Origin of the sequence: Corynebacterium sp. HMSC30G07 (assembly GCF_001806945.1) — a bacterium.
Classification (GTDB): domain Bacteria; phylum Actinomycetota; class Actinomycetes; order Mycobacteriales; family Mycobacteriaceae; genus Corynebacterium; species Corynebacterium riegelii.
In genome coordinates this window covers 1,420-94,739 of the sequence record NZ_KV786462.1, presented here as the reverse complement: position 1 = coordinate 94,739, position 93,320 = coordinate 1,420, and the positions used below count along the sequence as shown (strand labels likewise).

Annotated in this window: 89 protein-coding genes and 5 tRNA genes; 39 read left to right on the top strand and 55 right to left on the bottom strand. The window is 59.8% G+C overall.

All coding sequences use genetic code 11. From position 1 onward, the window contains the following. Nucleotides 1-96: 96 nt before the first annotated feature. Together hisS and HMPREF3104_RS06030 are read right to left on the bottom strand one after the other, a co-directional pair. Nucleotides 97-1,374 carry a histidine--tRNA ligase gene (hisS, locus tag HMPREF3104_RS06035; protein WP_070494804.1) on the bottom strand — a complete coding sequence of 426 codons (1,278 nt, stop codon included), beginning with the start codon at nt 1,372-1,374 and terminating at the stop codon, nt 97-99. A gap of 11 nt (nt 1,375-1,385) precedes the next feature. Continuing rightward, nucleotides 1,386-2,030 carry an MBL fold metallo-hydrolase gene (locus tag HMPREF3104_RS06030; protein WP_070494803.1) on the bottom strand — a complete coding sequence of 215 codons (645 nt, stop codon included), beginning with the start codon at nt 2,028-2,030 and terminating at the stop codon, nt 1,386-1,388. 79 nt (nt 2,031-2,109) lie between these two features. Here HMPREF3104_RS06030 and HMPREF3104_RS06025 point away from each other — a divergent pair, with 79 nt between their 5' ends. The 3 genes from HMPREF3104_RS06025 (at nt 2,110) to HMPREF3104_RS06015 (ending at nt 4,708) form a co-directional block, all read left to right on the top strand. After that, nucleotides 2,110-3,054 carry a peptidylprolyl isomerase gene (locus HMPREF3104_RS06025; protein WP_070494813.1) on the top strand — a complete coding sequence of 315 codons (945 nt, stop codon included), beginning with the start codon at nt 2,110-2,112 and terminating at the stop codon, nt 3,052-3,054. Nucleotides 3,055-3,130: 76 nt separating this feature from the next. After that, entirely contained in the window at nt 3,131-3,457 is a 327-nt protein-coding gene (locus tag HMPREF3104_RS06020; RefSeq protein ID WP_070494802.1) for a hypothetical protein, read from the top strand. Nucleotides 3,458-3,640: 183 nt separating this feature from the next. Continuing rightward, nucleotides 3,641-4,708 (top strand): LLM class flavin-dependent oxidoreductase, encoded by a 1,068-nt coding sequence (locus tag HMPREF3104_RS06015; protein ID WP_070494801.1) that lies wholly within the window; start codon nt 3,641-3,643, stop codon nt 4,706-4,708. A 108-nt stretch (nt 4,709-4,816) separates the two neighbouring features. Here HMPREF3104_RS06015 and HMPREF3104_RS06010 read toward each other — a convergent pair whose 3' ends face one another. The 22 genes from HMPREF3104_RS06010 to HMPREF3104_RS05905 form a co-directional block, all read right to left on the bottom strand. Continuing rightward, complete coding sequence (locus HMPREF3104_RS06010; RefSeq protein ID WP_070494800.1) at nt 4,817-6,844, bottom strand: bifunctional metallophosphatase/5'-nucleotidase; 2,028 nt, start codon at nt 6,842-6,844, stop codon at nt 4,817-4,819. 170 nt (nt 6,845-7,014) lie between these two features. Then, nucleotides 7,015-9,246 carry a RelA/SpoT family protein gene (locus tag HMPREF3104_RS06005; RefSeq protein ID WP_141738148.1) on the bottom strand — a complete coding sequence of 744 codons (2,232 nt, stop codon included), beginning with the start codon at nt 9,244-9,246 and terminating at the stop codon, nt 7,015-7,017. Nucleotides 9,247-9,330: 84 nt separating this feature from the next. Continuing rightward, on the bottom strand, nt 9,331-9,885 hold the full coding sequence (locus HMPREF3104_RS06000; RefSeq protein ID WP_070494798.1) for an adenine phosphoribosyltransferase: 555 nt from the start codon (nt 9,883-9,885) through the stop codon (nt 9,331-9,333). An 18-nt stretch (nt 9,886-9,903) separates the two neighbouring features. Then, on the bottom strand, nt 9,904-11,502 hold the full coding sequence (locus tag HMPREF3104_RS05995; RefSeq protein WP_070494797.1) for an ABC transporter substrate-binding protein: 1,599 nt from the start codon (nt 11,500-11,502) through the stop codon (nt 9,904-9,906). Nucleotides 11,503-11,532: 30 nt separating this feature from the next. Then, entirely contained in the window at nt 11,533-12,696 is a 1,164-nt protein-coding gene (gene secF, locus HMPREF3104_RS05990; RefSeq protein ID WP_070494796.1) for a protein translocase subunit SecF, read from the bottom strand. Between the two features lie 2 nt (nt 12,697-12,698). After that, on the bottom strand, nt 12,699-14,498 hold the full coding sequence (gene secD / locus HMPREF3104_RS05985; protein ID WP_083278962.1) for a protein translocase subunit SecD: 1,800 nt from the start codon (nt 14,496-14,498) through the stop codon (nt 12,699-12,701). 112 nt (nt 14,499-14,610) lie between these two features. Next, on the bottom strand, nt 14,611-14,892 hold the full coding sequence (gene yajC, locus HMPREF3104_RS05980) for a preprotein translocase subunit YajC (RefSeq protein WP_052204050.1): 282 nt from the start codon (nt 14,890-14,892) through the stop codon (nt 14,611-14,613). Nucleotides 14,893-14,945: 53 nt separating this feature from the next. After that, nucleotides 14,946-15,956 (bottom strand): Holliday junction branch migration DNA helicase RuvB, encoded by a 1,011-nt coding sequence (gene ruvB / locus HMPREF3104_RS05975; protein ID WP_371441043.1) that lies wholly within the window; start codon nt 15,954-15,956, stop codon nt 14,946-14,948. An 88-nt stretch (nt 15,957-16,044) separates the two neighbouring features. Further along, nucleotides 16,045-16,659 carry a Holliday junction branch migration protein RuvA gene (gene ruvA / locus HMPREF3104_RS05970; protein ID WP_070494794.1) on the bottom strand — a complete coding sequence of 205 codons (615 nt, stop codon included), beginning with the start codon at nt 16,657-16,659 and terminating at the stop codon, nt 16,045-16,047. Beyond that, on the bottom strand, nt 16,656-17,168 hold the full coding sequence (gene ruvC, locus HMPREF3104_RS05965) for a crossover junction endodeoxyribonuclease RuvC (protein WP_083278965.1): 513 nt from the start codon (nt 17,166-17,168) through the stop codon (nt 16,656-16,658). Before ruvC ends, ruvA begins: the two co-directional genes overlap by 4 nt. A 26-nt stretch (nt 17,169-17,194) precedes the next feature. Beyond that, nucleotides 17,195-18,115, bottom strand: a complete 921-nt coding sequence (locus HMPREF3104_RS05960) for a DUF8175 domain-containg protein (protein ID WP_141738147.1) — start codon at nt 18,113-18,115, stop codon at nt 17,195-17,197. Nucleotide 18,116: 1 nt separating this feature from the next. After that, nucleotides 18,117-18,869 carry a YebC/PmpR family DNA-binding transcriptional regulator gene (locus HMPREF3104_RS05955; RefSeq protein WP_052204039.1) on the bottom strand — a complete coding sequence of 251 codons (753 nt, stop codon included), beginning with the start codon at nt 18,867-18,869 and terminating at the stop codon, nt 18,117-18,119. A gap of 103 nt (nt 18,870-18,972) precedes the next feature. Then, nucleotides 18,973-19,833 carry an acyl-CoA thioesterase gene (locus HMPREF3104_RS05950; protein ID WP_070494791.1) on the bottom strand — a complete coding sequence of 287 codons (861 nt, stop codon included), beginning with the start codon at nt 19,831-19,833 and terminating at the stop codon, nt 18,973-18,975. A 33-nt stretch (nt 19,834-19,866) separates the two neighbouring features. Then, nucleotides 19,867-20,313: a hypothetical protein gene (locus tag HMPREF3104_RS05945; RefSeq protein WP_070494790.1), complete on the bottom strand. Its 447-nt coding sequence runs from the start codon at nt 20,311-20,313 to the stop codon at nt 19,867-19,869. Continuing rightward, complete coding sequence (locus HMPREF3104_RS05940; protein WP_070494789.1) at nt 20,310-21,413, bottom strand: glycosyltransferase family 4 protein; 1,104 nt, start codon at nt 21,411-21,413, stop codon at nt 20,310-20,312. Before HMPREF3104_RS05940 ends, HMPREF3104_RS05945 begins: the two co-directional genes overlap by 4 nt. Nucleotides 21,414-21,415: 2 nt before the next feature. Further along, complete coding sequence (locus tag HMPREF3104_RS05935) at nt 21,416-22,321, bottom strand: phosphatidylinositol mannoside acyltransferase (protein WP_070494788.1); 906 nt, start codon at nt 22,319-22,321, stop codon at nt 21,416-21,418. Between the two features lie 7 nt (nt 22,322-22,328). After that, the gene (gene pgsA, locus HMPREF3104_RS05930) at nt 22,329-22,964 is read right to left on the bottom strand and encodes a phosphatidylinositol phosphate synthase (RefSeq protein ID WP_070494787.1); all 636 of its coding nucleotides are present in this window, start codon (nt 22,962-22,964) and stop codon (nt 22,329-22,331) included. Next, a complete protein-coding gene (locus tag HMPREF3104_RS05925; RefSeq protein ID WP_052204025.1) occupies nt 22,957-23,574 on the bottom strand; it encodes an ATP adenylyltransferase in 618 nt (205 codons plus the stop codon). The genes pgsA and HMPREF3104_RS05925 overlap by 8 nt, the downstream gene beginning before the upstream one ends. Further along, a complete protein-coding gene (thrS, locus tag HMPREF3104_RS05920) occupies nt 23,555-25,621 on the bottom strand; it encodes a threonine--tRNA ligase (RefSeq protein WP_070494786.1) in 2,067 nt (688 codons plus the stop codon). The genes HMPREF3104_RS05925 and thrS overlap by 20 nt, the downstream gene beginning before the upstream one ends. Nucleotides 25,622-25,709: 88 nt before the next feature. Continuing rightward, nucleotides 25,710-26,834: a Dyp-type peroxidase gene (locus HMPREF3104_RS05915; RefSeq protein ID WP_070494785.1), complete on the bottom strand. Its 1,125-nt coding sequence runs from the start codon at nt 26,832-26,834 to the stop codon at nt 25,710-25,712. Between the two features lie 59 nt (nt 26,835-26,893). Then, complete coding sequence (locus tag HMPREF3104_RS05910) at nt 26,894-27,490, bottom strand: copper resistance CopC family protein (RefSeq protein WP_371441042.1); 597 nt, start codon at nt 27,488-27,490, stop codon at nt 26,894-26,896. Nucleotides 27,491-27,667: 177 nt separating this feature from the next. Beyond that, nucleotides 27,668-27,742: transfer RNA gene (locus HMPREF3104_RS05905), tRNA-Val, on the bottom strand. A 294-nt stretch (nt 27,743-28,036) separates the two neighbouring features. Between HMPREF3104_RS05905 and HMPREF3104_RS05900 the strand changes: the two genes are divergently transcribed. The 7 genes from HMPREF3104_RS05900 to msrB all read left to right on the top strand — a co-directional run bounded on the left by HMPREF3104_RS05900 (nt 28,037) and on the right by msrB (nt 30,617). After that, nucleotides 28,037-28,112 (top strand) — tRNA-Gly (locus HMPREF3104_RS05900). 23 nt (nt 28,113-28,135) lie between these two features. Beyond that, nucleotides 28,136-28,207 (top strand) — tRNA-Val (locus tag HMPREF3104_RS05895). Between the two features lies 1 nt (nt 28,208). Continuing rightward, nucleotides 28,209-28,284: transfer RNA gene (locus HMPREF3104_RS05890), tRNA-Gly, on the top strand. Between the two features lies 1 nt (nt 28,285). Next, nucleotides 28,286-28,359 (top strand) — tRNA-Cys (locus HMPREF3104_RS05885). A gap of 50 nt (nt 28,360-28,409) precedes the next feature. Then, entirely contained in the window at nt 28,410-29,084 is a 675-nt protein-coding gene (locus HMPREF3104_RS05880) for a dihydrofolate reductase family protein (RefSeq protein ID WP_083278961.1), read from the top strand. 5 nt (nt 29,085-29,089) lie between these two features. Beyond that, on the top strand, nt 29,090-30,268 hold the full coding sequence (locus HMPREF3104_RS05875; protein WP_232305773.1) for a glycosyltransferase family 87 protein: 1,179 nt from the start codon (nt 29,090-29,092) through the stop codon (nt 30,266-30,268). After that, nucleotides 30,213-30,617: a peptide-methionine (R)-S-oxide reductase MsrB gene (gene msrB, locus HMPREF3104_RS05870; protein WP_070494783.1), complete on the top strand. Its 405-nt coding sequence runs from the start codon at nt 30,213-30,215 to the stop codon at nt 30,615-30,617. Before HMPREF3104_RS05875 ends, msrB begins: the two co-directional genes overlap by 56 nt. 19 nt (nt 30,618-30,636) lie before the next feature. Here the strand turns inward: msrB and hemQ are convergent, their stop codons facing one another. After that, nucleotides 30,637-31,338 carry a hydrogen peroxide-dependent heme synthase gene (gene hemQ / locus HMPREF3104_RS05865; protein WP_070494782.1) on the bottom strand — a complete coding sequence of 234 codons (702 nt, stop codon included), beginning with the start codon at nt 31,336-31,338 and terminating at the stop codon, nt 30,637-30,639. Nucleotides 31,339-31,489: 151 nt separating this feature from the next. On the opposite strand from hemQ, the gene HMPREF3104_RS05860 reads away from it, so the two are divergent. Together HMPREF3104_RS05860 and HMPREF3104_RS05855 are read left to right on the top strand one after the other, a co-directional pair. Beyond that, on the top strand, nt 31,490-32,098 hold the full coding sequence (locus HMPREF3104_RS05860; RefSeq protein WP_052206343.1) for a DUF3000 domain-containing protein: 609 nt from the start codon (nt 31,490-31,492) through the stop codon (nt 32,096-32,098). Nucleotides 32,099-32,122: 24 nt separating this feature from the next. Beyond that, nucleotides 32,123-33,346 (top strand): HRDC domain-containing protein, encoded by a 1,224-nt coding sequence (locus tag HMPREF3104_RS05855; protein WP_070494781.1) that lies wholly within the window; start codon nt 32,123-32,125, stop codon nt 33,344-33,346. A 10-nt stretch (nt 33,347-33,356) separates the two neighbouring features. Here HMPREF3104_RS05855 and dxs read toward each other — a convergent pair whose 3' ends face one another. From dxs to dut, 4 genes are all read right to left on the bottom strand, one after another. Then, nucleotides 33,357-35,285, bottom strand: a complete 1,929-nt coding sequence (gene dxs / locus HMPREF3104_RS05850; RefSeq protein WP_070494780.1) for a 1-deoxy-D-xylulose-5-phosphate synthase — start codon at nt 35,283-35,285, stop codon at nt 33,357-33,359. Between the two features lie 78 nt (nt 35,286-35,363). After that, a complete protein-coding gene (locus HMPREF3104_RS05845; protein WP_256388262.1) occupies nt 35,364-36,572 on the bottom strand; it encodes a class I SAM-dependent RNA methyltransferase in 1,209 nt (402 codons plus the stop codon). A gap of 2 nt (nt 36,573-36,574) precedes the next feature. Continuing rightward, the gene (locus HMPREF3104_RS05840) at nt 36,575-37,483 is read right to left on the bottom strand and encodes a DUF3710 domain-containing protein (protein ID WP_070494779.1); all 909 of its coding nucleotides are present in this window, start codon (nt 37,481-37,483) and stop codon (nt 36,575-36,577) included. A gap of 40 nt (nt 37,484-37,523) precedes the next feature. Next, nucleotides 37,524-37,970 (bottom strand): dUTP diphosphatase, encoded by a 447-nt coding sequence (gene dut, locus HMPREF3104_RS05835; protein ID WP_083278963.1) that lies wholly within the window; start codon nt 37,968-37,970, stop codon nt 37,524-37,526. 42 nt (nt 37,971-38,012) lie between these two features. Between dut and HMPREF3104_RS05830 the strand changes: the two genes are divergently transcribed. Continuing rightward, complete coding sequence (locus HMPREF3104_RS05830) at nt 38,013-38,525, top strand: DUF3093 domain-containing protein (protein ID WP_052204012.1); 513 nt, start codon at nt 38,013-38,015, stop codon at nt 38,523-38,525. 32 nt (nt 38,526-38,557) lie between these two features. On the opposite strand, the gene HMPREF3104_RS05825 is transcribed toward HMPREF3104_RS05830, so the two are convergent. Both HMPREF3104_RS05825 and HMPREF3104_RS05820 read right to left on the bottom strand, forming a co-directional pair. Beyond that, on the bottom strand, nt 38,558-38,851 hold the full coding sequence (locus HMPREF3104_RS05825; RefSeq protein WP_052204010.1) for a DUF4193 domain-containing protein: 294 nt from the start codon (nt 38,849-38,851) through the stop codon (nt 38,558-38,560). 127 nt (nt 38,852-38,978) lie between these two features. Then, on the bottom strand, nt 38,979-39,839 hold the full coding sequence (locus tag HMPREF3104_RS05820) for an inositol monophosphatase family protein (protein ID WP_070494777.1): 861 nt from the start codon (nt 39,837-39,839) through the stop codon (nt 38,979-38,981). Between the two features lie 55 nt (nt 39,840-39,894). On the opposite strand from HMPREF3104_RS05820, the gene ppgK reads away from it, so the two are divergent. Next, entirely contained in the window at nt 39,895-40,653 is a 759-nt protein-coding gene (gene ppgK / locus HMPREF3104_RS05815) for a polyphosphate--glucose phosphotransferase (protein WP_070494776.1), read from the top strand. Nucleotides 40,654-40,765: 112 nt separating this feature from the next. Next, entirely contained in the window at nt 40,766-42,283 is a 1,518-nt protein-coding gene (locus HMPREF3104_RS05810; protein ID WP_083278958.1) for an RNA polymerase sigma factor, read from the top strand. 124 nt (nt 42,284-42,407) lie between these two features. Here the strand turns inward: HMPREF3104_RS05810 and HMPREF3104_RS05805 are convergent, their stop codons facing one another. From HMPREF3104_RS05805 to HMPREF3104_RS05795, 3 genes are all read right to left on the bottom strand, one after another. Next, nucleotides 42,408-43,016 (bottom strand): DUF4190 domain-containing protein, encoded by a 609-nt coding sequence (locus tag HMPREF3104_RS05805; RefSeq protein WP_070494775.1) that lies wholly within the window; start codon nt 43,014-43,016, stop codon nt 42,408-42,410. A gap of 384 nt (nt 43,017-43,400) precedes the next feature. Next, nucleotides 43,401-45,107: a DEAD/DEAH box helicase gene (locus HMPREF3104_RS05800; protein ID WP_070494809.1), complete on the bottom strand. Its 1,707-nt coding sequence runs from the start codon at nt 45,105-45,107 to the stop codon at nt 43,401-43,403. Nucleotides 45,108-45,154: 47 nt separating this feature from the next. Continuing rightward, nucleotides 45,155-45,412, bottom strand: a complete 258-nt coding sequence (locus HMPREF3104_RS05795) for a DUF3039 domain-containing protein (protein ID WP_371327056.1) — start codon at nt 45,410-45,412, stop codon at nt 45,155-45,157. 63 nt (nt 45,413-45,475) lie between these two features. Between HMPREF3104_RS05795 and HMPREF3104_RS05790 the strand changes: the two genes are divergently transcribed. From HMPREF3104_RS05790 to galE, 6 genes are all read left to right on the top strand, one after another. Beyond that, complete coding sequence (locus HMPREF3104_RS05790; RefSeq protein ID WP_083278957.1) at nt 45,476-45,958, top strand: DUF3099 domain-containing protein; 483 nt, start codon at nt 45,476-45,478, stop codon at nt 45,956-45,958. 39 nt (nt 45,959-45,997) lie between these two features. Beyond that, a complete protein-coding gene (locus HMPREF3104_RS05785) occupies nt 45,998-47,545 on the top strand; it encodes a DUF7782 domain-containing protein (RefSeq protein WP_246816367.1) in 1,548 nt (515 codons plus the stop codon). A 16-nt stretch (nt 47,546-47,561) separates the two neighbouring features. Then, a complete protein-coding gene (dtd, locus tag HMPREF3104_RS05780; RefSeq protein WP_070494773.1) occupies nt 47,562-47,996 on the top strand; it encodes a D-aminoacyl-tRNA deacylase in 435 nt (144 codons plus the stop codon). Nucleotides 47,997-48,211: 215 nt separating this feature from the next. Then, on the top strand, nt 48,212-49,216 hold the full coding sequence (locus tag HMPREF3104_RS05775) for a sigma-70 family RNA polymerase sigma factor (RefSeq protein WP_052204000.1): 1,005 nt from the start codon (nt 48,212-48,214) through the stop codon (nt 49,214-49,216). Nucleotides 49,217-49,328: 112 nt separating this feature from the next. Beyond that, a complete protein-coding gene (locus HMPREF3104_RS05770) occupies nt 49,329-50,018 on the top strand; it encodes a metal-dependent transcriptional regulator (RefSeq protein WP_052203998.1) in 690 nt (229 codons plus the stop codon). Between the two features lie 11 nt (nt 50,019-50,029). Further along, nucleotides 50,030-51,010, top strand: coding sequence for a UDP-glucose 4-epimerase GalE (gene galE, locus HMPREF3104_RS05765; protein ID WP_070494772.1), 981 nt, complete (start codon nt 50,030-50,032; stop codon nt 51,008-51,010). 16 nt (nt 51,011-51,026) lie between these two features. Here galE and HMPREF3104_RS05760 read toward each other — a convergent pair whose 3' ends face one another. Then, nucleotides 51,027-52,148, bottom strand: a complete 1,122-nt coding sequence (locus tag HMPREF3104_RS05760; RefSeq protein ID WP_168156360.1) for a DUF4192 domain-containing protein — start codon at nt 52,146-52,148, stop codon at nt 51,027-51,029. A 201-nt stretch (nt 52,149-52,349) separates the two neighbouring features. On the opposite strand from HMPREF3104_RS05760, the gene HMPREF3104_RS05755 reads away from it, so the two are divergent. From HMPREF3104_RS05755 to HMPREF3104_RS05745, 3 genes are read left to right on the top strand one after another with little or no spacing between them, the layout of a single operon-like run. Continuing rightward, nucleotides 52,350-53,366, top strand: coding sequence for a PAC2 family protein (locus tag HMPREF3104_RS05755; RefSeq protein ID WP_070494770.1), 1,017 nt, complete (start codon nt 52,350-52,352; stop codon nt 53,364-53,366). Continuing rightward, on the top strand, nt 53,363-55,906 hold the full coding sequence (locus HMPREF3104_RS05750) for a DEAD/DEAH box helicase (RefSeq protein ID WP_070494769.1): 2,544 nt from the start codon (nt 53,363-53,365) through the stop codon (nt 55,904-55,906). Before HMPREF3104_RS05755 ends, HMPREF3104_RS05750 begins: the two co-directional genes overlap by 4 nt. A 17-nt stretch (nt 55,907-55,923) precedes the next feature. Further along, nucleotides 55,924-57,171, top strand: coding sequence for an NAD(P)/FAD-dependent oxidoreductase (locus HMPREF3104_RS05745; RefSeq protein WP_070494768.1), 1,248 nt, complete (start codon nt 55,924-55,926; stop codon nt 57,169-57,171). A 35-nt stretch (nt 57,172-57,206) separates the two neighbouring features. Here HMPREF3104_RS05745 and HMPREF3104_RS05740 read toward each other — a convergent pair whose 3' ends face one another. Continuing rightward, entirely contained in the window at nt 57,207-57,731 is a 525-nt protein-coding gene (locus tag HMPREF3104_RS05740; protein WP_070494767.1) for an alkylhydroperoxidase, AhpD family, read from the bottom strand. Between the two features lie 124 nt (nt 57,732-57,855). After that, nucleotides 57,856-58,452 carry a peroxiredoxin gene (locus HMPREF3104_RS05735; RefSeq protein WP_052203982.1) on the bottom strand — a complete coding sequence of 199 codons (597 nt, stop codon included), beginning with the start codon at nt 58,450-58,452 and terminating at the stop codon, nt 57,856-57,858. Between the two features lie 104 nt (nt 58,453-58,556). On the opposite strand from HMPREF3104_RS05735, the gene HMPREF3104_RS05730 reads away from it, so the two are divergent. Further along, on the top strand, nt 58,557-59,507 hold the full coding sequence (locus tag HMPREF3104_RS05730) for a hydrogen peroxide-inducible genes activator (protein ID WP_070494766.1): 951 nt from the start codon (nt 58,557-58,559) through the stop codon (nt 59,505-59,507). Then, complete coding sequence (gene hrpA, locus HMPREF3104_RS05725) at nt 59,500-63,363, top strand: ATP-dependent RNA helicase HrpA (RefSeq protein WP_070494765.1); 3,864 nt, start codon at nt 59,500-59,502, stop codon at nt 63,361-63,363. Before HMPREF3104_RS05730 ends, hrpA begins: the two co-directional genes overlap by 8 nt. Before the next feature lie 24 nt (nt 63,364-63,387). Here the strand turns inward: hrpA and nrdR are convergent, their stop codons facing one another. Then, nucleotides 63,388-63,846 carry a transcriptional regulator NrdR gene (gene nrdR / locus HMPREF3104_RS05720; protein WP_052203978.1) on the bottom strand — a complete coding sequence of 153 codons (459 nt, stop codon included), beginning with the start codon at nt 63,844-63,846 and terminating at the stop codon, nt 63,388-63,390. Nucleotides 63,847-63,894: 48 nt separating this feature from the next. Further along, on the bottom strand, nt 63,895-64,212 hold the full coding sequence (locus tag HMPREF3104_RS05715) for a hypothetical protein (RefSeq protein ID WP_070494764.1): 318 nt from the start codon (nt 64,210-64,212) through the stop codon (nt 63,895-63,897). Between the two features lie 294 nt (nt 64,213-64,506). On the opposite strand from HMPREF3104_RS05715, the gene lexA reads away from it, so the two are divergent. Both lexA and HMPREF3104_RS05705 read left to right on the top strand, forming a co-directional pair. Next, the gene (gene lexA, locus HMPREF3104_RS05710) at nt 64,507-65,163 is read left to right on the top strand and encodes a transcriptional repressor LexA (RefSeq protein ID WP_083278956.1); all 657 of its coding nucleotides are present in this window, start codon (nt 64,507-64,509) and stop codon (nt 65,161-65,163) included. A 55-nt stretch (nt 65,164-65,218) separates the two neighbouring features. After that, nucleotides 65,219-65,488: an HPr family phosphocarrier protein gene (locus tag HMPREF3104_RS05705; protein WP_052203971.1), complete on the top strand. Its 270-nt coding sequence runs from the start codon at nt 65,219-65,221 to the stop codon at nt 65,486-65,488. Nucleotides 65,489-65,510: 22 nt separating this feature from the next. On the opposite strand, the gene HMPREF3104_RS05700 is transcribed toward HMPREF3104_RS05705, so the two are convergent. From HMPREF3104_RS05700 to HMPREF3104_RS05675, 6 genes are all read right to left on the bottom strand, one after another. Next, nucleotides 65,511-66,872: a uracil-xanthine permease family protein gene (locus HMPREF3104_RS05700; RefSeq protein WP_246816366.1), complete on the bottom strand. Its 1,362-nt coding sequence runs from the start codon at nt 66,870-66,872 to the stop codon at nt 65,511-65,513. Between the two features lie 15 nt (nt 66,873-66,887). Continuing rightward, nucleotides 66,888-67,805: a dihydrodipicolinate synthase family protein gene (locus HMPREF3104_RS05695; protein WP_070494762.1), complete on the bottom strand. Its 918-nt coding sequence runs from the start codon at nt 67,803-67,805 to the stop codon at nt 66,888-66,890. A gap of 15 nt (nt 67,806-67,820) precedes the next feature. Next, nucleotides 67,821-68,648 (bottom strand): ABC transporter ATP-binding protein, encoded by an 828-nt coding sequence (locus tag HMPREF3104_RS05690; protein WP_070494761.1) that lies wholly within the window; start codon nt 68,646-68,648, stop codon nt 67,821-67,823. Then, nucleotides 68,645-70,762, bottom strand: coding sequence for a dipeptide/oligopeptide/nickel ABC transporter permease/ATP-binding protein (locus tag HMPREF3104_RS05685; protein WP_070494760.1), 2,118 nt, complete (start codon nt 70,760-70,762; stop codon nt 68,645-68,647). The genes HMPREF3104_RS05690 and HMPREF3104_RS05685 overlap by 4 nt, the downstream gene beginning before the upstream one ends. A gap of 6 nt (nt 70,763-70,768) precedes the next feature. Continuing rightward, nucleotides 70,769-71,716, bottom strand: a complete 948-nt coding sequence (locus tag HMPREF3104_RS05680) for an ABC transporter permease (RefSeq protein ID WP_070494759.1) — start codon at nt 71,714-71,716, stop codon at nt 70,769-70,771. Between the two features lie 120 nt (nt 71,717-71,836). Then, on the bottom strand, nt 71,837-73,411 hold the full coding sequence (locus HMPREF3104_RS05675) for an ABC transporter substrate-binding protein (protein ID WP_070494758.1): 1,575 nt from the start codon (nt 73,409-73,411) through the stop codon (nt 71,837-71,839). A gap of 188 nt (nt 73,412-73,599) precedes the next feature. Here HMPREF3104_RS05675 and HMPREF3104_RS05670 point away from each other — a divergent pair, with 188 nt between their 5' ends. Continuing rightward, complete coding sequence (locus HMPREF3104_RS05670; protein WP_070494757.1) at nt 73,600-74,289, top strand: FadR/GntR family transcriptional regulator; 690 nt, start codon at nt 73,600-73,602, stop codon at nt 74,287-74,289. Nucleotides 74,290-74,293: 4 nt separating this feature from the next. On the opposite strand, the gene HMPREF3104_RS05665 is transcribed toward HMPREF3104_RS05670, so the two are convergent. Then, nucleotides 74,294-75,016 carry a putative N-acetylmannosamine-6-phosphate 2-epimerase gene (locus HMPREF3104_RS05665; protein ID WP_070494756.1) on the bottom strand — a complete coding sequence of 241 codons (723 nt, stop codon included), beginning with the start codon at nt 75,014-75,016 and terminating at the stop codon, nt 74,294-74,296. Nucleotides 75,017-75,039: 23 nt separating this feature from the next. After that, nucleotides 75,040-76,017 carry an ROK family protein gene (locus tag HMPREF3104_RS05660; RefSeq protein WP_070494755.1) on the bottom strand — a complete coding sequence of 326 codons (978 nt, stop codon included), beginning with the start codon at nt 76,015-76,017 and terminating at the stop codon, nt 75,040-75,042. A gap of 115 nt (nt 76,018-76,132) precedes the next feature. On the opposite strand from HMPREF3104_RS05660, the gene HMPREF3104_RS05655 reads away from it, so the two are divergent. Together HMPREF3104_RS05655 and nagB are read left to right on the top strand one after the other, a co-directional pair. Then, nucleotides 76,133-77,308 carry an N-acetylglucosamine-6-phosphate deacetylase gene (locus HMPREF3104_RS05655; RefSeq protein WP_070494754.1) on the top strand — a complete coding sequence of 392 codons (1,176 nt, stop codon included), beginning with the start codon at nt 76,133-76,135 and terminating at the stop codon, nt 77,306-77,308. Nucleotides 77,309-77,330: 22 nt separating this feature from the next. Continuing rightward, a complete protein-coding gene (nagB, locus tag HMPREF3104_RS05650; protein WP_070494753.1) occupies nt 77,331-78,059 on the top strand; it encodes a glucosamine-6-phosphate deaminase in 729 nt (242 codons plus the stop codon). An 8-nt stretch (nt 78,060-78,067) separates the two neighbouring features. Here nagB and hflX read toward each other — a convergent pair whose 3' ends face one another. Beyond that, a complete protein-coding gene (gene hflX, locus HMPREF3104_RS05645; protein WP_070494752.1) occupies nt 78,068-79,567 on the bottom strand; it encodes a GTPase HflX in 1,500 nt (499 codons plus the stop codon). 73 nt (nt 79,568-79,640) lie between these two features. Between hflX and HMPREF3104_RS05640 the strand changes: the two genes are divergently transcribed. Beyond that, nucleotides 79,641-80,387, top strand: coding sequence for a hypothetical protein (locus HMPREF3104_RS05640; RefSeq protein ID WP_070494751.1), 747 nt, complete (start codon nt 79,641-79,643; stop codon nt 80,385-80,387). 15 nt (nt 80,388-80,402) lie between these two features. Then, nucleotides 80,403-80,918, top strand: a complete 516-nt coding sequence (locus HMPREF3104_RS05635) for a hypothetical protein (RefSeq protein WP_052203963.1) — start codon at nt 80,403-80,405, stop codon at nt 80,916-80,918. 47 nt (nt 80,919-80,965) lie between these two features. Here HMPREF3104_RS05635 and HMPREF3104_RS05630 read toward each other — a convergent pair whose 3' ends face one another. The 4 genes from HMPREF3104_RS05630 to HMPREF3104_RS05615 form a co-directional block, all read right to left on the bottom strand. Continuing rightward, the gene (locus HMPREF3104_RS05630) at nt 80,966-81,682 is read right to left on the bottom strand and encodes a hypothetical protein (RefSeq protein ID WP_070494750.1); all 717 of its coding nucleotides are present in this window, start codon (nt 81,680-81,682) and stop codon (nt 80,966-80,968) included. A gap of 276 nt (nt 81,683-81,958) precedes the next feature. Continuing rightward, nucleotides 81,959-82,759 (bottom strand): diaminopimelate epimerase, encoded by an 801-nt coding sequence (dapF, locus tag HMPREF3104_RS05625; protein ID WP_070494749.1) that lies wholly within the window; start codon nt 82,757-82,759, stop codon nt 81,959-81,961. Beyond that, nucleotides 82,756-83,664 (bottom strand): tRNA (adenosine(37)-N6)-dimethylallyltransferase MiaA, encoded by a 909-nt coding sequence (gene miaA, locus HMPREF3104_RS05620; protein WP_070494807.1) that lies wholly within the window; start codon nt 83,662-83,664, stop codon nt 82,756-82,758. The genes dapF and miaA overlap by 4 nt, the downstream gene beginning before the upstream one ends. A 5-nt stretch (nt 83,665-83,669) precedes the next feature. Further along, complete coding sequence (locus tag HMPREF3104_RS05615; protein WP_070494748.1) at nt 83,670-84,248, bottom strand: hypothetical protein; 579 nt, start codon at nt 84,246-84,248, stop codon at nt 83,670-83,672. Nucleotides 84,249-84,397: 149 nt separating this feature from the next. On the opposite strand from HMPREF3104_RS05615, the gene HMPREF3104_RS05610 reads away from it, so the two are divergent. Further along, a complete protein-coding gene (locus HMPREF3104_RS05610) occupies nt 84,398-85,696 on the top strand; it encodes a DUF349 domain-containing protein (protein WP_070494747.1) in 1,299 nt (432 codons plus the stop codon). Continuing rightward, on the top strand, nt 85,696-86,808 hold the full coding sequence (locus HMPREF3104_RS05605) for a GNAT family N-acetyltransferase (RefSeq protein ID WP_246816365.1): 1,113 nt from the start codon (nt 85,696-85,698) through the stop codon (nt 86,806-86,808). The genes HMPREF3104_RS05610 and HMPREF3104_RS05605 overlap by 1 nt, the downstream gene beginning before the upstream one ends. Here HMPREF3104_RS05605 and HMPREF3104_RS05600 read toward each other — a convergent pair. The 3 genes from HMPREF3104_RS05600 to miaB all read right to left on the bottom strand — a co-directional run bounded on the left by HMPREF3104_RS05600 (nt 86,794) and on the right by miaB (nt 89,667). Then, entirely contained in the window at nt 86,794-87,171 is a 378-nt protein-coding gene (locus tag HMPREF3104_RS05600) for a hypothetical protein (protein ID WP_070494805.1), read from the bottom strand. The two genes, HMPREF3104_RS05605 and HMPREF3104_RS05600, sit on opposite strands and share 15 nt — an antisense overlap. A gap of 333 nt (nt 87,172-87,504) precedes the next feature. Next, on the bottom strand, nt 87,505-88,146 hold the full coding sequence (locus HMPREF3104_RS05595) for an Rv2732c family membrane protein (protein WP_141738144.1): 642 nt from the start codon (nt 88,144-88,146) through the stop codon (nt 87,505-87,507). 12 nt (nt 88,147-88,158) lie between these two features. Beyond that, entirely contained in the window at nt 88,159-89,667 is a 1,509-nt protein-coding gene (miaB, locus tag HMPREF3104_RS05590) for a tRNA (N6-isopentenyl adenosine(37)-C2)-methylthiotransferase MiaB (RefSeq protein ID WP_083278951.1), read from the bottom strand. A 144-nt stretch (nt 89,668-89,811) separates the two neighbouring features. Here miaB and HMPREF3104_RS05585 point away from each other — a divergent pair, with 144 nt between their 5' ends. Genes HMPREF3104_RS05585 through HMPREF3104_RS05570 form a run of 4 tightly spaced genes read left to right on the top strand, consistent with a single transcriptional unit; the run spans nt 89,812 to nt 93,157 of the window. Next, nucleotides 89,812-90,537 (top strand): amino acid ABC transporter ATP-binding protein, encoded by a 726-nt coding sequence (locus HMPREF3104_RS05585; RefSeq protein ID WP_070494744.1) that lies wholly within the window; start codon nt 89,812-89,814, stop codon nt 90,535-90,537. Between the two features lie 42 nt (nt 90,538-90,579). Beyond that, nucleotides 90,580-91,467 (top strand): glutamate ABC transporter substrate-binding protein, encoded by an 888-nt coding sequence (locus HMPREF3104_RS05580; protein ID WP_052203945.1) that lies wholly within the window; start codon nt 90,580-90,582, stop codon nt 91,465-91,467. 46 nt (nt 91,468-91,513) lie between these two features. Beyond that, nucleotides 91,514-92,200, top strand: a complete 687-nt coding sequence (locus HMPREF3104_RS05575; RefSeq protein ID WP_070494743.1) for an amino acid ABC transporter permease — start codon at nt 91,514-91,516, stop codon at nt 92,198-92,200. Then, nucleotides 92,201-93,157 (top strand): amino acid ABC transporter permease, encoded by a 957-nt coding sequence (locus HMPREF3104_RS05570; RefSeq protein ID WP_070494742.1) that lies wholly within the window; start codon nt 92,201-92,203, stop codon nt 93,155-93,157. It abuts the gene before it with no gap. The last annotated feature ends 163 nt before the right edge of the window (nt 93,158-93,320 follow it).

Genomic DNA, 93,320 nt, shown 5'->3' with positions numbered 1-93,320 from the left:
GAACTTCCGCACTAAATTGGCCTAAGTCAGGTTTTAGCAACAGAAACCTAGCAGGAAAACCAGGTATGTTACAGATTTCTGTTACTTAATCGCGTGCTAGGCCTGGACAGCCGCAGCAACCGCCTCCGCGCTCAGAGCAACCGTCACCTGGGAGTGGTCCGCGAGGTTCTTCACGGTAACCTCGCCGGCCTCCAGCTCGCGATCCCCCAGCACGAGTGCAAACTTGGCGCCAGCGCGGTCAGCGCCCTTCATAGCGCCCTTGAGCCCGCGGCCGCCGTAAGCCATGTCAGTGGAGATACCAGCAGCGCGCAGCTCATTGATCAGCAGCGCCATCCGCTCTTGGGCCTTTTCGCCAATGCCAACGCCAAAGACGTCCACGCGACGCTCAACGCCCTCAAGCGTTACGCCCTCAGCTTCAAGCGCAAGCACCGTACGATCCACGCCAAGACCAAAGCCGATACCGGAGAGGTCCTGGCCGCCGATCTGAGCCATGAGACCGTCGTAACGGCCACCGCCACCGATGCCGGACTGCGCGCCCAGCCCGTCGTGGACGAACTCGAAAGTGGTCTTGGTGTAGTAATCCAGACCGCGAACCATGCGTGGGTTGATCACGTATTCCGCGCCCATGTTGTCGAGCATTCCGGTGACGGCCTCGAAGTGGGTGCGACAGCCCTCACACAGGTGGTCCAGCATCAGGGGCGCATCCGCCATCATCGCGCGGACGTCTTCACGCTTGTCATCCAGCACGCGCAGCGGGTTGATCTCCGCACGGTGGCGGGTCTCCTCATCCAACGGCAGTGCGAACAGGAAGCTCTGCAGCTTCTCGCGGTAGGCCGGGCGACACTCACGGCATCCCAAGCTGGTCAGCTCCAAACGGAAGCCGGTGAGCCCAACGGCACGGTAGCACCGATCTGCAAGCGCGATAACCTCAGCATCCAAGTACGGGTCATCCACGCCGATGGCCTCTACACCCACCTGCTGCAGCTGACGGTAGCGGCCAGCTTGCGGGCGCTCATAGCGGAAAAACGGACCGTAGTAATTCAGCTTTACTGGCAGGTAGCCACGGTCCAAGTTGTGCTCGATCACCGCACGCATGACACCTGCGGTGCCTTCCGGGCGCAGCGTCACGGAGCGGTCCCCGCGGTCAGCAAAGGTGTACATCTCCTTGCTCACCACGTCCGTGGATTCGCCCACGCCGCGTGCAAACAGGGTCGTGTCCTCAAACACCGGCAGCTCAATGTGCTGGTAGCCGGCCTGGCGCGCCTGATGCGCAAACTCATCGCGCACACGAATGAACGTGGCGGATGCCGGGGGTACGTAGTCGGGTACGCCCTTGGGGGCAGACAGGGCCTTAAAAGAGTTCTGCTCAGTCACGGTTTTTGAGCTTAGCGCCCCGCATTCGCCCGCAGGATAAATGGGTTGGTTGCCCGCTCGTGCGCCATGGTGGTCACCGGCCCGTGCCCCGGCAGCAATGTGAGTGCATCATCAAGCTCCCAGACACACCCGCGTAACGACGCCACCATGTCCCCCTCATCCGAATAATCCAAATCAGTACGCCCCACTGAGCCCCGAAACACCACGTCACCACTAAAAGCGAACTCCTCGCCCACCACCAAAACGCTTCCCGGCGAGTGGCCAGGAGCGTGACGTACGTGAAACGTCTCCCCTGCAACGGTGATTGCTTCCCCGTCTTCCAGGTGGTGGATGGTGTCTGGGAGGGGGAGCGTGTGGGCGTCGAAAAGCAGCCGCGACTGCTGCGGGATACCTTCACTGAGCATGAACTCATCCGCCGGGTGAATGTAGACGGGTGCACCTAGCTCGGCGGCATCACGGATGTGATCAATGTGGCCGTGGGTCAACACGACTGCCTCAAGCTCAGAGTTGTTCTCCTCCAGCATCTTGCGCACAACTGGCGCAGCTCCCATACCTGGGTCTACAACAAACCCGCGGCGGGTTTCCTCATCAATGCAGACGTAGCAGTTGGTGCCGTACGGACCGGCGGCGAAACCCTGGATACGCAAAGTGCTCATGCGTACGAATCCTAGGGGTTGTCGCGCGAGCTGTTAGGATTTGAGCGAACTTTTACCCTTTTTAAGAAACGAGGCGATGGTGGCAAGCAACGAAGAGCGCGGCAAGCAGGCGCTGCAGAACCTGGAGAAGGAACTGGCAGCGCGCGACCGCAAACAGGCACGCAGCCCGTGGATCACCGCAGCTGCATCGCTGGCTGTAATCGCAGCGTTGGGCGGCGGCATCTACTTCATGGCCAACCAGGACAGCAGCGATGACGTGGATAATACTGCGTCCGAATCAGAGACGACCACGCAGGAAGCTGAGGAGTTTGACGCAACTTCCTACGAGGCGGTTGCTACCGCTCGCGCAACTGCCCTGCCGGCGACGGTGGACTGCGTCTACACCGAGGACGGCCGCGATGAATACTTCAAGGGACTGCCGCAGACCGAAGGCGTGTCCACTGAGGGCACCGTCATGATCAACCTGGATACTTCCGCTGGTCCGATTGGCATGACGCTGGATCGCTCCGTGTCGCCGTGCACGGTCAACGCTATTGAGTACTTGGCGGAGGACGGCTACTTCAATGACACCGTCTGCCACCGCCTGACTACTTCTGATGGCTTGAAGGTGCTGCAGTGTGGTGACCCGTCTGGCACGGGCGCTGGTGGCCCGGGTTTCCAGTTCCCCAACGAGTTCCCCACCGATGAGGCGCTTGAAGGCGTTGACCTGACGCAGATGGGCATTCCGGAGGACGCAAGCGATGAGGAAAAGCGCCAGTACGCCTCGATGATGCTGCAGGATCCGCAGCGCTATGACCGTGGCACGATCGCCATGGCACACGCTGGCATTGACACGAATGGTTCCCAGTTCTTCTTGAACTACGGCCCGTCCGTGCTGCCGCCGCTGTACACCTACTTCGGCCAGATTGATGACGCTGGCTTGGAAACACTTGACGCTATCGCCGAAGCGGGCGTTGAAGGCGGTGCCCCGGACGGTGCGCCTGCTAAGGAAGTGAAGATTAACAGCGCAACCGTTGAAAAGTAGATCTATTGCTAACGGTTGAATCCCTGTTACTATACTTCCCGTCACAATAGATATCCGTCACAGATTGGATTTTCGCATGCAGTTCCGTAAGGGCATCATCGCTGCCGCCACCGCCGCCGCTGTTCTGACCTCTGGTGTTTCCGTCGCCGCCGCTGAGGATGGCAAGACCGGCACCACTTCGCCGACCATCAACGATGGCAAGACGAAGAAGCCGACGGAGCCGAACCAGGCTTCTCCGGCAAAGAAGGACAGCTCCTCCAACGACAGCTCCTCCAAGGAGGGCGGCTCTTCTGTAAAAGACATGGGCCCGACTGAGATCAAGGACTGGATCGCCGTGATCACCGCAGTCATCAGCCTGCTGGGCACCCTGTTCGCTTTCGGCCAGAAGTTCATGAAGCCGTAAGACAGCCCTGCTGCATTCATCACCGCCTCGCCCGTTCGGGTGAGGCGGTTGTGGTTTTTCTGACCTGTCGAGAAGCGCCTGCAGCGGGCCTTTGACCAGCAAGTTAACCCGACACCTCCCGTGACATTTCAAAGCGGAATGCTACCCTCTTTGTTGACACATCACTAAAAGAAGGGGTATCCAATGAAAGCTTTCGGTTTCTTGAGCTTCGGGCATTATGCCGTCGGCGGCCAGCGCGGGCCGTCTGCGGAGAAGATCGCCAAGATCCACCTGGAGATCGCCCAGGCTGCGGACGAGATCGGCGTGAACAATGCCTCCTTCCGCGTCCACCACTTCGTGCCACAGGCGTCCGCGCCGATGCCACTGCTTGGTGCGGTTGCCGCCACCACCAAGCAAATCGAGGTGGGCACCGGCGTGATTGACATGCGCTACGAAAATCCGCTCTACCTCGCCGAGGAGGCCGCATCTCTGTATCAGCTCTCCGGCGGACGTGTGGCCTTGGGAGTCTCCCGCGGCGCGCCCGAGGTTGCTGAGCGCGGCTGGGAGGCCTTCGGCTACAAGGGCGAGGCCCCCAACGGTGCTGACGTGGCGCGCGCCCATCTTGAGACCTTCATGGCTGCTGTCGACGGCACCGGGTTCGCCACCGCCGCACCGCTGGAGCGTCAGTACCCCAACATGTTCCAGCCCGGCTCGGCCCTGCCCGTCTTCCCCATGGTGCCCGAGTTGCGTAAGCACATTTTCTACGGCTCCGGCACCCATGCTTCTGCCGAGCAAACCGCCAAGGACGGGCTCAACCTGATGTCCTCCACCCTGGTCTCCGAGACCACCGCCGAGACTCTGGGCGAAATCCAGGCGGATCAGATCAGCCGCTACCGTGCCGCGTGGAAGAAGGCGGGCCACGATTGGACGCCGCGCGTGTCGGTGTCCCGCTCCATATTCCCCATCGTCGACGGTGCGGATATGCAGATGTTCGGCATGCACGCCTCCGGTTCCGATCAGGTGGGCGCTCTGCCCGACGTTGGCCCCACTACCTTCGGCCGCACCTACGCCGCCGAGCCGGACAAGCTCATTGAGCAGCTCAAGGCCGACCCTGCGGTCATGGCCGCCGACACGCTGCTCATTACCATCCCCACCGGAATGGGCGTGGACGTCAACGTGAAGATCTTGGAAAACTTCGCCACCCACGTCGCTCCCGCGCTGGGCTGGCAGTCGAATACCGAAGGCCCAGTCACCGGCTATCCCATCGACTAAGTCCTTCCGGTCGCCCATTGTCGCGTTGGCGCGCAATGCGTAAACCGCCGCCTCATGGCGAGGCGGCGGTCAGGCTCTCTGGCGTAGCACTAACGCAGTACTAGCGGGTTAGCCCAGGTAAGCCAGCGGGCCGAGGATCTGGTGGATTGGGAATGCGAACGCCAACGCCAGCAGGCCAAGGACGCCTACCAGGATGCCTACGATCGGGCCAGCGCCCAGGCTGGAGCCTTCAGGCTGCTCAGGTGCAGCCGGACGCTCCACACCATCAACAATGTTCTGCGGGACCGTGATTTCGGTACCTGCATCGGTGGTAATCACCAGCGGCTCGTCCTTGTAGGTGTCTGCCGGCAGGTCAATGGTCACGGTCGCGCGGCCCTGTTCACCCAGGCCCTTGTCTGCCTCAGTAACAGTGTTATCAACCTCGGCGGTTACCTCGGTCTTGCCAACCTTCACGGTGACGGTCTTCGCCTGGGGCTCACCCTCGGACGAGTAGCTGAGCGAGGACAGCACGATGGTGTTCTTCTGGCCGGCTTTCAGGCCGCCCTCCGGAAGCACCACGCCGACATCCTTCTGACCCGCGCGGACCTTTGCCTCGCCAGACTTCAGGTAGTCCACGAAGGCTGCGAGATCGTTGTAGCCAACGGTCAGCTGGTTCTCAACCCGCTTCGGGTCAATGAAGTCGTCGCCGCCGTCGAAAAGGAAGGATGAACCTGCGACACGGTACTTCTTGTCCAGCTCCATCGGCTTGCCGTCGATAGTGACGTGGGTGATCTTCTCACCGCGCGGAGCCTGGGGGTTGTAGGTGTAGGAGACGTTATCGGAAAGACCCATATCCAGGCGGGGACGGCCGGACTTCTGTGCCTGCTCATCGGTCTGCCACTGGTTCTCCAGGGCTTCCTTGATCGCAGCGCCGGAAAGGGTTGCAACGTCGATGCTGTTGCCAAACGGCTGGACACTAAAGGCCTGCTTGTATGTCACATCACCCTGCGCCAGATCATCACGGACGCCACCGGCGTTCATGATGCCAAAGTCAATGTCTTCACCCAGGAACTTCTCAAGGGCTACCAGTGCGGACTCAGCGATCATGTTGTTTGCCGTGGACTCGGTGCCGCGGTTGGTACCAGGTGCGGCGCCCGGGTTGGAGCCGCGCTTGAAGTCTGCACCAACGGTCGCAACGACCTGCTCACCGAGCTTGTCAGATTCCTTCTTGGCTTCAGCGACGATGGAAGCAACGTCCTCATCCGGAGTGATGTTCAGCGCCGCCAGATCTGCGTACTCGTACTGCTTCACGTCCAGCTCAACGATCTTCTTCGTGGCTTTGTCAAAGGTGAAGTCAAGATCCGTCACTACCTTGCCGTACTCGTATGATTGCGCGTACTTTACCTCCGCACCGAGCCCAAGATCCTTAATGTGGGAGTCACCACCAAAGACGAAGTCAACGTACTTCGCGTCCAGCTTTTCGGATGCCTCCTTGGCGGGGTCGTGGATCAGGGCGATGACAACATCCGCTTCGCCAGCGTCCTTAATCTTCTTTGCTTCCTCATTGACCTGCAGTGCCGAGTCCTTGATCTCAAGACCCTTGACATTTGCCGGGTTCGACTTGGAAACAGTCAGGTTGGAGGTGGTGCCCACGAGTGCAACCTTGACGCCGTCGCGCTCCACGATGGTGTACGGCTTCACCTCACGGGTGCCGTCCTCCTTGAAAATGTTGGCACCCAGCTGCTTGTCGTTGGTCCCCGGAATGATGCGCTCGATCAGGTCCTTGTAGCCCTTATCAAACTCGTGGTTACCAACTGCAATGCCGTCGGTGCCGATCGCGTTGACAAAGTCCATCGTGTACTTGTCATCCGAAATTGCAGAGATGAACGCCGAGCCGCCCTGGTTGTCGCCCGAGTTGGTCACGATTGTGTTCGGGTTTTGGGAGCGAATGTAGTTGATGATGCCGGCCACGTTGGCGGCACCCATCTCCCCGTTGCGAGCATTCGCTTCCAAGCGGCCGTGGAAGTCGGTGATGTTGGCAACGCGGATCTTGACCTGATCAGCCTCAGCGGCGCCTGCGAACGGCGCGACGGTGATGACAAGTGCGGTGGTTGTGGTGGCAGCGATCAGCTGGCCGGCACGACGAAGGGAAAACATGCATGAGCTCCTTGAGAAAACATGAGGAAAGTTCAGCCATGTTTGTAACCCGTTGCCATGGTTTACGCAGGGTTAGCAGAGAGCTCAAATGTGTGCGAGCTGGGCTTTACACCCGAGCTTCGCCAAAAGTTCATGTTGTGGTAACCCACGTGCCGCCTGCACGCAACCGGCTACGCGGTGACACGGTAGATGTCGAAGACACCCTCAACGTTGCGGATCTGGTTCATGATCGCGCCGAGCTGCTTCGTGTCCGAAACCTCGACGGTGAGCCTGACGTTGGCAATCCGATCGTCGCTGACATGCGATGACAACGCGCTAATAGGCAGCTTTTGCTCCGCCAATACACCGGTGAGCTCAGTGAGTAGGCCGTTGCGGTCCAAGGCTTCCACCTGGAACGTAGCAATGGATGCACTTCCGCTGCCGGTGGTGTTGGACCACGCTACGTCGATAAGCCTCTCAGGCTCATCTTTCAACTTGGTGGCATTGGTGCAATCAGCACGGTGGACCGAGACTCCCCCACCGCGGGTGACAAAGCCAAAGATCTCATCGCCCGGTACCGGCTGGCAGCACTTCGCCAACTTGGCCATCACATCCGGCTGGCCCTGGACCAGGATGCCGGGGCCGTCCGCACGCGATGCGCGCGAGATGATCTCCGCGATCGGCGCGCGCGACGCCAACGCATCCACCGCGTCGTCCTCGCTGCCATACATGGCAACCAACGCCTTCGACACATGCTGCGCCGAAACGTTGCCCGCACCAATGGCGGTATACAGCGCGTCCACATCCGCGTAGTGGAGCTGTGTTGCTACACGACGCATCCCCTCTGCCGTAAACAGCTTGTGCATCGGCAGGCCACCACGCTGCACCTCAGCAGCCAACGCATCGCGGCCGGCCTCAAGGTGTTCTTCGCGGCGCTCCTTGGCAAACCACTGGCGGATCTTCGCCTTCGCGCGTGGCGAGACCACAAAGTTTTGCCAATCGCGGGAAGGCCCAGCGTTTTGGTCCTTCGAGGTGAAGATCTCAACCCTGTCGCCAGACTTGAGCTCACTTTCCAGCGCCACCAACTTGCCATTGACCTTGGCGCCAATGCAGCGGTGGCCCACTTCCGTGTGCACGGTGTAGGCGAAATCCACCGGCGTGGATCCTGCAGGGAGGTTCACCACATCGCCCTTCGGCGTGAACGCGAAGATCTGCTGGCTGGTCAGGTCATAGCGCAGTGAGTCTAAGAACTCGTTTGGATCAGCGGCTTCCTTCTGCCAATCCAGAAGCTGGCGCATCCACGCCATCTGGTCAACTTCTTCTTGGTTGCCCTTGTGGGAGCCCTTCGTCTCCTTGTAGCGCCAGTGTGCTGCCACGCCGAATTCCGCGTTGTAATGCATCTCGTGCGTACGCACCTGCACCTCAAGCGGGCGGCCGGTGTCCGTCATCACCGTGGTGTGCAGGGACTGATAGACACCGAAGCGCGGGTTGGAAATGTAGTCCTTGAAACGCCCCGGCATCGGGGAATAGAGAGCATGCACAACACCAATCGCCGCGTAACAGTCATGCACCGAATCAACCAAAACGCGGATGCCAACAAGGTCAAAGATCTCGTTGAACTCGTGACCGCGGACCACCATCTTTTGGTAGATCGACCAATAGTGTTTCGGCCTGCCCATCACTTCGGCTTCAATGCCGTTTGCACGCAACTCGGCCTGCAATACCCGAGTAATCTCGCCGAGCGCTCTGTCTCGCGACGGCGCGCGGTCCGCCACTAGGCGCACAATCTCCTCGTACTTCTTCGGGTACAAGATGGCAAAAGCCAGGTCTTCCAGCTCCCACTTCACGCTGGCCATGCCCAAACGGTGCGCCAAAGGTGCAATAACGTCCAGAGTTTCGCGGGCCTTCTTCGCCTGCTTCTCCGGAGGCAGGAATCGCATGGTCCGCATGTTGTGCAGGCGGTCGCCGACCTTGATCACAAGCACACGCGGGTCTTCCGCCATGGCCACGATCATCTTGCGGATGGTCTCTGCCTCCGCAGCGGCACCTAAGGCCACCTTGTCCAGTTTGGTTACGCCATTGACTAGGCGGGCTACCTCTGGACCGAAATCGTTGGAAAGCTCCTCCAGGCTGTAGTCCGTATCCTCCACCGTGTCGTGCAACAGTGCGGCGACAATGGTTGTGGTGTCCATGCCCAACTCACCACAGATCGTGGCCACAGCCAGGGGGTGGGTAATGTACGGGTCTCCTGATTTGCGGTAGACGCCTTCGTGGAGACGCTCCGCGGTCTCATACGCACGGTTCAGCAGCTCAACGTCAGCCCTCGGGTGGTAGCGGCGATGGATGGACAAAAGCGGATCCAACACCGGGTTAATCTTCGGTCTACCACCACCGGTCAGCGACCGAGCAAGGCGAGCTGACATGCTACGCACACTCGGCGTCTGCCGCTTCACTGGTTTCTCATGCGTCACCGGCGCAACCTCCGATCAGGACCTCTATCGAGACCACTAGCCTAGGACGACTAGCTCAGCGTCACCGAGCTTTTCACGTCCGCCAAGGCCTGCAACCTCAAGCAGTACCACGTAGCCGACAACCTCGGCCCCAACTTGTTCAAGCAGATCGCGCGCGGCTACCAGCGTCCCGCCGGTAGCAAGCACATCATCTACAAGCACAACCTTCTTGCCTGCAAGGTCAACGCCATCGGCCGGGATTTCCAGCGCTGCCGTGGAGTATTCAGTGGTGTATTCCTGCGTCACCACCGGAGGTGGCAGCTTGCCCTTCTTGCGGATAGCCAAAATACCCAGGCCCATCTCATAGGCAACGGCAGAGCCGAGCAGGAATCCACGGGCATCAAGACCACCAATCAGGTCCGCGCCAAGGTCTTTGCTTGCTTGGACAAGGTCGTTGACCACAGCGCGCAGCGCGTCGGCGTCAGCCAGCACCGGCGTGAGATCTTCAAACAAGACCCCTTCTTCAGGAAAATCGGGCACACGTCGGATCTTGTCCGCAAGCGCCTCTTTAGCTGACTGGTAGCAAGTGTCAGAAGATTTCACAGTAGACATCTCAGTATTCGTGTCCTTTTAAGAATGAGAGGGACCATGCTGCCATCGGTTCATGTTCCAACCAATGCCAGACAGTCCCGTGTACGGCACTACGTTACCCACGTTGCGGTCAATAGCGAACGTCACGGGCTGTGCAGTGAGTGGAAGAGACGGCAAAGCGTTCCACAAGAACCCTTCCTGTGCGCGAAGCACACTTAGGTTCTCAGGCCTGTTCAGCGCTGCCGGGTATGCCGACATGGGGTCTACGGCAAACAGCAAAGCATCGGCTTGGCCTTCAAGTTCAACACGCTCCGCTGCCTCGTTGATATAAATACGTGGAAGATCTGCAAGCGTCTTGCCTTCGCCTGTCACATCAACAATTCGCACTCCAGCCGGCTCACACGTTTTAGCCATTGAGGCAATCATTGCCGCGTAGCGTTCGCTCGGATATGGAGCGGCCACGCGCAACTCCATCCCGGAAGCCTCACGTGCAGCGTCAATGTCCACGTTCAAATACGGCTGGGCAACGTCTTCCACACGGGAGGCCAACGGGTCGTCGTTATTCAGCACATGCAACGGCGCTAGCGACACCGGGCTGCCTACAGCGTCAGACGCTGCCTTGGCCACTGAACGCGGATCGATACAGCGCGAAACAGCACGACGCTTCGCTTCATCACTCCACGGACCGATCTCAGGAAACGCAAGCATATCCGTCAATTCGCCGGAAACCGTTGACACTACAAGCCGGTTACCCTCGGCATTCGGGTCGTGCCAGGTCGGTGTCGCATCCCTCAGCTCGCCAACAAGCAACGTGCCGTCAAGCGCCAACTGCTCTGAGTCGTAGGAACCCGGGTAGACCGTCAGCTCGGTTTCTACAGGCGCATCGCCGTAGAAGAACTCATTAGCAACCAGATCCACTTCGCCGTGCTCACCTACGCCAGCGATCTTGTAGGGTCCAAACGACACCTGCAGCTGCGGATCAAACGCATCGAGGTTGAAGCCGCGCCGCCACACGTCTGCAATCGGGCGAAGCACCGCCGGATCTTCGGCGCGCAAACTCTGGTTCAGCTGCTCTAGGTTCATCCCCAGCTTGGCGGCAACCGCGTGCGCAGGCAACACGGTGCCAGCTTCGAAAAGCCCACGCCAGCGCGCACCTCTGCCCTCTTTGAACACCACCGCGAACTCCTTGGAGCCGGGCGTGCACTGAAGGTCCGCGGTGTCGTCGAAAAGCGGCATGCTCGAGCCGAACACCTTTGGGTTGATCCCGGCGGTGAACGCCAACAAGTAATCAGAACACGTCACCGGAGTGCCGTCAGAAAACACGGCCTCCTGGGACAGTGTGTACTTCACTCGACGCTCCGGACCGGGAATCTCCTGGGTTTTCACCAGATCCGTGTTCGGAATCATCTGGCCGTTAGGGCCTGGGACGTAGACCCCCGGATACAGCCTGCCGGAGAGCACCTGCGCCTGTAGCGAACGTCCCTCCAACGAGCCGGCGTTGGTGGTACGTAGGTCAGAGGCAACCTGGTAGCCAAAGCGCTCGCCTGCATCACCGTCCTCACCGGAAGCGCAGGCAACTGCGCCGAGCATGCTGACACACGCTGCCAACACCCCCACCATGCGCTTGATGCGCCGCATGCGTAAAGCCTCCTTCAACCAACTGCGCGTCTAGCGCACGTTGGGTCTCCACGTGGTGGAACCACTGCCGGTTTCACCTGGATGAACAGCCTCTGTTTCTGCCTTGTGCGCAACCGGTGCGGTGACCGTACGCTTAGGCGCGAAACTAACCTCATCTACCTCGTCGGTCTCGCCACTGCGATAGCGGGCAACCTCCTCATTGTGGTCGCGGTAGCGCTTCTGGCGCTCTACAAGCGAAACCAACAGCGGAGTTGCCAAGAACAGCGAGGAGAAGATGCCTTCGATCACACCAATAAGCTGGATTAACGCGAGATCCTTCAACGTACCCACGCCCAGCATCCACACGGCAACCACCATCAAAGCCACAATCGGCAGGGCCGAAATCACCGAGGTAGAGATAGAGCGCATCACCGTCTGGTTCAGCGCCAGGTTTGCTTCCTCGGCGTAGGTAGAACGACGCGAGCCCAGAACACCGGCAGTATTCTCCTTCACCTTGTCAAACACGATGACCGTGTCATAGATGGAGAAGGTCAGCACAGTCAAAAGACCGATGATCATCGCAGGGGTGACCTCAAGGCCGAACAGGGCGTAGATACCCATGATCACGATGCCGTCCACAATCAACGCCAACATCGCTGCAAGAGCCATCTCGCGCTGCAGGCGCAACGCCACGTAGACCGCCGCAGCAATCAAGAACACGCCCATTGCCAGCAGCATGCGCTTGGTAATCGTGTCGCCCCAAGACTCAGACACCGTCGAATCACCAATAGCATCGGCGGATGCCACACCCTCAGCGTCCTTCGGCTGGTGCACTTCGTAGATAGCCTGACGTGCAGCGTCGATCTGATCCTGCGTCAAGTGCTGAGAGTTGATCTCCAGGGTACGGGCATCGCCTGCACCCACGATCTGGGTCAGCTCCGGGGTCACACCGGTTGCCTCAATAAAGGTCTCTTCCACCTGCTCAGCAACCAAGTCACCCGCAGGCATGGCGATCTTCGTGCCGCCTTCAAAGTCAATACCCAAGTTGAAGCCGCGGCCAAGCATGGCAACCACAGAGATTGCAAGGAACGCAAGCGTAAACGCGTACCAAATCTTGCGACGGCCTACGAAGTCAATCGCACCCTCACGGGTGTAAATGCGCTCAAAACGCCCGCCGACATTTTCCGTTGTTTCCACGGTAGCGGTATTGGACATCTCTATGCCTCCTCGGATTCTACGTGGGCAACAGGGCGGGGATCATGGGCAGCAGCCTCAGCCGCTGCAGCGTCTGCCCCCGTCTTGGAAACAGCTCGGTTGTGCTCTCCCACTGCAAACGCCTTGCTCATACCGTTTACTGCAGGCTTGGACCAGAAGGAACTACGCGACGCCAAAATCAACAGCGGTGCCGTAATCAGGAAGGTGACCAACAGGTCGAACACGGTAGTCAGGCCCATGGTGAAGGCGAAGCCCTTCACATCGCCAACAGCCAGCATGTAAATAATCACCGCACCGATCAGGGTCACCATGTTGCCGGTAACAATGGTTTCCTTCGCACGCTCCCAACCAGATGCGGTAGCAGAGCGGAAGGTCTTGCCCTTGCGCACCTCATCCTTAATCCTCTCGTAGATCACCACGAAGGAGTCTGCGGTGGTACCGATACCAATGACCAGACCAGCAATGCCAGACAGATCTAGGGAGTAGCCGATCCAGCGGCCAAGCAGTACCAGCGCGCCGTAGACCAGCACACCTGCCGCTGCAAGGGTGAACAGGGAGATCAAACCAAACAGGCGGTAGTAAGCGAACACAAACAGCGCCACCAGCAAAATACCAACCAGGCCTGCGTAAATACCTGCCTGCAAGGAGGCCAAGCCCAGTGACGGCGGCACCGTCATGGCGGTACCACCTGGCTCGCCATTCTCACCTGCAAATGACAGCGGGAGTGCGCCGTAACGCAGGTTGTTTGCCAGGCTGTCCGCCTCTTCCTGGGTGAACTGGCCGGTAATAGACGTTGCCGAGCCCACCGGGGTGGAGCCCTGGATCACGGGAGCGGAGATGATCTGGGAGTCCAGGGTGATGGCGATCTGCTGGCCGATCATGGCGCTAGTCAGCTGCGCCCAGGTCTGGGAGCCGTTGAACTGGCCCTCCTGGCTAAACGCGAAGTTGATCTCCATCTGACCGGTCTGAATGTTCGGACCACCCGTGATCTGGCGGCCAGTATCAATCTGCTCACCAGTCAAACGCGGTCCATCCGGGCCGGTGACGCCGGCGAGCAGCGGCACCTCGTCCAAAAGCAATACCTGCCCACGCGAAGGGTCACACGCAACAAGCGGCAAGGTCTCATCATCAGAGCCTGCCAGCGGGTCAACGGTCTGCAGCAGGCAGCTGCCCTGCATCAGTGCCATCGCGGCGAACTGCTGCGTGGGATCAGTGGACTGGCGGGTAGCACGCAACGCCTCAGCAACTTCCTGCCTGCGCTCGGATGCCTCAACCGGACCGTTCGGCTCCGGCAGCGGGGTTGCTTCAAGCTGTGGTGCTTCAGCGGCTTCCTCTTCACCCTCAGTCTGTGGGGCAAACACCTGGTTGATCGCCAGCTGTGCCTGCTCCTTAGGCATCACGCCGAGCTCAACCCACGTTGTAGCCGTATCAAGCAACGTCTGTTCAACACTGGCCGGATCCGCGGTTGGATTCTCCAGTACCGGGCGGAACAGCAGCTGAGAAGTCTGGCCGATGTTACGCACCTGAGACGTGTCATCACCCGCTGCGGTAATGACCAGAGTATTGCCGTCCACCACAACACTGGCGCCAGAAACACCCATACCGTTGACGCGGTTTTCAAGAATATTGCGGGCATCTTCAAGCTGCTCACGCGTCGGCTCAGCCCCTTGCGGGACCAAGGTGACGCGCGTGCCGCCCTGTAGGTCAATGCCCAATTTTGGCGATGCAGTCTTATCACCGGTGAAAAACACCAGCGAATAGACGCCAATAACTACGAGCGCGAACAGCGCAATGGCACGCATTGGCCATCGCCGCGTCGAGTCATGAGATCGCCGAGCGCTGCTAGACACGTGGAATTCTCCTCTTGTTACAAAGTCTAAGGTTCGCTAACCGCTAACGAGACACCGGAACATGCTACGGCATGACCTCTGCGTCTTTCTTCATCACTCCGGCCAGCTCCATGGTGACCACTACACCCGGTGCGATCTCCACATCAATTGCGCCCTGCTCCTGGCCCTGCTCGCCCACGGCCACCACAGTGCCGTGAACACCTGCCACGCTTACAATGCGATCCCCCGGAACCAGCGAAGCACGCATGGCTTCTACTTCACGTGCCCTCCTGCGCTGGGAGCGCATCATGAGCAGCGAAGGCAGAAGAAAAAGGCCGAGAATAAGAAGAAGTGGCAAGAGTTCCATGCCGCTTATCTTCGTTGCTCGGCCTAGACAAAATCAAACTACGCCAAATCAAACTAATACAGCTCAAGCTGGCCCGGAGCCTCCGGCGGCGGAGTCATGCCAAGGTGGTGCCACGCACTTGCCGTTGCCACACGTCCGCGTCCGGTACGCGCCATGAGGCCAGCGCGCACAAGGTAAGGCTCACAGACTTCTTCAACCGTGCCTGGCTCCTCACCCACGGCAATCGCCAGTGTGTTCACGCCGACAGGCCCACCGCCATGGCCACGGATCAATGAATCCAACACCGCCCGGTCAAGGCGATCAAGCCCGCGTTCATCAACATCAAAGACATTGAGCGCCGCACGGGCAGCATCCAGATCTACATGCCCGTTGCCGTTAACATCTGCCCAGTCGCGCACACGGCGCAGCAGGCGGTTTGCAATACGCGGCGTGCCACGGGAGCGCGAGGCAATCTCCACCGCGGCATCCTTATCAATGCTGACGCCCAGAATTGTTGCCGCACGCGTAACCACCCTGGTCAAATCTTCAACGTCGTAGAACTCCATCTGCGCTGTAAACCCGAAGCGGTCGCGCAAAGGTCCAGTCAGCATGCCGGCGCGTGTGGTTGCACCAACCAATGTAAACGGCGGAATCTCCAACGGAATAGAAGTTGCACCCGGGCCTTTGCCCACAATCACGTCAATACGGAAATCCTCCATGGCCATGTAGAGCATTTCTTCGGCAGGGCGCGCGATGCGGTGGATCTCATCAATAAACAGCACGTCGCCCTCCATGAGGTTCGACAGCATCGCCGCAAGATCTCCCGCACGCTCAAGTGCTGGACCAGAGGTCATACGAAGCGAGGTTCCCAGCTCCTGAGCAATAATCATCGCCATCGTCGTCTTACCCAGACCCGGCGGGCCAGAAAGCAGAATATGATCCGGTGTCACACCACGACGCTTCGCACCAGCAAGCACCAGATTCAGCTGCTCACGGACCTTCGGCTGGCCAATGAATTCATCCAGTGACTTTGGGCGTAGCGTCTTTTCAACGTCATGCTCTTCCGGCTGCGCCTTCGATGTCACCGGAGAATCCTGCGATCGCCCCGCACCTGTTCGGCGGGCAAGGTTATCCGGCAGCTGGAACTCAGTCTTTTCTATATCTGACACTGCCCTACTTCTTTCCAAGCTGCGTCAACGCCGCGCGAAGAAGCGCACTTTGGGCAATCTCCGGCTGCTCCGCCTGCAACGCCTCGACCACTGGGCGCGCGGACTTCTCTGCAAAGCCCAAACCGACAAGTGCCTCAACAACCTGCTCAGAGGCAAACGATGCCCCGCCCGCACCACTAGCCGCGCTAGGCGCCTGATCTTGTGCTGGGGCTACGGCAAAGCCCTCTAGCTTGTCCTTGAGTTCCAAGACCATGCGATCAGCCATCTTCTTGCCCACGCCTGGGATGGTTTGCAACGCCTTGGCATCACCAGCCGCGATGTGGCTCGCCAACTCTCCTGGCTGGAACACAGCAAGCGCGGCAAGCGCCAGCTTCGGGCCCAACCCGGTCACGGTTTGCAGCTTGTGAAAAATCGTACGCGCATCGGCATCGGCAAAACCGTAGAGCGTCATGCCATCATCTTTAACCACCATTGACGTCAGCACACGGCGCTTCTCCCCGCGCTGGAGCCCCCCAAGCGTTGGAGGCGTCGCAAGAAACCGGTAGCCAACCCCAGAGCACTCAATTACCGCGTGGTCAAGCCCAATCGCAATAACCTCACCATTGAGGGAATCAATCATGCCGTAGACATCCTTTCAATAAGCGGCGCACGCCAGCAGTGGCATACGGCAATCGCAAGCGCATCCGCTGCATCCGCAGGCTTCGGGGCTTCACTCAATCCCAAGATACGGGTAATCATGTTGGTCATCTGCTTCTTGTCCGCACGGCCGTTGCCAGAAACAGCCTTCTTCACCTCTGAAGGCGTGTACTGATGCACTGGGATCCCCCGCTCCGCAGCTGCCAACACCAGCACACCCACCGCGTGAGCAGTGTGCATCACAGTAGAGACATTGCCGCGTTCAAAAACCCGTTCCATGGCAACAACATCCGGACTGTAATCATCCATCCATTCCCCCACCGCACGGGACAAGCGAAGCAAGCGCTCCGCCAACTCCGCGTCCGAAGGCGTACGTGCAACTCCCACAGCGACAGGAAGTATCTGACGCCCGCGCCCGGCCTGGACCACGGACAGACCACATCGGGTCAGCCCGGGGTCAATGCCCATTACACGAAGCCCTTCAAGATTCACCACACGTACGTTCTACCACATGTGGTTTAGACGTAGTCGATGTACGTAAACCCGTCCAGATCGTGTCGACCGTGCTGGAAGACCTCTTCATCGGCTTTGCCCGAGAAGTCTCCTACCCAGTCACCGTCAACCCAGCGCATGCCAATCCGGCCAATCAACAGTTCGTCTTCACGTTCAAGTTGGTCAGGCTCAAAGAAGATAGCCAACTCAACCTGCACGAAGTCTTTCTCACACTGCAGAATCTTGTACGCCACCGGCGCAGGCATGGTGAGGAAACGCGAAGTTGCGTACTGCTCAGGGTTTTCATGCCCGCCCTCTTCACGCAGCTGCTTTGCCAACGCTGAAGACTTAGCCAGCTGCTCATACGATTCTGCAGCTACCTCATCACCACTATTTGGGTGGAACGTTGCCGTGTTCATCGCTGCAACGAGGGCACCTGCGGGCGAATGTGCATAACCGCGAGGCACCGCGCGTACCGCCTTAGTGGGGCCAGCTTGGTCGTTGACCACCATGTAGCGGGCGTTGACGTACTGCTGCTGGGTTTGCCCCTCAAGACCCTTGAACGCGTCGCAGGATCCGTCCTTCAGACCAGCATCTCCTGGAAAATCGCCGTCGTGGCCAATTGGGGTATGCGCAGGGCGTCCCAAAAAGACGTCTGGATTCACCGTCCCTGGTTCCGCATGCACGGAGTCATCCACTCCACCCGGCCAGCTGCGTTGCTGGTTACCAACCAAGGCGCCAGCGTCAACCGGGGGTGAAACAGGACCAGGTTCTTGGCGCGGCTCTAAGGCGTCAGAGTCGGGTTCAGGTCCCGCAATGCTTGTAAACACCGGACTTTCGGGTACGGGCAGCGCCTGTTGGCTGCCCACTGCACTACAGCCCGCGGGCAGCAGCGCACCCGCGGCCAAAGCACATGCCGAGAGTGCGACAGTCAGCCGCTTGTTCACACTAATCCTCCAGTTGCTCAGCAACCTCGTCCGAGATGTTCATGTTGGTGTAGACGTTTTGCACATCATCCGACTCTTCAAGCGCGTCGATGAGTTTCATCATCTTCTTTGCGCCTTCAAGATCCAGATCAACCTCAACGTCCGCGCGGAACTCCTGCTCGGAATCTTCCACCTCAATGTTTTCGGCTGCTAGTGCCTCACGTACGGCCGGAAGGTCGGTCGGCTGGCAGGTGATCTCAAAGAGCTCACCCAGGTCATTGACTTCCTCAGCACCAGCGTCCAGGACGGCCATCAGCACATCGTCCTCAGTCAGCTCGCCCTTTTGGATGGTGACAATGCCGGTGCGTTCAAACATGTAGCCAACAGAACCGGACTCACCCAGGTTGCCGCCATTCTTCGTCATGGCGGTGCGGACCTCAGTTGCCGCGCGGTTGCGGTTATCCGTCAGACACTCAATCAGCACTGCGACACCGTTGGTGCCGTAGCCCTCATACATCACGGTCTCATAGTTAGAGCCGCCAGCAATCTCACCAGAGCCACGCTTACGTGCGCGCTCAATGTTGTCGTTGGGTACGGAGGCCTTCTTGGCCTTGCGGATCATGTCATCCAGCGTCGGGTTCGCAGCTGGGTCGCCACCGCCCGTACGGGCCGCAACCTCAATGTCTTTAATCAGCTTCGCCCACAGCTTGGAACGCTTCGCGTCATTTGCTGCCTTCTTGTGCTTGGTAGTAGCCCACTTTGAATGGCCTGCCATCTCGCACCCCTTTTCGCTCGGAAGTTTTGTTTTCGGCATGCCAGTATACGCTGCAGCCAATTCTGGCTAACCACGCATCACCGGCACTGATCACTAGCACCGATCATTTACCGCGCATCGGCACCTGGGTCGCGCCTTCGCGAAGGTTGCGTGCAAGCCCCTCCTGGACAATCACCGCAACGAGGTTGCCGGCAGCATCAAAAATTTTGCCCTGGGTCAGCGCCCGCCCACTGCCTGCCGATGGCGACGACTGCCTGTACAGCAACCAATCATCGACCCGCACCGGGCGCAAGAACCACATGTTGTGGTCCAACGACGCCAACTGAACCTTCGCCTCCGGGTGCGCCTGCAACGAGGTGTAGAGCAGCGTCATGTCCGTCAGATACGTCAGCGCCTGGGCATGAAAGACATCCGTGTCAGGCAGCTGGTGGCGGTAGCGAAACCACAGGCTCCGTCCGCTGACCGTGGTCGCGTCTTGTGCATTGCTTTCGATAGGTACGTCGCGGATGTCCCACTCGTGGAACTCCTTTTCCGCATCCGGCACACCGCTCGGAATCTTCCCTCCAGGGGCAATTGCCTCCGGTCGTGGGACATCCGGCATTTGCTCGGCGTGCTCCGGTCCCTCGTCCAGGTTGTGGTGGAAACTCGCGCTCAACACAAAGCACAACTTCTCGCCTTGGTAAGCCTGCACGGTGCGTAGGGCGTAGCTGCGGCCGTCGCGAAGCGGGAGCACCTCGTAGCGCACGGGCAAGTCAGCCTCAGCAGGCCGCAGGAAGTAACTGTGCAAAGAATGCACGTATTTGCCGTCTTCAATGGTTGCGCTTGCCGCTGCCAGCGCCTGGGCTGCAAGGTGACCGCCAAACATGCGGACAAACACCAGGGCCTTCATCGCAGGGCCCTCAAACGTGGTTGGGCCAACCTGCTTGAGTGTTAAGACTCGCTCTAACTCACGGATGCTTTCCATGACAGGCAAGCCTACAACGCATCACAGCTGGATCTACAGCGGCAGCGCAGCGTATTCCGGAAGCGCAGCTGTGCCGCCAAGCCGCAGCGTACGCACCACAGGTCGAAGGCGAAGCGCGCGCGTATCAGCTACGGCATCGTTGTAAAAGCGCAGCGCAAGCAGTACGCGTGTGTCAGCATCCTGCAGCTCTGCCCCCTCACAACCTGCCGCGCGCGGACGTAGCGCTGACTCAGCGTCCAGCCTGTCGGTGAGATTGCCAGCGCTCATCCGAATCTCTTCAACAGCATGGGCATCGGCTGCTAGCTCTGGGCACGTCACGGCAAGTACGGCACAGCGTCTATCCAGGGCTGCTTGCAATGCCGCAAGCGAGCGATCCAAGCGAATGTGCAGCCGGTCCAGGCGGCGCGCAGTGAAATACGCCCATGCAGCAAACAGCGTGAGCAAGATCGCCACCACAACCCAGATCACCGTGGTGCTCACTTGGCCACCGTCACAATCTGTCCTGTGGCAACCGTTTCGTACACGGCCAGCACTTGGCTCGCCACTCGCTCCCAGTCGTAGAGCGCTGCGCGGCGCTTACCTGCGGTGATGAGGGTGTTGCGGGTGCGTGGATCGTCGATAAGCAACTGCACCTGCCTAGCTAAACCATCAGCATCACCGACAGGAAACAGCAGGCCAGCAGGCGTGTCACTCTGTGCATCAACCACTGCGGCAAACGCTTCCAAGTCACTTGCCACCACCGCACACCCTGCCGCCATGGCCTCAACCAGCACAATGCCGAAGGACTCCCCACCCGTGTTCGGCGCCACGTAAATGTCGGCTCGCCCCAGCACGCGGGCTTTCTCTTCCTCGGTGACACGCCCCATAAACTCCACCCCCGGGTGCGAGCGCTCAGCCCCACCCCCCATCACCGTCACCCGCAGTGATCCCTCGGGGCTTTTCAGCTTATCGACGCCCGCGAGCAACACCTCCAGCCCCTTCCTCGGCTCATCCAACCTGCCGAGAAAGACGATCTCAACCTCACGCGAATCGTTCGGTTCACCGCAGTGCGCGGCAAAGCGCGAGGTATCCACGCCGTTGGGAATCACAACCGGGTCTGTGCCTACCTGTTCCACCTGCCAACGCCGAGCTATTTCGGAGACCGCAATACCGCCGCTGATCTTCTCCAAGTTGGCGCGAAGGATCGGCAGTGCGGCTTTCAGCGCCACCGAAGAAGCTGCAGACGCGTGGTAGGTAGCCACGATTGGGCCATCAGCGTAACGCAGTGCCGCCAACGAGAAGCTTGTCGCATTCGGCTCGTGGACATGCAAGACGTCAAACTCGCCCTGTGCAATGAACTGTCGGGTTACACGCCGCATATGTGGGCCGAGCGAAAGCCTGGCAACGGAACCGTTATACGGCACGGCAACAGCGGGCCCGCCGCGGGTGACAAAGTCGGGCAGATCCGTGTCCTCGGAGGCTGGACCGAGTACCCGCACCTCGTGGCCGCGGGCAATCAGGGTCTGCGCCAGATCCAACACGTGCGCCTGCACGCCACCGGGCTCATCAAAGGAGTAGGGACACACCATGCCAATGCGCATGTCTAGCTCCCCTCCTGTTTCCGCCTGCGGTCTTTATCCGCAGGCCACAGCGGCTGCAGCATGTGCCAATCTGCCGGGTGGGCGGCGATGTTGGCAGCGAAGTGGTCAGCGACGCGCTGGGTTGTCTTTTCAAGCGTGTCCACGGCAATCGGCGGGTCCACCTTCAACCCCCATCCGCCCTGACCACGCACACCGTCAGTGAACCAGGAGTGGGCAACCAGAAGTTCAGCGCCCGTATCCATCGCCAGCTTTGCAGGCCCTACCGGAAACGTCGTCTCCTCACCGAAGAACGTCACCGGAACGCCACGACCAGAAAAGTCGCGCTCCCCCATCAGACACACGATGCCGCCGGCTTCCAGAACCTCTTTCAGGCGCATAAATGGAGCGACCGGCCCGCCTGTCAGTGGCACCACCTCGAAACCTAAAGACTCCCGGTAGTCCACGAAGGCATCAAACAAGACCTCAGGCTTGACACGCTCAGCGACGGTGGTGAAACTGCCGTAGTTGCGAGTAAGGAACAGGCCGGCAAAGTCCCAGTTGCCGGAGTGCGGCAGGGTGAGCACAACGCCCTTGCCCTTAGCCAGTGCCGCTTCGAGATGCTCCAACCCCTCGACGCCCGCACTGTAGCGGTTGAGCAGCGCATCATCGGTGGCAATACGTGGCAGGCGAAAGGCCTCCATCCAGTAGCGAGCGTAGGAACGCATGGCATCGCGCACAAGTCGGCGTGTGACATGCCCAGGGCCCACCACGCGGGCCAGATTTCTGCGGAGCTGCTCCATGCCGCGGCCGTAATCGCTGACTTGGTCAGCGCCGAAGCGAAAGAGCGGCCAGGTCACGCGCCTTGGCAGTGCACCGACAAGGCGCCACCCTGCCAAGTAGCCGTAAGCAACGAGATTTTCAGCCCTCATCTACGCCTCACGCTCCAGGCGGCGGTGCTAGTGGAGCCGTCGCTCGCGGATCACGCGCAGCAATCATCAAGCGTTGCACCACTGTGAACACGGATCCCACCAGCAGCAACCACACGGCAACTTCTACCGAGTGCGGCACCCCAAAGCCTTCAAGGCCCAAGCCCACCAGCGCCACAATCAGGCGCTCTGGTCGCTCCACCAGCCCACCGACAATTTTGATGCCGCCGGCCTCAGCACGCGCCTTGATGTAGCTGATGGTTTGGCTGAGCACCAGCACAGCCAAACACGCTGCAACGTGTGCCGGGTGTGCGTGGTCTACGTAGATCAGCCACATGGCGATAGCGCCAAATAGCGCTCCGTCTGTAATACGGTCACAACTTGCATCCAGCGTGGCGCCATAGGCCGTTCCCCCGCCGCTAAGGCGCGCCATCGTGCCGTCAACCATGTCAAACGCCGAAAACAGCCCAATGGCAATGGCCGCTGCCACCAAGTAGTCGGCCGGAATGAGCACCGCAGACAACGTCACTGCGACAACGGTGCCAACCACCGTGGTTATGTTCGCACTCACACCGGCATTCAGCAGGGCTTTGGCTACCGGTTCCACGAAACGGCGTGCCGGTTTGCGCCCATGCACACTAAGCATTGTCTGTCTCCGATTCGGGTGTGTTCGATCGCGTCGGTGAAGTCTGCGGGGTCGATGCCACTTCTGCCCAGCCATCTGCAAGCAGCTGCCTCGTATCACGCAGCAGCTGCGGCAATACCTTCGTGCCGCCAACGACAGTCATAAAGTTACTGTCTCCGGACCACCGCGGCACAACGTGTAGATGCAGGTGGTCTCCCACTGACCCACCTGAGGCTTTGCCAAGGTTGAGCCCCACGTTGATCGCTTCGGGCCGTGACACATGTTTCAAGGTCCGCACTGCAAGCTTGGCAAACTCGCCGAGCTCTGCGGTCTCCTCATCGGTAAGGTTTTCCAGCTCAGCAACCTTGCGGTACGGCACCACCATCATGTGTCCAGAGTTGTACGGGTACAGGTTGAGCACCGCGTACACGTGCTTGCCGCGCGCAACAATCAGCCCATCCTCATCGTCCATCTTCGGGATGTCTAGGAAAGGATCGGAGCTTTTCTTGCTTGCCGACGCATGACGTGCAATATACGCCGACCTATACGGTGCCCAGAGGCGCACAAGGCGATCCTCGTCGCCTGCGCCCTGGTCAACGTAAGGCGGGTTATTAGCCGCGTCGCGCTGCAATTGCGGCCTCGTTCGGCTGATCGTTGATCTTCTCGCCAACCCAAGCGGCGATCAATTCCACAGCCTCATCAACGGGCACGCCGTTGATCTGGCTGCCGTCGAGGAAGCGGAAGCTCACCGCGTTCGCATCCACGTCACGCTCACCCGCGAGCAGCATGAACGGCACCTTGCCGGTGGTGTGGGTGCGGATCTTCTTCTGCATGCGGTCATCCGAGTGGTCCACCTCAGCGCGCAGGCCACGAGCACGTAGCTGGCCAACAACGCCCTCAAGGTGATCCGCAAACGCGTCCGCCACCGGAATGCCAACCACCTGGTGCGGGGCCAGCCATGCCGGGAAGGCGCCAGCGTAGTGCTCCAACAGCACGCCGAAGAAACGCTCAATGGAGCCAAACAGTGCACGGTGGATCATTACCGGGCGCTTCTTGGAGCCATCCGAGGAGGTGTACTGCAGGTCAAAACGCTCCGGAAGGTTGAAGTCCAGCTGCACCGTAGACATCTGCCACGTACGACCAATGGCGTCGCGGGCCTGCACCGAAATCTTCGGACCGTAGAACGCCGCACCGGCAGGATCCGGTACCAGCTCCAGGCCGGACTTCTCAGCCACAGACTGCAAGATGTTGGTGGAGCGCTCCCAGATTGCATCATCACCGATGTACTTCTCCGGGTCCTTCGTAGAAAGCTCCAGGTAGAAGTCATCCAGGCCGTAGTCCTGCAACAGCGAGATAATGAACTCCAGCACGCTGGTCAGCTCTTCTTCCAGCTGCTCCTCGGTGCAGTAAATGTGCGCGTCATCCTGGGTAAAGCCACGCGCGCGGGTGAGGCCATGCACCACACCGGACTTCTCGTAGCGGTACACGGTACCGAACTCAAACAGGCGCAGCGGCAGCTCACGGTAGGAACGCCCGCGGGAGTCAAAGATCAGGTTGTGCATCGGGCAGTTCATCGGCTTGACGTAGTAGTCAACCGGCTGCTTGGTCACATTGCCTTCATCATCTACCTCGCCGTCCAGCTTCATCGGCGGGAACATGCCCTCGGCGTACCAATCCAGGTGACCCGACTTCTTAAACAGGTCACCCTTGGTCACGTGCGGGGTGTTTACAAAGGAGTAGCCAGCAGCCACGTGACGCTCACGGGAGTGCTGCTCCATCACCATGCGCACAATGCCGCCATCCGGGTGGAACACCGGCAGGCCAGAACCAACCTCATCCGGGAAGGAGAACAAGTCCATCTCATTGCCCAGGCGGCGGTGGTCACGCTTCTCCGCCTCGGCCAGCATGGTCAGGTACTCATCCAGCTTCTCGGTGGACTCCCACGCCGTGCCGTAGATGCGCTGCAAACCAGCGTTGTCCTGGTCACCACGCCAGTAGGCCGCCGAGGAACGGGTCAGCGAAAACGCCGGGATGTACTTGGTGGTGGGAATATGCGGGCCACGGCACAGGTCAGACCACTCAACCTCACCCGTGCGTGGGTTCAGGTTGTCGTAGTAGGTCAGCTCGCCAGCACCTACCTCGGTCGCCTCATCCGAGTCCGGGTCCACGTTGCCCTTGTCCTGGATCAGCTCAAGCTTGTAGGGCTCGTCTGCCAAACGCTCTGCGGCTTCTTCCTGGGAGGCGAACACGCCGCGAGCGAACTTCTGCCCCTGTTTGATGATCTTCTTCATCCGACGCTCAAGCGTCTTCAAGTCCTCAGGAGTAAACGGCTCGGCAACGTCAAAGTCGTAATAGAAGCCGTCATTAATCGCCGGGCCAATGCCCAGCTTGGTGCCGGGGAACTCGGCCTGGACGGCCTGGGCAAGCACGTGTGCGCAGGAGTGGCGGATCACGGAGCGGCCCAACTCAGTATTGGCCGGAACCGGCGTAAACGTCGCGGTTTCCTCCGGCACGTGCGACAGGTCCTTCAGGTTGCCCTCTACATCCTGGACAACCACGATGGCCTGCTCACCCTTGTTCGGCAGGTTGAGCTCCCGCATTGCGGCACCAACAGGTGTGCCGGCGGGAACCTCAAACGGCTCAAACTCCAAAATCTGCCTTGCTGTTGCTTCTGCCATAGCCAGGTGCGCTCCTTTGCGCCTCAAGGGGAACGTCATACCTGGACGCGCCCCGTTTACAATGCGGTTTGCAATCCTACCCCGGATGCTATGACAAAACCGACTGACCCCAGTAGGCCCGGTCTGCAGATTCCGGGTCCGTCCCCGGCGCAATCCAGTACACGGCGGAACCAATCGCCGTGGTCCACTCGTTGAGCCGGTCGATCTCGTCCAGCCGCTGCTGCACCGGTGTGAACTGTACGTCCGGGTCTTTCTGGAAGGCCACAAAGATCAGGCCGGCCTCGGGCGGTAGGTAGTAGTTGTACGGGCGGCGCTTGAACTTCTGCTCCGGATGGTCCGCAGGTGCCGCTGCGCGCGCCATGTGGGAGTTCGGGTCAATCACACGCAGGCCAAAGTCATCGATCTTGTCAAAGTCGGCTGGGGTGAATTCGTCGCCACCGGAAAGCGGCGCACCGTCATCAAGCGTGCGGCCCACTGACTCCTCCCTGGAGACGCGGTCGAGCTTCTCCCAGTCATCCAGGTCCATCTCAATGCGGCGGATCACCATGGAGGTGGAGCCATCATCGGCAAACACCTGCTCGGCGTATTCCTCTTCCGAGTAAGGGTTGACCGTGCCGTCGATCTGGCCGAAGAGGTTGCGCGGGGTCTGGCCCTTCGGAATGGCCCCGTACGCATTGGCAAAGCCTTGCTGCACCCAGCCAATGTCCACGTAATCCACGCTGGCACGCACCATATGGCGCATCGCCCAGGCACACATCACCGGGTCATCAGCGCAGATCTGCAGAACAAGATCGGTTTGTCCCCATTCCTCACGCAGCTGATCGTGCTGCATGTCCGGAATCGGGTGCAACCAGCTCGGCTTCTTCTCAGGCGCGGCGATATCGAAAACCCGCTCACCAAAGCCCACAGTGAACGTCAGGTTTGCCGGCCACTCCAGCATCTCGGGCTCCAGGCTGCCCAAGGGGTTACGGCCGGCGGCCATCTCACGAGCATCCTCAGTCCACAGCCGCATAAGGTTGCGGATCCCTTTCGCCTCCACCCCCTCGCGCAGGTTGAAGCCAATCATGTTCAGCGAAGCCTGCGTCGGCGTCGAAATACCCGCCTGGTGTGGCCCATCGAATGCAACCGTGGATTTCTTCAGCGGCTGATCGTTCGGCTCAGAGTTACTGGGAACACCTACGGGTGCATCAGTATCACCGCAGGCAGTAGCCATGCTTGCCGACGCCACGACAACCCCACCCGCGAGAAACCCCCTCCTAGAAACCGCCACTTTTACTGCCCCTGTCCTTTACGAAGTTTTCCAAGAGCCGCTACCGCAGCACCTGCAACAACGAGCAAGCCGACAATCGCCAAAACGAGGCGCATGCTGGAGTTACCTTCATCGGCGGCTATCTCGGTCGCTGTGTCCGGTGTGGATTCAGCCGCTTCGGCCAGCGGCTCACCGGTCGGGTTGAACGTAAACGTGGTCATACCCTTCGTTGCGTGCCCGTCGGAAGAAATGATCTGGAAGCCAATGCGGTAATTGCCCGGCTCAACGTCCAAGCCATCGGGCAAATCGAGGCGAACGAAGTTCTGTTCAATCGTAGGCTCGCCGCTAAAAAGCACTTCCGGCTTACCGTCTACGTCTCGCGACAATGCGATGGTGCTAAAGCCCTCTTTAGGAAAACCGGAGAACTCCAGCTCAAGGGTGGTAGGAAATGCGGTAACCACCTCTTTATCAGCGGGTGAACCGCCGATAACTGCGTCATGCGCCAATGCCGCAGGGGCGCTGGCGGCTAGCGCACCAGCTACAACAGCTGCAGCTGCGAACTTGGAAACACGGCTTACACCCCGGCCTGAGCTCATGTGGTGGCTCATGTTGCGACTCATGTTGCGGTGAAATCCTTCCGGTCACTGAATCGTTTTCGCTTGCTACTCACCATAGTGCCCGGGGGTAGACACTTAGTACACCCCTATTGCGGGGTAGATCACCAGCAACGGCACCAAGATACGCATCGGGAAACGGAAAAGCTCCGGCAGAACACTGTCTGCCGGAGCTTTTCCATCTGGTGGTCCTAGCTGGGATCGAACCAGCGACCTTTCCGGTGTGAACGGAACGCTCTTCCACTGAGCCATAGGACCGAACAGATGGGTATGTTACACCGCAACGCCACTGCAGCCGAATCGCCAGCTCAGTAACCCAAACCCCGCCCAAACCCCGCCTCATACCCTGCCTCAACAACCTGCGACTAGCGCCGAGAAATGACACCGGTGTGATGCATTGGCTGCAAACAGCCCATCTTCACACCGAATCCCGCAACACAAACCCCGCCTAACCTGGCGATTTGTCTATTGGCAGCCAAAGGGGTTAATGTTCTATCTCGCACAACGCAGTCACCCAAACGGTGAAGCCGAAACGGTACAGCACAGTGCAATGCGGATGTAGCGCAGTTGGTAGCGCATCACCTTGCCAAGGTGAGGGTCGCGAGTTCGAGTCTCGTCATCCGCTCCAAGTCCCCTAGTGGGACTTTTCCCGCGCGATTAGCTCAGCGGGAGAGCGCTTCCCTGACACGGAAGAGGTCACTGGTTCAATCCCAGTATCGCGCACGCGGATGTAGCGCAGTTGGTAGCGCATCACCTTGCCAAGGTGAGGGTCGCGAGTTCGAGTCTCGTCATCCGCTCCACGGTGGATTGGTCGAGTGGTTAGGCAACGGTCTGCAAAACCGTGTACACGGGTTCGATTCCCGTATCCACCTCCAATCACACAGCCTCGGTAAAGCGAAAGTTTTACCGAGGTTATTCTTTTTCCATGCCCGCTTCCCCACACATGGCCCAGCTAATCGGCCCCACGCAAGCACCAGGCGAGCCAGAGCTACGCGCGGTGGCAATCAACACGCTGTTCGGCGCCTTTGCCCGCAAGGGCATATCCGGCGAGTTGGGCAACGTGACAGACTCCAAACTGCTTGCAGCGCTTCGACAGTGGTCAGACTGTGTCCTGGTTGGCGCCGGCACAGTTGCCGCCGAGCAGTACGGTCCCTCTGCTACCCCCATTGCGGTGGTTACGCGCTCACTGGAGCTCGACCCCTCGCTTCCCATCTTTGGCACCGAGCGCCTCATCATTCTCACCCCAGCGCGTTCGCTTGCCGACGCCACCCGTACCTCCACCATCCGCACCCTCGAGAATCTCGGCGCAACGATTGTGAGTTCTGGCGACGGATCGGCGTCCAGCATCGTGCGGGCGCTACGGGATCTCGGATTTGCCCGCATTCTTTGTGAGGGCGGACCACACCTCTACGCACAGATGCTGGACGCGAATTTGATCGATGTGTTGCATGTGACGGTTGACGTAAGCGTCGGCAGTCAGGATGGCCCCTGGGGCCTTGAGCTTGACCGGAACCGTAACTACGTGCGGCGCTTTGAGGTGGAAGATGCCACCGTGGACCAGCGCGCCATGATCTTTACCCGGCTGCGGCGGGTACGGTAATGCGAGTGAAAGCAGCAAACGCCTTTGCCTGGCCCATCGCACTTTGCCTCATCCTGCACAGGCTCATTGTGCTTGCACGAACCGGGTCGGTGACAGACGATTTCACCACCGTATGGTCGGCCGCCCGCCGCTTCGTGGAGCGTGTGCCGGTGTACAACGAGATCTACCACCACGTTAACCCCCATTACCTGTACAACCCGGGCGCTACCTTGCTGCTCTCGCCGCTGGGGCTGATCACCAGTGTGGATGCGGCGAGACCCTGGTTTATCCTGGCCAACGCAATTGCCATCATTGCTGCCCTTGCTTGGCTTACTCGTCTCAGCGGCTATGAGCTGAAACACCCGATGTTTCCCATCGCATTGGCGTTGGCCTTTGCCACGGAGGCCGTGACCAACACCCTTGTGTTTTCAAATATCAACGGCATCCTGCTGCTCGCACTGACGGCATTTCTTGCGCTGACGATGGCGCGCCGTGACATCGCTGCTGGTGTGGTCTTAGGTCTGGCGATCTTGGTCAAGCCAATGTTTCTGCCCCTTGTGGCGCTGCCGTTTTTCCTGTTCCGCTGGCGCAGCGTGATTGCCGCGGTGATTGTCCCTGTAGTGATGAACGCAATTGCCTGGCCGCTTACCCCCGGAGCAAACGATTACGTAACCAAACTCGTGCCGTACTTGGGCATTACGCGCGATTATGCCAACTCTTCCCTTGCCGGCTTTGCCGTCTACTTTGGCATGCCAGACTGGATGCACCGCGTGCTGTTCCTCTTCTTTGCGGCCGCTGTGGCTATTGCCGTGCTGGCCTTGTTGCGCTGGCGAAACGTTGATCAGTGGCTCTGGCTCACAGTGAGCTCTGCCGTGCTCCTTGCAGGTGTGTGCCTGTTGTCCTCGTTGGGGCAGGCCTACTACTCCATGATGCTCTTCCCCGCGTTGTTTACCGTGGTGCGTACGCATTCCCCCATGCACCTGTGGACTGCGTGGCTGGGAGCGTTCCTGTGCCTTTCCCCCTTAAACTGGTGGAGTCCCCACCACCCAGCGCTTGGGGGCTGGCTCAACACCTTCCTCCCTACTGCAGGGTGGGCGATCTTCATCCTTGCTGTCACAACCTGGGCTGTGGTGACTACGCTTCAACACCATGACGGATTACAAAAACTGGACCGAAGCGCAGTGGCGCGAGAAGCTCACGCCTGAGGAGTTCTACGTACTTCGCGAGGCTGGCACTGAGCCCCCAGGGGTTGGCGAATACACGAACACCACCACAGAAGGCGTGTACCACTGCCGGGCGTGTGGCGAGGAGTTGTTCCGCTCTACCGAAAAGTTTGAATCTCACTGCGGCTGGCCGTCATTCTTCTCCCCCGCCGACAGCGATAAGGTCATCGAGCGCGAAGACCGCTCCCACGGCATGGTCCGCACAGAAGTGCTCTGCGCCACGTGTGGCTCCCACCTCGGCCACGTGTTTGCCGGTGAGGGCTATAACACCCCCACCGACATGCGCTACTGCATCAACTCCATCTCAATGACGCTAGAGCCAAAGCAGTAGTTCGCAGCCCAGTCTGTAACTACGGCAGAATCTCAATGATCTCTGCAATGTCGCCAACACGACGGCCCGTCTGGAACGGGATCTCTTCACGCACGTGGCGGCGTGCCTCGGTGTGGCGCATCTTGTGCATCAGCCCCTCGATGCGCAGCAGGGTCGGCGCTTCGAATGCGAGCATCCATTCGTAGTCACCCAAGGTAAACGCCTCAACGGTGTTGGCGCGCACGTCTGCAAAGTCACGCGCTGCCATGCCGTGCTCCGCTAGGATGCGGCGGCGCTCCTGCGGGTCCAGCAGGTACCACTCGTAGGAACGCACGAACGGGTAGACCGTAATCCAGTCGCCCGGCTCCTCACCCATGATGAAGCTTGGCAGATGGGACTTGTTGAACTCTGCCGGGCGGTGGACACCGTTGCCAATCCAGCTGACCTCAACAAGCTGACCCAACGTCGTCGTACGACGGAAATCTGCCAGCGCCTTCTGCAACTGGGAGAACTCTTCTGCGTGCCACCAGATCATGAAGTCAGCGTCTGCGCGGATTCCGGTGTTGTCATAGATACCGCGAACGGTCACAACACCCTCGTTCTCAAGGTTGGTGAAGAAAGCCTGAGCCTCTTCAATAACCTTGCTGCGGTCCTGCCCCAGTGCGCCGGGGATTGCGCGGAATACCGCAAACTGGAGGTAACGCTGCACAGCGTTCAGGGCATCAAAATCGAGCTTGGCCATGGGCACCCTTTCTCTAGGGATCAATCGAAAGTTCTACTTCACCCTACTACCGTACTACCCCTCAAGCGGCGCGCCTCCACGGATAGCCGCCCGCGCACCGATAGCTTTGATTGCTGTGAAGCACTCGGACACCTCCTCTGCCCCGGTTTCAATCAGCGCCGCGCTCAGCGGGGCGACATCTGACTCCACCCCGGCGGCGACACCCGCGGAGTTCTCTGCGGCTGTTGAGTCAATGCATGCGGCTCGCCTGCGCCCAGAGATCACTCTTGGCACCATCCGCCCGCCACAACGCCCAGCGCCGTATTCGCACGCCATTGGCCTTGAGGTTGATCGCGGTGAGGATGTCACTGATTCCATGGATTCGGATGGCGATGCATTCGGCCGCCTTATCCTGCTGCACTCCCCTGACGCCGAGGAAGCGTGGGAGGGCTCGATGCGCCTTGTCGCCTACATTCAGGCGGACATGGATGATGCCGTGGCGTCGGATCCTTTGCTTCCCGACGTTGCGTGGCAGTGGCTCAACGAGTCATTAGCACAGCGCGGCGCTGGTTTTACCAACCTTGGCGGCACAGTAACTTCCACAGCATCGGTTCGCTTCGGTGAGATTGGAGGCCCGCCACGGGCATACCAGTTGGAGATGCGCGCCTCTTGGACTGCCGACAGCTTGGACCTCGCACCCCACGTGGAGGCATTTTCGCAGGTACTGGCACATGTGGCCGGGTTGCCTCCAGAAGGTGTGACAGAGCTGGGACAAAGGTAAACGTACGCTGTAAAATAGTCCTTCGTGACACTAAGACCAGAGTATGAATATGTGGATAGCCCAGAGGGCTTCCACCGCGTTGCCAGGGCACTTGCCCAAGGCCGAGGCCCGTTTGCAATAGATACGGAGCGCGCATCTGCCTATCGTTTTGATGACCGGGCATTCTTGGTCCAAATCTACCGTCGAGGCGCCGGCGCCTTCCTGCTTGCACCGGAGGGCCACCGCAAACACTTCACCGCCGCCCTTGCGCCCGTAATCAACGGCGAAGAATGGATCATCCACGCCGCCGGTGAAGATTTGCAGGCCCTAGCCATGATGCAGCTACACCCCGGCACGCTGTTTGATACTGAGCTCGCCGCACGTTTTGCGGGCTTTACGCGACCCAACCTCGGCGCGATGGTGAAGCACTTCACCGGCGTGCACCTAGACAAGAGTCATGGCCGCGAAAACTGGTCAAAAACTCCGCTGCCAAAGGCCTGGTTGGATTACGCGGCACTTGACGTGCTGTATCTCCATGACCTCGCGGAAGCACTTGCAGAGGTTCTAGACACCGCAGGGGTGCTCCCATTTGCGGAAGCAGAGTTCGAGCACCTGATTGATACCCGCAGCCTCGAATCCCCCGTGGAGCGAAACTGGCTTGATTTGAAGGGGATATCCACGGTGCGTACCGCCCGTGGACTGCAGTTAGTCCGCGAGTTGTTCTCAATCCGTGAACGCCGCGCGTTTGGGTCTGACGTATCGCCGTCCATGATCATGCCGAACCAAGTGCTGATTGCTATTGGACGGGCTGAGCCCACCACCGAAGTTCAGCTTTCCCGCGTGCGGGGTTTTCCATCCCACGACGATGCGATCACTCGTACGTGGATGAGTTACGTTGAACGCGCGTTGAGTGATGAGGAGGTCACGTGGCCGTCCCCAAGGGAACGGAGAGCGAAAGTGGCTCCCTCCCCTGTGAAGTGGAAGCGCGAATGCCCTGAGAGCTGGGCCAGGGTGCAGCTGGCCAAAGAGTACATTGAGGAAGCCGCAACGGAGCTTGGAATCCCCGGAGTTAACCTGTTGTCCTCCTCCACGCTGCGCGGGGCACTGTGGAATCAATGGGAAGCATCAGGTGGGCAGATACAAGGATTAGACACACACGCCCTGATCCCAATACTCGTTGACGCGGGTGCGCGCCAGTGGCAGGCAGAAGCCGCGGCGCCGCTAGTAGCAGCCGCACTGCACGAGCCGATCGAGATCCCGCAGGCCTAGCACCGCAGGCCTAACAGTCCTCCAGGCCGGCCACCCACTCGCGCAGCTGCTGTGCGGCGGAGACTGGATCAAGTCCGTACTGGGCCAGCAGCTCACCACGTGAGGCATGTTCTGGGAAAATATCCGGAAATGCCAGGTGGCGCACTGGTGTGGTTACCGATGCCGCGGCCAGGGCTTCCCCAATTGCAGAGCCCACACCGCCGCGCACGATGCCGTCCTCGTAGACCACCACCATGTCGTGGTCCACGGCCAGAGATACGATGTCGGGCGAAACCGGAACCACCCAGCGCGGGTCTACAACGGTGACACGGATCCCGTCGGCGGCAAGGTCGTGGGCCACCTGCATGGCGTACTCCGCAAACGTACCAACAGCGACCAGCAGCACGTCCACGTTGTCATCGCGGTCTTCATCTACCTCACCTGCGGGTACATGCAGCACATCGACGCCGCTATCCAAACGCTGAACGGCATCAATGTTGTCCGCCACCGTGCCCTTCGGGAAGCGCACAAGCGTCGGCCCGTCCTCCACCGCAATCGCCTCGCGGAACGTTTCGCGCAAACGCTCCGGATCACGTGGCGCAGCGATTCGAATGCCAGGCACGATCGAGGTCAGCGCCATATCCCAAACGCCGTTGTGGCTCGCGCCGTCAGTACCCGTTACACCTGCGCGGTCTAAGACAAGGGTAACGGGTTGGTTGAGCAACGCAACGTCCATAAGCAACTGATCAAATGCCCTGTTCAGGAACGTGGAGTACACCGCAACCACAGGGTGCATGCCGCCAAGCGCAAGACCGGCTGCAGATGCCACGGCATGTTGCTCCGCAATGCCAACGTCAAAGAAGCGGTCTGGGAACTCTTCTGCAAACGGCGCAAGGCCGGTCGGCCCCGCCATCGCCGCAGTAATTGCGACGATGTCATCGCGCTCACGGCCAGCCTTCAACAGCTCCTGGGTAAACACCGACGTCCAACCGGGGGCCGATTTGGACAGCGACTTCCCTGTCACCGGGTCAATCACACCCGTAGAGTGCATTTGGTCTGCCTCATTGTTCACCGCAGGGGCAAAGCCGTGTCCCTTTTCCGTCAGCACATGGATAATCAGCGGGCCGCGGTAGGTGCTGGCGTAATTAAACACGTTCAGCAAAGACTTCAAATCGTGCCCATCCACAGGGCCGACGTATTTCATGCCCAGTTCAGAGAACATCTCCGTGGGCACCACCTGGTGCTTCACGCCAGCTTTGAGTGCCTGGAGTGCGCCAAAGGTCCGCTCGCCTACCCAGCCCATAGACTTCAGGGTCTTCTTGCCGGACTCCATCACCTCGTCATAGCCAGGCTGGATCCGAATCTGCGCAAACTGATCACGCAGCCGCGCCAGGTTCGCCGCAAAACCACCGATGGTCGGCGAATAGGAGCGCCCATTGTCATTGACCACAATGACCACGTTGCGGTCCCCATCCGCAATATTGTTCAACGCCTCCCAGCACATACCGCCAGTCAACGCGCCATCTCCCACCACAGCAATCACGTGGTCATCTTCTTCACCGCGCAGCTGCTTCGCCTTTGCCAACCCATCCGCGTAAGACAAGGATGCAGACGCGTGAGAAGACTCCGTCCAGTCATGCTCTGATTCCGCGCGTGAGGTGTAGCCAGACAGGCCGCCGCGCTGGCGCAACGTATCAAACTGTCCCGCACGCCCAGTCAGGATCTTGTGCACATACGACTGATGCGACGTGTCAAAAATGAACGGATCCTGCGGTGAGTTAAACACTCGGTGCAGAGCAATCGTCAACTCAACCACGCCCAGGTTTGGGCCCAGGTGACCACCAGTAGCGGACACCTTTTCAATCAAAAGTTGGCGAATCTCATCCGCAAGCTGGCTCAACTCTTCCTGCGACAGCCCCTTAAGGTCTGCCGGCGAAGCGATTGTCTCGAGCAGTCTCACGGTTGATGTGCACTCCTATCGGTTACTAACTTCCCCGCAATCTTACACGCGGCGGCTAAGGCAAAGAATCGTTTGGGCTTAGCGCGGTTCAAGTACTGCGATCGTTTCAAAGTGGTGCGTATTCGGAAACGCATCGATCAAGCCGAGCCGCTTGACTTCGTAGCCGCCTTCGCGCCACGCTGCAACGTCACGAGCAAAGGTCGCCGGGTCACACCCAATGTGAATGACCCGCTCCGGAGCCTTCGCCGCGATCGCAGCCACCACCTGTGCGCCCGCACCGGTTCGCGGCGGGTCAAGCACTACAAGCCCTGGGGCTTCAAGCTTATCGACGCCCCGCTCAACCCTCTCAGCCACAACCCGCACATCAATGCCGTCTAGTGCCGGCTGCGTACGCGATGTTGCTGCTGGTGAGTAATCCACCGAAATTACGCTCGCACCGCCAGTCGCCGCATGGATAGCAGGTACAAACGCGCCGACACCGCCGTAGAGATCCCACGCCACGTCCGACTTGTAGGTGCCTTTGCCCCACTGCTCGATGACTCTGGCGTAAGCGTTCGGCGCAGCTGTGTGCGCTTGCCAGAAGGCAGTTGCAGGAAACTGAAAGGTCGAAGAGCCGTAGCCTGCCTCAATGCGCTGCGTGACCTCACCGGATCCCTCGACCACGGTGTTAATGTGTTCCACCCTTTTGCCCCGCATAGCGCGAGTGGTCTGCACAATATGCCGCGTACCGGTGCTGTCCATAACAGCAACAACCTCGCTACCCGGGCTAAAACTCGGCAACGAATCCATAAGCCCCACAACCGGCTGCGTACACGTAGCGGAGGTAACAACCTCAGTCGAGCGGGCCTTGCGCACCCCGGCGCGGCCGTGGTCGTCCACGCCCAAGCGCACTCGGGTGCGCCAATGCGTCGACGGCGGAAGGCTCACTGCCTCAATCGGCAGTTCCTCTGCGTTTGCCGTTTGCGCGAGTGCGCGCATCTGACCACGCAAAATCTCTGTTTTTAGCCCGAGCTGCGCTTCTGGGGCAATGTGGCTGAAGTCGCAACAGCCAGCACCAGCAGCGGCTGCCGGGCACGTGTGCGCCACGCGCATCTCAGACGGCGTGCGTACCTCCACCCGTTCTGCGCGCGCCCAGCGCTTCTTGGACTTCGTAATACGAGCCTCAACGGTGTCGCCGGGGATGGTGCCGGCGATGAAGACCACGCGACCGTCGTCAAGCTGGGCGATGCCCTCGCCACCATGGGCCATACGTGTCACCGTGACGGTGACGTGTTGCGCTTCAGCCACCACTAGTCGTTCTTGCGGCTAGCTTCGCTCTGCTCCAGAATCTGGCGCAGCGCATCCGACAAAGCGTTCGGGCTCGGGGTTGCCGGAGCATCACCCGTAGTACCCGCAGCCTGGCCCTGCGCCTGAGCGGCACGAGCCTGAACTGCCTGCTGTACCTGGGCTGCCAACTGCTGCGGCAAAGTCACCGGAAGCGAGTTGCCGGAAAGGATTGCGTCCTGGCCACGGTAGATAAAGGAACGCGCGACAACCTCGCGGCCAAGTTGTGCGAGCTGCTCCTCGCGGCCAGTTGGCGCAGCAAGCGTCACACGGTAGAGCCAACGTGGGCCTTCCACACCAATAATGCGGATCAGGCCGTTGGTGCCCTCCCCAACAACCTCACGCCCCCACGGGCCCTCTTCAAAGTGCATAGGCATGCCCTCAGAACGCATACCCTCACCGATCTCTTCGGAGGATTCCTCCCACAGACCACCGGTGCGCGGGGCTGCAAACGCCACTGGAGTCAGACGGCCAAACTCAGTAACAATGTGGACCATCTTCGGGCCCTGCTCCCCCATCTCAACCTGGACCTGAGAGCCCTTCGGCATCGGGATACGGACAGAACCAAGGTTCAGCGTTACATCCGAGAAATCAGTGAAGTCAAAGTCTTCGATCTCAACCGAATCACCGTCAAACGGGCCGGTGGAGCCACCAACTGGGTCGTAGTTTTCAATCTTGGTGGTGCCAGGAGCCTGAGCAACCGCCGCACCGGTGGCTGCCGGCGTCTCAGCCTCCGGCTGGGCTGCAGCCGACGAGACGTCTGTGTCCTCAGAGGTTGCTACAGCAGCATCTTCAGTCGTGGTCTCCTTGATCGACTGCTGCGCCTCTTGCTCCTGCTTTGCCTTCTTTTTCTTACCAAACGGCCAAAATGCCATGGCTTTTCATTCTCCTTAACGTGTTGCTTCTCAGCTGACTTTAGTGGGTGCCGGTAGAACCGTAACCGCCCGCACCGCGCTCTGTGTCATCCAGTTCATCCACTTCAACAAAATCAACCAGCTCCACTTTCTGCACCACCAACTGGGCAATGCGCATCCCGCGGGTGATCTCAATCGGGGTGGTTGTATCCGTATTCAGCAAGCACACCTTCAGCTCACCACGGTACTGCGCATCCACAGTGCCGGGGGCGTTCACAATGGTCAGTCCCTGTTTTGCCGCAAGTCCAGAACGGGGATGGATCAACCCAACGGTGCCCATTGGCAACGCAACAGCAATGCCTGTGGAAACCAGCGCACGCTGCCCTGGCTGCAACGTAATGTCTTCAGTGGAGTGAAGGTCTGCGCCGGCATCGCCAGCATGCGCACGAAACGGCATTGGGATGTCCGGGTCGAGGCGCTTCACGCGCAAGGGGGGAAGGTCAGTCAGTACTAATTCGCTCACCCAGCCAACCCTACTAAGGTTTGATGGGTGACCGACAACAACGTTTCCCCGAACGCTTCCCCGCAAGTGCTCTACACGGAGCGCCAGTGGGTCCCTTGGTACTGGTGGGCCACCGGCTTAGGGTTGACGCTGCTGCTGGCGGGCCAATTTGGACTCAACCGCAATATCTGGTGGTTCATCATCCCGCTCATCCTCATCGGGGCGATGGTGCTGTGGTTCCTCATTTGGCTGTCAAAGACAGTGGTCCAAGTAGAAATGGACGCAGATGGCACACGCTGGCTCATCGTCGAAGACGCGAACCTGCCAGCAAACGTAGTAACGCGTTCAACCGTGGTGCCGGCATCTGCGCGCCAGAACGCACTTGGCCGTCAGCTTGACCCGGCCGCGTTCCTGGTGTCCCACACCTGGGTTCCGGAACACGTCCTACTCGTGCTCGATGATCCAGAAGATCCCACCCCGTACTGGATGATTGCCACCCGCAACCCGGAACGAGTACTGGAAACGTTCCTGCCCGAACAGGCAGCGGCCGCCCACCCCTAGCGGCCAGACCGCGTAATTAGCCGCAGTCAGTTCTACTCACAGTCCAGGCAGATCATGGCGCCGTTCGGCTCCTCGTATGCAAGGCGCTTGCGCTTTTGCACTAAGAAGCAGGACGAGCACGTGAACTCGTCATCCTGACGCGGCTTGACCTCAACGTTGAGCTCCTCACCGGAAATCTCCTGTGCGGGCAGTTCAAACGCTTCGACGATTTCACCGTCATCATCCATGCTGCTGCCAGCAACTTCCGCGGCTTTCAGGCCTTCGAGAGAGTCGGTCTCGATGTCGTCGTCCATCCGGCGGCGCGGCGCATCGTAGTCGGTAGCCATGGTGTGATTCCTCCAGCTGTGTTACGTGTTTACGGGCCTCCGAGAGGGCCCGGTATCAGCGGAATACTAAAACACACAAGCATTTCTGTCATCAAAGCTGGTAAATAGGGGTAACGGGGGTAATTTATTATCCCTCCATTGGTTGTGTAGCACCGCTGGATTCCAGGAGGTCTACAAAGCTATCCCACACACGCGGCGCAGCGGCAATCACCGGTGCCCCAATCGCCCCTTGATCCTCCAGGCCAGGGTGCTGGATTGTTGCTCCTGCTTCAGCCGCGATCACAGCTCCTGCAGCGTAGTCCCATGGATGTGTGCCGTGCTCGTAGTAGGCATCCACCCTCCCCTCTGCAAGATGGCATAGGTCCAATGCGGCGGAGCCGAAACGGCGAATGTCGCGCACGCGCGGCAAGATCCGCTGCAACAACACTGCCTGCTTTGCACGCCAAGCAGAGTCGTAGGCAAAGCCGGTAGCTACAAGCGAGGTCGCCGTGTCATCCGCACGGGAAGCTCGAAGCTGCACCGTCTCGCCCTCACGCTCAACCCACGCCCCTGCCCCGGCTGCTGCGAAGTAGCAATCGCCGTTGGCAACGTTTACTACGCATCCGGCGACAAACTGGCCGTTAATCGCCGCCCCCACTGACACGGCATAGGCAGGAAGGCCGTAGAGGAAGTTCACGGTGCCGTCGATAGGGTCGACGACCCAACTCACGCCCGTGCTTCCCGCAACGTTTGCACCTTCCTCACCAACAATCCCATCGTCTGGCCGAAGCTGCCGAAGCTGGCGCACAATCTGGGCTTCGGATGCCTTATCCACTGCCGTAACTGGGTCTACTGCGGAAGATTTGGTTGAGGTGACCTGCGCGATCGAGCCGTGGTGCGAGAGAAAGTCACGCTGGTGGGCAACGAGCGCGGCCGCCTCACGAGCAAGCTGCACACAGAGGTCTTTGAGTTCTTCGGGGCTTGGGGTCCTGCTAGGGGTCTTAGGCATGACCCCATCGTGCCAGAGGTGCAAGCAGCGCCGCGGTGGCGATAGACTCGCCGGTATGACAACTTCCAACTTAGGCGTGGGTATTGACGTCGGCGGTTCCGGTATCAAAGGTGCAATTGTTGATTTGGATACGGGTGAGTTCGTATCTGAGCGCGTGAAAATTGCCACCCCGAAACCGGCCACGCCCCAGGCAGTTGGTGAAGTGGTTGCAGAGGTCGTGCGCCAGCTCGAGTGGGACGGCCCAGTTGGCGTTGCGTTGCCAAGCGTGATCAAAAATCAGGTTGCGGTGACTGCTGCCAATATCGATAAAGCGTGGATTGGTACCAATTGCCATGACCTTTTGGCCACACACTTGCCTGGCCGGGAGCTCTCCATTCTTAATGACGCAGATGCGGCCGGCCTTGCCGAAGTCGCTTTTGGCGAGGAGCAGGCCAAGCAAAACGGTGCCATCTTCCTCACGTTTGGCACTGGCATCGGCTCCGCATTTTTCGCGGACGGCAAGCTGTTTCCAAATACCGAATTGGGCCATCTGCTTATCGACGGAGTGGAGGCCGAACACCTCGCGTCCTCCGCAGTCAAAGACAACGAGGACCTGAGTTTCAAGGACTGGGCTAAACGCGTAGATACGGTACTGCACGAGTTTGACCGCCTGTTCAACCCGAGCGCGTTCATTGTTGGCGGGGGTATTTCCCGCAAGGCTGACAAGTGGGTGCCGCGTCTGACGGTGGATGTGCCGGTCATTCCGGCGAAGCTTCGCAACCGTGCAGGTATTGTGGGCGCCGCGATGGCGGCGTATGAACACGTCAAGCCATAACATGATTTGACGCTCTGCGCGGCGGGTCGGTGGAATATTATTTCTCGTCCGCTGTTACTATGGGCGTTCTGAATAGCGGGACCGTATTTGTTCAATAGGCGAAAGGGCGTACGTGGTAGCCAGGAAAGCTTCGGGCACTAATTCCGTCAATGACGCGGATGTGACTGCCTCCGGCGGCGACTCTGACAGCGCGGCTGGTAAGGCAGCAGCTAAGCCCGCCCGGAAAACTGCCAAGAAGACGGCGAAAAAGACGGCCAAGAAGACCGCGAAGAAAACCGCCAAAAAGGCTGTGAAGAAGACCGCCAAGAAGACGGCGAAGAAAACGGTCAAGAAGACTGCGAAGAAGGCGGTAAAGAAGACCACGCGTAAGGCGGCGGTAAAAGCTGCAGTTGATGAGGCACTTGAGTCAACTGATACCGAGCTGAACCTTGACAATGACGAGGTTGATGCGGAGGACGACGGCCGCGATATTGACTACGATCCTGATCTTCTTGATGAAGACGATGAGGATGACTTTGGCGAAGGTCTCGATGAAGACGACGTAGACGAAGACGACGTCGATGAAGATGATGTCGAACGCGATGAGGACGAAGAGGACGAAGAGGACGAGGAAGAAGACTCGGGCGCCTCTGTCTGGGACATCGAGGAGTCCGCTGCGCTGCGCCAGGCGCGCAAGGACGCACAGCTGACCGCTTCCGCTGACTCTGTTCGCGCATACCTCAAGCAAATTGGCAAGGTTGCTCTGCTGGACGCTGAGCAGGAGGTGTCTCTGGCTAAGCGCATTGAGGCAGGTCTTTATGCCCAGTACCGCTTGGATGAGATGACCCGTGCGGCGGAAGAGGGAGATGCAGAGGCAAAGCTCACCCCCACCGTGAAGCGCGATCTGCGTGCTGTTGCTCGTGATGGACGCAAGGCAAAGAATCACCTCCTTGAGGCGAACCTTCGCTTGGTTGTGTCCCTTGCTAAGCGCTACACCGGCCGCGGTATGGCTTTCCTTGACTTGATCCAGGAAGGCAACCTGGGCTTGATTCGCGCTGTGGAGAAGTTCGACTACTCCAAGGGCTACAAGTTCTCCACCTACGCAACGTGGTGGATCCGCCAGGCCATTACCCGTGCCATGGCCGATCAGGCACGCACCATCCGTATTCCGGTGCACATGGTCGAGGTAATTAACAAGCTTGGCCGCATCCAGCGTGAACTGCTGCAGGATCTTGGCCGTGAACCGACGCCGCTTGAACTGGCGAAGGAAATGGACATCACCGAAGAAAAGGTCCTTGAGATCCAGCAGTATGCTCGTGAGCCGATCTCGCTTGACCAGACGATTGGTGATGAGGGCGATAGCCAGCTCGGTGACTTCATCGAGGACTCCGAGGCGGTTGTCGCGGTGGACGCGGTGTCCTTTACTCTGCTCCAGGATCAGCTGCAGGATGTGCTGCACACCCTGTCCGAGCGTGAGGCCGGCGTGGTTCGTTTGCGCTTCGGTCTTACCGACGGCATGCCGCGCACCCTCGACGAAATCGGCCAAGTCTACGGTGTTACTCGTGAGCGTATCCGCCAGATCGAGTCCAAGACGATGTCGAAGCTGCGCCACCCGTCGCGCTCCCAGGTGCTGCGCGACTACCTGGACTAAGGACAAAGGACAAAGGACTAGGTAGGACCGCACTGGCGCAAAGCTAAAGCCCGAGCAATTGCTCGGGCTTTAGCTTTGTCGCTTTAGTGCCTGCGAAACTGTGGCAGCTAGTTACTGCGTCAGGTTAGTTGCTCTCAAACTTTTCAAGCAGGCGCTCTTCAACACACTTCTCAAGTGCCGCAGGGTCATCCATGTACTGCTCACAGCCTTGCACCTGGTTCCAGATCCAAAAACCGAAAATAAGCAGCGCTGCGCCAACCAGGAGCGAAATGATACCGGTGACAAGGCCACCAATGGCCATTCCCTTGCGGGTCTGCACCGGGTACCCGCCAGCAGCCGCCTGAATCTCCTTGGCCTTGCGCTGGCCCATCACGCCCAACACGATTGCGGCAATACCGCCAGGGACAGCAATCCACGGAAAGAGCAGGAGCAGTAGCAGGGAGACGATGCCAACGATCAACGCCGCAAGCGCGAGGTTGTTCGCAGGTGCAGGGGCACCAGTGCTGTAGGCCGGCTGAGCGTACTGCTGGTTGTAGCCGTTGGCGTTATATTGCTGGCCGTAAGCAGAGTCATAGTTCTGCTGCCCATAGCCACCCTCGCCGTAACCGTTTTCGCCGTAGCCATTAGCGCCGTAGTTATTGGCGCCGTAGTTATTATCGCCGTAACTATTTTCACCGTAGCTGGTGTAGCCCTCTGGATGGTTGAAGCCGTCATTGTTCGGATTGTTGGTCATGATTTTCCTCACTTACGTTAGAGATTTGTATGAAGAAACTGTACCAGCCAGAAATTACTAGCCGCAGAGGTAGCTGATTCGCACACCGAGATTGTGAACAGTGGATGAGGTCTTGTGGTGGCCGGTCGTGCTCGTTGGCGCTGGGCGGTCTGGTTTCAACAAATATGCAGGGGAAGATATGCAGGTCCCCAGGTCACGAGAATTTTTCATTAACGGCGTCTTATTGAAAAAACGCTCTGACCATTACTCCTGCATATCTTGTCCTGCATATCTGTGTTTCGACGCTGTCCGCCGGCCGCTTATTCTGGCGCCGCCCCCCATTCTGGCGGAAGGAGGGGCGCCGGTGCCGTTCGGCGAAAATGCAGGGCTCCGATTCTGCGGAAACTACCAGCCGCGGAGGTAATTAATTCGCTCGCGCAGCTGCTCGGCGTTGCACAGCGCCGTCGGCGGTCCCCCGCAGGCCTTACGGGCCTCGGTATGAATCGCACCGTGCGGCCGGCCGGTCTTGCCGGCAACAATGGCCACTCGGGCGTTGAGTTCCTTACGCAGCTGCGGGATTTCGTCCGCAGCAACGCCAGCGGCGCTCTCCTCGCTCGCACCAGAATGCTCGGGCTCTGGCTGTTTGACGGGCTCGCCGTAGATTTTCGCGCGCTCAATCTCAGCACGCTCGGCAGCCTTGCGTGCCTTCTCCTCCGCCTCACGCGCGTCCAACTGATCGCTTTGGCGCTTGCGCAGCAGGGCTTTGACCTGCTCCGGGTCAAGCAGTCCCGGCAGCCCCAAGAAGTCTTGCTCCTCCGCGGAGCCGGCAAGGGTTGGGGTGCCGTACGTGGAGCCGTCGAAAATCAGCGAATCTAGCTCCGCCGAAGCACCGATGGCCTCGTAGTTGGACTCTTCGTCCGGTTCAGTTTGCGTCCGGTTCGCTTGTTCCAGAAGCTCATCGGACCACCCGGATTCGCGGTGTGGTTTGCCCAGAACATGGTCACGGGACACTTCCATCTCCTCGGCCAACTGCAACAGCACCGGCACAGAGGGCAAGAACACGGACGCGGACTCCCCCGGCAGGCGGGAGCGCACGAAACGCCCGATCGCCTGCGCGAAAAACAATGGCGTCGAGGCGGAGGTTGCGTAGACGCCTACCGCCAGGCGCGGCACGTCCACGCCTTCAGACACCATGCGGACAGCCACCATCCATTCGTCGGTGGAGGCCGAGAATTCGTCGATACGCGCGGAAGCCCCCGGCTCATCTGACAAGACGACAGTGACTGGGGTGGAGCTGATCTTCTCCAAAATGCGAGCGTAGGCGCGCGCGGTGGTCTTGTTGGTAGCAATGACCAGGCCGCCGGCATCGGGCATGTTCACGCGCAGCTTCAACAAACGTGTGTGAGCCGCACTCAGCACAGCCGCAATCCAGTCGCCTTTCGGATCAAGTGCCGTACGCCACGCCTTTGCGGTCTGCTCCGCATTCAATGGCTCACCGAGGCGTGCCGAATACTCCTCCCCCGCGGAATCTTTCCACTGCGCCTCACCCGAATAGGCAAGGAAGACAACGGGGCGCACAACGCCGTCACGCAGCGCCTCGGCGTAGCCGTAGGTGTAATCCGACTCCGAGATCAGGTGGCCCTCGCCGTCCTCGACGTAGCGGACAAACGGGATCTGCGAGTCGTCGGAACGAAACGGCGTACCCGTCAGCGCCAAGCGGTGCTCAACATCGTTATAGGCCTCATACACACCATCTCCCCAGCTGCGGGCGTCACCAGCATGGTGGATCTCGTCCAAAATCACCATGGTTTTGCGCGCGGACGCCACCGCATGGTGCTTAAACGGGTGCATACCCACCTGGGCATAGGTCACCACAATGCCGTGATAGGAAGCATTGACGGCAGACGAGTTGGTGAAATTCGGATCCAGCGAAAGCCCAAAACGTTTCGCCGATTCCGCCCACTGGTGCTTCAGGTGCTCCGTTGGCACCACCACGATGATGCGCTGCACGGACTTCGCCTCATGGAGGCGAGACGCCAGCGTCAACGCAAAGGTGGTTTTACCCGCACCTGGGGTAGCCACAGCCAGAAAATCGCGTGGCATGGTGCGCATGAACTGGTCAAGCGCCTCCTGCTGCCACGCGCGCAGGTTGGAAGCGGTCACTTCCTGCGCAACCCCTTAAAAATCCGCTCGCAGTCCGGGCACACCGGGGACCCCGGCTTGGCCTGCTTTTTCACAGGGAAGGTCTCCCCGCAAAGTGCAACCACCATCTTGCCGGAGACAGCGGAATCAATGATCTGGTCCTTCTTTACGTAGTGGAAGAACTTTGGGGTTCCGTCGTCGGTGGTCGACGATGTGTCTTCTCGTATGTCTGTGCGCTCGAGCGTCTTCGTCGTCGTATTCACGCCAACCATCATGCCCCACGGACCCCACATTCGGACAACGGGCTGGGTGTAGCAATGCGTTAGAGTGAAAAGCCTATGGGCGCTACGGATAACCACTTCCACGATCAACAGCCGACGGTTGATGTGGATGTTGAGGATGTTGAGGCATCGTCGACAAAGCGGCGTGTGCGCAGGCGGCGTCGTGTGTTGATTACAGATGCGCAGCGTTCCCCTGAGCTCAATCGCCGTTCGCGCGAGAAGCAGTACATGATTTTGCAGGGCATCCGTATGCCGTTACTGGCGCTGTCGATGGTTTCTGCGTTTGCGTGGAACAATTGGTGGCTCGCCTCGATCCTGTTTGTGGTTTCTATTCCCCTGCCGTGGTTGTCAGTGATGGTGGCTAATGGCCAGGGTGAGAAGCGTGATGCACGTCAGCGCAATGTGTATAAGCCTGCGGTGATTCGTGAGGAGCAGCGCTTGGAGGCGGCGCGGCGCGCCGAGTTGGAAGCTGGTTCCTCGGGCAGTGATGACAGCACGGGGGCGCTCAGTATCATCGAGCACGAAGAAAAGCCTGAGTAGCTACCCTCAGGCAGATAACCGCGTAAAGGAACTTGTGTGGTGAATTCCCCTATCCCCGATGCTTCGTTGTTGCGTGAGCTTGCAGATGTTTTGTCAGCCGCCTCGTTTACTGCCGACGGCATCGCGGCGCATTTGGGTCCGGATGCTACGGATGCCCTGTACCGCGGTGAGCCGGGTGTGGTGTTGCACGCCACGCGCGGTGGTTCGCAGTTGGATCAGTTGATTAGGTTTTTCCTGTTGCGCCGCCCGTTTCCGCCAGAGCAGATAACACAGATGCTTGGTCGTGACCTTGGACTTTTGCTTATCGACGCCTCGTTGACCACCCCAACCCCCTCCGGCGAGATCACCATCGCTTTTGACATTCGCCCACATGTGATTGCGGGACATGAGCGGCTGGTGGTGTCTGATTGTGATGCTTCGGTGACTGACGTTGTGCCCGGCCGTGATCACGTGTTGGGTGTGGGCGCCGCGTCGCTGTCACTGCTGTCTGCAACCCCCGTAACGCCGGTGGATCGGGTGCTGGACTTAGGTACTGGCTCTGGCGTTCAGGCGCTTGCGCAGGCTGGCGTTGCGCGCAAGGTGGTTGCTACTGACATTCACCAGCGCGCGCTGGACCTCGCCGAGGTTACCTTGGCCGCGAACAGGGTGGATAACGTCGAGCTGCGCCAAGGTGCGTGGTTTGCTCCTGTTGAAGGTGAACGGTTCGATCGCATCGTGGCAAACCCGCCGTTTGTAGTCGGGTTGCCTGAGGTTGGCCACGTATATCGGGATTCGGGTTTGTCCCTGGACGGCGCAACGGAACTTGTGGTCCGTGAGACTCCTGACCACCTGGCTGAAGATGGCACCGCATGCATCTTGGGCGCTTGGGTCCACACTGTTGATGAGTCGTGGCAGTCGCGCGTTGCGTCGTGGCTTCCATCGGAGGGCGTCAGTGCCTGGGTACTGCAGCGTGATGTGGTGGATCCGGGCATGTACGTGTCTACCTGGCTGAAAGATGAGTCGCTTGACCCACGCTCGCCCGAAGCCATCGAACGCACCCAAGCCTGGCTTGCCCATTTCGATGACAACAACGTTCACGCGATTGGGTTCGGTTGGGTATTTTTGCGAGACATTGGCGATCACCCCAGCGAAATCACCGCTGAGGAACTCAGCCATCCGTTTACCGATCCCCTAGGTCCTGAGGTAGAGGAGTATTTCCTCCGCGCCGCCTGGCTGCGCGACAAAGATGCAGACGATGTACTGGATTCGAGGTTTCTGGTGCGCCCAGGTGTGGCGATTGAAGAGGTCTCGGTTGCAGATACGGAAACCGGCATGGGCTTCACAGAAGAGGTAGTACGCGTCACCCGCACAGACGGCCCACGTTTCTCCCACGAAATCAACGCCGATCTGCGCACGGTGCTTGCCGGCCTACACCCGAATGGGTTAGTACTGCGAAATGTGGTGGGGATCTTCGCATCATCACGCGGGATAGAGGGCGATCAGGACGTTGCCGCGCTTGAACAAAGCGCCGTGGCCGCGATTACAGATTTGGTGCGCCACGGTGTTGTTGTCCCCGCTGATATCACTGAAATCGACGACGGGATCTAAGAAGGAGCGAAGTCAAATGAAGGCAGTGCTAACGCGTGTGTCCAGCGCCTCTGTAACTGTGGACGGCGAGGTAGTTGGAGTAATCGACTGCCCTGAAACCGGAGGGATCCTCGCGCTTGTAGGCGTAGGCGTAAACGATGCAGCGGATGCGTGGGAAACAGTTGCACGCAAGATCGCTGAGCTGCGGATCCTCGACGGTGAGCTCAGTGTCACCGACGCTGCTGCCCCAGTGTTGTTGGTCAGCCAGTTCACGCTGATGGGTCGCACCGCAAAGGGGCGTCGCCCATCATGGTCAGGCGCAGCCCCAGGTGATGTTGCCAAACCCGTGATGGACAAGATTGCAACAGCATTGCGCGAAAGAAATATTCATGTTGAAGAGGGCATTTTCGGCGCTGACATGCAGGTTGCAAGCGTGAACCAGGGTCCGTTTACCGTCATTGTTGAGGCCTGATCCCGAAACGATAGACAACCCCTAGACCGCGTGGTAAAAATCACATAACGCGTGATCGGATCCCATGTTCATTCCATTGGACACCGGTCAACCCATAAGCCAGACTGTACATATTCTGCACGGATGCTGTGTGTCTGGAACTGCGGGAACATTTTCGCCTTTGGCGGCGTTAGCAAGATGGACTCAAAAAATTAAAGGGATCGAGGAGGCAGCACTTGACTCAGCCGGATCATGCCCCGGATCACGCCAATGCCGCAGAAACCCAAGAGGTTGACCGTGGCAGCCGCAGGAACCAGACCAACGATAACCCGTCGGCAGATCTTGTCCGCGTTTACTTGAACGGCATCGGCAAGACCGCACTCCTCAACGCGGAAGAAGAAGTTGAGCTAGCCCAGCAGATTGAGGTTGGTCTTTACGCCCAGCATCTGTTGGATGACCCTGAGGTCAAACTCACCCGCGCTAAGAAGCGTGATCTGAAGATCCTGGCCAAGCAGGGCCGCAAAGCACGCGCACACCTGCTTGAGGCAAACCTCCGCCTCGTTGTTTCCTTGGCCAAGCGGTACACTGGCCGCGGCATGCCGCTGCTTGATCTGATTCAGGAAGGCAACCTGGGCCTTATTCGCGCTATGGAGAAGTTTGACTACTCCAAGGGCTTTAAGTTCTCCACGTACGCAACCTGGTGGATCCGTCAGGCCATTACCCGGGGCATGGCTGATCAGTCCCGCACGATACGCCTTCCAGTCCACTTGGTAGAGCAAGTAAACAAGCTTTCACGCATTCGTCGTGAGATGTACCAGTCCTTGGGACGTGAGCCGACGAATGAGGAGCTCTCGGAAGAATCCGGCATTCCGGAGTCCAAGATTGAAATGCTGCTGCGCCAGTCCCGTGACCCGGTAAGCCTTGACATGCCGGTTGGTGCGGATGAAGAGGCACCGCTGGGAGACTTCATCGAGGATGCCGAGGCAACCGACGCTGAGGACGCTGTGGTTTCCGCCCTGCGCCATGATGACATCCAGGACATCATCAACGGTCTTGAACAGCGCGAGCAGGACGTTATCCGGCTGCGATACGGCTTAACGGACGGTGTGCCGCGCACACTTGATCAGATTGGCCGCCAGTACGGGTTGTCGCGGGAACGTGTCCGCCAGATTGAGCGTGAGGTTATGGCGAAGCTACGCGTGGGTGAGCGCGCAGATCGCCTGCGTGATTACGCTCTGTAGCTGAGCATGGGCCCGTCGATAGTCCGATGGGTCCTTTCATATGTGCCGAGCGTTTGGCTGATTGGCTAAAGTATTTTCGTATCTACTGCGTTTGTTTTGAGAGGCAAAGATTATGCGTGATCTCGTAGACACCACGGAAATGTATCTGCGTACCGTGTACGAGCTTGAAGAGGAGGGCATCACTCCCCTGCGTGCGCGCATCGCTGAGCGCCTGGAGCAATCCGGGCCGACGGTGTCTCAGACCGTTGCCCGCATGGAGCGAGACGGACTCATTGTGGTTGAGCGGGACCGCTCCCTATCGCTCACGCCTGAAGGGCGGAAGCTTGCCACCGCTGTGATGCGCAAGCACCGTCTCGCAGAGCGCCTGCTGACCGACGTGCTTGGCTTGGACATTGCCAAGGTGCACGACGAGGCGTGTCGCTGGGAGCACGTCATGAGTGATGAGGTTGAACGTCGCGTCGTTGCGGTGCTGGAGGACCCTACTCGCTCACCGTTTGGCAACCCGATTCCGTCCCTGGAAGATGTTGGCGCAGCCTCCACAACTGATGCCCAGAACGGGACCCGCGCAGTTGACCTACGTCTGGATGAACCGGCAACCGTCAAGGTTGTCCAGATCAGCGAGATCCTGCAGCAAGGCACTGAGGTGCAAAATCCAGTGATCTCCCTTGGGGCTCTCGTTGGGCAGACGGTGACGCTTACCCCATTGGAAAACGGTGGCGTAACGCTGACTACCCAAGATGATGAGACTGTAGAGCTCGCGCCTGAATTCGCCCACGCACTTCGCGTAGAGCTGACTAAGTAGGAGTACCCCCTTTGAAACTGGTAGTAACCGGCGGCGCTGGCTATGTCGGCAGCGTTTGTACCGCAACTTTGCTTGAAGCGGGCCATGACGTTGTAGTTGTAGATGACTTGAGTACAGGCAACCGTGACGCGGTGCCCGCCGGCGCAACGTTTGTAGAGGGCCGTATCGAAGACGTCATTGATCACGTGCTTAGTGCTGGTGATGTTGACGGCGTGCTGCATTTTGCGGCCCGCTCCCTTGTAGGTGAGTCCATGACGGAACCTGCAACCTACTGGCACGACAACCTTGGCGTTTCTCTCCAGCTGCTAGACTCCATGCGCACCCATGGGGTGAACTCGCTGGTCTTCTCCTCCACCGCCGCAACCTACGGCGAGCCGGAGGAAGTGCCGATTGTAGAGACTGCGCCAACGCGCCCGACAAACCCCTACGGTGCGACCAAGCTATCCATTGATTACGCCATTACCTCCTACTGCCAGGCGTACGGGATGGCGGCAACCAGCCTGCGCTACTTCAACGTGGCAGGCGCCTACGGCTCAATCGGTGAAAACCACAAGACTGAAACGCACCTGATTCCGCTTGTGCTCCAAGTGGCAATGGGTTACCGCGACAAGATCATGGTTTTTGGCGATGACTGGCCGACCAAGGACGGCACCTGTGTGCGTGACTACATCCACATTCGAGATCTAGCGGATGCGCACCTGCTTGCCCTGGAGGCTAACACGGCTGGCGAGCACAAGATTTACAACCTCGGCTCCGGTGACGGCTACTCGGTGCTTGAGGTTATCCAGGCCTGCCGGGAAGTCACCGGGCATGAGATCCCAGCGGAGGTTGCGCCCCGCCGCGCTGGTGATCCTGCGGTGCTGGTTGCGTCCTCGGAGAAGATCCAGGCGGAGCTTGGGTGGAACCCCACCCGTACGGAGCTTGGCCGGATCGTGCGTGACGCATGGGCGTTTACCCAGGAGTTGGGTGACGCCTCCCATAGCGCACGCTGATCCTCGTGCACTTGCCTTAGTATTCACGGGTTTCAGGCTCTAGGTCTGCCAGCTCTTCCCACATCTCATCGCAGCCAAAAGCTGCGGTTTCCAGCATGTTTTCGTGTTGCCCAGCGCGCAAGAGCTGTTTGAGGATGTAGGACAGCGAGTGATTGGGCAGTGCGTCTTCGGCGCTTTCTAAGGCTGCGGTTGCCCAGTTTGAGAGCTTGAGTTTCACGGCAATGACGGCCCAGATACTCAACGCATTGGCTCGGATGGCGCCGCTGTAGGCGCGGGCGATGGTGAGCATTGCTACTCCGGTTTCCAGCGGGTGTTCGAGTGCGACATTGAAAAGGCAATCGCGCAGTTTGGATTTGGTCAGCGTTGTAGCGATGAGTTCGGCGTTTTCTGTGGTGCCGAAGACCTCCTCGATTGTTTGGCGGCAGGTTTGACCGATGAGTGGCTGCGGGGTTACGTCTTTGAGGATTTCGCAGGCTCGCTCCATTTCGGTGCGGACTTTCTCTGGGTAGAGCGCGATGTGGGCGACAAGGCGTGCACCGCGGCGTCGCAATTGTGTGCATTGTGCACTTGTGGCTTCCCACTGCCCTGCTTCGGGTTCGAAGTATGCGCGGGTGTCTTCCCTGTCTAGTTCGGGAAGTGCGCCTTGTGCGATGAGTGCTTGCATGGTGGGTTGCGCCATGACGGAGCCAACAGTGCCTGATACCCAGCTGTCGGGTACTCCTGCACGGATGAGCTGGTCCATGGGTGGTCCGAAGATGAGGCTGTATGGGGTGTAGTTGGCTATTTCGGAGGCGTGCCAGCAGGCGTCGACAAGCGGGAGCCCACTTGGGTCGGTGAGTTCGAGCAGGGTGTTGATGGCTGCGCGGGCTGTTTTTGAGTTGGGGATGCGGGTAACCAGGATGGCGAAGTGGCCGACGGCTTCCATGATGTCTTCGGCTGGCACGTTGTCGAGTACGTCTTGGAGACGGTCGGCCAGGCTCAGGTCGACGCGGAAGACGGGTCCGTACAATGCCTCGCTGCTTCCTGGCTCGGCGTAGGCAGTGACGATAATGACGGACTCTTGGGGGTAGTAGCCCAAGACTCCGGGGATTGAGGCGATGAAGTTGCCTGGGTGGGTAATTGCGGTATCTGAATTCATAAAGTGTGTCATGCATATTCAGACCGCGTGTTGATAGCTTTGGTTCCCCACGGCTGCAAGATTTTTCCTTACCTCCTTTGCACCTTGGTGCCAGTGCTGGCGTTATGCGTTCACTGGGCAGCCGAGTGTGTTGGAATGGAGGCAATGCCCATGGCGTTGTAGGGAGCAGTTGTTAGGCAGCGATTGTGAAGGAGGCTGACCATGTCGGATGAACGCCGCATGTATGAACTTGAGTATCCCGCGCCCGCTGTCGGCGGGGATAGCCCGGCGGGGCCTACCCTGATCGTTGCGCTGCAGGGCTATGCGGATGCTGGCCACGCGGTGGAGAGCTCGGCTGATCACATTAAGGCTGCGCTGGAGTCGCGTACCGTAGCCACATTTAATAACGATGAGCTGATTGATTACCGTTCGCGCCGCCCGCTGGTGACGTTGCGCCACCATGAGATCGCTAACGTGGAGCCGCTGGAGTTGGATATGCGTGTGGTCAAGGACAACGCTGGCACACCGTTTTTGCTGCTGTCTGGGCCGGAGCCGGATCTTCGCTGGCAGGCGTTTTCGGAGGCTGTGGCGGATTTGGCGGAGCGGTTCGATGTTTCGGAGACCATCTGCCTGTATTCCGCACCTATGGCTACGCCGCATACGCGTCCGCTTGTAGTTTCGGCGCATGGTAATGACCGGGATTTGGTTGGTTCCATGTTTACGTTTGATGGCATGGTGACTGTGCCTGGGGCTGCGGCGATCATGATTGAGCGTGAGCTGCATAAGCGTGGGCGCAAGGTTGCTGGTTTTACGGCGCACGTGCCGCATTATGTAGCCGCCTCCCCGTATCCGCATGCCATGTACCAGCTGCTGCAGTCTTTGGAGGATTCGGTGAATCTGAAGCTGCCGCTGCGCTCCATTGAGCGGGATATGGCAAAAGTGTCGCGTCAGCTGGCGGAGCAGACGGCGCAGTCGGATGAGATTGCGCATGTGGTGCAGGCGTTGGAGAAGAACTATGACTCTGAGATGGCTGATTACCGTGAGCGTAATCCGCAGGCGATGATGCCTGGTGAGGCGGAGCTGCCCACGGGTGAGGAGATTTCTGAGGCGTTTGAGAATTTCCTTGCTGCGATTGAGGATAGGGACAGGGCCAGGGAGCTTCCGCTTGACGACGTTGCGTGGAACCCCACCAACGAAACCAGCACCGACGAGACGCCGACGGAGGATAGTGACGAGTGACGCTGGCTGATTACCTGACGGACCTGGAGGATGTGCCCGAGTCTGTATTTGAGGACGCGGTCTGGGATTCGTTTACCCGTTGGACCCAATCACGTGGCATCTCGCTCTACCCGGCGCAGGAGGAAGCGTCTGTTGCGCTTCTAGCGGGCGATAACGTTATTTTGGCTACCCCTACGGGGTCGGGTAAATCCATGGTGGCCAACGCGGCGCATTTCATTGCGATGGCGCGTGGCCAGCGCTCGTTTTACACCGCGCCGATCAAGGCGTTGGTGAGTGAAAAGTTCTTCGCTCTGTGCGAGATCTTCGGCCCGGAGAATGTGGGCATGATGACGGGCGATGCCACGGTAAACGGTAACGCCCCAATCATCGCTGCCACCGCGGAGATCGTTGCCAACATCGCGTTGCGCGAGGGCGCTAACGCGCGCATTGACCAGGTGGTGATGGATGAGTTCCACTACTACTCTGAGCCCGACCGTGGCTGGGCGTGGCAGGTGCCGCTGCTAGAGCTGCCGAAGGCGCAGTTCCTGCTCATGTCTGCAACCTTGGGCGATACGCAATGGCTGCAGGATGATCTCACGGAGCGCACTGGGCGCACGACCAGCTATGTGGGTGGGTCCGAGCGCCCTGTGCCGCTGGATTTCCACTACGTGTTTACCCCAGTGCACGAGACTATCGAAGAACTGATGGCCGACGGCAAGGCGCCGATTTACATCGTGCATTTCTCTCAGCGTGAGGCCACCGAGCGTGCCCAAGCACTGACCAGTATGACGTTTGTGACTGCTGAGGAAAAGGCGCGTATTGCGGAAGAGATTGGGGATTTCCGCTTCAGTACCACGTTTGGCAAGACGCTATCCAAGCTTGTGCGCCGCGGCATTGGTATCCACCATGCAGGCATGCTGCCGAAGTACCGTCGTTTGGTGGAGCGCCTGTCGCAGACTGGACTACTGAAGGTTATTTGCGGCACTGACACACTTGGCGTGGGTATCAACGTGCCTATCCGTACCGTGTTGATGACGGGCCTGGCCAAGTATGACGGCACCCGCAGCCGGATCCTGAAGTCTCGCGAGTTCCACCAGATCGCTGGCCGCGCAGGACGTGCGGGCTATGACACGGAGGGCACCGTGGTTGTGGAGGCCCCGGAGCACGAGATTGAAAACGTCAAGCTTCGCCGAAAAGCTGGCGATGACCCTAAGAAACTGAAGAAGCTTCGCAAGAAGGCTCCGCGTGATGGTGAGGTGTCTTGGTCTGAGAAGACGTTCCAGCGTCTGACCACCGCTGAGCCGGAGGAGCTGACCAGCCAGTTCCAGGTGTCTAACTCGATGCTGCTGAACGTGGTTGCGCGTCCCGGCAATGGCTATGAGCACATGCGGCATTTGATCCGCACCAACCATGACACGCGGGCCAAGCAAAACCGTGACGTGTTGGCGGCAGTTGACCTCTTCCGCGGCCTGATCGCCGCAGGTGTTGTTGAACGCACGCCGGATTCGCCTGCGTTCCGTCCCTACACACTTACGCAAGAGCTGGATCGAGACTTTGCGCTTAACCAGCCACTCTCCCCGTTCGCGTTGGCGTTTCTTTCCCTGCTGGACCCGGAGTCTGAGACCTACACGCTCGATGTCATCTCCACGTTTGAGGCGATTTTGGACGACCCCCGCCAGCTTCTGCAGGCCCAGCAGAACAACGAGCGCTCTGAGGAAATCGCAGCGCTGAAAGCGGAGGGGATAGATTACACCGAGCGGATGGCGATTATTGAGGACGTCACCTACCCCAAGCCCTTGGAAGAGGAACTGGAAGAAGCGTTTTCCACCTTCTGTGAGGGCAACCCGTGGGCGAAAGAGTTTGAGCCCTCACCGAAGTCGGTGGTGCGCGACATGATTGAGCACGCCATGACATTTTCAGACCTCATTGCTACCTACGGGCTGGCCCGTTCTGAAGGTGTCGTGCTGCGCTACCTTACGGATGCTTGGCGTACCCTGTCCCACTCCATCCCGGATGCCTACATGAACGATGAGCTCGAAGACATCACGGTGTGGCTGGGTGAAATGATCCGCCAGGTGGATTCCTCATTGATTGATGAGTGGGCGCACATGGCTGATGAGGACTCCCCTATCTCGCGCGAGGCGCTTGACCGTGAGCTGGCGTTCGGCGTGGAAGATCCCAATGCGCTGACTGCCAACCGTCGCGCGTTTACCATCATGGTGCGCAACTTCTTCTTCCGCCTCACGGAGCTATTTGCCTACGAGAAGGAAGACCAGCTTGCCACCATGCTGGATTATCTCGACCCAGCGGATAGCGTTGACTGGCCCGCGGCGATGGATGATTACTTCGACGAGTACGACGATTTGGATCTTGGCGCTGACGCCCGCGGCCCGGACTATTTCCGCCTGGGAGATACCACAACGCGTACGTGGCGCGTCACCCAGATCATCAAAGATCCTGAGGGCGACAACGCGTTTCAGCTGCACGGCGTGGTGGATTTGGACGCTTCCGATGAGGCCGGAGAAGTTCGCCTCCAATCTCTAGAAATGAAGCAGGTCTAACCTGTAGATTCTGCCTTATGACTACGGCATTGGTTATCGGCGCCGGCATGACCGGCCTTGCCACGGCGTGGCACCTGCAAGAGTATGGCTATGAGGTTGAGGTTGTTGATCGTGTCGGCGTAGCCGGCGGTGCTTCTTGGGGCAACGCGGGCTGGCTGGCGCCAGGCAAGACCATTCCCCTCTCACACCCAAGTTTGTGGCGCTACGGCCCCACTGCACTGTTTGATAAGCACGCGGCACTCGATGTGCCGGTGCGTGTAGACGCCAAGTTGTGGGCGTTCGTCGCCCAGTTCATGGCGCATGCCACCCCACGCGCATGGGATACCACCATGGCGGGACTGACCCAGGCAGACCTGGCGGCGTTGGCTGCCTTTGATGAGCTTGAAGCCGGTGGTGTGAAAGCTACCAGCCACCCCGCCCCGTTCATTGTCGGGTTTGGTAATGAGAAGGACGCAAAGGGCTTCCTCGGCGAGGTCGAGGGCGCTATCCGCCACGGCCAGGACATCCCGTTTGAAAAGATTTCGCTTGAGCGCGCACGCGAGTTCGCGCCTATGCTCACCGAGAAGGTCGGGGCCATCTACAAGTTGGATGGTCAGCGCTACATTGAGCCCGGCCCCTACTGTGAGGCGATCGCTGCTTCTATTGAGGAGCGCGGCGGCACGATCACCACTGGTGTAGAGGTTGTGGAGGTCCGTTCCACCCGCAAGCCTGCGGTCAAACTTTCTACGGGCGAATGGCTCAACCCGGATGTTGTAGTTGTTGCTACCGGCGCGTGGCTGCCAAAACTGTCCCGCCAGCTAGGCGTAACCACGATGGTGCAGGCTGGCCGCGGGTATTCCTTCAGCGTGGAAACCGACAAGTCGGCAACGTGCCCGGTGTACCTGCCGGAACAGAAGGTTGCGTGTACCCCCTACGAGGGCCGTTTCCGCGTGGCGGGCACCATGGAGTTCCGCGGACCGGACGAGCCGTTCCAGCCGGGGCGTATTGATTCGATCATCCACACCACCAAGCCCATGTTCCAGGGCGTGGATTGGGACAGCCGCCAGGATGAGTGGGTGGGCTCACGCCCAGTTACCCCTGATGGTTTGCCGCTGGTTGGTCAAACGAAGGTGCCCAACGTGTATGTCAACGGCGGCCACGGTATGTGGGGCATTGTTTTGGGGCCGGTCTCCGGCAAGCTGCTTGCTCAGCAGATTGCTACTGGAAAGACCGACCCCATCTTGGACCCGTTTGACCCGCTGCGCGGGCACTGGGTTGGAATCTAGCGCGTGGACCTAGATCCACCCGCTAGGGTGCAGCTCTAGCGTGCGTCCTCAATAGTGATGGTCTGGGCGACAGCCTGGACCACGCTGGCAACCTTGACTGCTTCCCAAACCTGTTCCTTGGTCAGGCCGCCTTCACGGACCTCATTGGCGTGGGCGACAGCGCAGTGCTCACAGCCGTTAATAGAAGATACGGCCAGGGACCACAGCTCGAAGTCCACCTTGTCCGCACCCGGCTTGGAGATGATGTTCATGCGCAGGCCGAACTTCACCTGTGCGTAGTCATCGCCCAGCCAGTTCTTGGCGCGGTAGGCAACGTTGTTCATAGCCATGACGGTGGCTGCGCCAAACGCTGCGTCGATAGCCTCCTCGGAGAGGTGCTCCTTCGCCTCGTCGGTGATCTCAGAGATCACGGTTGCGTTGCGGGTTGCTGCAGCGGAGGCCACCAGCGTGCCCCACAGCTGCTGCTCGTTGAGCTCAGTGGAGCGGGTGAGGGAACCCAGGTTGAGCTTCTGGTCCTTTGCGTACTCCGGAAGTGCGTTGCGCAGGTTCTCAATAGACATAGTTAATCCTCGTGTTTCGTGTCAGTGGGTATGAAAGGTTGTTATGGAAGCGCCCCGCCGCTCCAACGATGTGGTGCGGAGCGCGGGGCGTTACGGAAGCTAAAGCGCCTGAGCTATTTCAGGACTACTTCAGGGACTCCTGGACCACTGCCATCTTGTCGATGTTCTTGGTCGGATCGTTCTTCTGCCAGTCACATGCGCAGACTTCCTCGGACTGCAGTGCGTCGAGCACACGCAGAACCTCATCAACGTTGCGGCCGACAGCGTCCGGGGTCACGGACACGAACTGGATGATGCCGTCCGGATCAATGATGAAGGTTGCACGGTCTGCAACGCCGTCTGCGTTCTCAACACCGAGTGCGCGGATCAGGTCGTGGCGGATATCGGAGAACATCGGGAACGGGATGTCCAGCAGCTCTTCGTGGGTTGCGCGCCAGTTGAAGTGGGAGAACTCGTTGTCGGTGGAGCCGCCGAGCACCTGGGTGTCGCGGTCCTCGAATTCCTCGTTCAGCTTGCCAAATGCAGCGATCTCGGTCGGGCAGACGAAGGTGAAGTCCTTCGGGTAGAAGAAGACGATCTTCCACTTGCCTTCGTACTTGTCCAGGGAGACACGCTCAAAGTAGTCATCCGGAGAAGATGCGTTAGCGGACTTCAGGTTGCCGCCCTTCAGTGCGATGAGATCAAACTCAGGGAAACGCTCTCCAACGGTCATGATCGGCATAACAAACCTCCTGGTGTTGTGATTTGGGTGGTACGCCAACAAGTGTGCCACAACTCTCCGAGCTCTGCAAGAGAAACTTATAAAGTTGCGCTACGCTAATAGGCATGCCCAATAGAGAGTTCAGGCCAACCCTGTCGCAACTTCGATCTTTTGTCACCGTTGCAGAACAAAAGCACTTCGGTTCCGCAGCGGCCAAGCTCGGCATTTCCCAACCCTCGCTGTCCCAAGGCCTCGCTGCGTTGGAAGAAGGCCTGGGTGTGCAGCTCATTGAGCGCTCCACCCGCAAGGTGATCGTTACCGCCACCGGTGAGGCACTACTTCCCGATGCCAAGGCCGCAATTCATGCCGCTGAAGCCTTAGTGGTGCGCGCTCGTGGCGCAGCTGACCCGTTTGCAGGTCCGTTGACGCTTGGCATTATCCCTACAATCGCGCCGTATCTTCTGCCCCACCTGCTTCCGCTGATTGCAGAAGAGTTTCCACAGACGCAGCTGCAGGTAGTTGAGGAAAAGACCGAGCGCCTGCTGGCGAAGCTGCGCGATGGACTTATTGATGTCGCGCTGCTTGCCCTTCCCGCCGACACTCCGGGTCTTGAGGAGATTCCGCTCTACACCGAGCCGTTTGCTGCTGTGATGCCCAAGGACCACCCGCTCGCCGGCAAGCGTGACTTAGCGTTGGATGAGCTTGGACAGTTGGAGCTTTTGCTGCTTGACGACGGTCACTGTCTCCGCGACCAAGTCATCGACCTGTGCAAGGCCGCCGGTGTTGCCAACACGGCCAACGCGCATGCTGTGGCGCGCGCGTCCTCGCTGACGACCGTGGTGCAACTGGTCGTTGCCGGCATGGGAGCAACATTGCTGCCGGTCTCGGCGCTTGCCGCGGAGTGCTACCGGCCAAACCTTGCCGTAGCGCACTTTGCCCAAGACTCGGGCGCGGGCAGGGAGGTCGGTGTGGTCTTCCGCACGGCGTCTATACGCAAAGAGCACTTCGCTGAGCTTGGGAGCATAATCAAGCGTGCCTACGAGGCTGCCGTAGACTCGTGGCCTGAATATGAATAAGACCAGGTTTGACCAGCTCACTATTGCGGATGAACGCCGGTTTCGTCGGCGTTTGAGAAACGCGAAGTCTGATGCGGCACGCGCTCAGATTGCCAAGGATATGGAACAGGCTGCGGCAATAGTCGCAGGCCGTGACGCTTTGGTGCCCGAAGTCACCTACCCGGAAAAACTTCCCGTCTCCGCGCGCCGCGATGACATCATGGCAGCCGTGCGCGACAACCAGGTTGTGGTGATCGCGGGTGAAACCGGTTCTGGTAAAACCACCCAGATTCCCAAAATGCTTTTGGAGATGGGCCGTGGTCGCCGAGGCATGATTGGACATACCCAGCCGCGAAGGCTGGCCGCTCGCACCGTGGCGGAACGTATTGCTGACGAGCTCGGCCAGGACATTGGCCAGTCCGTGGGCTACGCCATTCGCTTTGATGATCGCGTATCTGACTCCACCGCCGTCAAGCTGATGACAGACGGCATCTTGCTGGCGGAGATGCAGCGAGACAGGTTCTTGAATGCCTACGACACGATCATTATTGACGAGGCACACGAACGCTCACTCAACATCGATTTCCTGCTGGGCTACCTCAAGCGACTTTTGCCGAAGCGTCCGGATCTCAAGGTGATCATCACCTCAGCAACCATTGATCCTGAGGCATTTGCGAATCACTTCAAGGACAAGCACGGCAACCCGGCGCCAATTATTGAGGTCTCTGGTCGCACCTACCCTGTTGAGATCCGCTACCGCCCGCTGGAAGGTGAAGACGGGCTGGCAGACACCGACATGATTGACGGTGTTGTGGATGCCTGCGCGGAGCTTATGCGCGAAGGCGACGGCGACATCTTGTGCTTCTTCGCATCTGAGCGTGACATCCGTGACTGCATGGAGGCGATTGAGAAGAAGCACTGGCGTGGCATCGAGGTTGTGCCACTGTTTGGCCGGCTATCCAACGCGGAACAGCACCGAGTTTTCTCGCCACATTCCGGCAGGCGCATTGTGCTGTCTACCAACATCGCGGAGACTTCACTGACGGTGCCGGGTATTCACTATGTGGTTGATACTGGCCTTGCGCGTATTTCGCGTTACTCCACGCGCACCAAGGTCCAGCGTCTTCCCATTGAGGAGATCTCCCAGGCGTCTGCAAATCAGCGCTCGGGGCGTTCGGGACGTGTGGCAGACGGCATTGCGATCCGCCTCTACTCCGAGGACAACTTCAACGCGCGCGCAGAGTTCACGGACCCGGAGATTCTGCGTACCAATTTGGCCTCGGTGATTTTGCAGATGATCTCGCTGCGGCTTGGTGATGTTGCGGAGTTCCCCTTCATCCAGGCACCAGATCCCAAGGCGATTAGAGATGGCCTGCTGATCCTCCACGAGCTGGGCGCCATTGGGGATAAGGAGCGCGGCGGCGCGCCAGTGCTCACCAACATCGGACGCGACATCGCGCGTATCCCGGTGGATCCGAAGATGGCGCGCATGCTCGTTGAAGCTGACCGTCTCGGCGTGCTTGAAGATGTCACCGTGATCGTGGCATACATGACCATCCAGGACGTGCGCGAACGCCCACTGGAGTTCCAGGCCCAGGCCGACCAAGCGCACGCGCGCTTTAAGGACAAGGAATCCGATTTCCTCTCAGCGCTCAAGCTGTGGGATTACATCAAAGATTCCCGCGATGAGCTTTCCGGCAACGCGTTTCGCAAGCGGATGAAGCGCGAATTTTTGCACTACATGCGCATTCGTGAATGGTACGACTTGGTGCGTCAGCTCCGCGATGTGGAAAAGCAGCTTGGCTGGAAGGGCTGGAACAGCCAAAACGAGAATCGTGATGCTGACTCGATCCACCAGTCGCTACTGACCGGTTTGCTGTCCAACATCGGTGCACGCGATGGCAATTCTAAGGAATACAACGGGGCTCGGGGGACGAGGTTTGTGATCTTCCCGGGGTCGTCGATAAGCAAAAAGCCCCCAGAGTTTGTGATGGCCGCAGAGCTGGTGGAGACCTCGCGACTGTTCGCGCGTGATGTAGCCAAGATTGAGCCAGCGTGGGTCGAGCGAGCCGCAGGCGATTTGCTGCGCCGCAACTATTCGGAGCCGGTATGGTCCCGCAAGCGCTCAAGTGCAATGGTGCACGAAAAGACCATGCTGTATGGCGTAACCATCGTGCGTGATCGTCTTGTGCCCTACCACCGGGTGGATCCGGCGGGTGCGCGAAATATGTTTATCCGGCATGCGCTGATTGGCGGCGATTGGAACCGCCACCACATGTTCATCGAGCACAACGAGGCGATGCTGGCCGATGCCGCAGAGGTTGAGGAGAAGGTTCGCCGCCGCGGTTTGGTGGTTGATGAGGACACGCTGTTTGAGTTTTATGACTCAAAGCTGCCTGCCGATGTCACAACTGCACGCCACTTCGACTCATGGTGGAAGAAGCAGCGCAGCAAGGATAAGCACTACCTGGATTTTGATCCGGAGCGGCTGCTGGATTCAGACGGCATCGATACCTCCGAGGTTGCGTTTCCTGCGGTTCTCAAGCAGGGGTCAGTGGCTTATGAGCTGCGCTACAAGTTTGAGCCGGGCGATCCGTTCGACGGTGTCACCGTGCTCGTGCCTGTACCGCTGCTTGCTGGCCTTGACTCCGCTGGCTTTGAGTGGTTGGTTCCGGGTCTGCGCGAGGAGTTGCTTACGGAGCTGATTCGTACCCTGCCGAAGCAGCTTCGCAGGACGGTGGTGCCGGCCCCAGATTTCGCCGCTCGTGCCCTGCCATTGCTTGAAGAGGGCATCCCGCTTGACGACGCTTTGACGAACGCCCTGCGCTCCCTCGGCGCCACAGGAATTAACGCCTCCGACTTCCGGCCGGACGCGCTGCCTGCACACTTGCGGATGACGTATGCGGCAGTAGATCGCCGTGGCGACATCATTGACAGTGATAAGGATCTGGATGCGCTGCGTCGTAGGCAGGCGGGCGGCATTCGCTCCTCGGTATCCAAACGCGCACGTGGCAGCGAGTCCGAAACGGTAAAGACCTGGACTGCGGAAACCTTGGGTGCCGTGCCGGAAACTGTAACTACGGTTATTGACGGCAATGAGGTGGAAGCCTACCCGGCGCTTGAGGCCACCAAGGATGGCGTGAAGGTGACGGTGCACCCCACGAAGGCAGCGGCGGATGCGTCGATGACCACGGCAACGCTGACATTGCTGCTTCGCCAGATCCAGGTTTCACCACAACAGATGACGAAGGGGCTACCGCTTCGCCACAAGGTAGCCGTGGACCACTACCCCCATGGTGGTGCTGAAGGTTTGGTGGAAGACGCGCGTGTGGCCGTCATCCGTGATCTTCTGCTTGCCCACGGTGGTGCCGTGCGCACGCCTGAAGAGTTTGACGCGCTGCTTGCAGAGATTAAGCCGAAGGTAGCCGGAGAGGTTCGCCGCATTGTTGTCGGTATTGCCCCGGGTCTTGCGGACTTTGCCAATATGCGCGCAGAGCTTGCCAAATGGGAGGGCCCGGCGATTAATGATATGCGCAGTCAGCTGGACTTCTACCTGCCAAAGCACGCGATTACCCTGCATGGCGCTGGCCACTTGCAGCACTTGCCGCGATACATCGAGGCGATGTGGATTCGGCTTGAAGATATGAGTTTGGATCCGGACCGGGACGCGGATCGCCAGATGGTGATTGATGACGCAAAGCGTTACCTTGCCCAGAAGATGGCAACGCTTCCGGCGAACCGGAAAAAGTCGAAAGCCTACAAGGACATTCTCTGGCGGATTGAGGAGCTTCGAGTCAGCATCTTCGCACAGCGTTTGGGCACACCGCAGCCGGTGAGCCAGCGCCGAATTGAGAAGATGACTGACGCGTTGCGTTAGAGGTAGGGCGCTAGAGGTACTGTGCTAGAAGTCTTCGCGGTCTCTGCGGCGCATGAGACGGATCTCTGACTCAAAGTCGTCGGCGCTTTCGAAGGACTTGTAGACCGAGGCGAAGCGGAGGTAGGCCACCTCGTCTAAAGCGCGCAAGGGCTCAAGCACTGCCAAGCCGATCTGGTTGGCGGGCACCTGTGAGCTGCCTTGCGCGCGCACGGTCTCCTCCACCTGCTGCGCGAGGCGCTTGAGCGCATCATCTGACACGTCGCGGCCCTGGCAGGCGCGGCGCACACCGACAATGAGTTTGTCGCGGTCAAATGGCTCGCTCACCCCGTTTCGCTTGACCACCATCAGCACGGCCTTTTCAACGGTGGTGAAACGTCCCCCGCATTCTGTGCACTCACGGCGCCTGCGAATGGCTGCACCGGCCTCTACCGTGCGGGAGTCGGTGACACGAGAATGCGCGTTGTGGCAAAAAGGGCAAAACACAAGATCTAAGTCTAGCCCTGCCTGACAAAGCCCTAAGGCAGATTGAGGCTAACGCGCCACAACAGGTGAAAGCTGCGCGATCTCTGCGGTAGTCGGTTCTTCACCACCACCGAACGCCCCACCGAACAGTGAGCCAATCAGTAGCGCCGCGGCCATCACCACCCCAACAAAGAGGCTTTCTCTACGTTCGTGCCCAGGTTCGAATCCATCTACACCAGCATCTTGCGTTACCCGTGCAGGAGCATCTTCTGCACGCAGCTGGCGGATGGAGCTGGTAGAAACCCGGCGGCCTTCCACAGGGGAAAGATCCCAGACCTCGGAAGCTACAGAGGTACGTGGGTAGGTATTGCGGATGATCGTGGTCATAGTTTTGTCTCCTTGTGATTATGTTTGGCTTCATCGTAGGAACGCAAGACACACGCCTTAGCTGGCTGCGCCCATACGTTCGAACGAGTACATGTTCGATTTATAGCAGGTGTTCGAACGCGTGTCCAGATTTTTCGCAAAATATCGAACAGACTTGCCTAACGTGGTAGTTTCACAACTAGGACCTTGGCTAGGACCTTTGCTAGGACCTTGACAACTGAGCTATACGGACAGACAAGCACTAAAGGAGCACAAAACGTGGCACGAAAGAAGACAGATCCAAACAGCCTGGATATGAGCAAGCTGAGCGACCGCCAGCGCCGAATCCTCCAAGTCATTCAGGACGCGGTTGTACTGCGCGGTTACCCGCCAAGCATCCGCGAGATCGGCGATGCAGCGGGCCTGCAGTCCACTTCTTCTGTGGCGTACCAGCTCAAAGAGCTAGAGAAGAAGGGATTCTTGAGGCGCGATCCCAACAAGCCTCGCGCGGTGGACTTGCGCCACCTGCCGGGCGCTCCAACTGCCCGTAAGAAGGCCGCAGCCCCGGCTGCCCAGGATGCCCCTGAAGACGCGTCCAACGCGCGCTTTATCCCGGTTGTCGGCCAGATCGCTGCAGGCGCTCCCATCCTGGCTGAAGAGAATGTAGAGACCTACTACCCGCTTCCGGAGGAGCTGCTGGGCGATGGTGAGCTGTTTATGCTCAAGGTCGTTGGTGATTCCATGGTGGATGCGGCGATCTTGGACGGCGACTGGCTTGTGGTTCGCTCCCAGCCGGTAGCTGAAGAAGGTCAGATCGTTGCCGCACTCATCGACGGCGAGGCAACCGCGAAGGTGTTCCACAAGGATTCTTCGGGTGTTTGGCTTCTGCCGCGAAATGACGCATTCTCCCCCATTAAGGGCGATGATGCGGAGATCATGGGCTTGGTCGTTTCCGTGTTCCGTGCACTCTAGGTTGCCGGTTGACTCTAGTATTGAGTAGCTAGAGACAACGAAAGGACTTGACCCCATGGCTTCAAAGACCGTGAAGGTGGGCTCCACAGTGGGCCTTCACGCCCGCCCCGCCACTGTCATCGCTGATGCTGCCAGCGAATACGATGACGATATTATTCTCACCCTGATCGGGGGCGATGATGAGGACGTGACTGACGCCGCGTCCTCGCTGATGATCATGGCTATGGGCGCGGAATTTGGTGATGAAGTCACGGTTACGTCAAACAATGCCGCGGCAGTTGACGCAATTGCCGCCCTTATTGCCCAGAACTTGGACGAAGCCTAGATCTTTCGCTGAATTTTCGCTCCTACCCGAATGTGTGGGGGTCGGCCACGTTGGCCGGCTCCCGCTTTTTCGTTGGGAAGCCCAAACGGTAGCGCCCCTCGCCCACCGTGTTGTAGCACCAGCGCATGAGCGGGTACACGATGATGACGCCCACGGAGCCAAGCGCGATACCCTCCAGCGCCACTGGCCCTGCCTGCAGCGTGAGGTTGCCAATGCCCACAATCAACGCAACGGCGGCGGCCGTGAGGTTTACGGGGTCAGTGAAGTCCACCCGGTTGTCCTGCCAGATGCGGATGCCCAGCATGCCAATCAGTCCGTAGAGCACCAGGCACGCACCACCGAGCACGCCGACCGGGATGGTGAAGATGATGGCGCCGAACTTCGGAATGAACGCAAGCACAATGGCGAAGCAGGCCGCCACCCAGTAGGCGGCTGTGGAGTACACCTTCGTCGCCGCCATCACGCCAATGTTTTCCGCGTAAGTCGTGGTACCGGAGCCGCCGAAGCCGCCGGCGAGGGTGGTGGCAATACCGTCGCCAATCAGCGCCCTGCCTTGCATCGGATCGAGATCCCTGCCCGTCATTTCGGAAACGGCCTTGACGTGGCCAACGTTTTCCGCAATCAGCACAACCAACACCGGCAGCGTGACCAGGATGGCCGAGAGGTGGAACTCTGGCGTATGGAACTGCGGCAGACCAACCCACGGCGCCGCAGAGATCGTATCCAGCGCATCATCCGCCAAACCCCCGGTAAGCGCGGCAAAGACCCACCCCACAACCACGCCGATGAGGATGGACAGACGCGCCGTCATACCGCGAGTAGCCACGGTGACAAGCACAATGGTGAGCAAGGTGACCCCGGCGACACCAGGTTGTGCTTCCACATTGGCAACGGCCGTGGGAGCCAGATTCAGCCCGATGAGCGCCACAATCGCGCCGGTGACAACGGGAGGCATGACCGCGTCAATAACGCGCTTGCCCGCCGCTTGGACGATAAAGCCAACAATTATCAGCGCGAGACCTGTGACCAGCACGCCACCGAGCTGTGCGGCCATACCGTATTGCTGGGACGCCGTTAGCGGCGCAATGAACGCGAAGGAGGAACCGAGGTAGCTTGGCAGCTTGTTCTTTGTCAACGTGAGGAAGATGAGCGTGCCCAGACCCGAGAACAGCAGTGTGGTGTTTACCGGGAAGCCCGTGAGGGTGGGCACAAGCAGCGTGGCGCCGAACATGGCCACCACGTGCTGCATGCCGATGCCGATGGTGCGCAGCCAGCTCAGCCGCTCATCGGGAGCGACGACGGCACCGGGGAGCACCCGTTTGCCATCGCCGTGAAGTTTCCAGCCGAAGCCACTATCCGTAGTCTTTGCACTCGCGTTATCCACGCAGAGCATTATGCCTTAGAGCAAACCAGCATCTGCCAGAACACCCCGGATCAGCTCGACCTCCTGCGTAGTCATCTGCGGCACCGGAGCAGGCATCCTGTCTGACTCAAATACGCCCAGGAGCTTCAGCGCGACCTTGAAACTGCCCACGCCCGCACCGAAGCCAGAAACAGACTTCGCCTGGTGGGCAATCAGCATGAGCTTGGCAAGGCGGTCTTGTTCCTCCGCTACTGCGTCCCAGTCCCCCTTCTGGTAGGCCTCCCACTGGCGCATGTAGCCTGCAGGGTCCACGTTTGCCAGGCCAGGCACGCTACCGTGCGCACCCGAAAGGTACGCACCATCGACCACGACCTCGTGGCCGGTGAAAAGCTTCAGCGGACTGCCCTCTTCTCGGTTCTGGATGGCTAGGAGACGGAAGGCGACGTCGTCACCTGAGGAGTCCTTCACTCCCGCAAGCACACCTTCCTTCCCCAGCTTGATCAGCATCTCGTTGGACAGTTTGGAGTGGACGCACACCGGGATGTCGTAGGCGAACACAGGCAGCTCGGTGGCGCGGTGGATGAGACGGAAGTGGTTCTCTACCTGCGCGGCGCCGCCAAGCGCATAGAAGGGCGCAGTGGCAACGACCGCGTCGGCGCCGCAACGCTGCGCCTGCTGCACCATCTCGATCACGCGAGTGGTCTGCATGTCGATGCAGCCCACCATCACCGGCGTCCGGCCTGCGACGGTTTCAACCGTTGCGGCAAGGATGTCCTCACGCTCCTCGAAGGTACAAAATGCGCCTTCGCCAGAGGAGCCGAGCACGAACAAGCCATGCACACCCGCGGCGATCAAACGTTCCAGGTTGCGGGAGTAGGAGGTGAGGTCGAGGCTGCCGTCGTCGTGGCGTGCGAGCACGACCGGGGGGATGACGCCTTCAAAATTGATTGCCATGATGCTTCTTTCTATTTAGAGCGAGGGATGGAGCAGCGAAGGCGCAGCCCCGAGGAGGGATTTGGTGTAGTCGTTCGCAGGGTTATGGAAAACCTGCTCCACAGTGCCCTCTTCAACGATCTGACCTTTAAGCATGACGCAGATCCGGTCAGAGATGTAGCGCACAGTCTGGATGTCGTGGCTGATGAACACCATGGACAGTCCGAGCGACGCTTTCAGGTCCGTGAGCAGGTTGAGAATCTGGGCGCGCACCGACACGTCAAGCGCTGACGTCGGCTCATCTGCAATGATCGCGTCCGGTTCCAATGCCAGCGCGCGGGCGATAGCCACGCGTTGGCGCTGACCGCCGGAAAGCTGGCCAGGAAGCGCATCGAGTGCCGACGACGGCAACCCCACAAGACCTATGAGCTCGCGCACTCTGGAATCGCGGTCCGCCGCACTGCCCACGTTGTGTACCTTCAGCGGGTCCAGCAGCTGATCCTTCACCGTCATTCGCGCGTTGAGTGCCGTTGCCGGGTCCTGGAACACCACAGACACCACGCGGCCCATCTTCCGACGGTCGGCGGCAGTGCGCTTGGTAAAGTCCTCGCCCTTGAACAGCACCCGGCCGGCCGTCGGACGCTGCAGACCACACATGACGTTTGCGGTGGTGGACTTTCCGCAGCCAGACTCGCCCACGATGCCGATGGTTTCGCCCGGCATGAGTTTCAGGGAGACGCCATTGACAGCGTGGACCCAGTTTGGTTTCAAAATGGGTCCGGTGCGGGATTTGAACCGCACGTGGATGTCATCAAGTTCAATGATCGGGGTCGGGGTTGTTGTGGTTGTTACTGCCTCAGTCACAACTCGCCTCCTTCGGGGTTGGTGGTGACGTTTTGGGAGCCGTCGGCGCCGGGCTTATTCAGTGCGGCGAACTCGGCGTCGGTGCGCAGGCCTTCCGGCAGCTGGCCGTGTTTTTCCAGCTCAGCAGCGTGCTTGAGTTCGTCCGGCAGGTCGGCGTAGAGGTGGAAGGTGCCTTCCACGTTGCGCATAACGGTCGGGGTGTCCAAGCCCACCGACGGGTGGGAGGAACGCGGGGCGAAACGGTCTCCCGCGGGAAACTCCGCCGGCGAGGGCACGGACCCCGGCACCTGGTGTAGTCGGCCTTCGCCCGCCTCGATGGACAGCACCGCGCCCAGCAGTCCGCGGGTGTATTCGTGGCGGGGATCGGTGAGGATCTCGGTGGTGCTGCCCTGCTCCACCACCTGGCCCGCGTACATCACGGTGATTGAATGCGCGACCTCCGCGACAAGGGCAAGGTCGTGGGAAACGAAAACCATGGCGAAGCCCAGCTTCTCCTGCAAACTGTTGATCAGTTCGATGACCTGCTTCTGAACGGTCACATCGAGGGCGGTTGTCGGTTCGTCTGCAATGATCAGCTTCGGGTCCCGGGTCAGCGCCATGGCGATCAGCACACGCTGGCGCTGGCCGCCGGAAAGCTCGTGCGGGTAGGACTCCAGCGTGCGCTTCGGGTCCAGGCCCACCAGCTCAAGCAGCTCTTCGGCAGAGCGAGTGCCGCCGCGCTTGGTCAATTGCTTGAGCTGGGAACGGATCAACATCGACGGGTTCAGCGCCGACAGCGCATCCTGGTACACCATGGCGATTTCATTGCCCAGCAGTGCACGGCGCTCCTCCGGTGATTTCTTCAGCAGGTCTTCGCCCTGGTAGAAGATCTCACCGCTGATCTTCGCGGCCGGATCCAACAACCCCATGATGGCCAGCGAGGAGATTGACTTGCCGCAGCCGGACTCGCCGACCAAGCCCATAGTCTCGCCTGCGGACACACCGTAGGTGACGTGGTCGACCACGTTGACATCACCGTGACGAGGGAAGGAAATGCACAGGTCGCGCACCTCCAAAAGCGGTGTGGTGCCAGGTGCCGGGTGGTAGCGATCGGTTCGCTGGTTTTCCACGTTCTCCAACGCGTCAAGACGAGCCCGTAATGATTCATGCTGCGCTTCGTACGCGCGCACCGGGTCGGTGAGCAGGCGATCCGCTTCCCGGTTGGCGGCCACATCATCATCGTTGACTTGGGGGCCGCGCGGGGCGGCAACCATGGCGTCGGTGATGCCCTCCGACAAGATGTTCAAACACAGCACCGTGATCATGATCATTAGGCCCGGGAAGAGAGCCTGCCACCACTGACCGCGCAGCACGCCCTGCTGCGCAGATGACAAAATGTTGCCCCACGTCGGAATCGGCTCCTGCAGTCCGGCGCCGATGAAGGTCAGCGACGCTTCCAAGATAATTGCGTCCGCCACCAGCACGGTCGCGAATACCAGCACGGGCGCGGCGCAGTTGCGGGCGACGTGGCGGATCAGTATCCACGGGGAGCGGGCGCCGGAGACCACGACGGCGTTGACGTAGTCCTCGCCGTACTCCGACAAAACGTTTGCTCGCACGATACGGGTGATCTGCGGGATGTACACGAAGGCGATGGACATAATGATCACGCCGAGCATGTACAGCGGCCGCTGCGGGTCGCGGAATACCACGACCGTGACGGCAACAAGCGCGATGCCCGGCACGGACATGATGATGTCCATGATGCGCATGATGATCTCGGAGACCCAACGGTTCGACACTGCGGCGATGGAGCCGAAGATGGAGCCGATTAGTAACGCCGCAAAGGTGGCCAAAAGACCAACGGTCAGCGAGTAGCGCCCGCCGTAAAGCACGCGGGAAAACACGTCGCGGCCGAGGTTGTCGGTGCCGAACCAGTAGGTGCCATTCGGAGCTTGGCCCTTCAGGTCAATCGCAGTCGGGTCGTGCGGAGCCAGAAGCGGCGCGAAGATCGCGGCCAGCGCGATAAGCGCGAGCACGACAAGCGAAATCTTGGAGCCGGTGCGCATACGCGACCAGCCGCCGAGGCGCTTTTGCCCGGGCTGGGAGAGTTTGGTGCTTAGTTCGTTGCGCATCTTCGATTACACCGCCCTGATTCTCGGGTTGATCGCAATGTAGAGCAGATCAACGATGATGTTGATGATGATGAAGGCCACAGCCACGGTCAGGGTTGCGCCCTGAACTACCTGGACCCAGTTCATAGAGATGCCGTCGATAAGCACGCGCCCCATGCCCGGTAGGGAGAAGATGATCTCGATGACCACCGCACCACCCATTAAGTAACCCACACGTAACCCCAGGACCGTGACCGGGGTGATCAGCGCGTTGCGCAGCACATTGCGGGACACCACGACGGATTTGGGAATGCCGGCGCCGAGCGCGGTGCGCACGTAATCGCGGTCGAGCTCCTCCACCATGGAGGTGCGGATGACGCGGGTGAGCTGGCCCACCACAGGCGTGGCCAGCGCCACCGCGGGCAAGAACATGCGCTGAAGCCACCCGCTGAAATCAGCGGTGATCGATGGTAGTGGCCCCGCCACGGGCAGCTTGCCAATGAAGGCAAGCACCAGCAAAATCGCCAGCCAAAACGACGGCATCGCGATGCAGATCACGGAGAACACGCGGATGACTTGGTCTACCCAGGTAGCGCGGTAGAGTGCGGCCAAGATCCCCAGGGGCAAGGCGACAACTACGGCGATAATCAGGCCGAGGAAGGTCAGCTGCAGGGTGACAGGCAGTGCGCTGAACACCTTCTCCGAAACGGAGGCGTTGTTCTGGCCATAAGTGCCAAGGTCTCCTTGGACCATGCCCACCAGGTAGTTGCCGAACTGGACGTACCAGGGATCATTCAGCCCGTGGGAAGCGCGATACGCTTCAAGCTGCGCAGGTGTGGCGGAGTCGCCCAACGCGGAATACGCAGGGTCGATCGGGGAAAGTTTCATCAGGGCAAAGACGAGGAAGGTCACGCCGATGACCATGATCGGCAGAGCCACAAGCCGTCGTCCTATCAGTCGTAGGAGGTTGTTCATGAAAGCTCCAGGTCAGTGGTTTGAAGCAAGCTGTAGATAAAAAGGGCAAGGGGTGCGGCTCCTACCCGGTAGGCAGGTGGTCCGCACCCCTTTTAAATACATGTCCGCAAAACTCTCGTCTTAGCGGTTGGAGCGGGCGGTGACTGCCCACAGTCCGGTGGTGCCGATCGGCTTGAAGTCGGCCACGGTGCTCGGGTTGTAGCCCGTCAGCATCGTGCGGTGAAACAGCGGGTAGAGCGGAACCTCCTCAGAGATGAGATCGAACGCTTCGTTCCACTTCTCCTGCTGGGCCGCGCCCTCGGCTGCTGCACCCTCATTGATAATGTCCTGCAGCTCCTGCCAGGTAGCCGGGTCAGACTGCTGCCAGAAGGTGCGCTTCGTGGTCCAAACGTTATCGCCGTACCACCAATTCATCAGCAACGCCGGGTCATTACCAAAGACGGAGGGGTCGCCCGGTGCCAGTGCCACGTCGAAAGTTGGGGTGTCCACGTCCAGGTTATTGGCGTACAGGGAGGCGGAAGCCTCGGACTGCAGGGAGACCTTGATACCAACGGCCTGCAGATCGTTTTGCACCTGCGGCGCAAGCTCCGAGATCCACGGGTGGTCTGTGGTCAGAAGCGTGATGTTCAGGTCGGTTACGCCGGCTTCTTCAAGCAGCGCCTTAGCTTTCTCCGGGTCGTAGGTGAAGACGTTCTTCGCCTGGTTGTACGCCGGGTTGGATTCCGGCAGGAAGGACGTTGCCGGGGTGGCCTTGCCGTCCATGTTGTTCTGGATCAGCATGTCGGTGTTCACGGCGTAAAGGAACGCCTGGCGCACCCGCGGGTCATTAAACGGTTCCTTCGTGGTGTTAAACAGCATGAACGGAAGGTTGAAGCCCTTGACCTCCGCCACGGTCATGCCGGCGCTTTCCAGCATCGGTGCGGACGCCGCTGGAACAGCCTCCATCACGTCGATGGTGCCGGAGGTGGCAGCGGTGGTGCGGGCGGTGTCGTCCTTGATCACGTCCCAGATGATCTTGTCTGCACCCGCCGGGTTCGGGCCGGTGTAGTGTTCGTTCGGCACAGCCTCAAGCTTGGAGTCGGTGATGGACACGTACTTGTACGGGCCGGAGCCAATCGGCATGGCGGTCAGCTCGTCGTCCGTAGCGGACTCCGGAACAATCTTGGCCACTGCAAGGCGGTTAGTGGCAATGGAAAAGGGCTGGTTCAGGGTGAACTTGACGGTGTCCTCATCCACCGCGTCCACGGAGTCGATGAAGCTGAGCATGGAGGTGTACAGGTTACCTTCCGCCATCGAGCGATCGAAGGAGGAGATCACATCCTGGGAGGTGACGGGGGTGCCGTCGGAAAACTTCGCACCTTCACGCAGGTCGACCTCGAATTCGGTGTCGGAGGACCAGTTCGGCTCGCCGGCGGCGAGCGCCGGGTAGACGGTGTAGTCGTCCATATTGAACTCGTAGAGACCTTCAACCACGTGCCAGTTCGTCCCTAGGGCGAGTGCCGAGGAGGTCTGGGAGGGGTGATAGTTCGTGGTTTCGTAGGCCACACCAAGGTGGATTTCGCCGTTGCCGGCCGGGGCAGCTTCTGCGCCCTCGCTGGAGCCTTGGTTACCGGCAGTGTCGGAGCCGGAGCATGCCGTGAGCACGAGGGAAAGCGCCGCGATACCTGCGACGATGCCGCGCTTTTTGGAAGTCATGCGGAACCTCTCTTTTGTAGTTGGTGAACTGAGGGGTTGTCACACGTCACATTTCTGTGGGTGTGTGATCACCCTTAAGTTTAGAGGTATGATGTCATACACTGACAGTGTTTTTCAAGTAGTTTTTTCCGCACCCCGTAAGATTGCCAACATTCTCATGGAAACATCTCGGCAAAAAAGGAGCGACCGTGGCAAAGCGCGGCACCGCAGCCAAGTTGGCTCAGCAAGGAGTCTTGGATTACATCCGGCAACACCGGCTAGCGCCAGGCGACTCTCTTCCCAGTGAGGCTGCACTGTGCACCGAGCTTGGCCTCTCACGCACGTCAGTACGCGAGGCAATGCAGACGCTCAGCTCACTAGACATCGTCGAGGTGCGCCACGGGCACGGCACATATGTGTCCAAAATGAGCATGGCGCCACTAATTCAGGGCATGACACTTCGCATTCTTCTTGATGCAGATCGCTCCCTCACCACCCTGGGCAACGTGGTCGATTTACGCAGCGCGATCGACCACTCGCTTGGCGATGAGCTGGTGCGGATTTGGTCGGGCACCGACCCGCAGCCCCTGATGTCCATCGTGGAGCAGATTGAGGCAGAGCACGCCGCGGGCCGCTCATTTACCGCATTCGACCGGAAGTTTCACCAAACGCTACTCGCCGAAATTTCAAACCCACTGCTTGTAGAGCTTTCTGATGCGCTGTGGGAAATCCACATGGCCACATTGCCGCAGCTGAAGGTGCCGGTGTCGGAGGATATTGACCTCACGGTGCAGGTGCACAGGGAGATTGCGCAGATGCTTCTCGACGGTGACGTGGAGGGCTACCACGCAAGCGTCGACAAGCATTATGCTCCGCTGCGGCGCACCATCGAAGCCTGATCCGCTAACGCAACAGCGCACCAAACTGCGCCGTAATGAAACCGGGGTCCGTGATTGCGGTGCCCGCGATGACGGCATTGGCCCCGGCAAGCATGCCGTGGGCCACGTCAGCAGGCGTGTAGAAGCGCCCCTCGCTGATAATGAAGGCCGCATCGCCGCAGCGTTCACGGCCCTCGCGCAGGCAGTCGAAATCCGGGCCTGCGGTCTTCTCGCGGTGCTCCGTATACCCGGCGAGCGTGGTGGAAATGATGTCCGCGCCAGCCTCGTAAGCGGCCTCCATTTCCTCCGGCGTGGCGCAATCCGCCATGATGACCACGCCTGCGTCATGCGCGACCTGCACCAAATCGGCGAACGCGGAGCCGTCCGGACGTGGGCGCAGGGTGGCATCCGCGCACACAACAGCCGCGCCTGCCTGCGCCACCGCCGCCACCGACGCCTTCGTGGGGGTGATGTAGACGCCGGTGGCACCCTCCTTGGTCAAGCCGAACACTGGCACGTCAACGGCGTTCGAGATGGAGCCAATGTCCTCCAACCCGCCGTAGCCGCCACAGCGAATCGCCGGGCTACCGCCATCTACGCACGCGCGGGCCACGTGGGTGAGCGTGTGCGTGTCGCGCATCGCGTGCCCCTCGGGCGCCTGCACGGAAACGATGAGCTTGCCGCGGATCGCGTCGTGGATCTCGCGGGCGCGCCCCTCGACGGTTGTTGCGGTGAAGGTGTATGGCATGGCTTGCTCCTTTGCGTTTGCAGCTAAGTGGCGGGGAACTGAGCACGAGCGTAGGCTGCCGCAGCAACTAATGGGGCGTTGCCGCCGAGCGTGCTGGTGCGCACCGGGATGCTCCGGTTCGGCGTAAGTGCGGCGTCACGCAGCGCTCGGGTAAACGGCGCGATGATGGGTTCTCCGATGCCGCAGACTCCCCCACCCAGCACAACGGCAGAAAGGTCGAGGGCACTAACCAGGCCCCCGACGGCACGACCGAACCCGGCAAGGTTGCCATCAATCACTTTGTGCGCCAACGCCTCGCCTGCGTGGTAGCGCTCCATCACTTCACGGAGCGTGACCTGGCCGTCGGATTCCGCAGCCCACACGATGCGTTCTGTGTGCTCCCCCGCCGCCAACGCCCGGTAGTAGGCGGCGAGTGCAGGACCAGACACGACGTTTTCGGCGCGATCTGCCAGGCCGCGGCAATCTTCCACCAGAAATTCTGAGAACTCGCCAGCCGAGCCGGTGGGGCCTCCGAGCAGTTCGCCGCAGTCGACCACCGCACCACCCAAACCTGTGCCCAAGGAAAGATAGAGCACCCGGCCGTTGATATCTTTACCCGCACCGAAGTGGTCTTCACCCCAGGCCCACACGCGCACGTCGTTGTGTACGGCGACCGGGGTGCGCTGCAACCCAGGCACAGCGTTGATCAAGGCGGTGACGTTCGTGCCTGTCCAGCCGGGGATCGTCGGGCCTGCACGCACCACCACGCCGTCATCCGGGCGCACAGTTCCCGGCGCGCCTGCGCCCACCCGCACGATCTCTAATCCCGCGGCGGCGGCTTCCTCTTGGGCAGCTTGAACCGCGAGCGCGATCTGTGTGCAGATCTTGCCGCTGTGCGCGAGCGTTGGGAATCGGCCCTCGCCGACGACTGTTCCCGGACCTGTATCCGAAGCCGTGTCGGCGACCAGGCCGAATGCGATCTTGGTGCCGCCGATGTCTAGTGCCAAAGTCGCCGCGCTCATACCGGTGATCGTACATCATACGAACGGCCCAATTTGGGTGAAAAGTACGGTACCTTGCTATCTCAAGAGCCCTTGCAGGGCGACCTTGAACAACCTGAGCGAACGGAGGACCACTGTGACCGAGAATGCGCCCGATACTGCGGGCAGTACGGGAAGCGGCGTACAACGCGTCCAAGGCCGAATCCTGACCCCGCGAGGAGACCTCGGCTACGGCGAGATCACCTTCGGCGAGCGCATCGAGACTGTCGCAGCCGACGGCGCAGGTGATACACCAGCAGGTACCGCTTTAAATGACACCCTGACATGGGTGCCCGGTTTCATTGATTTGCACAACCATGGCGGTGCGCTCGGCGCGTTTCCCAGCGGTAGCGTGGAGGATTGCCGCAAGGCCGCACAGTACCACCGCTGCCAGGGCACCACGACACTGCTAGCAAGCACCGTTTCCGCTAACCGTGAGGAGCTGTGCACGCAGGTTGAGCGCCTGGCCACCCTCGTAGCGGAAGGTGTGATCCGGGGCATCCACTTGGAAGGCCCGTTCGTCTCTCCCGCCAAGCCGGGTGCGCAGGACCCTTCGCGCATCGTTTCAGGGGACCCGGACATGTTTGAAGCGGTCATTGACGCTTCCGGCGGCACGGTCCGCGCCATTACCTTCGCGCCCGAGACGGAAAACGTCGATGGACTTTTAGAGCTGTGCAAGCGCCACGACATCATCGCTAGCCTGGGCCACACGGACGCGGACTTCGCTACAACGGCGGGCGTGATTGCAAAGGCAAACGCACTCGGCGTAACGGTGACGGCGACGCACCTGTTTAACGCCATGCCGCCGCTGCACCACCGTAAGCCCGGCCCAGTCGGTGCGTTGCTGGCGGCCGCGCGACACGGGAATGCCTACGTGGAGCTGATCGCAGACGGCGTGCATTTAGACGACGCTGTGGTCGATAGCGTCTACGGCGCCGGTGCTTTCGCTGTCAGCGACGCAATGGAGGCCGCCGGCATGTGCGACGGCTGCTACCATCTCGGCCAGCTGGATGTCACGGTCACTGACCGCGTCGCGCGCATTGCCAACGGCGCGATTGCGGGCGGCACCTCCACGATCGCGGAGCAGTTCGCCCGCTTCATCAGCCGCCACGAAGCTGCCCAGGCCGTGCGTTTCACGTCCACTACCGCCGCTGAGGTATTGGGGGATACGACGCTTGGTAACATCGCACCCGGCGCCCGAGCCGACCTTGTCGGCCTCGACGCTGATTTCCGCCCCGTTGCCGTCTACAGCGGCGGAAGCCGGATCACCTAATCTCAGGTTGTACTCTCAAGACATGCACATCATCATCCGTAGCACCCCGGAGGAGGTCGGCCGCGCCGCCGCTGACATCATCGAGCCGTTTGTCCGCAACGGCGGTGTCCTCGGCCTGGCCACCGGCTCCACCCCCACCCCCACCTACCAGGAGCTGATCCGCCGCCACACCGAGGAGGGCTTGAGCTTCGCACATTCCCAGGCTTTTCTTCTCGACGAATACTTGGGGCTGCCCAAAAGCCACAACGAGTCCTACTACGCCACCATCCGCCGCGAGCTGACTGGCCATGTGGACATCCCAGACGCGAAGGTGCATTCCCTAGACAGCACCGCAGCTGAGCCGGCAGCGGCCGCACGCGACTACGAGCAGGCCATCAAAGACGCAGGCGGCGTGGACATCCAGATCTTGGGCATCGGCGCGAACGGCCACATTGCGTTCAATGAGCCGGGCAGTGCGCATGACTCGCGCACCCGCGTGATCAACCTGCACGAGCAGACCATCGCCGATAACGCCCGCTTCTTCGACAGCGAAGACGAGGTACCCCGCCAGGCGTTGACTCAAGGCATCGGCACCATCATGGAGGCCAAGAATCTCATCTTGATCGCCACCGGCGAAAACAAGGCTGACGCCGTCAAAGCGCTCATCGAAGGCCCAGTCAACACCGACAGCCCCGCAAGCGCCATCCAAAACCACCCGAATGTCACCGTGATCCTGGATGAGGCAGCAGCCAGCAAGCTGGCAAAGAACTAGATCACGAACTAAACCACAAACTCGCGGTGTTGTTCGACGAGGACGCGGGGCAGTCGGACGTCGATAAGCGTGCCTTGCTCCTGATACTTCTCTGAACGCACCGTGCCGTGCTCATGCAAGAGCGACACGACATCGCCGCGGGTAAACGGCACCAGCATGGTCACATGCTCGTCGAGAGTGTTGAGGAACATCTCGATTTTGGATTCCAGCTCCGCGATCCCCTCGCCCGTCAGCGCGGAGACAAACACCACGTCACGCCCCGCGTGGTCGAAGGCGTGGCGCAGCTCTGCAAGCACGACGGGGTCGGCCTCATCAATCTTGTTCACCACAACAAGCTCAGGCGGCAGGGTCTCACCGCTTTCGCGGGTGATCTCCGAAAGCACCTCATTAACCGCCTCGATCTGTTTGAGCGGGAACGGGTCAGAGCCGTCCACCACGTGCAGCACCAAATCCGCCCCGGAGACCTCTTCAAGCGTTGATTTGAACGCCTCCACCAGCTGCGTTGGCAGGTGGCGGACAAACCCGACGGTATCGGTAAGCACCACCGAGCGGCCGTCTGCCAACTGGGCTTTGCGTGTGGACGGGTCGAGGGTGGCAAACAGCGCGTCCTCTACCAGCACACCCGCATTAGTCATCGCGTTGATCAGGGAGGACTTGCCGGCGTTGGTGTAGCCCGCAATCGCAATCTTTGGCGTGGTTGAGCGCGCGCGCTGCGCGCGCTTGATCTCACGTGCCGTGGCCATGTCACGCAGCTGGTGGCGCAGCTTCGCCATCTCGGTGCGCAGACGCCGGCGATCTGCCTCAATACGCGTCTCACCAGGACCACGCAGGCCCACACCACCGTTGGAACCAGCGCGACCACCCGCCTGGCGCGAAAGGTTGCCGCCCCAACCACGGGTACGGGTGTAGAGGTATTCCATCTGGGCCAGGCTGACCTGGGCTTTACCTTCCTTGCTCTTCGCGTGCTGGGCGAAGATGTCCAGGATCAGCATGGTGCGGTCAATCACCTTGACCTTCAGCGCTTCCTCCAGTGCCACCATCTGGCCTGGGGAGAGCTCACCGTCAAAGATGACGGTATCCGCACCAGTCGACTGGACGATCTGCGCCAGCTCCTTGACCTTGCCGGAGCCGATGTAAGTGCCCGGATCAGGCTTGTCGCGCTTCTGGTAGAGGATGTCAAGCACCTCGGCGCCTGCGGTATCAGTCAGCGCCGCAAGCTCCATCATGCTGGCTTCCATCTCGGCGGTAGTACCTTCAGTCCACGCGCCGACCAGGATCACCTGCTCCAGGCGGAGTTTGCGGTACTCAACCTCATAGATGTCTTCATGGTCTTCGGAACGGATGCTGGTCTCGCGCGTGAGGCGCCGCAAAGCATTGCGATCCTCTAGATCCAGCGAACCAACAGTGGGGTCATCCGCGCCCACACCAGGCTGCGGGGAGTTGTGGCGAAATGCACGGGCCAAAAGCTCATCGTGAAGCTCATCGTGCTCATTGTCAAACTCAGTCATTGTCATACATCCTAACCAACACGCGCGCCTCCGCCTTTCTTCCCACTGGCTGCGGCGAGTAGGCTGTGTGCCCATGAACACAACGACGGATCTGGCCGCGATCGGCTTGAGTTTCCCCCGCTGGCAGGATGCAGTTGAGGCAGCTATTGCTTCTGGGGCCTTGGCGGTGACAGGTGAGGTCCGCGGTGGCCAGCTCATCCAGTACTCGGATGCTTCCGGCGCGCAGCTGAACATCTTGGCGGTTGAGCCTTTTGCCACCTTCGCTGGTTTTGATGGTGTGACCCGCACGTATGCGCACATCACGCCGCTTGATGATGTTGTGGCGTTGGCCGACATCGTCGACCCCCACGGCAATTCCATGGCCCAGGTGACTATTAACTTGGCTCAGGAGCCTTTGCTTGTGGACGAGGCGCCGCTTTCCTGGCAGGAAACCTCCCTGACCGCGCTGACTCTTGAGCACACCCGCCACGAGTCTGTGGATGCGTACCTTGAGGCGAACCCGGGCAAGGTTGTGGGCGAGGTTGTCTCCCCCGGCGCTGAGGCTGTGGCCAGCGGCGCGCCGAAATCGCCGGATGCTCGGGCGGAGTTCACCGCGCGCGTGTTGAGCGCGGAGTACCGCACCTCCCAGCTGACCGGTCAGCGTTTCATCCACGTGTCTGTGGACGCCGCGTTCCCGTTTGATGTGTGCCTGCCTGACGGCGAGCTTCCGGAGCGCAACAGCGTGATTGCCGGCACTGCGGTGATGGTTGGCTCTATCCCGACTCCGCAGGGCGGCGGCTGCGGTGGGTGTGGTGGTTCCTGCGGCTGCGGGGGCCATTAGCGGAAGGCGCGGTAAATGAGTAAGCCGGACAGGGATTTCTCCATCGCAATCGTCGGCGCGCTGGTGCTGGCGGCTGTGGTGATGCTTGTGGTGCTTTTGCGGGTACCCGGGCTGATCCTGTCCGCCCTGCTTGTAGCTGTTGTGGCTATGGTCGGACGTAGGTATCAGCCGCATCCGGAGGTTGAGGCGATGCGCGCGAGCTTGGGGTATGCGCGCGATGATATCTCCGAGATTCTGGATGCCTACGACCAGTTACTCAACGGCGCTTCCGCCGCCGATGTTGCAGATCGCACACTCCACTTCCCCGCCCTGGCGAATCCGGATAACTCCGTATCCGAGATCAACGAATTCCTCCTCCGGGCGTCGTCTGCCCGCCGGTTCCTCTCGCGTATCGACGCCTACCTGGAAGACCCCACCGTCGACCGCGCACAGCTCGAACGTCTTCTAACTATCGCGGATCAGCGCGCCGCCGAACTTGAAATCGCCTGGGACGACGCACGCCGCGCCGCCCGGGAAATCGGCCCGAGCTAGCGCGGCGAAGAGGTTGCCGCGCTGACGTTAATGCGCGGCTTAACCAACTAGAACGGCAGCTGCGGCAGCATAATTCCCAGCTGCGGCGCCAAGAACGCAATCGCACCAACAACAGCCGCAAGTACGGCAATCACGCCGACAACAATGCCTGCGGTCTTGCCTGCATCGGAATCAGCGGCGCTACCCTGATTGCCATTGCCCGGAGTGCCAGGGGCGGGATTAGTGGCCTTGGTGGGGAAAGCAACCGTACGCTCACCACCCGCGGCGCAAGCTTCGCGCGCCTTGGCGTAGTACGGAGCGTAGTGCTTCGTCCTCGCGTCGACCTTCTTGATGAGAGGGGCTTTCTTAAATCCGGCAACCATCGCCTGTGCGTCCTTTTGCGATACCCCCACTTTGACTAGGTCTTGTACCGTGAAAGAGTTTCCGAGTTCGATCGGTTCGGACTCGACAAAAAGATCGCTCTTCTGAATCTCGGACATAAGCTTTGCGTAATTCTCCCCATCTTTGAGGTTTCCAAAAAAGAGAATTGCCTCCGGAAGGTTTTCTGCAATGTCGCGTGGCATGAACTTCGCGGCTTTCTCGACCAACTTTTCGCCAAGCTCTTGAACTTGGCCCAGCCAATCCGAGACCTCGTCGGGGGAGCCTGACTCCGTCTTCGGCAGAGCCGCCACGTCTGCAACAAACTCCAGGCGCAGTTCCTTCAAGCCTGGGTACACATCCTCAAACAGCCCAAAATAGGCCTCAGTGATCTCTTCAGCTGACACGTAACCAAGGGAATCTACATATGCCTTGTACTCCGCGTCCGTCAGGGTGAGTTTACAGTATGAGTCGGTGTCCTGCTGCTGCTTCGGGCCTACTTCAGCAGCATTGGCAAGGGGGGGCGATGAGCGGTGCCGAAAGGCCGAGGGCCACGGCAGTAGCGATCACTTTGCGTTGCATGGGAGTCTCCTGTCTAAAAGCTGGACGCAAATAATGACAGGAATATCTTAAGCACACCCAATCAGGGTTGCACTGCGAATGCCGCTTTTCTCAGCAAAAGACTACATATCGGCAACCAGCTCGCCGCGGGCGACGATCGTGGACGGGCCCGTCATGGTGGCAACGTCGTTCTCCAACTCCACCTCAATTGCGCCACCGGGCACGTTGACGGTGACGCTGCCGTTTTCAATGCCAGCGTCTGCAAGCGCAGCCTGTGCTGCTGCAACCGTGCCGGTGCCGCAGGATCGGGTCTCCCCTACGCCGCGCTCCCACACGCGCATGTGTACGGCGCCATCGGCAAGCTCGGTGAGCACCTCAACGTTGACACCTTCGGGGAAGAACTCGGGATCAAACTCCGGCTGCACAAAGTCGAGCGCATCCAGCTCATCGGCACTCAAACCTGGGATCACACAGGCCAGGTGCGGATTGCCCACATCCACGCCGATACCGGCGAACTCGAAGGACCCCATGCGAGCCGTAGACACACCGGTAACTTCGACCTCCCCCATGCCGACAGCCACCACAGCATGCTCAGCATCGACGGATAGCACTTTGATGGTTTTCACGCCGGCGCGGGTGTCCACCTCGAACTCGGAGGAATCCTCTAGCCCCTCCGATACGAGGACGTGGGCGAATGCACGGATGCCGTTGCCGCACATCTCCGCAATAGATCCGTCGGCGTTGCGGTAATCCATAAACCAACGCCCCTCATTGCGCACCACGCGCAGCAGGCCATCGCCGCCAATGCCGACGCGCCGGTTGCACAAAAACGCGACCTGCTCGGGGGTGATGTCCAGCTGACCGTCAACGTCAACAATCACCACAAAGTCATTCTCAGTTGCGTGGGCTTTAATGAATTTCACGCATGCGAGTCTAGCGCCGCCAACGCATCCGCAACCAGTGACGGGGATGCGGCATCCAGCCACATAATCCGCGGATCCCGGTTGAACCACGACCGTTGGCGTCGCACGTACCGGCGGGTGCCGGTGATGGTTTGCGTAATGGCGTCGGCAAGCAAAAGCTCCCCATCGAGATACTGCAGCACCTGTGCATACCCGATCGCGCGTCCTGCGGTGGATTCCCGGACCAGTCCTTGGGTGGCAAGGGTACGGACCTCATCAACAAAGCCTGCGTCAAACATCTGCTGGGTACGCAGTTCAATGCGCGGGTTGAGCCACTCAGGTGTGGTGCGAAGCCCAAGGATGCGGGTCCCCCAGCGCGGTGGTGCGTCCTTCGGCGGCTGGGATGCCTGGAAAGGTTTGCCAGTCAGCTCAATTACCTCAAGTGCGCGGACGGTGCGGCGCGGGTCTTTGTCCTCAATAATGCGCGCGGCGGCGGGATCCACCTGGGCAAGCTCCGCGTGCAGGGCATCTACTCCGATTGCTGCCAGGCGCTCCTCATAGCGCGCACGCACCGCGGGGTCAGTGGGCGGGAACGACCAGTTATCAATCAGCGACTGGACATAAAGCATCGAGCCACCAACCAAAATTGGTACGCGCCCGCGCGCCATGATGTCCTCAACCGTGGCCACGGCCTGGGACTGGTACTCGGCAACCGACGCCACACGGGAAACGTCCCAAATATCCAACAGATGATGCGGGATGCCCTCACGCTCATCTACCGGCAACTTCGCCGTGCCAATATCCATGCCGCGATACAGCTGCATCGAATCAACATTGACCACCTCACCGCCAAGCTTGTGTGCCAGCGCAATGCCAAGCGCCGACTTACCCGAGGCAGTCGGGCCAACCACAGCAATCGGAGTCACAGTCTCTACCACGTCCACACCCCCACATAGCGGCCAACGCCAAGCGAATCATCCGCAGCCAACAACGTCTGCTTAACCGGCGAAAGTGCAGCGAGCTCGTGCCACAGCTCAGGCTGTAACACCCCGCCTTCAAGCGGCGGCAGCGGCGCGTTACCTGCGATAAACGCTTGCAATCCTTCGTGCGTCTCACCCGCGCCGGGCACAAGCGCCAGGGGCGCTCGCGGGGTTACACCCGCCGGGCCATCCACCACCACAACGGTCAGCGCCTCTGGGTCGAGCTGACCGATCTTCTCACGCGCGGGCCGGTAGTCACGGTCCCCCAACACGTAACGCACCACGAGCTCACCCAAGTGGTTACCGCCGCCCACCTGCACCTGTGGCGCTCCCCACGCACGCAGACTGCCTGTGTGCGCGGTGTAAGAGCCCTCATCTAACGGGCAGACAATGTCTACCGGCACACCATCTGGCACAGCATCTAGCACAGTGTCGCGGATGGTGCGGGTGAGGTGGTGCGACGCGGCGTCGATAAGCGAAAGCTCCTGCACCAACGCCGGCGAGCCCGGAACAATGAATAAGGTAGGCACACAAACCACCCTAGCCAGCCGCCAGGCGCGGTAAAGTTCAGGGAACGACCTTATGGCAGCCGCGTCGCGCGGCACTGGAGAAAGGATCCGCCGTGACCACCCCAACCACACCCTCCCCTACCGGCAACAACCGTCCCTCACCGGCAGCAATGCCTGGCCGCACGCCCAAACCAGGGCCGGGACCACGCCCACAGGCACCAGTTGCGCCGGCTTCGCCGCAGATAAATACCGAGGAAGCAGCAAAGTTTGGGCGCGTGGATGAAAACGGCACCGTCTTTGTCACCCGCGGCGGCCAAGAGCGCGAGATCGGTTCTTGGCAGGCAGGTACCCCTGAAGAGGGGTTGGCGCACTACGTGCAGCGCTTCGCGGACATTGTGACTGAGGCAGAGGTTCTGGAAACCCGCCTGGTTGCCCACCCGGAGGACGCCAACCAGATCGCCAAAAACGCCCAAGACCTGAAGGAATCGCTGGCTACGGCTGCGGCAATCGGTGATTTTGATGCGCTTGAGGCGCGCCTGGATACCGTCATTGCCAACACCGCTGAGGCTGGCGAGAAGGCCAAGGAAGCCAAAGCTGCACGCCGTGCAGAGGCAATCTCTCGCAAGGAAGCACTTGCCGCTGAGGCTGAGGACCTGGCGGAAAACTCCACCGACTGGAAGGCCGCGGGCGATCGCATCCGCGACATTTTGGAAGAGTGGCGCACCATCCGCGGCATTGACCGCAAGACGGATGACGCATTGTGGAAGCGCTACTCGCGTGCCCGCGACGGCTTCAACCGCCGCCGCGGCAGCCACTTCGCTGAGCTGGACCGTGGCCGTGCGGCTGCAAAGAAGGCGAAGGAAGAGCTGGTGGAGCGCGCCGAAGCACTGAAGGAATCCACCGATTGGAACGAAACCGCGCGCGCGTTCCGCGACCTGATGAAGGAATGGAAGGCCGCAGGCCGTGCCCCGCGCGATGTGGATGACAAGCTGTGGGAGCGTTTCCGCAGCGCGCAGGATCACTTCTTTGATGCCCGCAACGCGGTCAACGCTGAGCGCGACAAGGAGTTTGAGGCCAACGCCCAAGCCAAGGATGCGCTGCTCGCTGAGTATGACGCGCTGATTGACCCGGCAAAGGGCCTCGGCGCGGCAAAGGCAAAGCTGCGTGAGCTGCAGGATAAGTGGGAAGAGATCGGCTTCGTGCCGCGCGGCAAGGTCCGTGAGTACGAAGACAAGATTGCGCGTGTGGAAAAGCGCGTGGCTGACGCTGAGGATTCCCGCTGGCGCCGCAGCGACCCGGCTGCCCAGGAGAAGGTCAACCAGTTCCAGGTCAAGGCTGATGACTTGGTCAAGCAGGCCGAAGCAGCTGAGGCGAAGGGTGACGCGAAGAAGGCTGCTGAGCTGCGTGAGCAGGCGAAGCAGTGGCAGGAGTTTGCAGACGTAGCTGCGAAGGCAGCGAACGACCGCTAGTGCAGGCTCTGCAGTATGTGCCCCGGCAGGGCGGCGAGTTTGATGAGGCCGTTGTCGGGGCTTACGCCTTTTCCGCAACGCTGGCGATCCAGGACATCACCGGCCTGGCCACCTCTGGGGTAACGCCGGCGCACATTGCGAAGCGTATGGAGGCCTCCGCCGAGTCCAGGGCGCTGCTCTTCGCGTTGACTTCGCGCGAGGCACTGCGCCCAGTGGGCCCACTTGGCTTCCCGCTGCTCACCAGCGATGACCTGTTCGATGTGGAGGCTTGGGTATTTGTCTCTTTGCCCCTGCTTGAGGACGTCACGGTGATCGAAGCCAACGTCACCCTCGACGCATCCATCGCCCCGCTTCCCGGCGAGGAGGTACCAGCCGCACCGTGGCATGGGGCTTTCATGCTTATCGACGCCTTATCGCACGCCCTCAACCGCCCCACCCGCCAAATCTGGGTGACCCATTGCCCAGGCGCCTGGATTCCCCCAGGTGCCGTCGAAGCTGGCTATGTGCAGGCGTTTCGGGAAGACCAGGCGGTGTTCGAGGCAGACGCGGTGGAGAAGCTGGCGGCGTTGAAGGATCTGGCAGCATCGGAGTTTTCCATCAATGTGGCAGAGGGGCCGGGCTTTGCCGGGTTCGAAGCACCCGTTGGTTCTGATAGCAGGGACGCGGCCGCGTTTGGTGCGCTGCTCTCTGCAGCCTCACGCGATTACCCGCGGGGCGAGCTACAGCTTGAGCCAATTGAGTGGGATCTGCAACGCATCATCGATGCGGGTGCGCGGCTTAAGGATCGTGGTGGTGCGCAGCTGACCGGTATTGCCTTGGCCAGCGGCGAGCGCCAGTACGTAGGTCTTTGCGAGGCCGTGCATTACACACACGACTCCGACGCCGTGTGTGAGCTCGGTCTGATCTACGTCCTGCCGGAATTCCGCGGCCGCGGCATCGGCGAAGCACTGGTTAGGGCAACGGTTTCCGCCGCGCGGAAACACTGGGAAGACCTCAAAACCGTCTACGTCTCTTATCCTGCGGAATCCGCAGGTGCTCGTGCGATCGCGGAAACACTCGGCGCCAGTGTGGTCTCCTCCACCACCGCCTGGCAGCGCCTAGCCCGCGGCTAACGCTGCGGCTCGCTGGTAGGAGACGCCCAAGAGCTGCCCCATTTCACGAACGGAGAACCCTTCCTCCTTCATGCGAGCCGCGAATCGACGACTTGCCGTACTTGCTCGTTCGGCAATCTCATTTGCTTCGCGTTTCAGTTCCAACGCCTCGTCCCTGAGCGAATCAAGTTCCGCTCCGAGTACCGGTTGAATTTCAATTTTGAACTCAGATTCTTCAAGGCCCGATTGGTACGCAATTGCTTCGCGCACTTCCTCTTCAGCATCCCCAAGCCTCTTCGTCTGTGAGACAACCCCAAGTTCCCGGCATTCCAACACCCAAACCGGGTTTTTGCCGCGCTCTGCTGTCACCGTAAACGTCTTCATTTTCTCCACCACCCTTTGCCTAGCTCATTCGCAAACTGATCAAAAAACTTGCGCGCAGTAACGTCATCAATTTCTTTATGACGTCCCAACGTGCGAGTAGTTGTACCGACGCGAAACGCGTCGTGGCGCTTCAAACGTATTTCTTCGAACGGTAGACCCAACCTGCGAGCTTCCGTTCTTAGCTTCTTAATTACAGCACTACGCTTCACCGTGTCAACCCCCCACTCCTAACATTGTCAATAGCTATTTACGCATTAGTTGTTAAGTATGCGTAACCCTCTAGGTATTTGACTGTTTTAGGAATGGGTTGGTTCCCTACCGTGAAGACTTTTCTTAACCCTGCTCGTGCGTCCGCTTGTGGCGTTCGGCGGCGCGGGCGCGTCGGTCGTCCACAAGCAAAGGGTTCAGGGGTTTGGTGGCTGCTTCACGCTGCAATAGCGAAAGCTCATCGGATTCCTGCACCGCGGCGCGCTCCACGGTGATCGCCTGCTGCTCGTCCGAACGTCGGATAATTGCTGGAGCATAAGCCAGTGCTGCGACGAGCACAGCGACCATGGCCAGGTATGCGCCAACACCGTGCGGCTCGCCGCCACTAGCAGCCGCCGCGTTGCGCAGCCACACCGAGAACATGGCAAAGACGAGGGAAATCACCGTAAGCACCCACCCCAGCGCAGCCAGTCCGTAGCGGCGGGCAAGCATGGCGATCGTGGTCACCACGCCCAGGCCCGCGAAGGAAATCCACGTAAACAGGTACTCAGTCATGTTGACGTTGGACGCCTGCGCGGCACTACTCCGGATCAGCACCTGCACGCCCGAAGTTGCTCCGACAAACGGCAAAAACAGCGCAACCAGGTAAATGGCAGCGCAAGCGATAAGGACCCAGCGGTACGGGCCATCGGCAAGGCGAGCGCCCGTGCGGCGCTCCTCGGCGGCTAGGGCATCTGCGGTGGAATTCATAGAAGCAGTGGAAGTCATGGTGTCTTTAGCCTACGCGGAACAGCAACCGTCGTTACTCGCCTGCACCTTCGGCCCACCGACGGACGGCAAGCCTAGGCCCACGCCGATCGGCGCGGTGGTTGGCACCTGACCAAGCTCAGAGTTATCGCCGGCCTTGGTGCGGCGGTGGTTATGCACACCGGAGTCGGCGATGAGGAAGTGCGTCTTCGCGTCCGTAATGGTGACGGTGACGTAGTCACCAGGGCGAATGTCGCCGTCGATCTCGCCCTCCGGCGCGAAATGCACCAAGCGGCCATCACGTGCGCGCCCAGACATACGGTGCGTGCGGTCGTTCTTGCGCCCACCGTCAGCCTGGACTAACAGCTCCTGCTCAGTGCCTACCAGCTTGGCGTTTTCCTCCGCCGAGATCCTGTCCTGCAGTGCGATCAGGCGCTCGAAGCGCTCCTGGACCACCTGCTTCGGAACCTGGTTTTCCATCTCCGCGGCGGGGGTGCCGGGGCGCGGCGAGTACTGGAACGTATACGCCGAGGTAAACCGGGACTTCTCCACAACATCCAAGGTGTCCTGGAAGTCCTCCTCGGTCTCACCGGGGAAGCCCACGATGATGTCCGTAGTAATGGAGGCGTGCGGGATCTTTTCGCGCACCTCGTCCAGAATGGCCAGGAACTTCTTCGAGCGGTACGAGCGGCGCATCTCTTTAAGCACCTTGTCAGAGCCCGACTGCAACGGCATGTGCAGCTGCGGGCAGACATTTGGGGTTTCCGCCATCGCATCGATCACGTCAGAGGTGAACTCTGCCGGGTGCGGGGACGTGAAGCGCACGCGCTCAAGGCCTTTAATATCACCGCAGGCACGCAGGAGCTTGGAAAACGCCGAGCGGTCACGCTCCACGTCGGGGTCTGCAAAGTTCACACCATAGGCGTTGACGTTCTGGCCGAGCAGGGTGATTTCGGACACGCCACCGTCCACAAGCATCTGCACCTCAGCCAGAATCTCCTCCGGCCTGCGGTCGAGCTCCTTGCCGCGTAGGGACGGCACGATGCAGAACGTACACGTGTTGTTACAGCCCACCGACACAGAAACCCATCCGGCATACGAGCTCTCGCGCTTCGCTGGAAGCACCGACGGAAACGCCTCAAGCGCCTCAACAATCTCTACCTGGGCTGCCTCTTCCACCCGGGCGCGCTCTAACAGGGTCGGCAGTGCGGCGAGGTTGTGCGTACCAAACACGGCATCCACCCACGGTGCTTGGGAAATCACCGCGTCTTTATCTTTTTGCGCAAGGCAGCCACCCACGGCAATCTGCATCCCCGGGTGGGTTTCTTTGGTGTGCTTCAGCGCCCCAAGTGTGCCGTAGAGACGCTTGTCCGCGTTCTCACGCACGGCACAGGTGTTAAACACCACAAGGTCCGGAGTATCGCCTTCAGGCACGGCGATATAACCAGCATCCTCAAGCATGCCGGAGAGACGTTCAGAGTCATGCACATTCATCTGGCAACCAAACGTGCGGACTTCATACGTACGGGCAGTAGGTTTCATCGGCGTAGACACGGCAAGGAGTCTAATGCCGCACAACAGGGGGAGGAAAATGCCAGCGAATTATAAAGATTTGGTCAAACTTGTCATTCAGCTCACTTTCATCCGGTATATGTATTCGACATGACACAGGCGAGTACGCAGCCAATGATCCGTATTGCCGGAGTGGAGAAGCACTTCGGCGATTTTCATGCACTGAAAAACATCAACCTCGAAGTTCCTCGCGGGCAGGTGATTGTGGTGCTGGGACCGTCGGGCTCCGGTAAATCCACCCTGTGTCGCACGATCAACCGTCTCGAAACTATTGATGACGGCGTGATCGAAATCGACGGCGAAAAGTTGCCGGAGGAAGGCAAAGACCTGGCCCGCCTGCGCTCTGAAGTGGGCATGGTGTTCCAGTCGTTCAATCTCTTCCCCCACCTGACTATTCGTGACAACGTCACCCTGGGCCCAATCAAGGTCCGCAAAACGAAGAAAGCAGACGCCGCACGCCGTGCCGATGAGCTGCTGGACCGCGTGGGCATCGCCGCACAGGCCAGCAAGTACCCGGCGCAGCTTTCCGGTGGTCAGCAGCAGCGCGTAGCTATTGCTCGTGCGCTGGCCATGGAGCCGAAGGTCATGCTTTTCGACGAGCCGACGTCCGCCCTCGACCCCGAGATGGTGGGCGAAGTGCTCGACGTTATGTCCGAGCTGGCAGCCTCCGGCATGACCATGATCGTGGTCACCCACGAGATGGGCTTTGCCCGCAAGGTGGCTGACCGCATCATCTTCATGGCTGACGGCGAGATTGTTGAAGACACGGACCCTGAGTCCTTCTTCACCAACCCGCAGTCCAATCGTGCCAAGGACTTCCTGGGCAAAATTCTGCACTAATCGCTTTCCAAACATTTCTGTTTCACAACAAGGAGTTTCCTGATGAACCGTGCATTCCGCGTATTGGCAGCTACCACTGCCGCTGCATTGAGCCTGTCCCTCGCCGCCTGCGGTGGTTCTGACAGCTCCGATTCCGCCGACGGTGCTGGCGGCAGCCTGCTGGCCAACATTGAGGCTGGCAAGGTCACCCTGGGCACCAAGTTTGACCAGCCGGGTCTTGGCCTGCGTGAGCCTGACGGCTCCATGACCGGCCTGGACGTTGACGTTGCTACTTACGTGGTCAACTCCATTGCTAAGGACAACGGTTGGGCTGAGCCGGAGATCACCTGGCGCGAGACCCCGTCCGCACAGCGTGAGACCCTCATCTCCAACGGCGAGGTGGACATGATCACCGCCACCTACTCCATCAACAAGTCCCGCGCTGAGAGCGTGAACTTCGGCGGCCCGTACCTGCTGACCCACCAGGCTCTCCTGATCCAGGATGCCAACACCGACATCAACGGCCTGGATGACCTTGACGGCAAGATCCTGTGCTCCGTGAGCGGTTCCACCCCAGCTCAGAAGGTTAAGGACGCTCTCCCGGGCGTTCAGCTGCAGGAGTATGACACCTACTCCTCCTGTGTTGAGGCTCTGCGCCAGGGCAACGTTGACGCTCTGACCACCGACGCAACCATTCTCGGCGGTTACGCAGCACAGTCCCCGGGCACCTTCAAGCTCGTTGAGCTGGAGAAGGACGGCGAGCCGTTCACCAACGAGTACTACGGCATCGGCCTGAAGAAGGACGACGCTGCAGGCACCGAGGCAATCAACAAGGCGCTGCAGGCAATGTACGACGACGGTTCCTTTGACAAGTTCGTTGACGAAAACATTGACGGCGGCACCGGCGTTACCAAGGAAACCCCTGGTGACCTCTCCTTCCTGGAGAAGTAAAACGCCACCTTTCACCCGCATCGTTAGTCTTTAGGGAGAACAAGCAATGGATGCACTCTGGGCAGATCTTTTGCCCAAACTTTGGCCAGCTTTCTGGACCACGATCAAGCTGACGGTGTACTCCGCCATCGGGTCGCTGGTATTCGGAACCCTGTTGACGGCGATGCGGGTCTCCCCCGTTGGGATTTTGCGTTCCCTGTCTGCTTTCTACATCAACACAGTGCGCAACACCCCACTGACGCTGGTTATCATCTTCTGCTCCTTTGGTCTGTACCAAAACCTGGGATTGCAGTTGGCGAGCCGCGATTCCAGCACCTTCCTTGTGGATCAAAACTTCCGCCTGGCAGTGTTGGGCTTTATCCTCTACACCTCGTGCTTTGTGGCGGAATCTTTGCGAAGCGGTATTAACACCGTGCATTTCGGGCAGGCCGAAGCTGCTCGTTCCTTAGGTTTGAGCTTCGGCCAGACGTTTTCCACCATTATTTTCCCGCAAGCATGGCGTGCAGCGTTAGTGCCGTTAGGCAACACGCTGATCGCTCTGACGAAGAACACGACCATTGCTTCTGCAATCGGCGTTGCTGAGGCTTCGCTGTTGATGAAGTCCACGATTGAGTTCCACGCCAATGAGCTGTTCATCATCTTCGGCGTGTTCGCTGTTGGCTTCATCATCCTGACCCTGCCCATCGGCCTGATCATTGGCCGCGCAGCTGAGAAAATGGCGGTGAAGAAGTAAATGGCTACCTCTAACGCAGTACGCGCAACTGTTCTTTATGACGCGCCAGGCCCGAAGGCCATCCAGCGCAACCGCATCTACACTGTCATCACCATTGCGCTCATGGCACTTGCGTTGTGGTGGGTACTGTCCACCCTGGGCGACAAGGGCCAGCTGGATGCAGCCAAGTGGCGCCCATTCCTCGACGGCAACACGTGGAAAACCTACATCCTCCCCGGTCTTTGGGGCACGGTTAAAGCCGCTGTAACAAGCATCATCTTCGCCATTGTTTTTGGCGTAATCTTCGGCCTTGGACGGCTGAGCGAAAACCGCCTCGTGCGTGGCTTCTGCGCTGTGATTGTGGAGTTCTTCCGCGCCATCCCAGTGCTGCTGCTCATGATCTTCGCCTACCAGCTTTTCGCGCTGTACAAGATGGTGCCGCCAAGTGGTCTTGCGTTTTGGGCGGTTGTGGTTGCGCTGACGCTATACAACGGCTCTGTTATCGCAGAGATCCTGCGCGCCGGCATCAACTCTCTCCCCAAGGGCCAGACTGAGGCGGCCCGTGCACTTGGTATGTCGCACTGGCAGACGATGTGGACGATTCTCTTGCCACAGTCTGTGGCTGCGATGCTGCCAGCGCTGATTGCCCAGATGGTCATTGCGCTGAAGGATACCGCGCTTGGCTACCAGATTGGCTACATCGAGGTTGTCCGCTCCGGCATCCAGTCCGCGTCTGCGAACCAGAACTTCCTCGCCTCCCTGTTTGTGGTCGGCGTGATCATGATCCTGATCAACTTCGCACTTACCGCCCTGGCGGAGCGTGTGGAACGCCAGCTGCGCGCAGGCCGTGCACGCCGCAACATCTTTGCCAAGGTGCCCGAGGCTGCCGGCGCAGGTGTCGGCTTAGACACCAAGGACACAGTCAACGTGGACTGGAAGGCCCCGGGCTACAAGCAGATCGAGAACCCGGACGAGTAGCTTCTCGACGAACAAGCTCCCGTGATGCGCGCATCAGTCGAAAGACTCGATGCGCGCTTTTAGTTTGACTTGGTGCACAGTTTGTGCGGTGAAGATCACTCTTGTCGTTGTACCCTGTGGGTTTTACCTGACTTAGGCCATGGGTGGGTGAGCAACGTCACTC

Coding starts and splice junctions, on each gene's coding strand:
- HMPREF3104_RS05955 (WP_052204039.1), bottom strand. CDS start 18,869: ATGGCAGGCCATTCAAAGTGGGCTACTACCAAGCACAAGAAGGCAGCA.
- ruvA (WP_070494794.1), bottom strand. CDS start 16,659: ATGATTGATTCCCTCAATGGTGAGGTTATTGCGATTGGGCTTGACCAC.
- HMPREF3104_RS05685 (WP_070494760.1), bottom strand. CDS start 70,762: ATGCGCAACGAACTAAGCACCAAACTCTCCCAGCCCGGGCAAAAGCGC.
- HMPREF3104_RS05940 (WP_070494789.1), bottom strand. CDS start 21,413: ATGCGCATTGGCATGGTGTGTCCCTACTCCTTTGATGAGCCCGGTGGC.
- HMPREF3104_RS05790 (WP_083278957.1), top strand. CDS start 45,476: ATGGGCGCTACGGATAACCACTTCCACGATCAACAGCCGACGGTTGAT.
- HMPREF3104_RS05950 (WP_070494791.1), bottom strand. CDS start 19,833: ATGGAAAGCATCCGTGAGTTAGAGCGAGTCTTAACACTCAAGCAGGTT.
- secD (WP_083278962.1), bottom strand. CDS start 14,498: ATGCGTGCCATTGCGCTGTTCGCGCTCGTAGTTATTGGCGTCTATTCG.
- HMPREF3104_RS05840 (WP_070494779.1), bottom strand. CDS start 37,483: ATGGCATTTTGGCCGTTTGGTAAGAAAAAGAAGGCAAAGCAGGAGCAA.
- HMPREF3104_RS05600 (WP_070494805.1), bottom strand. CDS start 87,171: ATGAAGACGTTTACGGTGACAGCAGAGCGCGGCAAAAACCCGGTTTGG.
- HMPREF3104_RS06005 (WP_141738148.1), bottom strand. CDS start 9,246: ATGTCAGCTCGCCTTGCTCGGTCGCTGACCGGTGGTGGTAGACCGAAG.
- hflX (WP_070494752.1), bottom strand. CDS start 79,567: ATGACTGAGTTTGACAATGAGCACGATGAGCTTCACGATGAGCTTTTG.
- HMPREF3104_RS05585 (WP_070494744.1), top strand. CDS start 89,812: ATGATCCGTATTGCCGGAGTGGAGAAGCACTTCGGCGATTTTCATGCA.
- HMPREF3104_RS05665 (WP_070494756.1), bottom strand. CDS start 75,016: ATGCCATACACCTTCACCGCAACAACCGTCGAGGGGCGCGCCCGCGAG.
- HMPREF3104_RS05820 (WP_070494777.1), bottom strand. CDS start 39,839: ATGCCTAAGACCCCTAGCAGGACCCCAAGCCCCGAAGAACTCAAAGAC.
- HMPREF3104_RS05735 (WP_052203982.1), bottom strand. CDS start 58,452: ATGCCGATCATGACCGTTGGAGAGCGTTTCCCTGAGTTTGATCTCATC.
- HMPREF3104_RS05915 (WP_070494785.1), bottom strand. CDS start 26,834: ATGGCTACTGCCTGCGGTGATACTGATGCACCCGTAGGTGTTCCCAGT.
- HMPREF3104_RS05570 (WP_070494742.1), top strand. CDS start 92,201: ATGGCTACCTCTAACGCAGTACGCGCAACTGTTCTTTATGACGCGCCA.
- HMPREF3104_RS05675 (WP_070494758.1), bottom strand. CDS start 73,411: ATGACTTCCAAAAAGCGCGGCATCGTCGCAGGTATCGCGGCGCTTTCC.
- HMPREF3104_RS05795 (WP_371327056.1), bottom strand. CDS start 45,412: ATGATGGTTGGCGTGAATACGACGACGAAGACGCTCGAGCGCACAGAC.
- lexA (WP_083278956.1), top strand. CDS start 64,507: ATGAGCAAGCTGAGCGACCGCCAGCGCCGAATCCTCCAAGTCATTCAG.
- HMPREF3104_RS05580 (WP_052203945.1), top strand. CDS start 90,580: ATGAACCGTGCATTCCGCGTATTGGCAGCTACCACTGCCGCTGCATTG.
- HMPREF3104_RS05715 (WP_070494764.1), bottom strand. CDS start 64,212: ATGACCACGATCATCCGCAATACCTACCCACGTACCTCTGTAGCTTCC.
- HMPREF3104_RS06030 (WP_070494803.1), bottom strand. CDS start 2,030: ATGAGCACTTTGCGTATCCAGGGTTTCGCCGCCGGTCCGTACGGCACC.
- HMPREF3104_RS05755 (WP_070494770.1), top strand. CDS start 52,350: ATGTCGGATGAACGCCGCATGTATGAACTTGAGTATCCCGCGCCCGCT.
- HMPREF3104_RS06010 (WP_070494800.1), bottom strand. CDS start 6,844: ATGTTTTCCCTTCGTCGTGCCGGCCAGCTGATCGCTGCCACCACAACC.
- HMPREF3104_RS05680 (WP_070494759.1), bottom strand. CDS start 71,716: ATGAACAACCTCCTACGACTGATAGGACGACGGCTTGTGGCTCTGCCG.
- miaB (WP_083278951.1), bottom strand. CDS start 89,667: ATGAAACCTACTGCCCGTACGTATGAAGTCCGCACGTTTGGTTGCCAG.
- HMPREF3104_RS05705 (WP_052203971.1), top strand. CDS start 65,219: ATGGCTTCAAAGACCGTGAAGGTGGGCTCCACAGTGGGCCTTCACGCC.
- HMPREF3104_RS05575 (WP_070494743.1), top strand. CDS start 91,514: ATGGATGCACTCTGGGCAGATCTTTTGCCCAAACTTTGGCCAGCTTTC.
- HMPREF3104_RS05610 (WP_070494747.1), top strand. CDS start 84,398: ATGCCTGGCCGCACGCCCAAACCAGGGCCGGGACCACGCCCACAGGCA.
- HMPREF3104_RS06015 (WP_070494801.1), top strand. CDS start 3,641: ATGAAAGCTTTCGGTTTCTTGAGCTTCGGGCATTATGCCGTCGGCGGC.
- HMPREF3104_RS05695 (WP_070494762.1), bottom strand. CDS start 67,805: ATGGCAATCAATTTTGAAGGCGTCATCCCCCCGGTCGTGCTCGCACGC.
- HMPREF3104_RS05760 (WP_168156360.1), bottom strand. CDS start 52,148: ATGAATTCAGATACCGCAATTACCCACCCAGGCAACTTCATCGCCTCA.
- yajC (WP_052204050.1), bottom strand. CDS start 14,892: ATGGAACTCTTGCCACTTCTTCTTATTCTCGGCCTTTTTCTTCTGCCT.
- pgsA (WP_070494787.1), bottom strand. CDS start 22,964: ATGCTTAGTGTGCATGGGCGCAAACCGGCACGCCGTTTCGTGGAACCG.
- HMPREF3104_RS05635 (WP_052203963.1), top strand. CDS start 80,403: ATGAGTAAGCCGGACAGGGATTTCTCCATCGCAATCGTCGGCGCGCTG.
- HMPREF3104_RS05825 (WP_052204010.1), bottom strand. CDS start 38,851: ATGGCTACCGACTACGATGCGCCGCGCCGCCGGATGGACGACGACATC.
- HMPREF3104_RS05660 (WP_070494755.1), bottom strand. CDS start 76,017: ATGAGCGCGGCGACTTTGGCACTAGACATCGGCGGCACCAAGATCGCA.
- HMPREF3104_RS06020 (WP_070494802.1), top strand. CDS start 3,131: ATGCAGTTCCGTAAGGGCATCATCGCTGCCGCCACCGCCGCCGCTGTT.
- hemQ (WP_070494782.1), bottom strand. CDS start 31,338: ATGGCCAAGCTCGATTTTGATGCCCTGAACGCTGTGCAGCGTTACCTC.
- msrB (WP_070494783.1), top strand. CDS start 30,213: ATGACGGATTACAAAAACTGGACCGAAGCGCAGTGGCGCGAGAAGCTC.
- dtd (WP_070494773.1), top strand. CDS start 47,562: ATGAAGGCAGTGCTAACGCGTGTGTCCAGCGCCTCTGTAACTGTGGAC.
- secF (WP_070494796.1), bottom strand. CDS start 12,696: ATGTCCAATACCGCTACCGTGGAAACAACGGAAAATGTCGGCGGGCGT.
- HMPREF3104_RS05935 (WP_070494788.1), bottom strand. CDS start 22,321: ATGAGGGCTGAAAATCTCGTTGCTTACGGCTACTTGGCAGGGTGGCGC.
- hrpA (WP_070494765.1), top strand. CDS start 59,500: ATGAATAAGACCAGGTTTGACCAGCTCACTATTGCGGATGAACGCCGG.
- ppgK (WP_070494776.1), top strand. CDS start 39,895: ATGACAACTTCCAACTTAGGCGTGGGTATTGACGTCGGCGGTTCCGGT.
- HMPREF3104_RS05595 (WP_141738144.1), bottom strand. CDS start 88,146: ATGACTTCCACTGCTTCTATGAATTCCACCGCAGATGCCCTAGCCGCC.
- HMPREF3104_RS05800 (WP_070494809.1), bottom strand. CDS start 45,107: ATGCGCACCATGCCACGCGATTTTCTGGCTGTGGCTACCCCAGGTGCG.
- HMPREF3104_RS06000 (WP_070494798.1), bottom strand. CDS start 9,885: ATGTCTACTGTGAAATCTTCTGACACTTGCTACCAGTCAGCTAAAGAG.
- HMPREF3104_RS05730 (WP_070494766.1), top strand. CDS start 58,557: ATGCCCAATAGAGAGTTCAGGCCAACCCTGTCGCAACTTCGATCTTTT.
- HMPREF3104_RS05640 (WP_070494751.1), top strand. CDS start 79,641: ATGAACACAACGACGGATCTGGCCGCGATCGGCTTGAGTTTCCCCCGC.
- nagB (WP_070494753.1), top strand. CDS start 77,331: ATGCACATCATCATCCGTAGCACCCCGGAGGAGGTCGGCCGCGCCGCC.
- HMPREF3104_RS05910 (WP_371441042.1), bottom strand. CDS start 27,490: ATGAGTCGCAACATGAGCCACCACATGAGCTCAGGCCGGGGTGTAAGC.
- HMPREF3104_RS05995 (WP_070494797.1), bottom strand. CDS start 11,502: ATGCGGCGCATCAAGCGCATGGTGGGGGTGTTGGCAGCGTGTGTCAGC.
- HMPREF3104_RS05880 (WP_083278961.1), top strand. CDS start 28,410: ATGCCCGCTTCCCCACACATGGCCCAGCTAATCGGCCCCACGCAAGCA.
- HMPREF3104_RS05770 (WP_052203998.1), top strand. CDS start 49,329: ATGCGTGATCTCGTAGACACCACGGAAATGTATCTGCGTACCGTGTAC.
- HMPREF3104_RS05805 (WP_070494775.1), bottom strand. CDS start 43,016: ATGACCAACAATCCGAACAATGACGGCTTCAACCATCCAGAGGGCTAC.
- HMPREF3104_RS05740 (WP_070494767.1), bottom strand. CDS start 57,731: ATGTCTATTGAGAACCTGCGCAACGCACTTCCGGAGTACGCAAAGGAC.
- HMPREF3104_RS05745 (WP_070494768.1), top strand. CDS start 55,924: ATGACTACGGCATTGGTTATCGGCGCCGGCATGACCGGCCTTGCCACG.
- thrS (WP_070494786.1), bottom strand. CDS start 25,621: ATGGCAGAAGCAACAGCAAGGCAGATTTTGGAGTTTGAGCCGTTTGAG.